At 38.1% G+C, this 84,639-nt stretch carries 88 protein-coding genes and 1 riboswitch; of the genes, 73 read left to right on the plus strand and 15 right to left on the minus strand.

Features of this window, described 5'->3' with window-relative positions; translation table 11 throughout:
• Positions 1-179 precede the first annotated feature (179 nt).
• Genes aroE through SLH51_RS13790 form a run of 7 tightly spaced genes read left to right on the plus strand, consistent with a single transcriptional unit; the run spans position 180 to position 4,470 of the window.
• Positions 180-1,025 (plus strand): shikimate dehydrogenase, encoded by an 846-nt coding sequence (aroE, locus tag SLH51_RS13760; protein ID WP_335961900.1) that lies wholly within the window; start codon positions 180-182, stop codon positions 1,023-1,025.
• Positions 1,019-1,312, plus strand: a complete 294-nt coding sequence (yhbY, locus tag SLH51_RS13765; RefSeq protein ID WP_335961901.1) for a ribosome assembly RNA-binding protein YhbY — start codon at positions 1,019-1,021, stop codon at positions 1,310-1,312. Before aroE ends, yhbY begins: the two co-directional genes overlap by 7 nt.
• Positions 1,313-1,338: 26 nt before the next feature.
• Positions 1,339-1,953, plus strand: coding sequence for a nicotinate-nucleotide adenylyltransferase (locus SLH51_RS13770; protein ID WP_335961902.1), 615 nt, complete (start codon positions 1,339-1,341; stop codon positions 1,951-1,953).
• Positions 1,907-2,488, plus strand: a complete 582-nt coding sequence (yqeK, locus tag SLH51_RS13775; RefSeq protein ID WP_335961903.1) for a bis(5'-nucleosyl)-tetraphosphatase (symmetrical) YqeK — start codon at positions 1,907-1,909, stop codon at positions 2,486-2,488. Before SLH51_RS13770 ends, yqeK begins: the two co-directional genes overlap by 47 nt.
• The gene (gene rsfS / locus SLH51_RS13780) at positions 2,481-2,834 is read left to right on the plus strand and encodes a ribosome silencing factor (protein ID WP_335961904.1); all 354 of its coding nucleotides are present in this window, start codon (positions 2,481-2,483) and stop codon (positions 2,832-2,834) included. The genes yqeK and rsfS overlap by 8 nt, the downstream gene beginning before the upstream one ends.
• Positions 2,834-3,688 (plus strand): CvfB family protein, encoded by an 855-nt coding sequence (locus SLH51_RS13785; protein ID WP_335961905.1) that lies wholly within the window; start codon positions 2,834-2,836, stop codon positions 3,686-3,688. Before rsfS ends, SLH51_RS13785 begins: the two co-directional genes overlap by 1 nt.
• Positions 3,689-3,714: 26 nt before the next feature.
• Positions 3,715-4,470, plus strand: a complete 756-nt coding sequence (locus tag SLH51_RS13790; protein WP_335961906.1) for a class I SAM-dependent DNA methyltransferase — start codon at positions 3,715-3,717, stop codon at positions 4,468-4,470.
• 56 nt (positions 4,471-4,526) lie between these two features.
• On the opposite strand, the gene comER is transcribed toward SLH51_RS13790, so the two are convergent.
• Positions 4,527-5,351, minus strand: coding sequence for a late competence protein ComER (gene comER, locus SLH51_RS13795; protein WP_335961907.1), 825 nt, complete (start codon positions 5,349-5,351; stop codon positions 4,527-4,529).
• A gap of 87 nt (positions 5,352-5,438) precedes the next feature.
• Positions 5,439-5,693, minus strand: a complete 255-nt coding sequence (locus SLH51_RS13800) for a DUF2533 family protein (protein WP_335961908.1) — start codon at positions 5,691-5,693, stop codon at positions 5,439-5,441.
• 78 nt (positions 5,694-5,771) lie between these two features.
• Between SLH51_RS13800 and SLH51_RS13805 the strand changes: the two genes are divergently transcribed.
• From SLH51_RS13805 to SLH51_RS13815, 3 genes are all read left to right on the plus strand, one after another.
• Entirely contained in the window at positions 5,772-6,383 is a 612-nt protein-coding gene (locus SLH51_RS13805; protein ID WP_335961909.1) for a helix-hairpin-helix domain-containing protein, read from the plus strand.
• 80 nt (positions 6,384-6,463) lie between these two features.
• Positions 6,464-7,042 carry a ComE operon protein 2 gene (locus SLH51_RS13810; protein WP_335961910.1) on the plus strand — a complete coding sequence of 193 codons (579 nt, stop codon included), beginning with the start codon at positions 6,464-6,466 and terminating at the stop codon, positions 7,040-7,042.
• A gap of 33 nt (positions 7,043-7,075) precedes the next feature.
• Positions 7,076-9,370: a DNA internalization-related competence protein ComEC/Rec2 gene (locus SLH51_RS13815; protein ID WP_335961911.1), complete on the plus strand. Its 2,295-nt coding sequence runs from the start codon at positions 7,076-7,078 to the stop codon at positions 9,368-9,370.
• A 58-nt stretch (positions 9,371-9,428) separates the two neighbouring features.
• Here the strand turns inward: SLH51_RS13815 and SLH51_RS13820 are convergent, their stop codons facing one another.
• Positions 9,429-9,563 carry a YqzM family protein gene (locus tag SLH51_RS13820; RefSeq protein ID WP_335961912.1) on the minus strand — a complete coding sequence of 45 codons (135 nt, stop codon included), beginning with the start codon at positions 9,561-9,563 and terminating at the stop codon, positions 9,429-9,431.
• Between the two features lie 594 nt (positions 9,564-10,157).
• Here SLH51_RS13820 and holA point away from each other — a divergent pair.
• A complete protein-coding gene (gene holA, locus SLH51_RS13825) occupies positions 10,158-11,186 on the plus strand; it encodes a DNA polymerase III subunit delta (protein ID WP_335961913.1) in 1,029 nt (342 codons plus the stop codon).
• Between the two features lie 90 nt (positions 11,187-11,276).
• Here holA and rpsT read toward each other — a convergent pair whose 3' ends face one another.
• Entirely contained in the window at positions 11,277-11,543 is a 267-nt protein-coding gene (gene rpsT / locus SLH51_RS13830) for a 30S ribosomal protein S20 (protein WP_332690841.1), read from the minus strand.
• A gap of 221 nt (positions 11,544-11,764) precedes the next feature.
• On the opposite strand from rpsT, the gene gpr reads away from it, so the two are divergent.
• From gpr to SLH51_RS13930, 20 genes are all read left to right on the plus strand, one after another.
• Positions 11,765-12,886, plus strand: coding sequence for a GPR endopeptidase (gene gpr / locus SLH51_RS13835; RefSeq protein WP_335961914.1), 1,122 nt, complete (start codon positions 11,765-11,767; stop codon positions 12,884-12,886).
• A 423-nt stretch (positions 12,887-13,309) separates the two neighbouring features.
• Entirely contained in the window at positions 13,310-14,473 is a 1,164-nt protein-coding gene (locus SLH51_RS13840; protein WP_335961915.1) for a stage II sporulation protein P, read from the plus strand.
• 16 nt (positions 14,474-14,489) lie between these two features.
• The gene (locus tag SLH51_RS13845; protein WP_335961916.1) at positions 14,490-14,849 is read left to right on the plus strand and encodes a DUF3679 domain-containing protein; all 360 of its coding nucleotides are present in this window, start codon (positions 14,490-14,492) and stop codon (positions 14,847-14,849) included.
• 140 nt (positions 14,850-14,989) lie between these two features.
• The gene (gene lepA / locus SLH51_RS13850; protein ID WP_335961917.1) at positions 14,990-16,810 is read left to right on the plus strand and encodes a translation elongation factor 4; all 1,821 of its coding nucleotides are present in this window, start codon (positions 14,990-14,992) and stop codon (positions 16,808-16,810) included.
• An 87-nt stretch (positions 16,811-16,897) separates the two neighbouring features.
• Positions 16,898-18,046, plus strand: a complete 1,149-nt coding sequence (gene hemW / locus SLH51_RS13855) for a radical SAM family heme chaperone HemW (RefSeq protein WP_335961918.1) — start codon at positions 16,898-16,900, stop codon at positions 18,044-18,046.
• A 283-nt stretch (positions 18,047-18,329) separates the two neighbouring features.
• On the plus strand, positions 18,330-19,361 hold the full coding sequence (gene hrcA, locus SLH51_RS13860; RefSeq protein WP_335961919.1) for a heat-inducible transcriptional repressor HrcA: 1,032 nt from the start codon (positions 18,330-18,332) through the stop codon (positions 19,359-19,361).
• Positions 19,362-19,456: 95 nt separating this feature from the next.
• Entirely contained in the window at positions 19,457-20,005 is a 549-nt protein-coding gene (gene grpE / locus SLH51_RS13865; protein WP_390184055.1) for a nucleotide exchange factor GrpE, read from the plus strand.
• Between the two features lie 51 nt (positions 20,006-20,056).
• Positions 20,057-21,895 carry a molecular chaperone DnaK gene (gene dnaK / locus SLH51_RS13870; protein ID WP_335961921.1) on the plus strand — a complete coding sequence of 613 codons (1,839 nt, stop codon included), beginning with the start codon at positions 20,057-20,059 and terminating at the stop codon, positions 21,893-21,895.
• A 212-nt stretch (positions 21,896-22,107) separates the two neighbouring features.
• Positions 22,108-23,220 carry a molecular chaperone DnaJ gene (gene dnaJ, locus SLH51_RS13875; RefSeq protein ID WP_335961922.1) on the plus strand — a complete coding sequence of 371 codons (1,113 nt, stop codon included), beginning with the start codon at positions 22,108-22,110 and terminating at the stop codon, positions 23,218-23,220.
• Between the two features lie 31 nt (positions 23,221-23,251).
• Positions 23,252-24,190: a 50S ribosomal protein L11 methyltransferase gene (prmA, locus tag SLH51_RS13880; RefSeq protein WP_335961981.1), complete on the plus strand. Its 939-nt coding sequence runs from the start codon at positions 23,252-23,254 to the stop codon at positions 24,188-24,190.
• Positions 24,191-24,453: 263 nt separating this feature from the next.
• Positions 24,454-25,206: a 16S rRNA (uracil(1498)-N(3))-methyltransferase gene (locus SLH51_RS13885; protein ID WP_335961982.1), complete on the plus strand. Its 753-nt coding sequence runs from the start codon at positions 24,454-24,456 to the stop codon at positions 25,204-25,206.
• A 5-nt stretch (positions 25,207-25,211) separates the two neighbouring features.
• Positions 25,212-26,561 (plus strand): tRNA (N(6)-L-threonylcarbamoyladenosine(37)-C(2))-methylthiotransferase MtaB, encoded by a 1,350-nt coding sequence (gene mtaB / locus SLH51_RS13890; RefSeq protein WP_335961923.1) that lies wholly within the window; start codon positions 25,212-25,214, stop codon positions 26,559-26,561.
• Positions 26,562-26,672: 111 nt separating this feature from the next.
• A riboswitch (TPP riboswitch) is annotated at positions 26,673-26,780 on the plus strand.
• Between the two features lie 91 nt (positions 26,781-26,871).
• Positions 26,872-27,990, plus strand: a complete 1,119-nt coding sequence (locus tag SLH51_RS13895) for a LuxE/PaaK family acyltransferase (RefSeq protein ID WP_335961924.1) — start codon at positions 26,872-26,874, stop codon at positions 27,988-27,990.
• A complete protein-coding gene (locus tag SLH51_RS13900; RefSeq protein ID WP_335961925.1) occupies positions 27,987-29,465 on the plus strand; it encodes an acyl-CoA reductase in 1,479 nt (492 codons plus the stop codon). The genes SLH51_RS13895 and SLH51_RS13900 overlap by 4 nt, the downstream gene beginning before the upstream one ends.
• 14 nt (positions 29,466-29,479) lie before the next feature.
• Positions 29,480-30,244: an ABC transporter ATP-binding protein gene (locus tag SLH51_RS13905; protein ID WP_335961926.1), complete on the plus strand. Its 765-nt coding sequence runs from the start codon at positions 29,480-29,482 to the stop codon at positions 30,242-30,244.
• Complete coding sequence (locus SLH51_RS13910) at positions 30,241-31,008, plus strand: ABC transporter permease (RefSeq protein ID WP_335961927.1); 768 nt, start codon at positions 30,241-30,243, stop codon at positions 31,006-31,008. The genes SLH51_RS13905 and SLH51_RS13910 overlap by 4 nt, the downstream gene beginning before the upstream one ends.
• Entirely contained in the window at positions 31,005-32,039 is a 1,035-nt protein-coding gene (locus SLH51_RS13915) for an ABC transporter substrate-binding protein (RefSeq protein ID WP_335961928.1), read from the plus strand. The genes SLH51_RS13910 and SLH51_RS13915 overlap by 4 nt, the downstream gene beginning before the upstream one ends.
• Before the next feature lie 9 nt (positions 32,040-32,048).
• The gene (locus SLH51_RS13920; protein ID WP_335961929.1) at positions 32,049-32,825 is read left to right on the plus strand and encodes a 3-oxoacyl-ACP reductase; all 777 of its coding nucleotides are present in this window, start codon (positions 32,049-32,051) and stop codon (positions 32,823-32,825) included.
• Between the two features lie 149 nt (positions 32,826-32,974).
• On the plus strand, positions 32,975-33,649 hold the full coding sequence (deoC, locus tag SLH51_RS13925; RefSeq protein ID WP_335961930.1) for a deoxyribose-phosphate aldolase: 675 nt from the start codon (positions 32,975-32,977) through the stop codon (positions 33,647-33,649).
• 138 nt (positions 33,650-33,787) lie between these two features.
• Positions 33,788-35,002: a TlpA family protein disulfide reductase gene (locus SLH51_RS13930; protein WP_335961931.1), complete on the plus strand. Its 1,215-nt coding sequence runs from the start codon at positions 33,788-33,790 to the stop codon at positions 35,000-35,002.
• 37 nt (positions 35,003-35,039) lie between these two features.
• Here the strand turns inward: SLH51_RS13930 and SLH51_RS13935 are convergent, their stop codons facing one another.
• A complete protein-coding gene (locus SLH51_RS13935; RefSeq protein WP_335961932.1) occupies positions 35,040-35,396 on the minus strand; it encodes a protein YmzB in 357 nt (118 codons plus the stop codon).
• 125 nt (positions 35,397-35,521) lie between these two features.
• On the opposite strand from SLH51_RS13935, the gene SLH51_RS13940 reads away from it, so the two are divergent.
• Positions 35,522-36,292: a hypothetical protein gene (locus SLH51_RS13940; RefSeq protein ID WP_335961933.1), complete on the plus strand. Its 771-nt coding sequence runs from the start codon at positions 35,522-35,524 to the stop codon at positions 36,290-36,292.
• 83 nt (positions 36,293-36,375) lie between these two features.
• Here the strand turns inward: SLH51_RS13940 and SLH51_RS13945 are convergent, their stop codons facing one another.
• Positions 36,376-37,308 (minus strand): Na/Pi symporter, encoded by a 933-nt coding sequence (locus tag SLH51_RS13945; protein ID WP_335961983.1) that lies wholly within the window; start codon positions 37,306-37,308, stop codon positions 36,376-36,378.
• A gap of 194 nt (positions 37,309-37,502) precedes the next feature.
• Between SLH51_RS13945 and SLH51_RS13950 the strand changes: the two genes are divergently transcribed.
• The 29 genes from SLH51_RS13950 to SLH51_RS14090 all read left to right on the plus strand — a co-directional run bounded on the left by SLH51_RS13950 (position 37,503) and on the right by SLH51_RS14090 (position 64,952).
• The gene (locus SLH51_RS13950; RefSeq protein ID WP_335961934.1) at positions 37,503-38,678 is read left to right on the plus strand and encodes a thiolase family protein; all 1,176 of its coding nucleotides are present in this window, start codon (positions 37,503-37,505) and stop codon (positions 38,676-38,678) included.
• Between the two features lie 129 nt (positions 38,679-38,807).
• Positions 38,808-39,368 carry a TetR/AcrR family transcriptional regulator gene (locus SLH51_RS13955; RefSeq protein WP_335961935.1) on the plus strand — a complete coding sequence of 187 codons (561 nt, stop codon included), beginning with the start codon at positions 38,808-38,810 and terminating at the stop codon, positions 39,366-39,368.
• Positions 39,369-39,567: 199 nt separating this feature from the next.
• On the plus strand, positions 39,568-39,741 hold the full coding sequence (rpsU, locus tag SLH51_RS13960) for a 30S ribosomal protein S21 (protein ID WP_003323311.1): 174 nt from the start codon (positions 39,568-39,570) through the stop codon (positions 39,739-39,741).
• A gap of 22 nt (positions 39,742-39,763) precedes the next feature.
• On the plus strand, positions 39,764-40,207 hold the full coding sequence (locus tag SLH51_RS13965) for a GatB/YqeY domain-containing protein (protein ID WP_335961936.1): 444 nt from the start codon (positions 39,764-39,766) through the stop codon (positions 40,205-40,207).
• A gap of 314 nt (positions 40,208-40,521) precedes the next feature.
• Positions 40,522-41,877 (plus strand): NfeD family protein, encoded by a 1,356-nt coding sequence (locus tag SLH51_RS13970; protein ID WP_335961937.1) that lies wholly within the window; start codon positions 40,522-40,524, stop codon positions 41,875-41,877.
• 4 nt (positions 41,878-41,881) lie between these two features.
• A complete protein-coding gene (floA, locus tag SLH51_RS13975; RefSeq protein WP_335961938.1) occupies positions 41,882-42,883 on the plus strand; it encodes a flotillin-like protein FloA in 1,002 nt (333 codons plus the stop codon).
• Between the two features lie 39 nt (positions 42,884-42,922).
• The gene (locus SLH51_RS13980; RefSeq protein ID WP_335961939.1) at positions 42,923-43,462 is read left to right on the plus strand and encodes a hypothetical protein; all 540 of its coding nucleotides are present in this window, start codon (positions 42,923-42,925) and stop codon (positions 43,460-43,462) included.
• A gap of 109 nt (positions 43,463-43,571) precedes the next feature.
• Positions 43,572-43,862, plus strand: a complete 291-nt coding sequence (yqfC, locus tag SLH51_RS13985; RefSeq protein ID WP_335961940.1) for a sporulation protein YqfC — start codon at positions 43,572-43,574, stop codon at positions 43,860-43,862.
• Positions 43,863-43,897: 35 nt separating this feature from the next.
• Complete coding sequence (gene yqfD / locus SLH51_RS13990) at positions 43,898-45,097, plus strand: sporulation protein YqfD (RefSeq protein WP_335961941.1); 1,200 nt, start codon at positions 43,898-43,900, stop codon at positions 45,095-45,097.
• Positions 45,098-45,102: 5 nt separating this feature from the next.
• Entirely contained in the window at positions 45,103-46,071 is a 969-nt protein-coding gene (locus SLH51_RS13995; RefSeq protein ID WP_335961942.1) for a PhoH family protein, read from the plus strand.
• Positions 46,072-46,203: 132 nt separating this feature from the next.
• Entirely contained in the window at positions 46,204-48,378 is a 2,175-nt protein-coding gene (locus tag SLH51_RS14000; RefSeq protein WP_335961943.1) for an HD family phosphohydrolase, read from the plus strand.
• Complete coding sequence (gene ybeY, locus SLH51_RS14005) at positions 48,375-48,857, plus strand: rRNA maturation RNase YbeY (RefSeq protein ID WP_335961944.1); 483 nt, start codon at positions 48,375-48,377, stop codon at positions 48,855-48,857. Before SLH51_RS14000 ends, ybeY begins: the two co-directional genes overlap by 4 nt.
• Positions 48,841-49,227, plus strand: a complete 387-nt coding sequence (locus SLH51_RS14010; RefSeq protein ID WP_335961945.1) for a diacylglycerol kinase family protein — start codon at positions 48,841-48,843, stop codon at positions 49,225-49,227. Before ybeY ends, SLH51_RS14010 begins: the two co-directional genes overlap by 17 nt.
• A gap of 210 nt (positions 49,228-49,437) precedes the next feature.
• Positions 49,438-50,181, plus strand: coding sequence for a DUF502 domain-containing protein (locus tag SLH51_RS14015; RefSeq protein ID WP_335961946.1), 744 nt, complete (start codon positions 49,438-49,440; stop codon positions 50,179-50,181).
• Entirely contained in the window at positions 50,174-50,572 is a 399-nt protein-coding gene (locus SLH51_RS14020; protein WP_335961947.1) for a cytidine deaminase, read from the plus strand. Before SLH51_RS14015 ends, SLH51_RS14020 begins: the two co-directional genes overlap by 8 nt.
• The gene (gene era / locus SLH51_RS14025) at positions 50,565-51,476 is read left to right on the plus strand and encodes a GTPase Era (protein ID WP_335961948.1); all 912 of its coding nucleotides are present in this window, start codon (positions 50,565-50,567) and stop codon (positions 51,474-51,476) included. Before SLH51_RS14020 ends, era begins: the two co-directional genes overlap by 8 nt.
• A 222-nt stretch (positions 51,477-51,698) precedes the next feature.
• Complete coding sequence (locus SLH51_RS14030; RefSeq protein WP_335961949.1) at positions 51,699-51,845, plus strand: YqzL family protein; 147 nt, start codon at positions 51,699-51,701, stop codon at positions 51,843-51,845.
• Between the two features lie 41 nt (positions 51,846-51,886).
• Positions 51,887-52,633 carry a DNA repair protein RecO gene (gene recO / locus SLH51_RS14035; RefSeq protein WP_335961950.1) on the plus strand — a complete coding sequence of 249 codons (747 nt, stop codon included), beginning with the start codon at positions 51,887-51,889 and terminating at the stop codon, positions 52,631-52,633.
• Between the two features lie 424 nt (positions 52,634-53,057).
• Positions 53,058-53,948: a glycine--tRNA ligase subunit alpha gene (gene glyQ, locus SLH51_RS14040; RefSeq protein WP_335961951.1), complete on the plus strand. Its 891-nt coding sequence runs from the start codon at positions 53,058-53,060 to the stop codon at positions 53,946-53,948.
• The gene (glyS, locus tag SLH51_RS14045; RefSeq protein ID WP_335961952.1) at positions 53,941-56,025 is read left to right on the plus strand and encodes a glycine--tRNA ligase subunit beta; all 2,085 of its coding nucleotides are present in this window, start codon (positions 53,941-53,943) and stop codon (positions 56,023-56,025) included. The genes glyQ and glyS overlap by 8 nt, the downstream gene beginning before the upstream one ends.
• A gap of 112 nt (positions 56,026-56,137) precedes the next feature.
• On the plus strand, positions 56,138-56,773 hold the full coding sequence (locus tag SLH51_RS14050) for a helix-turn-helix transcriptional regulator (protein WP_335961953.1): 636 nt from the start codon (positions 56,138-56,140) through the stop codon (positions 56,771-56,773).
• 192 nt (positions 56,774-56,965) lie between these two features.
• On the plus strand, positions 56,966-57,781 hold the full coding sequence (locus SLH51_RS14055; protein WP_335961954.1) for a pyruvate, water dikinase regulatory protein: 816 nt from the start codon (positions 56,966-56,968) through the stop codon (positions 57,779-57,781).
• A gap of 344 nt (positions 57,782-58,125) precedes the next feature.
• A complete protein-coding gene (locus tag SLH51_RS14060) occupies positions 58,126-58,668 on the plus strand; it encodes a YaiI/YqxD family protein (RefSeq protein WP_335961955.1) in 543 nt (180 codons plus the stop codon).
• 55 nt (positions 58,669-58,723) lie between these two features.
• Complete coding sequence (dnaG, locus tag SLH51_RS14065; protein ID WP_335961985.1) at positions 58,724-60,517, plus strand: DNA primase; 1,794 nt, start codon at positions 58,724-58,726, stop codon at positions 60,515-60,517.
• A gap of 50 nt (positions 60,518-60,567) precedes the next feature.
• Entirely contained in the window at positions 60,568-61,689 is a 1,122-nt protein-coding gene (gene rpoD, locus SLH51_RS14070; protein ID WP_335961956.1) for an RNA polymerase sigma factor RpoD, read from the plus strand.
• Between the two features lie 175 nt (positions 61,690-61,864).
• Positions 61,865-62,401: a hypothetical protein gene (locus tag SLH51_RS14075; RefSeq protein WP_335961957.1), complete on the plus strand. Its 537-nt coding sequence runs from the start codon at positions 61,865-61,867 to the stop codon at positions 62,399-62,401.
• Between the two features lie 143 nt (positions 62,402-62,544).
• A complete protein-coding gene (cccA, locus tag SLH51_RS14080; RefSeq protein ID WP_335961958.1) occupies positions 62,545-62,922 on the plus strand; it encodes a cytochrome c550 in 378 nt (125 codons plus the stop codon).
• Between the two features lie 204 nt (positions 62,923-63,126).
• Entirely contained in the window at positions 63,127-63,843 is a 717-nt protein-coding gene (locus SLH51_RS14085) for a tRNA (adenine(22)-N(1))-methyltransferase (protein ID WP_335961987.1), read from the plus strand.
• The gene (locus SLH51_RS14090) at positions 63,831-64,952 is read left to right on the plus strand and encodes a Nif3-like dinuclear metal center hexameric protein (RefSeq protein ID WP_335961959.1); all 1,122 of its coding nucleotides are present in this window, start codon (positions 63,831-63,833) and stop codon (positions 64,950-64,952) included. Before SLH51_RS14085 ends, SLH51_RS14090 begins: the two co-directional genes overlap by 13 nt.
• Before the next feature lie 47 nt (positions 64,953-64,999).
• On the opposite strand, the gene SLH51_RS14095 is transcribed toward SLH51_RS14090, so the two are convergent.
• The 3 genes from SLH51_RS14095 to vrrA all read right to left on the minus strand — a co-directional run bounded on the left by SLH51_RS14095 (position 65,000) and on the right by vrrA (position 67,364).
• Positions 65,000-65,944, minus strand: a complete 945-nt coding sequence (locus SLH51_RS14095; protein WP_335961960.1) for a 4-hydroxy-3-methylbut-2-enyl diphosphate reductase — start codon at positions 65,942-65,944, stop codon at positions 65,000-65,002.
• A gap of 195 nt (positions 65,945-66,139) precedes the next feature.
• Positions 66,140-66,634 carry a CarD family transcriptional regulator gene (locus SLH51_RS14100; protein ID WP_034625011.1) on the minus strand — a complete coding sequence of 165 codons (495 nt, stop codon included), beginning with the start codon at positions 66,632-66,634 and terminating at the stop codon, positions 66,140-66,142.
• Positions 66,635-66,773: 139 nt separating this feature from the next.
• A complete protein-coding gene (gene vrrA / locus SLH51_RS14105; protein WP_335961961.1) occupies positions 66,774-67,364 on the minus strand; it encodes a VrrA/YqfQ family protein in 591 nt (196 codons plus the stop codon).
• A gap of 279 nt (positions 67,365-67,643) precedes the next feature.
• Between vrrA and SLH51_RS14110 the strand changes: the two genes are divergently transcribed.
• Both SLH51_RS14110 and SLH51_RS14115 read left to right on the plus strand, forming a co-directional pair.
• Positions 67,644-68,993, plus strand: coding sequence for a DEAD/DEAH box helicase (locus SLH51_RS14110; RefSeq protein ID WP_335961962.1), 1,350 nt, complete (start codon positions 67,644-67,646; stop codon positions 68,991-68,993).
• A 131-nt stretch (positions 68,994-69,124) separates the two neighbouring features.
• Positions 69,125-70,018: a deoxyribonuclease IV gene (locus SLH51_RS14115; protein ID WP_335961963.1), complete on the plus strand. Its 894-nt coding sequence runs from the start codon at positions 69,125-69,127 to the stop codon at positions 70,016-70,018.
• Between the two features lie 88 nt (positions 70,019-70,106).
• Here SLH51_RS14115 and SLH51_RS14120 read toward each other — a convergent pair whose 3' ends face one another.
• Complete coding sequence (locus SLH51_RS14120; protein WP_335961964.1) at positions 70,107-70,370, minus strand: DUF2624 family protein; 264 nt, start codon at positions 70,368-70,370, stop codon at positions 70,107-70,109.
• Between the two features lie 174 nt (positions 70,371-70,544).
• Here SLH51_RS14120 and SLH51_RS14125 point away from each other — a divergent pair, with 174 nt between their 5' ends.
• The 3 genes from SLH51_RS14125 (at position 70,545) to SLH51_RS14135 (ending at position 73,686) form a co-directional block, all read left to right on the plus strand.
• On the plus strand, positions 70,545-71,663 hold the full coding sequence (locus SLH51_RS14125; protein ID WP_335961965.1) for a two-component system sensor histidine kinase NtrB: 1,119 nt from the start codon (positions 70,545-70,547) through the stop codon (positions 71,661-71,663).
• A gap of 404 nt (positions 71,664-72,067) precedes the next feature.
• Positions 72,068-72,820 (plus strand): metal ABC transporter ATP-binding protein, encoded by a 753-nt coding sequence (locus SLH51_RS14130; RefSeq protein ID WP_335961966.1) that lies wholly within the window; start codon positions 72,068-72,070, stop codon positions 72,818-72,820.
• On the plus strand, positions 72,820-73,686 hold the full coding sequence (locus tag SLH51_RS14135) for a metal ABC transporter permease (RefSeq protein WP_335961967.1): 867 nt from the start codon (positions 72,820-72,822) through the stop codon (positions 73,684-73,686). The genes SLH51_RS14130 and SLH51_RS14135 overlap by 1 nt, the downstream gene beginning before the upstream one ends.
• 63 nt (positions 73,687-73,749) lie before the next feature.
• Here the strand turns inward: SLH51_RS14135 and SLH51_RS14140 are convergent, their stop codons facing one another.
• Positions 73,750-75,867, minus strand: coding sequence for an RNA degradosome polyphosphate kinase (locus tag SLH51_RS14140; RefSeq protein ID WP_335961968.1), 2,118 nt, complete (start codon positions 75,865-75,867; stop codon positions 73,750-73,752).
• Between the two features lie 62 nt (positions 75,868-75,929).
• Entirely contained in the window at positions 75,930-77,489 is a 1,560-nt protein-coding gene (gene ppx, locus SLH51_RS14145; RefSeq protein ID WP_335961969.1) for an exopolyphosphatase, read from the minus strand.
• A gap of 163 nt (positions 77,490-77,652) precedes the next feature.
• On the opposite strand from ppx, the gene SLH51_RS14150 reads away from it, so the two are divergent.
• The 6 genes from SLH51_RS14150 to SLH51_RS14175 all read left to right on the plus strand — a co-directional run bounded on the left by SLH51_RS14150 (position 77,653) and on the right by SLH51_RS14175 (position 81,221).
• Positions 77,653-78,429 (plus strand): metal ABC transporter ATP-binding protein, encoded by a 777-nt coding sequence (locus SLH51_RS14150; protein ID WP_335961970.1) that lies wholly within the window; start codon positions 77,653-77,655, stop codon positions 78,427-78,429.
• A gap of 3 nt (positions 78,430-78,432) precedes the next feature.
• Positions 78,433-79,302 (plus strand): metal ABC transporter permease, encoded by an 870-nt coding sequence (locus SLH51_RS14155; protein ID WP_335961971.1) that lies wholly within the window; start codon positions 78,433-78,435, stop codon positions 79,300-79,302.
• A 30-nt stretch (positions 79,303-79,332) separates the two neighbouring features.
• Positions 79,333-80,166, plus strand: coding sequence for a metal ABC transporter permease (locus tag SLH51_RS14160; protein WP_335961972.1), 834 nt, complete (start codon positions 79,333-79,335; stop codon positions 80,164-80,166).
• A gap of 2 nt (positions 80,167-80,168) precedes the next feature.
• Complete coding sequence (locus tag SLH51_RS14165; RefSeq protein ID WP_335961973.1) at positions 80,169-80,603, plus strand: Fur family transcriptional regulator; 435 nt, start codon at positions 80,169-80,171, stop codon at positions 80,601-80,603.
• Between the two features lie 165 nt (positions 80,604-80,768).
• Positions 80,769-80,918: a hypothetical protein gene (locus SLH51_RS14170; RefSeq protein WP_335961974.1), complete on the plus strand. Its 150-nt coding sequence runs from the start codon at positions 80,769-80,771 to the stop codon at positions 80,916-80,918.
• 84 nt (positions 80,919-81,002) lie between these two features.
• Complete coding sequence (locus tag SLH51_RS14175; protein ID WP_335961975.1) at positions 81,003-81,221, plus strand: DUF1540 domain-containing protein; 219 nt, start codon at positions 81,003-81,005, stop codon at positions 81,219-81,221.
• A gap of 51 nt (positions 81,222-81,272) precedes the next feature.
• Here SLH51_RS14175 and SLH51_RS14180 read toward each other — a convergent pair whose 3' ends face one another.
• Positions 81,273-81,851, minus strand: a complete 579-nt coding sequence (locus SLH51_RS14180; RefSeq protein WP_335961976.1) for a hypothetical protein — start codon at positions 81,849-81,851, stop codon at positions 81,273-81,275.
• A gap of 160 nt (positions 81,852-82,011) precedes the next feature.
• Between SLH51_RS14180 and SLH51_RS14185 the strand changes: the two genes are divergently transcribed.
• Positions 82,012-82,476 (plus strand): DUF4190 domain-containing protein, encoded by a 465-nt coding sequence (locus tag SLH51_RS14185; RefSeq protein WP_335961978.1) that lies wholly within the window; start codon positions 82,012-82,014, stop codon positions 82,474-82,476.
• A gap of 54 nt (positions 82,477-82,530) precedes the next feature.
• Here SLH51_RS14185 and ispG read toward each other — a convergent pair whose 3' ends face one another.
• Together ispG and SLH51_RS14195 are read right to left on the minus strand one after the other, a co-directional pair.
• Positions 82,531-83,625, minus strand: coding sequence for a flavodoxin-dependent (E)-4-hydroxy-3-methylbut-2-enyl-diphosphate synthase (gene ispG / locus SLH51_RS14190; RefSeq protein WP_335961989.1), 1,095 nt, complete (start codon positions 83,623-83,625; stop codon positions 82,531-82,533).
• A 191-nt stretch (positions 83,626-83,816) separates the two neighbouring features.
• Positions 83,817-84,191 carry a hypothetical protein gene (locus tag SLH51_RS14195; RefSeq protein ID WP_335961980.1) on the minus strand — a complete coding sequence of 125 codons (375 nt, stop codon included), beginning with the start codon at positions 84,189-84,191 and terminating at the stop codon, positions 83,817-83,819.
• Positions 84,192-84,639 lie beyond the last annotated feature (448 nt).

Here is an 84,639-nt window from a genome sequence, read left to right on the forward strand (position 1 = left end):
AGCGGAACCGCTACAAGGTTTTAAGTATTCAAGGAGTGGGTTTCTCCTTGAATACGAGTAGCGAGAGAAGCCATTGCTGCTTCGAAGCAAAAGGTCGATTTTTACCTTTTTGAAAAACCTCGAAGCAATGAAGGTTTGGACATATATAACGTTTTTTTATGAGGGGGAAGCTTTAGAAGATGGAGAAAGTTTACGGATTGTTAGGTCATCCAATTGGGCATTCAATGTCACCACTTATTCATAATGACGCGTTTTTAAATGTAGGAATAAAGGCTAATTATCAAGCATTTGATGTAGAACCGCAAATGCTTGGAAATGCTATAAAAGGGATCAAAGCTCTTGGGATAGCGGGATGCAATGTAACCGTACCGCACAAAATCGCTGTGATGAACTTTTTAGATGAGGTTGATGAAGAAGCAAAGCTGATTGGTGCTGTAAATACGATCGTAAATCAAAATGGAAAACTGATTGGTCATAATACAGACGGTCGTGGATACGTACAGTCATTGATTGAAGAAACGAATGAAGAGATTATAAACAAACGTTTTCTTATTATTGGAGCTGGTGGAGCAGCAAGAGGAGTTATAACTGCGTTGCTTCGTCATGGTATCGAAGAGTTAACGATTACAAATCGGACCCAAGACAAAATAGAGCCATTGCTTGAGTTAGCTAATCTGTTTCAAACGCCAGCAAGTAGGGCAACTCGAGAGGAAGTCGAGCGAAATTTAGATGGATTTGATGTACTCATAAATACAACATCTGTAGGAATGAGTCCACGTATAGAGGATTCGCCACTTTCATTAAATAACTTAAGAGCTGGAGCGATTGCAAGTGACTTAATTTACAATCCGCTAAAAACAAAATTTCTAAAAGAAGCTGAAGAAAGAGGCGGGACATCACATACGGGTATTGGGATGTTTGTCAATCAAGCAGCTTTATCGTTTGAACATTGGACTGGGATTAAACCAGATCACCAGCGTATGAGAAAGTTAGTATTAGATAAATTAGGAGGAACAAAATGTTAACAGGTAAACAAAAGCGATTTTTACGTTCGAAAGCACACCATTTAAACCCTATTTTCCAAGTTGGGAAAGGTGGAGTCAATGAAAACATGGGTAAACAAATAGAGGAGGCTCTTGAAGTTAGGGAACTATTGAAAGTGAGCATCTTACAAAACTGTGATGAAGACAAAGATGAAGTAGCGCGCTCACTTGTTAGCTTGACAGGGGCAGAGCTTGTCCAGGTGATTGGGCATACGGTTGTTTTATATAAGGAATCGAAAGAAAACAAAGAAATTGTTCTCCCTTCTTAATAAACAGTAAGTAGGAGAGTGAAATTATGAAAAAAATTGGATTGTTTGGCGGTACCTTTAATCCGCCTCACCTTGGTCATCTGTTATTTGCTCAAGAGGTTTTAGTTGCTTATGAACTAGATGAAATATGGTTTATTCCTGTGAATGTGCCTCCTCATAAAGAAAGTGACGATCTTGCTTCGAATCAAGATCGAGTCGATATGTTAATCGGAGCAACAGATGAGAATGAGCGCTTTCATGTAAACACAATTGAGTTAGAAAGAGAAGGTCCTTCCTATACAATAGATACAATGAAGCAATTAATACAACTGTACCCGAAAGATCAATTTTTCTTTTTAATTGGGGGAGATATGATTGAATATCTTCCAAAATGGGAAAGAATCGATGAATTAATAAAGTTGGTAACTTTTATTGGTGTAAAGAGACCTGGATCTTCTGTAGGAACAACGGTATATGCAAGCAAAGTTCGTCTTTTAGAGATGCCACAAGTTGAACTTTCGTCGACAACTATTCGTCAAAGAGTGCAGGAAGGAAAACCAATCACATATATGGTTCCAAAAGTTGTAGAGACATTGGTGAAAGAGAGGGCATTGTATGAACCGAGAACAAGCATTGGCAATAGTAAAACTAAACCTTACTGATCATCGGTACACTCATACACTTGGTGTTGTAGATACTGCTGTGGAACTTGCAGATCGTTTTGGAGCTAATAGAGAAAAGGTAGAACTTGCAGCCGTTTTTCATGACTACGCAAAATTTCGTGATAAGGAAGAAATGAAACGTCTTGTAGAGGAAAAACTATCTGATAAATCATGCTTAGGATTTGGTGATGAATTATTGCATGCGCCATGTGGAGCTTACTTTGTGGAACATGAGGTTGGTTTAACAGATCAGGAAATTTTAAATGGTATTCGATATCATACGACTGGAAGACCCGATATGACATTACTTGAGAAGATTGTCTTTCTTGCTGACTATATTGAGCCTGGGCGTAAGTTTAAAGGTGTTGAAGACGTAAGGAAACTCGCTAAAAAGGATCTTGATGAGGCGATCATTCAAGTGTTAGAAAACACGATAGCGTTCCTCATGAAAAGAAGGCAGCTTGTATTTCCAGATACACTGGCTACGTATAACCAATTAATAACAAACAAAAGGAGAAGTGATATTAGTGAATGATTCGTCAATTTTAACGCTCGCAGTAAAATCGTTAGATGATAAGCGCGCGGAAAATATCGTTGCGTTAAACATGAAAGGTGTTTCTTTGATCGCCGATTATTTTGTTATATGCCATGGTAATTCAGATAAACAAGTACAGGCAATTGCACAAGAGCTAAAAAAAGTCGTTCAAGACGAAGGAATTGAAATTAAGCGCTTAGAAGGATTTGACCAAGCAAGATGGGTTTTAATTGACTTAGGCGATGTAGTTGTCCACGTGTTTCATAAAGAAGAACGAATCTACTATAACTTAGAGAAACTTTGGGGAGATGCTCCAACGGTTGAGTTAGAAGGAGTTTTGGGCTAATGGACCTTAAGCCTGGATATAAAGTGAACCTTGAAGTGGTGCGTAAAGCGAGTTTTGGCTATTTTGTAAGCGATGGAGAAATAGATATCCTTTTGCATGAAAGAGAAGTCACAAATCAAGTTGAGATTGGAGATCATGTAGATGTATTTCTATATCATGATCATCAAGAAAGACTAGCAGCGACAATGGAAGAGCCTTTTTTACAAGTTGGCGAAGTTGCATGGCTTGAGGCTGTCGAGGTAAAAACAGGCCATGGTGTCTTTTTTCATAATGGTATTTCACGGGACCTTTTTTTATCAATGGATGAACTTCCTTATGATCGAGAGATGTGGCCAAAGCCAGGCGATAAACTCCCATTATCATTAACATGGGATAAAAAAGGTCGACTAATGGGTAAGCTCGTTAAAGGAGAGCCGATTGAACGGAATGCAACAAAAGCCACCGCAGATATGATGAATAAAGAAGTAAGTGGATTTGTTTATCATTTCCTTGATGAAGGAGCTTTGCTTTTAACAGATGAAGGGTATATTGCCTTTTTGCATAATAACGAAATGAATGGAACGATACGGTATGGTGAGCATTTAACAGTACGAGTCCAGTATGTTCGTGAAGATGGCCGTATTAATGTGACGATGAATCCTAAAAGGTCTGAACAACAAGAAGAGGATGCTGATCGAATTTATTCATTTTTACAAGAGCGTGGTGGTTCAATGCCTTATTGGGATAAGACACCACCAGAAGATATAGAATTACGCTTTTCCATTAGTAAGGCAAAGTTTAAACGTGCTCTTGGAAAATTGATGAAAGAAAACAAAATCGAACAACGCGATGGTTGGACGCATTTGAAAAAGTAAAGTGCTCGACCATCTAAGGAGTCTCTATGAATTATCAAGCTTTTGCTGCTTTATATGATACGCTTATGGAAGATGCCCCGTATGATAAGTGGATTGATTATTTACGGTTACAATTAAATCAACAGCAGTTTACGAATCTATCTATACTTGATGTTGGATGTGGAACAGGAGAGCTTTTAGTGAGGTTGCAGGAAGAGGGGGCCGATACAGTCGGGGTTGATCTCTCTTTAGAAATGCTATCTGTTGCCAAAGAAAAATGCGAGCAAAAAGGATTTTCTCCTCCCTTATTCCATCAATCAATGACAGATTTAGAAGGGTTAGGAACGTTCGAAGTGGTAACCATTTTCTGTGATTCACTTAATTATTTAGAGACAGAGGAAGAGGTTTATCGGACGTTTGAAAGTGTTCATCGTCATTTACAAGAAGACGGACTTTTCTTATTTGATGTCCACTCTTTAAAGAAAATTGAAGAAGGATTTATAGGTCAGACTTTTGCTGAAGATGGCGCAGACCTTGCCTACATATGGACATCGTTTGAGGGAGATTATCCCCATAGTGTGGAGCATGAATTAACGTTTTTCATTAGGGATGAGTCACATGGGTATTACGAGCGTATGTTAGAATTACATAAGCAACGAACATTTCCAGTTAAGCAATATACGGATTGGCTTATGGAAGCTGGGTTTAGTGACATAGTTGTACATAGTGATTTTACTAGTGCTTCTCCCACAGAACAGAGTGAACGAATTTTTTTTACTGCTCGTAAAAAAATTAAAGGATAATTGACGAAAATGGCGAATAAACAGGGAGAAGCATCATGATGCTTCTCCCTGTTGTGTTATTTTTTTGAAAAAGCTCCAGATATTAATTCTTGGTCCTCGTAATACTTTGCATGTGTTTGTTGGAATAAATGATCAAACATCGACCCGATTTCAGCTTCGAGTACTTTAATGCCTTCTCCAGTAATCCCTCCTGGTACGCAGACCCGTTCTTGGAGCGTTGGCAATGTAAAGTGTCCCTTTTCTAATAACTTACCCATTCCAATCATCATATTCGTAGCAAGGGTTGTTGCATCTTCTTGAGAGATATTGGTTTGCCTAACGGCGCCATCAATGAATTGCTGCATGATGTAACTAAAGAATGCCGGTCCGCAACTGACGATGTCAGATGAAACCCTTGTGATGTTCTCATCGATAATAAGTGGTTCAGATATTTGTGACATTAGCTTCAGTAAGAACTGTTTGTTTTCCTTCGTACACCTATCTCCAAAACTTAAAAGAGATGGTCCTGTAAGAGCTCGGTTCAAAATACTTGGGATAGCACGAGCTACTTTACAATCGACCATGTCCTCTAATTGCTCAACAGAGATAGGACTCGTTATTGAAATGATAAATTTGTTAGCGTGGCAAACCGGAGCAATCTCTCTAAGGACATTTGGGAATTGTAATGGTTTCGTACACAAGAAGATTACATCTGTCTCTTTGACAACTGTAGGTGCATCAAGTGCAATAGAGAGACCTGGAAACCGTTTCTTTAAAGTTTCTGCCTTTGTATTGCTTCTATTCGTAATGACTAATTGCTCCGGAGTGATTGCGCCTGCCTCAATAAATGATTCAAGCAATATGGTGCCCATACTACCAGTTCCGATTACCCCAATTTTCAAGTTAGCCCCCTCCTTCAACATTCATCTTACACGCGAACACCGTTATGACTAAACGTATGAAGAAAGTAGGTCTGTTATGACTTGAACTTATTTGTTGTTTATGTAATTCCTAATCATTTCAGGTGTAACGAGTTTACGGGGAGGGAATTGAAATTTCATAGCAATTTGGTTCATTTCCTCAGTAATGCGGTTGATCTCTGTTGTTTCGACTAACTTATTTGCCTTTGCAAGATCAAGTGCTAAGTCAATCGCGCGCTCTCTTTGTGAATCTAATGCAAGAAACTGTTTTTGGGCTTCTCTGTGTTTTCTAACTTGCTCTGCAATTTGTATATGTACAGCCATATTCCATCGTCTCCTTTTTGTCCCTTATTAGGGTCTTGTTGTTATCGTACATTAATTTTAAAAAAAGGTGTGATCAAAGTGATCAAGAAAATACCTGAGAAAAAACAAATTGTTATTTCTATAGGGATCCTACTATTAGTCAGTTTAGTATTGTTTGTGCATTTTCGCAATGCTAATGAGGAAGAAGTAAACTTTGATTTTCAAGAAGCTGCTTCGTTGGTGCAAGCAACAGAAACGATTCCGTCGGTGTTAATTGAAGGAGGAACGAAGATAACAGTCGATATAAAAGGAGCAATCGCATTACCGGGAGTCTATGAATTAAATGAAGGAAGTCGTGTCCATAATGTAATTGAAATGGCAGGGGGATTTCTCTCTGATGCAGATGAGTTGCAATTAAACCTTGCTCAATTGCTCCAGGATGAGATGATGATCTATGTACCGACAGAAGGAGAAGAAGTTCAGGAAAACCTAGTTAACTCATCTGGAAATAAAGACGGCAAAATCGCGATTAATCGAGTAGATGAAACCACGCTCGAACAATTACCGGGGATAGGACCAGCCAAAGCAGCTGCTATTATCAGTTATAGAGAAGAGCATGGACCTTTTAAAGGAATTGAGGATCTACAAAATGTGTCAGGTATTGGTCCAAAGTCTGCTGAAAAACTTACTGATTATATTGTATTCAATTGACATTAATATTGAATCACCATTGACGTTGTAGGTGCAATTTTCTAAACTAAAACAATATGAATTATGAGGGGGAGTAATAAGTGGAAAGAATTTCTTGGGATCAATATTTTATGGCACAAAGTCATTTGTTAGCATTAAGGAGCACATGTACAAGATTAATGGTAGGGGCAACGATCGTCAGAGAAAAAAGGATAATTGCAGGGGGGTACAATGGTTCCGTCTCAGGAGGCGCTCATTGTATTGATGATGGATGTTATGTAGTAGATAATCATTGCATACGAACCATTCATGCTGAAGTGAATGCACTACTTCAATGTGCGAAATTCGGTGTTCAAACGGAAGGATCTGAAATTTATGTCACACACTTTCCGTGTGTTCACTGTTCAAAAGCAATCATTCAAGCTGGTATTAAACGAATTTACTATGCAAAAGACTACAAGAATCATCCATATGCAGAAGAAATGTTTCGTGACGCTGGAATAACTGTTTTACAAGTCGAGTTAGATGAGTTGAGCTTAGATCAACATCATCTTGAAAAAATGAAATTTACTGCGGAATTATTAGATAAACTAGATTATGCAGGAGTTCCTAAAGAAGAGTTACAACAGCTGCGTGATCAAGCTAATACGCTATTTACAGAAAATTTCTTAAAGGGGTGAATCACAATTCTTCACCTCTTTCTCCTTCTCCCTATGGCCGCAACTCTAGGTCTTCTTTTATCTTTACGGGGACCTAGCCTTCCTTATTTTTTCGTATTATCGGTTTTTGTTTTATTTTGTCTGTTTCATCGACGCTTATTTAGAGAAAGGCTTTTAATCGTTACGTTTACCTTTCTTTTGTATTACCTTGTTGGATTTTTTGCAGGTGACCAGCTTCGAACTGTTTACCAGTCCGGAGATCAAACTATATATGGAACAATCAAAACAATCCCGATCGTAGATGGTGACTCGTTATCCTTTCGTTTAACAAGTGTTAGCAAAGAAACGTTACAAGTTCATGGATATATTTATACTGAAATGGACCAACACTTTGTTAAGACACTTTCCCCAGGTGACTTGTGCAAAATAAGTGGGACACTTACCGCGCCACTTCCTCCAACCAATTTTGAACAATTTAACTATAAACGTTATTTGCAAGAGCAAGGTATATTTTGGATTTTAAGACCAAGTAGAGACGAAATACAATGTATTGAACCGCAAACCCAAAATTTCTATACACAAATCCAGCGATGGCGTCACAAACAGCTTCAACGGATCGAACGAGAAGTAAGTCCCGAATTTAATGGAATTATGAGTGCATTGCTGTTTGGGGAAAGAGCTTTGGTCGATGGAGATCTGTTAGAGGCGTATCAAAGGCTAGGAGTGATCCATTTACTAGCTGTTTCTGGTCTGCATGTAGGCATGATTGTTGGAGCTGTCTTTTATCTATTTATTCGGATCGGAATAACACGAGAAAGGGCTATGGAAGTCTTGCTATTGTGCTTACCTATTTACATTATCGTTGCTGGTGCCGCGCCATCGGTCGTTCGAGCATCATTAATGGCGATGGTCGTTCTAATTTGTTTGCGTATTCGAACTCGTATTCCTCCCTTGTTAGGAATTGTTGCCGTCTATTTAACCTACCTCCTTATACAACCATATGCCATCTTTCAACTTGGATTTCAATTGTCGTTTCTCGTGTCATTTGGTCTAATTGTATCTGCAGCAACGTTGCAAACTCGCTACACTCACGTAACAGCTCAATTAATAGCTGTTACAGTGATCTCTCAAGTACTTTCCACTCCTATCTTACTAAGACAGATGTATGAATTTTCTTGGCTAAGCATTCCTTTAAATATAATTTATATCCCTTTTATTACGTTGATTGTTCTTCCACTCACGTTTGTTTCTTTTTTTCTTTTTCTTTTTATGCCAGTGATGTACAATTACCCGCTTCTTCTGCTTGAATACTTAGTTCCAAGTGTTCATACACTTTTATTTCATTATGCTCAAATGAATCAAACGTCTTTTGTTGTAGGGAAACCATCATTAGTGCTTGTCTATGGTTTTTATGGAGGAATTATGTATGGATTGAGCAAGTGGGAAGAGGGGATGAAGAATTGGTGGATAAGACCCGTTGTTATTTTAGCTTTCTTATTAGTCATTCAGCTCCTCACTCCTTACTTTGATTCAAGAGCGAAGGTAACGATGATTGATGTTGGACAAGGAGATAGCTTTCTAATTGAACTTCCCTATAGGAGGGCTGTTTACTTAATAGATACTGGTGGAACGATTTCCTTTTTTAATGAAGAATGGAGAGAAAGGAGGCGAGTGTTTGATGTAGGGGCTGATATTGTTGTTCCGGCATTAAAGTCCCGTGGTATTCGTCAAGTCGATCGTCTCATTCTTACTCATGGTCATTTGGATCATATTGGTGGAGCACAGGAGCTAGGACAATCACTACGGATTCAAGAAGTGATTTATAGCAAGGGTCCAGTTGAAGGGGAAAATGAGCGACAGCTTTTACGTGTGTTATCTAAACGTGGTGCAGGCATTCACTTTCTACAGGAAGGAATGAGATGGAAAGAAGGTGCCTCCGAATTTACAGTCTTATCGCCAGTTGGAACTGAGGCTGATTTAAATGCAAGGTCCATTGTTTTGTATGTAATCCTTGAGAAGGTTTCGTTCCTTTTTACCGGGGACTTAGAAGAAGAGGGGGAAAGGAGAATTGTTTCTACGTACCCCAATATAGAAGTTGACGTATTAAAGGCAGGTCATCACGGCAGTCGGACATCGACAACAGAGCCGTTTCTTACACAATTAAAGCCAAAAATTGTTTTAATTTCAGCCGGGCGCAACAACCGCTTTGGCCATCCACATGAAGAAGTGACTAAAAGATTAGAGGAACAAAATATTCCGGTGTGGAGAAGCGATCTAGATGGTGCTGTACAAATTATCATCAAGGAAGGAAAAGTGGATATTAGAAAAGCGATGGATACTATTGAGTAAGGAGAAAAGGGAGAACCATCTAACACTTGGTTCTCCCTAAGGTTGTCAAGTCATCTGTTTACATGCTGCTAAATACATCAACGATTGAAGCGATAATGAATAGAGTAGCAAAGAATCCAAAAGGAATGATAAATCCAACAGCTGAATCGATCGCGTCATTACGTTTACACTGAACTTCTTTTTCAAAATGCATTTGGCACTCCTCCTTATACAAATTCAAGTATACGGGATCAACAAAAAAAATGCTAGAAGAGGTTGTGTCAAAAGGTTGTTTTTCATCCTTTTGACACAACCAAGAGGCAAGGAGCCCGACCGTTAATGGGATTACGTTTATAATAAGCGGTTTAATAGCGAGCAATGAACTCAGTCATTTCCAAACTTTAACTTATCCTAGAACGGTTCATTTTATTCGCGAAAAATAACCCGTATTCAAGAAATTGTTAGAAAAAAATTGTGTGATTGGTTTGTCTGTAAAGAGTTGTCACCTATAGTTTTGCTTTGCATAGGATATTATAAATAGTGCAAGGCGGTCGTGGTTATCGTCATAAATAAGAGGTCCCGGGTTCTTGTTTTATGGCGTTTATCATAAATGGGGGTTTGGCATTTTTGAGCTAGACCCCTTTCTCATTATTCCTTGTCAACTAATGATTCCTTGTCTATCCTAATAGTAGATGTTAGTTCACGTCAATTGGTTGCTATTAGAAAATATAACCATTGGACAAGCAAAGAATCTAATGCATAGTTTTCCCATTTGTCTGGAACATATGCAAGAAAATGAGGAATGGACATGTCATATTTAAAGGTAAAAAAGGAAGTTCAACAAGGCAGGATAAAGCCGGTTTATTTTATGTATGGTACACAAACTTTTTTGATGGAAGACCTTATGTTTCATATAATTAAAAACACTGTCGATTCATTGGATGATCCTAATGTTATTTCATTTAGTTTACAAGAAACCTTACTAGACACCGCCGTTGAAGAGGCTGAAACGTTTCCTTTTTTTGGTGGGAAAAAAGTTGTTATTTTGAAAGATTTTTCTCTCGTTACGGCTCTAAAACAAGAAACGAAATTAGAACATGATGTTAGTAGACTACAACAATACATAAAACAACCTTCACCTGAGGCTATTTTCATTATTCAAGCACCATATGAAAAATTAGATGAACGGAAAAAAATAACTAAAGAATTAAAACAGTCATCTACTCTAGTTGAATGTTTCCCCTTTGATGATAAAATGTTATTTCTTTGGCTGGATGACCAAGCCAAAACAAATGGTTTTCATTTCTCAAATGAAGGAAAGGAGCAATTACTAGCTCGAACAGGTCCCAAGCTTTTAATGCTAGCATCAGAAATGGAAAAGCTGGCACTTTATGTGGGCGAAAATGGCGTTGTAGATGCAGAGATTGTTGACTTATTAGTGGCGCGTTCTCTCGAACAGGATGTATTTGCTTTGATAGAATTTGCGGTCAAGCAACGATTAGATAAAGCATTAATCATTTATCATGACCTATTAAAACAAAAAGAAGAACCATTAAAGCTTCTTGCGTTAATAGCAAGACAATTGCGTATTTACTATCAGGTAAAAGAAATGACAAGAAGGTCATATTCGCAAAAGCAAATGGCATCACAATTAAAGCTTCATCCTTATGTAGTGAAGTTGGCAAGTCAACAAGTAGATAAATTTCAAGGTAAACAATTACTAAAATTACTTGAGGCTGCAACAGATACGGACTATGCAATTAAAACAGGGAAAATGGATAAAGTTCTTGCTGTTGAATTGTTATTAATGAAATTAGCAAGTGTTCATTCAAAATAATTAAGGAGCGAGCGTCTTCAAAGCAGAAGCCAATCTGCTACTGCGACAATAAAAAAAACACACGACTTGGGATCGTGTGTTTTTCTCTTATTATGCAGAAAGACCGTTAAGCTTTTTCGCTAGACGAGACTTTTGACGAGATGCTGCATTTTTATGAATAAGACCTTTGTTTGCTGCTTTATCAAGCTTTTTAGTCGCTTCAGTGAAAGCTGCTTTCGCTACTTCAACATCGCCAGCCTCAACTTTAGTTTCAAAGTTCTTGATTGCAGTACGTAGAGCAGACTTAACAGAGATGTTTTGTGCACGACGCTTGTCAGCTGTTTTTACACGCTTAATTGCAGATTTAATATTTGGCATATCATTCACCTCCTAATAAATGTTGTACAGGTTTGATCCCAGTCCATCTATTTATGAACGGTTTCGCTTCTTGTTTTAAGGTACGGTGACACGTTTCGCATCATTCATACAACAAATTGCATTTTACCAAAAACAACACATAATTGCAATAGAAGAATGAAAACAGGTAGTGGCGGAAACACTACAATTACGAGAGATTCTATAGTAGGAGTGTGATTAATATGACTGAAGAATTGAATCTTGACCAATACCAAATACGTACTGATTTAGCGGTTGAAGCTCATCAAATGGTCCTTGAGCATGAAGAAAAAGCAGCAAAAGGACCAACTCCAAAAGAGGTGAGCGGGGTACAGATAAATGAAGAGATCATTGATGATGTTACGATAACTCATGTCAAAATTGATGAAGTAGGTGCAAAGCGTTTAGGGAAGAAAGCAGGAAATTATTTAACCTTTGAAGCACAGGGCATTAGAAAAAAAGATACGGAACTTCAAGAGAATTTAGAACGTGTCTTTGCCAATGAATTTTCTAAGTTTATGAAAAATATTGGAATAAAAGAAACGGACACATGTCTCGTTGTTGGACTTGGGAACTGGAATGTCACTCCTGATGCCTTAGGTCCTATTGCTGTCGAGAATTTGCTCATTACAAGTCATTTGTTTAAATTAGCTCCAGAGCAAGTTCAAGATGGGTTTCGCCCTGTCAGTGCTGTGACTCCTGGTGTCATGGGGTTAACAGGGATTGAAACGAGTGATGTTATTTATGGGATTATCGAAAAGACAAAACCGGATTTTGTTATTGCAATTGATGCGCTTGCTTCTCGTTCCATTGAACGAGTGAATTCAACGATTCAAATTTCAGATACCGGTATTCATCCAGGCAGTGGAGTGGGCAACAAGAGGAAAGAATTAAGCAAAGAGGCTCTTGGAATCCCTGTTATAGCGGTAGGAATTCCAACCGTTGTTGATGCCGTCTCGATTACAAGCGATACAATTGACTACGTGTTGAAGCATTTCGGACGTGAAATGAAAGAAGGAAAAGCACCTTCTCGCTCACTTGCACCTGCAGGTATGACATTCGGTGAAACGAGAAAGCTAACAGATAAAGATTTGCCGGATGAAGCGAAGAGAGAAACCATTATGGGGATGGTTGGGAATTTACCAGATAATGAAAAGCGTCAGCTAATTCGAGAGGTTTTAGCACCACTAGGACATAATTTAATGGTAACCCCAAAGGAAGTTGACGTTTTTATCGATGATATGGCAAATGTTATAGCTGCCGGATTAAATGCAGCGTTACATCAAAGAATTAATCAAGAAAACGTTGGCGGATATACTCACTAAAGCGTTTGAACATTTGAACATATGTAGGTTCGGGTTCAGATTAGTACACAGTTTAATTAATGCTTTCCCTAAAAATGTCCTTCATGCCTTTATGAAGGACATTTTTCTTGTGTTCTACCAAGTAATGTCCTTCATAGCTTTTTGAAGACCACCTTTCTTGATGCCTTACTACGTCTTGTCCTTCTCAGCCTTGATTGGATAGTACAAAATTGTATTGTCATAACCATTTCACAATATAAATCACTACTAATATTTTATGTTTGCACCTGTGAAGTGAACCTGTAAGTATTTGATAATAGGGTTTCTTTTTTGTTCTATTCATCCTTTTCAAATCATAATAGTGGATTAGAAGCTCCTTTACATTACAGCATTGGATAAATTTACGATGTACAAGCTTCCCACACGAGGAGAAGGGATGAGAGCATGAAAAGAAACCAGTTTCGTGGCTTTACGGTTTCGATCAATCGGACGAGCTTAAAAAAACTAATTGTGATGACGATTATAGGAATGATGGCGTTGTTTATTTTTACTGGAATGCTAACTTCATTTGAACCAGGTTATGGACTAGCTTCGAATCAAGTTCATGAATGGGCAAATGGAATAAAGGGTGAAGATTTTCTTCATGTGATGGGAATGGAAAATAAATTATTTACACAAGCATTACCGGAAGGCAGTGAGCCTCCTAGTCTTTCGAATTTAGCATTTCAGGTAGCGACGAGTATTAACCCTGATGACCCGAGGAGTTTACTCGGAAGAGAGTTGCCTGGTTTTGCTCTTTATGATGGACAAATCATCGTTGCAGGAGATGGAATGGACTATACGACTCTACCGGTTGAATCAGCACCGCCAATGGACGTGATTATGGCAGAACGTGAAGCAACAAAGGAGAGTTTAGCTAAGTTAGAGGAAATGGAGAAAGAAGCAAAACAATCTCAAGGAACAACAGATGGGCGAAAAGTTGTTCATATTATTCATTCACATAATACTGAATCCTTCTTGCCAGAACTGGAAACGAATGTACCGAATGAAGCATTTCATAGACAAATTAATATAACATTGGTTGGTGAGAAACTAGCACAAGAGTTGGAAAAACGCGGGATAGGAGTAGAAGTGGAAGAGCGAGACGTTCAAGCTAATTTGGTTGAGAGAGGTTGGCAGTATAACCAATCATATGACGCTTCTCGCGCATTTGTAAAAGAAGCTATGGAAAATAATAGCGACCTTGAATTTTTCTTTGATTTGCACAGAGATACAATTCCAAGGGAGAAGACAACTGTAACAATTAATGGTGAAGAATATGCACGTACGGTATTTGTTGTTGGTGGTAACTATGAGAATTATGAACATAACATGCAATTAGCAAAGGAGCTACATGCTTTGCTTGAGAAACATTACCCGGGGTTAAGTCGAGGTGTCATCTTTAAAGATGGTCGTCTAACAAATGGGAAATTTAATCAAGATTTATCGAAGAATTCGGTATTGATTGAAATGGGTGGAATTTACAATACGTTAGAAGAAACAAATAGATCTGCCGAAGTGATGGCAGAAGTATTTTCAGAATACTATTTCGAAACTAGAACCGAGTAAAAAGAGGGGAATTCACATGAAAAAACTGGTTGTGAGAATATCTGTGATTGGCTTACTTTTATTACTAGGTGCATTATTTGGAGTTCAACAAATGAATGAGCAGCTTGGAATCTCACAACCAGAACCACTTGTTGTTTTGTCTCAGCAAAAAGAAAAGCAGATTCAGTCAAACAAAGGAAATGCACTTGTACAGAAACAACAAAATGAGCTAGTACAGAAAAAGCAAACAGTTGAAGAAGTGGGAAGGTTTAACTTTTTTTCTGACATGGGGAATGCGATAGCCGACGGGATGAACTATGGAAGCCGTGCGGTTTTATCACAAATAATGTCTTTTGTTGATAATGTTTTAAATGGGGAAAAAACAAACGCAGAATGATCATCCTGCGTTTGTGTTTTTTTTTTTTGAAAAATGGGGAGGTCGTTAGTTTGTTTGAAGAACAGTTGTTGCTTGGCTGTTAAACGATTGGTATAATCAAAAATAGTGTACTTGTACGAGAATGTAGGAGTGATCATGTTATGAATAAAGAAAAAAGGTTAGCACGTCAGGCGAAGATTCGTAATTTTTCAATCATCGCTCACATTGACCACGGGAAGTCGACACTTGCGGACCGTATTTTAGAAAGAACAGGTGCGTTAACAGACCGTGAAATGAAAGAACAAACACTTGATGCAATGGATTTAGAGCGTGAACGTGGGATAACGATTAAATTAAATGCTGTTCAGCTTACTTATAAAGCAAAGGATGGCGAAGAATATATATTTCATTTGATTGATACACCAGGACACGTCGATTTTACTTATGAAGTGTCAAGAAGTTTAGCTGCATGTGAAGGTGCTTTATTAATTGTAGATGCAGCCCAAGGGATTGAAGCACAAACACTTGCTAATGTGTATTTAGCACTTGATAACGATCTAGAAATCTTGCCTGTCATTAATAAGATTGATTTACCGAGTGCAGAACCAGATCGTGTGAAGCAAGAGGTGGAAGATGTTATTGGACTCGACACTTCTGATGCTGTCCTTGCATCAGCAAAAAATGGAATTGGAATTGAAGATATTCTAGAACAAGTAGTTGAGAAAGTTCCTGCACCGACGGGTGATCCTGAAGCACCACTAAAGGCACTTATCTTTGATTCGCTTTACGATTCTTATCGTGGAGTTGTTGCCTATATTCGGATTGTTGAAGGAACAGTTAAGCCCGGTCAAAAAATTAAAATGATGGCAACAGGAAAAGAATTTGAAGTAAATGAAATTGGGGTCTTTACGCCAAAAGTAGAGAAACGTGACGAGTTAACAGTTGGTGATGTTGGCTTCTTATCAGCTGCCATTAAAAATGTTGGAGATACTCGTGTAGGTGATACGATTACAAATGCAACCAATCCTGCAACTGAAGCATTGCCTGGTTACCGTCGTATGAATCCAATGGTTTATTGTGGGTTGTATCCAATTGATACGAATGAGTATAACGATTTACGAGAAGCATTGGAACGTCTTGAATTAAATGATGCTTCCTTACAATATGAACCAGAGACATCGCAAGCATTAGGGTTTGGTTTCCGTTGCGGGTTCTTAGGACTTCTCCATATGGAAATTATCCAAGAGCGAATTGAGCGTGAATTTGGCATAACGTTAATCACAACGGCTCCAAGTGTTATTTACCGAGTGATGACAACAAGTGGAGAAGAAGTGCGAATCGATAACCCATCAAACATGCCAGATGCACAAAAAATTGATGATGTTGAAGAACCGTATGTAAAGGCAAAAGTAATGGTGCCAAACGATTACGTTGGCTCAGTTATGGAGCTTTGCCAAAAGAAGCGTGGTATTTTTATTGATATGCAATATCTTGATGCGAACCGTGTTCAAATCGTTTATGAAATTCCGTTATCTGAAATTGTGTATGATTTCTTTGATCAATTAAAATCAAATACGAAGGGATATGCATCGTTTGATTATGAATTAATTGGTTATAAGTCATCTAAGCTTGTGAAAATGGATATCCTTCTTAATGGTGAAACAGTTGATGCATTATCTGTGATCGTTCACCGTGATTTTGCTTATGAACGTGGAAAGGTCATTGTTGAGAAATTAAAAGAGTTAATCCCTCGTCAGCAATTCGAAGTTCCAGTGCAAGCGAGCATTGGTCAAAAAGTGATTGCTCGTTCAACAATTAAAGCGATGCGTAAAAATGTCCTTGCGAAATGTTATGGAGGGGACATCTCTCGTAAGCGTAAGCTTCTTGAGAAGCAAAAAGAAGGTAAAAAACGAATGAAATCAGTCGGGAACGTAGAAGTGCCACAAGAAGCGTTTATGGCTGTACTTCGTATGGATGACTAACAGTTACGTAAACCGCAGGGGCTATCCTGCGGTTTTACAGTTTTAGAGGCTGTTTTAAATAGTTCTTGACAGGATGGAGGGAAGAAGATGGCTACAGCAGCGTATATCCATATTCCTTTTTGTGAACATATATGCCATTATTGTGACTTTAATAAAGTGTTTTTAAAAAACCAGCCAGTCGATGACTATATTCATTCACTTTTACTAGAGATGAAAAGGACAATGGGAGATCATCCAACTACTGGATTGAAGACAGTTTACATTGGTGGGGGAACTCCAACGGCGCTATCTGCAAAGCAGCTTGATGTTTTATTAAAAGGAATGCAAGAAGTGCTTCCAATAAAACACATAGAAGAATACACAATTGAGGTCAATCCAGACAGCATTGAAGAAAACAAACTTGATGTTCTTAAAAAGTACGGAATCAACCGATTAAGTATGGGAGTTCAAACGTTTAACGAGCAGCTATTAAAAGGAATAGGTCGAACACATACTAGATCAAGTGTAGAAGATGCAATTGCACGAAGTAGGGCAGCTGGATTTTCAAATATTTCTCTTGATTTAATGTTTGGTTTACCAAATCAATTGCCAATTCATTTCACCGAAACGATAAATGAAGCAATAGCATTAAGTGTTGAGCATATATCAGCCTATTCATTAAAGGTTGAGGAAAAGACGGTGTTTTTTAATCGGAAGCGTCAAGGGAAGCTTACATTGCCACCAGAAGAAGATGAAGTCATGATGTACCAAGATCTTTTAAATCGAACGAAAGATGCTGGATTATTACAGTATGAAATTAGCAATTTTGCGAAAAATGGTTTCGAGAGTAAGCATAATCTCGTTTATTGGAACAATGAAGAATATTATGGATTTGGGGCGGGAGCACACGGATATGTTAATGGAATCCGTTACCAGAACCACGGTCCGATTCCGAAATATTTGAAGGCAATTGAGCAAGGGAGTGCACCGACTCTTCACACACATGAAGTTAGTCCTGTTGAACGGATCGAAGAAGCTATGTTTATGGGGTTACGTAAACGTGAAGGCGTTCCTTTTGATGTGTTTGAAAAGTTATATGGGCGTTCGCTTTTGGAGTGCTTTGGTGAACAAATAGAATTACTTCAAGAGCGCGGTCTAGTAAAAGTAAATTCAGATAGCATAAAGTTAACAGAAGAAGGTTTATTACTAGGGAATGAAGTGTTTGAACAATTTATAGCCGTATTAAGTGAGGAATAGTAGATAGGTTGTTCAAAAAGAGGAGGGGGCTTTTTTTGAACAGCTTAGGCAGTGTGCTATATATTGCTCTTTCTTTTTGCGGTGCTTTATAATATTTATTATTTAATTATTGATAGAGGAGAGAATCGTGTAAAGCAATGTTTTTCCTGTGGAGGTTCAGTGTGTAATCTCGTTTTCCTTAATAAAATATGGTTTAAATGATTGACAAAACCGAACCTATTTGGTAATTTAGCATTAGATTTAGCACTCGAATGCAGTGAGTGCTAACAGAGGTGATGAGGGGATGTTAACAGATAGGCAATTGTTGATTCTGCATGCTATTGTTGATGATTATATCCGTTCTGCGGAACCTGTTGGCTCACGAAGCATCTCCAAAAGAGATGATATTACGTTTAGCCCTGCAACAATTCGTAATGATATGGCAGATCTAGAAGAATTGGGATTTTTAGAGAAGCCACATAGTTCGGCTGGACGAATCCCGTCACAAAAGGGATATCGATACTATGTGGATAATCTTCTCATGCCGCATCATTTAACGGCTGCTGAAGAATTAGACATTCGGTCTATATTCAATGATCGAATTCGAGAAGTAGAAGAAGTAATCCAACACTCTGCTCGAGTATTATCAAATATGACAAGTTATATTTCACTTGTTCTTGGTCCTGAGATGTTTGAAGCAACGTTACGCAACATTCAAATTATTCCACTTAGTAAAGGGTCTGCAATTTTAATTCTTGTTACGGACACAGGATATGTTGAAAATCAAACGATCGTTGTTCCAGATTCTATTGAACCAGCTGATCTAGAACGGACAGTTAATATTCTCAACGACCGGTTAATGGGAGTTCCTCTTTATAAGCTCAGACAAAAATTACACACTGAGGTTAAAAGTGTACTTCGTACTCATATGCAAGACTATGAGCACATTTTACAAATGCTTGACCCATCCTTAGATATAGAGAAGGCTGAAAAAGTATTTTATAGTGGCAAAACAAACATTTTGTCACAACCAGAGTTTAGAGATGTTGATAAAGTTCGTATGCTCCTTAATATGTTAGAAGAAGATAAGACGATGCATCAGATTCTTCGTTCTCCCCAAAATGGAATTCAAGTAAAAATTGGTCAAGAGAACAATTTGGAAGCCTTTGACACCTGTAGCTTAATTACGGCTTCTTACTCGATTGGTGGAAAACATATGGGGACGATAGGAATACTTGGACCCACAAGGATGGAATATCAGAGAGTCATTGGGGTAGTCGATATGTTATCTAAAGATTTAACAAAGCTATTAACAAACTTGTATCAACAAGGGTAAAAGTGGTAATATTGACAATTAGTTGTGAAGAACACTTCAATAACTTTTTGTCATACTACATAGATTATAGTTGACTTTACTAGGAGGTGAACGAGTTGACAGAAAAAGATACGCAAACAATGGAAGAAAAAGCGGTTGCATCAGAGGAAACAGATACAAATGAAGAAGCTGAAGGAACGGAGCAAGAAGTTGAGTTGAATGAAGAAGACGCACATCTTGCTGAAATTACTGAACTAAATAACCGTCTCCTTAGAGTTCAAGCTGATTATGATAATTTCCGACGCCGATCTCGTGAAGAAAAAGAAGCGGCTGCGAAATATAGAGCTCAAAATGTGATTGAAGCGTTGCTCCCAGTCATTGATAACTTTGAGCGTGCATTACTTGTAAAGCCTGAAGCCGAGGAGGCCAAATCCCTGCTTCAAGGAATGGAAATGGTGTATCGCCAGTTCCAAGATACATTGAAAAATGAAGGTGTAGAAGTTATTGAGACAGTCGGTCATACATTTGATCCACATTTACATCAAGCGGTTATGCAGGTTGAGGAAGATGGATTTGAGTCAAATCAAATCGTAGAAGAATTGCAAAAAGGGTATAAACTAAAGGAACGCGTACTTAGACCTTCAATGGTTAAAGTCAATGCGTAATCCTTTACATATAGAAAAAGAATTGACAATGTTGAATTGGAGGAATAATTCATGAGTAAAATCATTGGTATTGATTTAGGTACAACAAACTCTTGTGTTGCTGTTATGGAAGGCGGGGAAGCTACAGTTATCCCGAATCCAGAGGGCAATCGTACAACACCATCTGTTGTCGCATTTAAAGACGGTGAACGTCTTGTTGGGGAAGTAGCAAAGCGTCAAGCAATTACAAACCCTAATACGGTTATGTCTATTAAGCGTCATATGGGGACAGATTACAAAGAAACAGTCGATGGAAAAGACTACACGCCTCAAGAAATTTCTGCAATTATTCTTCAGAAATTAAAGTCTGATGCAGAAGCATACCTTGGTGAAACGGTAACAAAGGCTGTTATTACAGTTCCAGCATATTTCAACGATTCACAACGTCAAGCAACAAAAGACGCTGGAAAGATTGCTGGTCTTGAAGTAGAGCGTATTGTTAACGAGCCGACGGCTGCTGCCCTTGCATATGGTCTTGAAAAAGAAGAAGATCAAACTATTCTTGTATATGACCTTGGTGGTGGTACGTTTGACGTATCAATCCTTGAACTTGGCGATGGTTTCTTTGAAGTAAAAGCAACTTCAGGTGACAACAAACTTGGTGGGGATGACTTTGACCAAGTCATCATTGATCATCTTGTCGAGCAATTCAAAAAAGACAACGGCATTGATTTATCTCAAGATAAAATGGCGATGCAACGTTTGAAAGATGCTGCTGAAAAAGCGAAGAAGGATCTTTCGGGTGTAACACAAACACAAATCTCTCTTCCTTTCATCACTGCTGATGCAACTGGTCCAAAGCATTTAGAACTTAGCTTAAGCCGTGCGAAATTCGAAGAGCTTTCTGCAGATTTAGTAGAGCGTACACTTGCTCCAACTCGTCGTGCTCTTTCTGATTCTGGTTTAACTGCAAGTGAAATTGATAAAGTTGTACTTGTTGGTGGATCAACTCGTATTCCAGCTGTTCAAGCTGAAATTAAGAAATTAACTGGGAAAGATCCACATAAAGGTGTAAATCCAGATGAAGTAGTTGCTCTTGGTGCAGCTGTTCAAGCAGGTGTTCTTACTGGTGACGTTAAAGATGTTGTCCTTCTTGACGTAACACCATTATCACTTGGTATTGAAACAATGGGCGGAGTATTTACGAAATTAATTGAACGTAATACAACAATCCCAACGTCTAAATCACAAACATTCTCAACTGCTGCAGATAATCAACCATCTGTTGACATTCATGTGCTACAAGGTGAGCGTGAAATGGCTGCTTATAATAAAACGCTCGGTCGTTTCCAATTAACAGATATTCCACCAGCACCACGTGGTGTTCCGCAAATTGAAGTAACATTTGATCTTGATGCGAACGGTATCGTAAATGTTAAAGCAAAAGATCTTGGAACAAATAAAGAGCAATCAATTACGATTACTTCATCTTCAGGTTTATCGGATGAAGAAATCGAAAAAATGGTGAAAGACGCTGAAGCGAATGCGGAAGAAGATAAGAAGCGTCGTGAGGAAGTTGAGCTTCGTAATGAAGCAGACCAGCTTGTATTCACTACTGAAAAAACGCTTAAAGACCTAGGCGATAATGTTGAGCAAGAAGAAAAGGATAAAGCTGAAGCTGCGAAAGATAAGTTAAAGCAAGCAATTGAATCAGATAATATTGACGAAATTCGCACAGCTAAAGACGAGCTTCAAGAAATCGTCATGGCCCTATCAACTAAGATGTATGAGCAAGCAGCTCAAGCTGCACAAGCACAAGGTGCTGAAGGTGCACAAGCAGGCGCTGAGAATGCAGACGATAATGTAGTTGATGCGGACTATGAAGAAGTAAAAGAAGAAGAGAAAAAATAATAGTTCGATCATCTAGTATCGGGCAAATCAATGAGTATTAAAAGATTCTTGTTGATTGATTAATGTAGAAAAGTCAAAGTCAGAGTAGATGACTTTGGCTTTTTCTACGAATGTACCAAAAAGTGTTAACGGTTCTTCTGTCCTATATCTTGCAGATATTGATAAGATGATGATAAGATGAACGTTATGGAATAGAGTCGGGAGTGGATGACATGAGTAAAAGAGATTACTATGAAGTCCTTGGTGTCAATCAAAATGCTTCAGTTGACGAAGTGAAAAAAGCGTACCGAAAATTGGCGCGCAAATATCACCCAGATGTCAATAAAGAAGCTGACGCTACGGAAAAATTTAAAGAAGTAAAAGATGCCTATGATACACTAAGTGACCCTCAAAAGAAAGCCCATTATGACCAATTTGGACATACTGATCCAAATCAAGGATTCGGTGGTGGAGCTGGAGACTTTGGTGGAGGGTTTGGTGATATATTTGACATGTTCTTCGGTGGGGGCGGTGGACGTCGTAACCCGAATGCCCCACGTCAAGGTGCAGACCTTCAATATACAATGACGCTTGATTTTAAAGAAGCCGTGTTTGGAAAAGATACAGAAATTGAAATTCCACGTGAAGAGACGTGTCAAACGTGTACGGGTTCTGGAGCAAAACCGGGTACCAAGCCAGAAACATGTTCACATTGTGGTGGTTCTGGACAGTTAAATGTTGAGCAGAACACACCTTTTGGCCGAGTAGTGAATCGCAGAGTTTGTCACCATTGTGAAGGTACAGGTAAATTTATTAAAAACAAATGTACCACGTGTGGTGGAAAAGGAAAAGTACGTAAACGTAAGAAGATCAGCGTAAAGGTTCCAGCTGGTATAGATCATGGACAACAACTTCGTGTATCTGGTCAAGGGGAAGCTGGAGTAAACGGAGGCCCTGCGGGTGATTTATATGTGGTCTTTAATGTGAAACCACACGAATTCTTTGAACGTGACGGAGATGATATTTACTGTGAAATGCCACTGACGTTTGCGCAAGTAGCACTTGGTGACGAGATTGAAGTACCAACCCTAAATGGAAAAGTAAAGCTAAAAATTCCTGCAGGTACGCAAACCGGTACAAATTTCCGTCTTCGTGGCAAGGGAGTACCTAATGTTCATGGACGTGGTCAAGGAGATCAGCATGTGAAAGTTCGTGTTGTAACTCCAAAGAATTTAACGGAGAAAGAAAGAGATATGATCCGTGAATTTGCCCAAATGTCTGGTGGGCAGCCTGATGAACAAAGTGATGGATTTTTTGCTAAAGTAAGAAGGGCTTTCAAAGGATAATAATTTTAAAAAAGTGGAGTTGGTAGATATGATGAAATGGTCGGAGTTTAGTATTCATACGACAGAGGAAGCGGTGGAGCCAGTCTGTAATATTTTGCACGAGGCTGGTGCAAGTGGTGTCGTAATCGAAGATCCCATGGACCTTGTCCGTGAGTGGGGCGATCGTTTCGGTGAGATCTACCAACTCTCTCCTGATGATTATCCGGAAGAAGGAGTTATTATAAAAGCATATTTCCCTGTAAATAGCTTTCTAGCAGAGACCATTGATGAAATCAAAGAGTCCATCAATGGCTTACTTATGTATGATATTGATCTTGGGAATAACAAGGTACAAATTGCTGAGGTTCATGAAGAAGAGTGGGCAACAGCTTGGAAAAAATATTATAAGCCTGTAAAGGTATCGAGCTCAATAACGATTACGCCTACGTGGGAGGAGTATGAACCGACGGAGGACGAGACGATTATTGAACTTGACCCTGGTATGGCTTTTGGAACAGGAACTCATCCAACAACGGTTCTTTGTATTCAGGCTTTGGACAAGGTGATTCAAGGCGGAGAGAAGATTGTTGATGTGGGTACTGGCTCAGGGGTGTTAAGTATCGCTGCGGCAAAGTTAGGGGCGAAAAGCACTCTAGCGCTTGACTTGGATTATGTCGCTGTTGAAAGTGCCACGCAAAATGTGTTGCTAAATCGTGTAGAAGATGTCGTATCGGTGAAACAGAATAATTTACTTGAAGATATAGAAGGGCCATATGATATTGTGGTCGCGAACATTCTAGCAGAAGTTATTGTTCGGTTTGTTCAAGATGCGGCAGCGGTTCTTAAACCAAATGGAACGTATATTACATCAGGGATTATTAAGCGGAAGAAGCAAGAAGTAAAAGATGCGTTAGTCGCAGGTGGATTTATTATAGATGAAATTGTTGAAATGGATGACTGGGTAGCTATTATTGCAAAAAAGGCTAGTTAAAAAAGCTGGAAATCGAGGGCACTGAAAAAGTCCATCGAGGAAGTGGCAATGGCTCCGCACGTTGCGCGCCTGCGGATTGAGAAACCCACTCATAGCGGGCTTTAAGGTGTGAGACACTTCTCACACCAATGGCAACGGCTACGCTCATTGCTTAAAGGCCACTTTTTTTCAACTAATCAATGTAATACAGCTAGTGTAGCTATTTTAACACAGGCGTGGACTGTCCCTTTTTCCTAAACAAAACCATAGTGAGGACGATGATGATGCAACGGTACTTTGTTGCGAAAGAGCAAATGACAGAGCAGCAAGTTCAAATTATAGGTGATGACGTCAAGCACATCCTTAGAGTGATGAGAATGGATGTTGGTGATGAAATTATTTGTAGTGATAATGACTCGCGGACAGTTAGATGCTGCATATCAAGTAAGGCAGATAACGAAATTATTGCTGATATTTTAGAAAAGTTACGTCCAGATACAGAGTTACCTGTTCAAGTGACGATTGCACAAGGACTTCCTAAAGGAGACAAGCTTGAGCTTATTGTTCAAAAGGGAACGGAGCTAGGTGCTTCGGGTTTTCTTCCTTATGTTGCTGTACGTTCTATCGTTAAATGGGATCAAAAGAAAGCAAGTAAGAAGCTTGAGCGATTAGGTAAAATTGCAAAAGAAGCAGCTGAACAGTCTTATAGAGAACGGATTCCAGTTATTCATAACATATGCTCTCTTGCTCAACTAAAAAAAGAGCTTTCCTCATATGATACAGTTATTTTGGCGTATGAGGAGACAGCAAAAAGTCGCGAACAAGCGCAATTGGGAAAAGCGTTAACGGCTCTTTCTTCTGGCGGATCGATTTTAATTATTATTGGACCTGAGGGCGGGATAACAGAAGATGAGTTTAAGCAATTGACTGAAGCAGGTGCAATTGCCTGTGGATTTGGTCCGCGGATTTTACGTACGGAAACAGCATCGCTTTATGCGCTCAGTGCGATTTCGTACCATTTCGAATTAATGAGGTGAAGGTAATGCCTACTGTTGCGTTTCATACATTAGGTTGTAAAGTAAATCATTATGAAACAGAAGCGATTTGGCAACTGTTTCAAAAAGAAGGCTATGAAAAAGTAGAGTTTGAAGCAACATCAGATGTTTATGTGATAAATACCTGTACAGTAACCAATACAGGAGATAAAAAGAGTCGGCAAGTGATTCGCCGTGCAATTCGGAAAAATCCTGATGCTGTTATTTGTGTAACGGGTTGTTACGCGCAAACGTCCCCAGCAGAAATTATGGCCATTCCTGGGGTAGACATCGTTGTCGGTACACAAGATCGTGTGAAAATGCTTGAGTATATAGAAGATTTTAAGCGAGAACGTGAACCGATTAATGGAGTCGGTAATATTATGAAGTCACGTGTTTATGAGGAGCTTGATGTGCCGGCTTTCACAGATCGTACACGTGCTTCTTTAAAAATTCAAGAAGGCTGTAATAACTTCTGTACATTTTGTATCATCCCTTGGGCACGTGGTCTAATGCGTTCACGTGACCCGCAAGAAGTGATCAAGCAGGCGACACAACTTGTCGAGGCTGGATACAAAGAAATTGTTTTAACAGGAATTCATACAGGTGGCTATGGAGAAGACTTAAAAGATTACAGTCTTGCTCGCTTACTTGAAGACCTGGAACAAGTAGAAGGGTTGAAACGTATTCGGATTTCTTCGATTGAGGCTAGTCAGCTTACAGATGAAGTGATCAATGTGATTGACCGATCAACAAAAGTTGTACGTCATCTGCACATTCCGCTTCAGTCTGGTTCAAACCCGGTTTTAAAACGGATGCGCCGTAAATATACAATGGAGTTCTTTGGAGAACGTCTAGATCGTTTAAAGGAAGTTCTACCTGGATTAGCTGTTACTTCAGATGTAATTGTTGGATTTCCTGGAGAGACAGAAGAAGAATTTCAAGAGACTTATGATTTTATTTTGAAGCATAAATTTAGTGAACTTCATGTTTTTCCATATTCAAAACGCACGGGAACACCAGCAGCCAGAATGGAAGATCAAGTTGATGAAGAAGTGAAAAGTGAACGAGTTCATCGTTTAATTGAACTTTCGAATCAACTCGCAAAGGAATATGCTTCAAACTTTGAAGGTGAAGTTCTTGAAGTAATTCCAGAAGAACGTGATAAAGATGATAAGGGTAGTAGGTTGTTCATTGGCTATACCGATAATTATTTAAAAGTAAAAGTTCCTGCTACAGAAGAGATGATTGGAAAGCTTGTTAAAGTGAAAATTACCAAAGCTGGTTATCCTTTTAATCAAGGGGAATTTGTTCGCGTTATAGAGGATACCCATGCAAAACAAGTTGTAAATGGATAAGGAAAGAGGCTGTCTCTAAAGGGTCAGCCTCTTTCTCTCTAATGGATATGTTTTTGATTTGTAGTAAGACCAAGCCATAAATGATATGATTGGACAAACAACAAGATAAGACTAACCCACTAGGGGGGCCGAAAAAGGCTGAGATTAAAGCATCATCGCTTTAGACCCTTTGAACCTGAACTATGTCAAAGTAGCGTAGGGAAGTGGACATCATAAAATAAGCTATTGTTATTTTATAGTTAAGAATGATGACTGCTTTCGAAATTCGAAGCGGTTTTTTTTATTGTATTTTAGAATTGGAGTGTTTATAGTGTTACAGAATTATGAGGCAATAAAACAAGAGGTTATTAATTTTATTAAGCAACCTACGTCAAGTGATGAAGAATTTAATGCAATCGCATTAAAGGTGTTTCAATTTCAATATGAACATAATCAACCATTACGAAAGTTTTGCAGGAAGCGTCGTGTGTCACCGAGAACAGTGAAACATTACACTGATATTCCTCCTGTTCCTATTGATGCGTTTAAACTCACGACGTTATCTAGCCATCCGATTGATGAAACAAAAGCGCTATTTATGACAAGTGGAACAACAAATCCAGAAAAACGCGGAAAAAATTATCACCGTGATTTAGAGACGTATGACTTTTCAATGAAAACATTTTTTAAAGAATCTATCATACCAGATGTAGAAACAATGAAAATGTTTGTGCTCTTCCCGACAGAAGGAGTGATGCCTAATTCTTCTCTAGCGCATTACTTACATATAGCTAAAGAAACGTTTGGATCAGAGGATAGTTTCTATGCTTTTAGTAAAGATGAGTTTCAAGTAGAAAGACTGATTGAGGCACTACAAACTGTAGAAGAGAATGAAGAACCAGTATTAGTAATAGGAGCAACCTTTTCTTTTATCCACTTACTAGATGAATGTAGCAGAAGGAGAATCAATTTTACTTTGCCCCCCAAAAGTCGTCTAATGGATACAGGTGGGGCAAAGGGCCGTTCTAGAGAGATGACTCCAACAGAATTTAAGCAAAAAATGAGCAAGTTGTTTTCTTTGCCATTAGAGATGTGTCTCAATATGTACGGAATGACAGAGCTTAGTTCACAAATGTATGACGTAAACTTTCTTCAGAATGAGATTGATCTCCTAAACCCAATCAAAAAATCGCCGCATTGGGTAAGGACATTTGTGATTGATATTGAACAAATGCAAGAGAAGCCACTAGGGGAAAAAGGAATTATCGTTCATTATGACCTTGCTAATCTTAATTCTGTCATGGCAATTTTAACAGAAGATATGGGAATCAAAACAAAAGACGGGTTTTATTTGTTAGGTAGGGCTGAAGGTGCAGAGGCAAAAGGGTGCTCGTTAGCCGTTGAACAGTTTTTATCAGCTGCAAAGAAAACAGGGGGAGATGTTGTATGACGACACGCTTTTCTTGTTTTCATGTGCCGACGTCATGCAAGCAGTTGCTTAAAGAAGCGTCCTATAAGGTATTGACGTTTGAAAATCATAGTGAATCGGTCGAATTACACATGCCTGAATTGACACCAGACCTTTTGGAGAAAATTGCAGAAACACTAAAAAAACAACAATTAGAATACGTGCAAACACTAAAAACGAATGAGATTATTGATATTTTTGATAAGGCTGTTCAAAAGTGGTTACATCCGGATTATGAGTTACGAAAGCTAGCAGAGCAGTTATTACCAATTATTACAGGCTATGATCGTGAAATGATTCGCTTATTTATTAGTCGTTACCTTAGACAATTTCGGAAAGAAAAATTGCAGCGCATGATTGATGAAGACTTTGCTAACCCGCTTATTTTAGATGAATTCCGTCCGCGCAAATCAGGAGGAGTGCACCGAGCATACGGCCCTAGGCTCATTACTCATATTTTCTCAGGCAATGTTCCAGCCTTGCCACTTTGGAGCTTGGCTGCCGGCATGTTACTTAAGTCAGCAACAATCGGAAAAGTGTCATCTTCGGAACCGTTATTTCCAGTGCTGTTCGCCAAAACAATTGCCGAAGTTGACGATAGACTAGGAGATGCAATGGCTATCTTGTGGTGGAAGGGTGGAGATGAGGCGCTTGAATCGATTAGTTTTCAATCCTCGAATGCTGTCATTGCTTATGGTGGAAAAGAGACAATTGAAACAGTAAGACAGAAAATACCACCTCATGCAAGCTTTCATTCACATGGGCATAAAGTGAGCTTTGGTGTGATTACGAAAGAATGTTTAGCTGCAACTAAAGGGTGGCAGACGGCGAAATTGGCCTCTTATGATGTTTCTTGGTTTGATCAGCAAGGTTGTTTATCGCCACATGTGTTTTTCGTTGAGCGGGGTGGCATGTATACTGCACATGATTTTGCTCAAATGCTTGCAAATGAAATGGACAATTTCCAGCACACCCATCCGCGTGCGACGTTAAAAGACGAAGAACATCATGCAATTATGAAGCAGCGGACAGTGTTAGAATTTGAAAGCTTTGAGAATTCTAGCCTTGACTTGATCAAAAGTGAACAGGGGACGGAATGGACGGTTGTCTACCGTGAATTTGGTGAAAAAGAAAGAGAGTTTCCATTTTCCCCTCTTAATCGTTTTGTAACAGTTATTCCAGTTAACAACATGGCAGAAGTAAAACCGTTAATAAAAAAGGTTGAAGGCTTTGTGCAAACGGTTGGGGTCGGTTGTCCTCCTCAGGAATTTTCTTCAATTATTTCTATGCTAGGAGAATGTGGAGTAAATCGAATTTGTGCACTAGGGTCCATGCCTCACCCTGAGCCTGGGTGGCATCATGATGGAAGGTTTCATTTAGCTGATTTAGTGAGATTTTGTGATGTTGAGTCTTCGTTAGAAGAGCAGATTGATTTCTTTGATGTATACAGAGAGTAAAAGGGAGTGATGAAATGACAATTATTACATGTCAAGATGTTGCCTTGCAGTTTAAAGGTGAGCAAACTCCTGTGCTCGATTGCATTAATCTACAAATTCAAAAGGGTGAGTTTGTTAGCATTATTGGAAAAAGTGGTAGTGGAAAAACGACATTGTTACAAATGATGGGCGGGTTGTTGAACCCGACTAAAGGGGAGATTGTCGTATTAGGGCATAAGATCAATGAGCCACTTGATGAAATAACATATGTATTTCAAAAGCCCGTTCTGCTCGAGTGGCGTACAGTTTTAGAAAATGTTCTTATGCCAATTGAGTTAAAAAAAAGACCAAGTAAAGCGGACCGTACGAAGGCAAGAGAAGTACTGGCCTTAGTAGGGTTGGCCGATCATATAACAAAGTTTCCTCATGAGTTATCTGGAGGGATGATGTCTAGAGTTACCTTAGCTAGAGCATTTATGACAGAGCCTGAAATTCTCTTAATGGACGAGCCTTTTTCGGCCTTAGATACGATGACTAAAGAGCAACTTCAACTAGAATTAATGAAATTAACAGAACAATTTTCTTCTACGACGATTTTTATTACACATGATATTACGGAAGCTGCTTATTTATCAGATCGTGTTGTGTTATTAGGTGAACAACCTGCAAAAGTAGTAAAAGAGTTTCAGATGCCTTTTTCAAAACCAAGACTGAAACAACTTAAATTTGACCCTTCTTTCATCAAGTCTGTAAAAGAACTATATGACACTATTGAGGGATTAGGTGGGAGTTCATCATGAAGCGTACGAAGATCTATTCGCTGTTGATATTTATCATTATGCTTTTTACTTGGGAATTTATTGTACACGTTAAGGGAATTTCAAAAATTATTTTACCTGCGCCTACAGATATTGTTGTTACCTTAGTTAAGCATTTTCAAAGCGGTTATTTTTATCCACATATATTTGCAACAGTCTTTGAAGTGTTTGGAGGATTTTTCGTTGGGGCTGTACTTGGAATTGGGTTAGGGTTTCTTGTTGCACAATCAAAAACGATTCAGGAGGTTTTACAGCCCTATATTATTGCCTCACAGGCTATGCCTAAATTAGCGCTCGCACCTTTGCTTGTTTTGTGGTTTGGTTTTGGTTATACACCTAAAATTGTGATTGTTGCACTTGTTTGCTTTTTTCCTTTATTTGAGAATACCGTTACAGGCCTTTCGCATGTAAGTCGAGAAAAATTGGCGCTGTTTCGTTCATTAAAAGCAACAAGATATCAAACGTTATGTAAACTACGACTTCCAACTGCCATGCCATACATTTTTTCAGGCTTGCGCGTTGCGATAGTTTTAAGTATTGTTGGAGCTGTTATTAGTGAATTTATTGGGGCGAATAAGGGATTAGGCGCCCTTATTATTGCGTCTCAAGGGATGTTAGATACAACATTAATGTTTTCTGTTTTTATTTTACTAACCGTTATGGGAATAGTTTTATATCAGTCGATTAACTGGATTGAAGTACTCTTTTTTAAAAAATATAGTTATTCTAAGGGAGAAATGAAATGAGACGATTTATCAGAAAGACGAGTACCGCATTTATCTTTGCAGCGTTTATGTTTAGTGTAGTTGGTTGTGGAACGGAGGAAGAACACCAAGAAGATGAGGAAGTAGTAGAAAAACAACAAGCAGAAAAAATAAAAATGGCCTCGTGGAGTCAACCAATTACAGAACAAAGCAACCTCTATTTAGCTGAGGAAAAAGGTTGGTTTGAAGAAGCAAACATTGATTTTGAATACATTCCTGGAGCTGGTGGTGGAGATGCAGTTCGTAATATTATTGCGGGAAATGCCGATATTGCATTTGCGAATGTTGAGGCTGTTCTTCTAGCTTTAGAGCAAGGTGAGGAATTACGAATAATCTATAACATTTATCCTGAAAACGTGTTTAATCTAATCTCTCTTAAGGAGAGCAATATTTCAAGTGTGGAAGATTTGCGTGGACAAGATGTTGGTGTATATAGCTTGAGTAGTGGAACGTATCAAAATCTTCTCGTACTTTTACACCAAGCAGGCATGACAGAAAATGATATCAATATTATTGAGACAGGAGTACTAAACTTTGGTCCCTTAATGACAAAACAAGTCGCCGCAACAGCAGCAACAGATACAGGTCTGTTTGATGCACAACGAAACGACTTAGGTGAAGTGGATATTATTGAGGTCAAAGATGTGTTGAATACCCCTGCAGATGTGTTTGTTGTAACAGAGAAGACATTTCAAGAAAAAAAGGATATGCTAGTAAGGTTTTTACAAGTATATCGTGATAGTGTTGCCTATACAATGGAACACACTGAGGAAGCGGCAGAGGTTGCTGTTTCTGCAGCCATTGACGGTCAAGAAGTAGAAAGAAATATTGAGATTATTAACATTCGTAATCAAACGTCAACGAATTCAGAAGTGAATGAAAAAGGCTTAGGATGGTTAAATCTTGATATATTACAAGAAGTAGAAGAAACTTATTATGAGTTAGAGTTGCTAAGTGAAAAAGTGAATATCAAGGATTATGCAACGAATGATTTAGTGGAACAATTAAACTAGGGGGACCTTATGGATATTCAATTACACCAAAAGGTAGTTCTCGTTACGGGATCAAGTAGGGGAATTGGAGCAGCCATTGCTAAGGGCTTTGCCAAACAAGGAGCAACCGTTGTAATTAATTATGTAAAGAGCAAGGAACGCGCGGAGCAGCTTGCTGATGAACTCATGGAGCAATATGATGTGGATACATTTACAGTACAAGGAGATGTGACGGTAGCCTCTGATGTAAAAGCGATGGTTGATGCCATTGTTGCAGAATTTGATACGATTGATATTGTCGTTAACAATGCCTTGCACGCATACACGTTTGACCCAGATGGTAGAAAATTTGCTTGGGAGCTTGAATGGGATGATTACCAACGTCAAATTGATGGTTCCTTAAAAGCGACATACAATGTTTGTAAATTCGTAATACCGATTATGAAAGAAAAGAGATCGGGCCGAATTATTAACATGGTTAGTAATTTAGTTTACCGCCCTATCGTACCTTATCATGATTACAATACAGCTAAAGGAGCGGTGCTTTCGTATTCGCAAAACTTAGCCGTTGATGTTGGTGCATTTGGAATTACGGTTAATTGTGTTGCTCCAGGTCTTGTTTATCCAACTGATGCCAGTCGGATGACAAAAGAAGAGGTGAAAGATTTAATAAAAAGCCAAACTCCTCTTCACAGGGTTGCAAAGCCTGAAGATATAGTAGGGAGTGTATTGTTCTTTGCAAGTAATTGGTCATCTTTTATCACGGGTCAATGTGTCGTGGTTGACGGTGGTTTTGTGATGAAATAGGGGATGATTCATTAAATCGAGAAAAAACATGGTTAGAGTGTAGGATCTGTAATCATACTAATCGTGACGTTCTTACTCGTCATTCAATCACTTCTATGCTAGGATATGAGTGATGTACGGATAACTTACATAAGAGAGGATGTTGACAATTGAGTAAGTCAATTGCAAACCTGATTGATCATACGGCGTTAAAGCCTGATACAACCAAAGAGCAAATTCAAACATTATGTGCTGAAGCGAAGGAATATAAATTTGCTTCTGTTTGTGTAAATCCAACATGGATATCACTTGCTGCTGAGCTGTTAAAAGATGCAGAAGACGTGAAAGTTTGTACAGTGATCGGTTTCCCGCTTGGAGCCTCGACCTCTGAGGTGAAGGCTTTTGAAACAGCTAATGCCATTGAAAATGGAGCAACGGAAGTCGATATGGTTATTAATATTGCTGCTTTAAAAGACAAGTTTGACGACCTAGTAGAACGAGATATCCGAGCTGTTGTAGATGCGACAAAAGGAAAGGCTCTCACGAAAGTCATTATCGAATCAAGCCTTCTAACAGATGAGGAAAAGGTTCGAGCGTGTAAGTTAGCTGTAAAAGCAGGAGCGGATTATGTGAAAACGTCAACTGGATTTTCAACAGGCGGAGCTACGGTGGAAGATATTGCTTTAATGCGTAAAACGGTAGGACCTGATATTGGTGTGAAGGCTTCAGGTGGGGTTCGTGATTTAATAGGTGCAGAAGCGATGGTTGATGCTGGTGCCTCGCGAATTGGGGCTAGTGCCGGTGTTTCAATAGTGAATGGTGAACAAGCGAATACTGATTATTAAAAGGACAAAAAGCGGGAGTAGTACTCTCGCTTTTTAACATACCTCTTCTAATATGGAAAAGAAAAGAGATGTTAATTGACATTCCTAAATAAATTAGAGAGTCTAATGATATGTCTTATTAAAGGGTGTGATATTTGCATGGACGGTGTATGGATGCTTGGTCCGATTATTATTAAACAAACTTGGTTGATGACCGTACTTCTTCTGGTAGTAGGATTTTACTTATCTAGCCAATTAGTAAAAGAAGTCGACAATCAAGCAAGGCCATTTAGTGAGCTTTATTGGAATAGTGTCTTTTACTTTTTTATTGTCTTTCAATTATCAACTTTGATCGTTAACCCGATGATTAGTGTGAAAGATCCTCTTGCTGTATTAGCAATGCCGAGTGGAATGAAGGAATGGCTCATTGCCTGGGGTTATTTGTTTGTATATCTCTTTTGGAAAACAAAAAGGGAATGGACAGTTAGAATTAAACTTTTAATACATATACTGGTGAGTTATCTTGTCATTGAAACTGTTTATTTCGCTTTCAATCAATTTATTTCAAATGGGTATCCAGTTAGTATAGTTCAAATGATATTAAACATTGGATTGTTGATCTTATTCTTTAATCAAAAGCAAAAACAAGTCGATGCACATTTGTTACTCTGCCGGTTAGTCTTTTTATACGGTGCTATTATGGGGATCTTATCAATTGTAATTCAAGTAAGAATGCTGGAAATGGCGGTTCCGAGTTGGTATTATTTTATTCTCGTTTTTGTAAGTCTTGTTAGTTTAAATAGAAAAAGAAGAACTGAAGATATAGTTAGAAGGAATGATAAAAAAGGTATTGTTGTTATTGGGATACTTGTTTTGCTTTTAGGTTGGAGTAGCATGAGTTTTGTGATGAATGGTGATGAGGGAAAGGAAACATCTTTATCATCAAGTGTTGCTATCGGAAATATCGCTCCTGATTTCTCTTTACCTACACTCGAGGGTAACGAGATGTCTCTTTCAGACTTTAAAGGAAAACCAATTATGATTAATTTTTGGGCAACCTGGTGTCCACCTTGTCGAGCAGAGCTACCTGATATGCAGAGATTCTATACAAATCACGATATTGTTCTTCTTGCGGTAAATGGAACGAATACTGAAAGTTCGAAAGCACATGTTGACGATTTTGTTGGTAAAATGGGATTAAGCTTTCCAGTACTTACGGATCTTAACGGAGAGGTCGCATCTCTTTACCAAGTAAGACCTTTGCCTACTTCTTTATTTATTGATGAAACAGGAACGATTCGTGATATTCATGTTGGTCCACTGAATCAAGAACGGATGATCCGTCAGCTTGAGCAAATGGTTGAAAGCAAATAGAAGCAAAGGCATCACCCGTATGCCCTTGCTTTGCGATTCAGTGTAGGTGAATATCATAGACAGCTTTTTCCGTTTCGACTTTTAAGCAATCTTTTTCGTTCGTCGTATTCACTTCTCCATAAAGAGGAATTTCATATGCGTTTTGAGGTAATGGTTTTTCTCCTTCTGGACTTTGAATACTTCCATTTCCATGAAGAACTAATTCTTGGCTTGGCATATAGTCGTCAATACTTTTTTCGTTGGACACGACGGTTATATGCTCTAATTGAAGAGTGACTTCATCAATATCAAACACCTGTTGCAAACCAGTAGCTAACTCCCCTTTTTTAATAAGTAACGTTTCACCTTTATGTGATTCTAACCATTCTGATAATTCATTGATACTTTGAGACATAGTCTACCTCCTTTATGTACATCATTACGTTACCCAAATCATAGTTCATTCATTCGCCAGCGTTTGTGGAACCAAGAGAATTTTATTTTAAAATATAAGAAGTATATTTGGATGAAGATATCTATATGGAGATGGGTAACATTGGATTATTTCTAATTAAATATTATGACGTTATCTTGATCATAATAATTTTTGTCCTGAGACTTTGGGGCGCGTTTTTTATTTGGAGGTGCATTACCATCGATGGAATGTTATTCTTCATTGTTTTAGCACTAGTTGTTGCTATGTGTGCTTTAGCTTATTTTTTCAGAAATAAACCTAAGCCGGCACCAGCCTATGTTAGACAAGCTGATGTAACAAATATCAACCAGGAGCAATTTAAGGAGGAGTTTGGAATAGAGAAAGATACTGAAGAAATCATTGAACGTGTAGCTGAAGAAAAGGCTAAGGAAGAAATTGGTGAGGAATTAAATCCGCTTAGAGGACATTTGGATACAATGCAATCAACATTGAATCGACTTCAATCAACTCAACAACAAGCAACTTCACAAATGTCAGCTGGTCAAGATCAGCAACAAACTGACCAACTTTTACAACAAATGCAACAAATTAGCAATCAAGCACAACAACAACAACAAAAGACATTTCAACAGTTACAACAATCCATTCAACAAGCTACTCAAATGCTCGGAAATGTTGGTCAATCGATCCAATCGATCAACGTGTTAAATCAAATGACTCAACAGATTAATCAATCACAGCAACAGTTGCAACAGCAAACCCAACAACAACAACAGCAACAACAAGAGCTTCAAAAGTTACAACAAATGCAAAATCAACAAAGTCAAGGGCAATCTGCTCAAGATATGTCTTTTAGTCAATTGTATCAGAACTAACCATAAAGAAGGGAATCGTAGACATATGTCTACGATTCCCTTCTTAAATAATACCTCTTTATAAAGTGAACATGCTAGTAGAATTAATTAAGTTTCTCTGCGTGGATCCATTCAACTAATTTAGCAAAATACGTAACGAACGGGAGCAGTAAAATGGAGCATAGGACGTTAAAAATGAGGCTTGCGTGTGCAAGTTGCATCATTGGTGAAGAAGTTAAACTACTAGCGAACATACTGAGCCATCCAATAAGTGGAGTAAATATTAAAACACCAATAACGTTAAGCCATATATTAGCATAGGCGACAAGCTTAGCACTCCTGCCTGAACCAAGGCTTGCAAGATATGCAGTGATGCAAGTTCCTATATTAGCTCCAAGCATAATAGCGATACCTGCTTGCAAGCCTAAGACATTATCACTCATAAATCCCATTGCAATTGCGGTTGTCGCAGTACTAGATTGAATGATCGCTGTTAAAACTGTACCAATACCAATCCCTAATAATTGATGTTCATTTGTCAGATCAAAAAAAGAATGAATAGATGGTATGGAAGCTAGTGGATAAGCTAAAGTTTCTAAACCATCCATGGCGATAAAAATACAGGCTAATCCAAAAGAGAAGCAGCCTAATGAGTATGCACTCAAACTAGGAAGTAAAAGAGAGATGAGACCAATAATTAGAAGGGGAACAATGAACATTGATAAATCAAGAGCTAGCAATTCCGTTGTCATGGTTGTTCCAATATTGGCTCCTAAAATGATTCCTATCGAATGGCGAAACACAAGAAGACCTGTTGCAACAAGTCCAACTGTCATGATAATAATGGCCGAACTACTCTGAAGGATTGCCGTTGCTATCGCACCAACAATAAGTCCTTTCCATGCGGTATTTGTTAAACGATATAATATTTGTTTAAAACGCGCTTGTCCGAGATGAAAAAGCCCTGCTCTCATGACAACCATCCCGAATAAAAATAATGCAATAAAAACAGCCAATAAAGAAAATAATTCTTTCATCACTTTGATATCACCTCTCTTTTCAATCTATGGACAAAAGTGAACAAGCATGACATCAAATAAGCGAAAATATTGAATTGAATATTCGGAAAATTATATGTATATTGTATTGATAAATAGTAATTCATACTTTTGTATATCTAACGGAATATGGCTAGTTGGTTAATTAGTGTATTCAATAAAGGGGGATTAGTATGGAGAAGAGAGACGCAGTGATTGTTAGTGCAGTTAGAACGGCTATTGCTAGGCAAGGAGGTGCATTAGCAACTCTTGCTGCTCATGAATTTGGTGCAATTGTATTAACTGAAGCGATCAAAAGAGTTAATATCGCTCCAAGCAAGGTTGATGATATTATCTTAGGCAATGTCTCAGGTGGTGGTGGCAATATTGCACGTTTAACAGCTTTACAGGCAGGATTTCCACTGGAGATAACTGGTCTTACGATTGACCGTCAATGTGGTTCAGGGATGAATTCCGTATTACTTGCAGCACAAGCAATAAAAGCAGGAGAGGGAGATATTTACATTGCTGGTGGAACTGAGAGCTTGAGTCATGCTCCGTATTTAATGGATCGTCCTACAAAAGCATACCCAACTACACTCCCGCAGTTTAGAACAGCGCAACTCTCACCAAAATTTATTGGAGACCCACCTATGGGAATCACAGCTGAAACGTTAGCTGAAACTTATGCAATTACACGCCAAGAGCAAGATGAATTTGCATTTAGAAGCCAAAAGCGAATGGCAAATGCCATGAAAGAAGGGTACTTCACTGAACAAATTGTTCCTATTACGATACCGACTCGTAAAGGTGCTCCATTTGTATTTGCAGAGGATGAACATCCACGACCAGATACAACAATAGAAGGGTTATCTCAGCTTCCACCTGTGTTTAAACAAAATGGCACAGTATCAGCTGGAAATAGTTCAGGATTAAATGACGGAGCAGCTGCACTTGTGGTGATGTCGCGTGAAAAAGCGCACCAATGTGGGATTAAGCCATTAGCCGTAGTTAGGGAGTCTACTGTTTGTGGAGTGGATCCTACTATTATGGGAATAGGGCCTGTCCCAGCTGTAAGAAAATTGTTAGCTAAAATAGGCAAGACACTAGATGAAATTGATATTATTGAATGCAATGAGGCATTTGCCGCTCAAACACTCGCGGTAATTCGAGAACTGTCATTTCCAACTGCTAAATTAAATGTAAATGGTGGTGCGATTGCGCATGGGCATCCACTTGGAGCTACAGGAGCTATTTTAATGGTAAAAACGATTCATGAATTAATCAGAAGAAAAGCCAAACTCGGTCTTATTACAGCCTGTATAGGTGGAGGGCAGGGAATTGCTGCTCTAGTTGAACATGAATTGTAAGTGGTTCGAGTTTCGGTTAGTCAAAGTGGAGTACTCACTTGATGAGTGAAAAACCCTATAAAAGGGAGAGAGCATTTATGGTATACTAGAGCGGATAATTTTTTTAGATAGATTGTGAGGAGTACCAGCATGAAAGAAAAGATTATAGAAGTAAGTATCGATTTATTCGGTCAAAATGGCTTCATAGAAACGTCTATTCAAGATATTGTTGAGGCGCTTGGTGTCACAAAAGGAACGTTTTATTATTATTTTAAAAGCAAAGAAGAGCTGTTAATGGAAATTCATCTGCGCTATATTGAAGACTTATTGCTCAGTCAAGAAGAAATTACTAATAAAACGATGACATCAGAACAAAAGCTATTTGACATGGTCTATATGATCATGAAGCATATCGAAGGTCATGGTCAGAGTGCCAGAGTCTTTTTTCGTGAGATGCAGCACCTTAATGAAGAACACCTCAAAAATATATTTAATAAAAGAGATCTATTTAGAGAAAATATGAAGCAACTTCTTTATCAAGGCATAAAAGACGGTGAATTCCGCGAAGATTTGAATGTTGATGTTGTCACTCTTGCTATTTTAGGAGCAGTCAACTGGAGTTATCATTGGTTTGACCCTAAAGGAGAATTAAATGAGAAAGAAGTCACTGCAATCTACATCGATTTGATTCTAAATGGTCTAAAAAAGTAAACCCATTAAGTAGGAAGGGGGTCCATACAGACAGATGCGTGGCTAGAAAGATTACGCACTGTTGCAATGGGCTTTTTTTATGAGTGGAACTTGTCGATTTTCGGTTGACCGATAGCTCTTGTTATATTATAATGCTATAAGACGTGCACTCGAATAGTTGTACGTCCTGAGTTGGTTGTTTCGGAGGGAGGGAAATAAAATGGCAGAAACTCGTGTTCGCAAAAACGAATCGATTGATGCTGCACTTCGTCGCTTCAAGAGATCACTCTCTAAAGAAGGAACGTTGGCTGAGGTTAAAAAGCGTAAGCACTATGAAAAGCCTAGTGTTAAGCGTAAGAAGAAATCTGAAGCAGCAAGAAAACGTAAGTTCTAATTGAAGTGAGAGGGTGCTTTCATTGAATCTTCTTGAACGGTTGAATCAAGACATGAAGAATGCGATGAAGAACAAAGAAAAAGGTAGACTCTCTGTCATCCGTATGGTAAAGTCGTCGTTGCAAAACGAGAAATACAAGCTCGGACGTGAGTTGACGGACGATGATAGCCTTACGGTGCTTAATCGCGAACTGAAACAACGCAAGGATTCCCTCCATGAGTTTGAACAAGCAAACCGTGAAGATTTAGCTTCCAAGTTACGTGATGAAATCGTCGTGCTTGAAGACTATATGCCAGAGCAGCTTTCTGAAGAAGAAGTCACTCAAATTGTTCAAGAAACAATTGCTGAGGTAGGGGCTTCAACCAAAGGAGACATGGGTAAAGTCATGGGAGCAATCATGCCTAAGGTTAAAGGAAAAGCTGATGGTGGTCTTGTGAATCGTCTTGTGCAACAACATTTATCATAATGACACAAACGTCTCATCTCTTGTAGAGGTGAGACGTTTTTTTGACTAGTTAGAGAATAGAAAACTGCCTTTTGGGGTTAAGTGGTTAGAAGGGGCAGGCATGAAATTAGTTCGCTCAATCTAATGAGGAAGAAATACGATTAATGATTTTTTGCTCGGGTTCAGTTTTGCTAAATTTACCTTCAATTTCGTGATAGAATAGATAAAGAAATGAAAAAATAAAACGTATACATAACATAAATGGTTTAAAATAATGAAACCATTTTAAAGTTGTGTACGTAGATAAAAGTAGAACAACAAGAAGGGAGGTACATATGAGAACGAAACTACGGTTAACATGTTCAATCGCGTTTCTTGTTATTGCGTGCTTACTAATACCACTCCAAACACTTGTTTATAGTGACGAGGAACAGACAGCAGAGTCTGTTGTCTATTATATCCCGGTTGAACAAACTGTTGAACGTGGACTTGAAGCGTTTATGTCCAGGTCATTTAAGACTGCGATAGAAAATAGTGCGACACATATCGTACTAGAAATGGACACACCAGGTGGAGCTGTTGATGCTGCGGGCAACATTGCTACGTTAATTCAAGAAACAGAAATTCCTGTGATCACGTTTGTAAAGAGCAAAGCGATTTCAGCTGGGGCTTATATTGCATTAAATTCTGATGAAATTATTATGACCCCAGGCGCTACAATGGGATCGGCTGCTGTTATTGATGGAGCGGGTAATGCTGCTGAGGATAAAACACAATCGTACTGGTTATCAGAAATGCGTAGTGCGGCCGAGTTAAATGACCGTGACCCTCAATATGCACTTGCGATGGCAGATCAGCGTATTGATTTACCGGAACTCGGAGCAGGAGCGGGTGATTTACTTACTCTGACAGCCCAACAAGCTATGGAAGTAGGCTATGCTGAATCAATTGCAACAAACCGTTCAGAAGTTCTTGAATACTTAGGGCTAGAGAACGCAATTGAACGTGATATGGAAGTGAGCTTTTCAGAGCAGATAGCTCGCTTTGTTACTCATCCGGTTGTGATTCCCATTCTTTTATCGATTGGGAGTTTAGGGTTAGTTCTTGAGTTGTATTCGCCTGGCTTTGGTGTACCTGGCATTATGGGGATTTCTTCTCTCCTGTTATTTTTCTTTGGACATATGTTTGCTGGTTTTGCTGGCTGGGAGTCTATGATCTTATTTGTTGTTGGTTTTTTACTTATTATGATTGAGATTTTCGTTCCTGGGTTTGGAATATTTGGGTTGTTAGGGATTGCGTCTGTTATTGGTGGTATGCTTCTGGCATCTTTTTCAACAGGATCTATGTTGATATATATTGCGATTGCACTTGTGATAACGGCACTTTCGACTGTGTTTATATTTAAATATTTTGGCCATAGAGGTCCGATGAAAAAGATCATTCATACGGATTCAACAAGTACAGAGAAAGGGTATATAACAAATGCAACGAGAAAAGAATTAATCGGTCAAAAAGGTGAAACGTTAACCCCTTTAAGACCATCTGGTTCGGCAGTTCTTAATCAAGAGCGTCTTGACGTTGTTTCTGATGGAGGATATATTGGACAGGGTAGAGAAATTGAGGTTGTGTACACAGCCGGTTCGCGTATTGTTGTTCGTGAAGTAAAAGAAAGCAAATTAAAGGAGGAATAAGTACATGGTATTAGATGCTAGTAGTATTACTTTGTTAATAGGGCTTGCGGTTCTATTAATCTTACTTGCGGTATTATTTACGTTCGTACCAGTTATGCTTTGGATTTCAGCTTTAGCAGCGGGAGTTCGAATTGGAATCTTTGAATTAGTTGGGATGAGGTTGCGTCGAGTTATTCCAGCTAGAGTTGTAAATCCGTTAATTAAAGCGGTGAAAGCTGGTCTTGATCTTAGTACGTCTAAACTAGAGGGGCATTATTTAGCGGGTGGTAACGTTGACCGTGTTGTTAACGCTCTAATTGCTGCGCAACGTGCAAATATTGAATTAACTTTTGAACGAGCCGCAGCAATTGATTTAGCAGGACGTGATGTGCTTGAAGCTGTTCAAATGAGTGTAAACCCAAAGGTTATTGAAACTCCATTTATTGCTGGTGTGGCGATGGATGGAATTGAAGTGAAGGCAAAAGCACGTATTACAGTTCGTGCCAATATCGACCGTCTTGTCGGTGGTGCGGGTGAAGATACGGTTATCGCTCGTGTAGGTGAAGGGATTGTTTCGACAATTGGTTCAGCTCACAATCATAAAAAAGTGTTAGAAAATCCAGATATGATCTCGCAAACGGTTCTTTCAAAAGGGTTGGATGCGGGTACTGCGTTTGAAATTCTTTCGATTGATATCGCGGATATTGATATCGGTAAGAACATTGGTGCGGAATTACAAACAGATCAAGCTGAGGCCGATAAGAAGATTGCTCAAGCGAAAGCGGAAGAGCGTCGTGCAATGGCTGTAGCGAAAGAGCAAGAAATGAAGGCGAAAGTTGAAGAAATGCGTGCGAAGGTTGTTGAAGCCGAAGCTGAAGTACCTATGGCGCTTTCTGAGGCATTACGTAAAGGGAACATGGGTGTTATGGATTATATGAACTATCAGAATGTGATGGCTGACACGGATATGCGTGATTCTATTAGCAAAGCAACTGATGGAGACACAAATAATCCGAAGGGTGAATAATCGTGAATCCTCCCCTAAAACTGAAAGGAGGAGATGAATGTGCCTTTAGAAAATTTATTTGAATTTATTGCTCAAAACTTTATCTTTGTTGCTGTAATTGTCGGTGGGATTATTAGCATGCTTGGTAGGCTCGCTGGTGGTGGCCAGCAGCAAGAGCAACGAGGTAGGCAAAATCAGCGACCTAATCAGCAACCTAATCAGCAACGTGAAGAGAAGGTTGATTGGCGTGACATCTTTAGGCAAGAAGAGATAGAGCCCGAGCGTGAAGTGAAACGACAATCACACTCACCTCAAGTTGAGTCAGCACCTGCTACTATAACGGTAGAAGATGATCAACTTAAAAGGCAGCAGGAGATTCAAGATCGCTACGATGAATTGCGTCAAAAACGTGAGAATGCGACGAGAAAAGGTCGTGAAATACGAGATGAGATGCAATCGTCAAATAAGAATCATGAGCAGCTCGATCTCCATTTAAATCAACTTTCTAATAAAGAAGCGATGAAGGCTGTAGTGTGGTCAGAAGTTTTAGGCCCTCCAAGAGCCCGTCAGCCCCACAAGACATTTATAAGAAAACGTTAATGAAGTAGTACCTTTTTGGTACTGCTTCTTTTTTTATGCAAATGACAACGATTCATTGTGATATCAAGTTGAATTTGATCATAAAGATTAGGAGAGAGGGGGTTCAGATATGAAAAAGGTGAGACAGAAAATGAAGAACTGGATGACTCAGCAGATGCAATTACCTGCCGATGTCATGATGGACCTACCGCGAATCACAATGATAGGCCAATTGCACATATACATTGAAAATCATCGCGGCGTTTTACAATTCTCAAATCAAGAGCTCCGTTTATTGCTGAAACAGGGCCAGTTATTAATAAAAGGTGATAATTTTGTTATTAAAACAATTTTACCAGAAGAATTATTACTTGAAGGTCGAATTGACCAAGTTCTGTATTTAGATGAACAACGTACATAGTGCTATACGTAGGCTTGGAAGGGGGAAAAAGTATAATGAAGAATAATTGGACTAACCATATTAATGGCTACGTACGGGTGCGAATAGATGGTGACTATCCAGAGAGATTTCTTAATAGATGCATAGAGGAAGATATCTCAATTTGGCAAATTAAGCGGGTTGGAGATAGGCGAATTGTTTGTTATATGGATGTAGAAGATGCGAAACGGATTCGCCCTCTGTTGCGTAAAACCGGTTGCAAGGTCACATTTTTGCAGCGTACTGGCTTGCCGTTTTTATTTAAGCGCATGATAAGCCGAGCTGGGTTCATTGCAGGGTTAGCTGCTTTTTTAACTGTTATGTTTATCCTTTCTAACATGGTTTGGAATGTAGAAATAAAGGGAGCTTCTCCTCAAGTAGAACATGAACTCAAACAAGTCGTAACGAATATGGGAATAAAACGAGGTGCTTTCCAGTTTACTTTGCCAAGTGTTGAACGTATCCAACGAGATGTAACAGAACTCGTTCAAGGGGCAACCTGGGTTGGAGTGCGTCAAAAAGGGACGACCTTTGAATTTGAAGTCGTAGAACAGCAGCTACCGGAAGAGGCAGAAAGATATAGCCCGAGGCACCTTGTCGCAACCAAGAAGGCGATTATTCATAAAATTTTTGTAGAACATGGCCAAGCAGAGGTGAAACCAAATGATTTTGTACGTAAAGGAGACCGCCTCGTTTCTGGGTATATCGGAAAAAAAGATGCTGAAGATGAAGAAAAAGAATTAGTGCCAGCTCAAGCGGTTGTACTTGGGGAAATTTGGTACAAGTCTGAAGTGTCTGTCCCGCTTGAAACTCTTTTTACAACTGTAACAGGAGAAAAGAAATCTAAGCATTACCTTTCGATTTATGGATTTAATATTCCGATATGGGGGTTTGGAAAGGTTCTATTTGATACGGTTCAAGAAACGGATCACGAAAGACCATTTCACTTATTCAACTGGTCACTTCCAATCACTTATAAGCGCTCGGACTTTTTTGAAACGTCACAGTTTGAACGTTCGTATACAAAAGAAGAAGCGATTCGTGCGGCAAGAGAAAGGGCAAGAGTTGATCTGAAAAAGCATTTACCTCATGATGCCGAGATAATTGGCGAAAAAGTTTTGCACGAAGACGTTGAGAATGGTAAAGTTAACTTACGGATACATTACCAAGTAATAGAAGATATTACATCGGAACAACCGATAATTCAAGGAGATTGAGTCTATTGTCAGAAGTGAAAATGATACAGCTAGGAGTCAAAGATGCCAATGAGACCCAGGCTCTTATTGGTCCTCATGACAGGCATCTAAAGCGCATGGAAGAACTGCTTGGTGTAACTCTTGTAACACGTGGTGAAGAAGTATTAGTTACAGGAGATGAGGAAAAGACTGAGATGGTTAGCAAGATTATTGCTACATTAATTCAGTTAATTCGAAAAGGTATTTCCATATCCGAGCGTGATGTTGTATATGCGGTTCAGTTAGCACAGCAGCACCGCCTAGAAGAACTGCTTGAGTTGTATGATGAGAAAGTAGCTACGAATGTTAAAGGAAAGCCAATAATAGCTAAGACACTTGGACAACGCCACTATGTATCAGCCTTACGAAAAAAAGACATGGTGTTTGGCATTGGACCAGCCGGAACAGGGAAAACTTATTTAGCTGTTGTTATGGCTGTAATGGCATTAAAAGATGGCCATGTGAAACGAATAGTTTTAACAAGACCAGCAGTCGAAGCGGGAGAGAGTCTTGGCTTCTTACCAGGTGATTTAAAAGAAAAAGTCGATCCGTATTTAAGACCTTTGTACGATGCACTTCATGATGTTCTTGGTATGGAACAAACAGCACGTCTAATGGAGCGTGGTACGATTGAAGTAGCCCCGCTAGCCTATATGCGCGGTCGGACACTTGATGACGCTTTTGTTATTTTAGACGAAGCCCAAAATACAACAAAAGAACAAATGAAAATGTTTATTACGCGACTTGGATTTGGTTCAAAGATGGTCATAAATGGGGATTTATCTCAAATTGATTTGCCAAGGGGTAAGAAATCCGGCTTGAAAGTTGCGATTGAAATTTTAGAAGATGTAAGAGATATCGCTTTTATTTATCTTCAGCAGTCAGATGTTGTTCGTCACACTTTAGTTCAACAAATAATTAGAGCGTACGAGCAGAAAGAGATTGATGAGGGTTAATAAGTTGGCGTTAAAATCGATAAAGAATAGAAAGCCTTGCCTAAGGAGAGGCGTTAATATGAAGACCCTCTTATGAAAGAGGGTCTTCCTTTTAATAGATGGGAAAATGGAATGGAGATGAGGTGACTTACTTTGAAAAGGCGATTACCAATTGATCAACAGAAGTGGTGGAAAGGTGTACGTGACCACCAATACATAAGAGGATTTCTATTTTTTATTATAGGTCTATTTCTGTATGGATTGTTATTGGCAAATGTGATACCAGATACATTAGATGTTAGTTTGTCGCAAATTGCTGATCAGGATATTCGTTCCCCCCTAACAGTAGAACATAAAACAGCCACTGAGGAACGACGAAGTGCGGCGGTAGATGAGATTGGTCCGGTTTATGAATTAAAAAGAGAGTATGCTCAAAATCAAGTGAAGAAAGTAGAAGATATATTTGATTTAGTAATTCAGGAAAGAAATAGAGAACAAGCTTTAGAGCAAGAGCTATCAGAAGATGGGGATAATATAAGTGACGAAGAACGCTTAAATCTGCAAGTAGAATTTGTGAAAGAGGTGCTCTCCCCAAGGACAAGCAATGACATTTCGGACCAAACACTTGCAACATTTTTAGAAGCGTCTGATTCACAACTACAAATTGCAAGAGAAACAGCAACAAATGCGGTTCATGAAATCATGAGTGAAAGAATCACCATTCGTGATTTAGCTGATGCGAAACAGGACGTTAGTGATCAGATTGCTATTTCTACGGTAAGTAATCAGCTTCTTGAAGCAATAATTGAAATCGCTCAATTTGCGATTATTCCAAATTATATTTATGATGCTGCAGCAACTGAACAAGTAAGGCAAGAGGCAGCCGAAAGTGTAGAGCCTGTTTTAATTCGTGAAGGTCAGCTTCTTGTTAAACAAGGGGAAATGATCAATCACGACATTTATGAACAACTTCGAATTGTGGGACTTTTAGATGATTCTTTTAACATTTTTCCTTATGTTGGATTAGCTATTCTTGTATTGCTTATTACAAGCATGCTATCGTATTACGTGAATGAAGCACAAACATCCGTTCAAAAAAATAATAGTCATTTATTGATGTTTACATTGGTTTTTATTGTAACCATTTCAATTATGAAAATAACCAGCTTGTTAGAAGGATTGGAAATCCAAGGCATTGGTTTTGTTGTTCCTGTTTCAATAGGTGCAATGTTGATAACACTATTAATCCATACGCGACTTGCGCTATTTACTGGAATCTTGTTTGCTGTCGTTGGAAGTATTATGTTTAACAATGAATCAGTTGGAACCTTTCATTTTACGTACGGTTTTTACATTTTGTTTAGTTCGTTTGCTGGTGCTTATTTCCTTAGCAAATCCAATCGAATTTCTCGGATACTTCGAGCTGGTTTGTTTGTCTCAGGAATTAATATTGTTGCAATTGTGGCTCTTCTATTTATGAAAACTGTTCAGAGTAGTTGGTTTGAAATCGGTATGCATGTTGGATTTGCCTTTCTTTCTGGTTTTATAGCCGCGGTTTTAACGATTGGTCTACTTCCGTTTTTTGAAGCGGGATTTGGAATTTTATCGACATCTAGGTTAATAGAGCTTTCTAGCCCTAATCAGCCTCTCTTACGAAAGATATTAGTTGAAGCGCCAGGGACATATCATCATAGTGTAGTTGTAGGGAATTTATCGGAGGCTGCTTGTGAATCGATTGGTGAAAATGGCCTTCTAGCTCGAGTTGGCTCATACTATCATGATTTAGGAAAAACAAAAAGACCACACTTTTTTATTGAGAATCAAATGAAGATGGACAATCCGCATGATAAGATTTCACCTCAATTAAGTAGGACGATCATTATTGCTCACCCTTATGATGGGGCAGATTTACTAAGAGAGTATAAAATGCCAAAAGAGATCATTGATATTGCTGAACAACATCACGGCACCACTCTTTTAAAGTACTTTTATCACAAAGCAAATAAAGATTCTGAGCAACAAGTTCCAGAATCTCAATTTCGTTATCCGGGTCCAAAAGCACAGACGAAAGTGTCTGCGATTGTTGGAATTGCCGATAGTGTTGAAGCTGCAGTACGTACAATTCAAAAGCCGACACCAGATAAAATTGAAACATTAGTCAGGAAAATTATTCAAGATAAACTTGAAGATGGTCAGTTTGATGAGTCAGACTTAACGTTAAAGGAACTTGACCAAATTGCTGTCTCTATCTGTGAAACGTTAAAAGGAACGTTTCACCAGCGAATAGAATACCCCGAAGATGTAAAAGGAAAGGGAGATAAAGGATGAATATAATAGTTGATTTCAATGACGAAACCCAAACACTAACTACTGAGCAGCAAATACTTGTAGAAAACATTGTGAAGAAAACAGCAGAAGTAGAAAAGTTAGAAGGAGACATTGAAGTGTCGATTACGATCGTCGATGAGAAACGTATTCAAGAAATCAATAAAGAATATCGTGACAAAGATCAACCGACTGATGTTATTTCCTTTGCGTTAAACGAGCAGAGTGAGGGTGAGCTAAATGTAGTCCTTGATCCTGATATGCCTGATATGCCTAATATACTAGGTGACATTGTCATTTCAGTGCTGCATGTTCAAAAGCAGGCTGCAGAATACTCTCATTCTTTTGAACGGGAATTAGGGTTCTTGACTGTTCATGGTATGCTTCATTTAATTGGATATGACCATATGACAGAAGCCGAAGAGAAGGAAATGTTCTCAAGGCAAGAGGACATCTTAACAGCTTATGGACTTACGCGATAGAAATAAAAAAGGGTTTAAAAGGTTACTACGATCGTTTATGTATGCTACACAAGGGTTCTGTTATGTCATAAAACATGAGCAAAATATGCAAGTTCACCTTGTTGTCGCAACGATTGTTTTAGTAGCCGCCTATCTTGTTCAGTTCCCACTCATTCACTGGCTTATTCTACTACTAGTCATAGCTGGTATGTTCGCGTTGGAAATCATGAATACAGCAATTGAACGCACGGTTGACCTTGTGACCGCAGAATTTCATCCGCTAGCAAAAAGAGCAAAAGATATTGCAGCAGCTGCTGTTTTTGTATATTGCCTGTTTGCGGTTATAATAGGGTTCATTCTATTTATTCCTGCCCTTATGCGTTTGTTATAGATTGTTCCAAAAGGTAAAAATCAACCTTTTGGAACAATATGGTGTTGCATTGGCTCCACACGCTGCGCGTCAGCTCTAAGAAACCCACTTAGAGCTAACTTAAAAGCAAAGCAGCGGCTACGCGCAATGCATCGAGATTGTTCCAAAAGGTAAAAATCAACCTTTTGGAACAATCTCTTATAGAACTGGTTGAGAGGAGTACCCTCTATCATGTGGAAGAAATTTCAGAAAAATATCATTGCTGGAATCATCTTTTTGTTACCAGCGATTGCGACCATTTATGTGATTCAGTTTCTTTTTGGGCTTGTTGATGCGTTTTTAGGATCGTTTATTACGGATCTTTTAAAAGCACTGAATATCCTTACGATAGAAGATGGACGGATTTATTTTCTTGGTGTCTATACACCTTTTTCAGAACGATTGTTAGGAATTGGTTTTATTTTAACGATCCTTTTGATTACCTGGGTAGGAGCTATGCGTATTCAAGGCAAAGGAGTTCGTATTTTTGGAACAATTGATCGTTCATTTCGTAAAATCCCGATAGCAAATTCAATTTATACGTCAGTTGAACAAGTAATTCATGCTTTTGCACAGGAAAGGTCGTCTTTTAAAAATGTAGTATTAGTTGAATACCCACGAAAAGGACTTTACACTGTTGGCTTTCAAACAGGAGAATCAAAGGGAGAAGTGCAGAGGGTAACGTCAAAAGATTGTATAAATATTTTTCTTCCTACGACACCTAACCCAACATCAGGGTGGTTAGTACTTGTTCCGCGCGATGAAGTGATCGTGTTAAATATGTCTGTTGAGCAAGGATTGAAATTTATTATTTCTGGAGGAGTGGTTGTGCCACCAGATCCTGGTTCTATTACAGAAGAAATGAAAACTGAAATTGATGAGAAAAATATGGTTGTGCGTGTACGTACAAGAAGAACGGGTGAAAATAATGAATAAGCACCAATTAATAAATGAGGCTAAACGAGCAAGAGAACAAGCGTATGTACCGTATTCTAACTTCAAAGTTGGAGCAGCCCTTCTAATGGAAGATGGGTCTGTCTTTTTAGGCGCAAATATAGAAAATGCATCGTTTGGTTTAACGAATTGTGCAGAAAGAACGGCTTTATTTAAAGCATATTCAGATGGGAACCGAAATGTGAAAATGATAGCTGTTGTTGCTGATACCGATCGTCCTGTCCCACCATGTGGTGCTTGTCGACAAGTGATGGTCGAATTGTGCAAACAAGATACGAATGTAGTACTAACTAATTTAAAAGGTGATATTTTAGAAATGACGGTAGCTGAGTTACTACCTGGAGCATTTACAGCGGAGGATATGAATGAATAACGAAAAAGGATTTAAATCAGGATTTGTTTCTATTATCGGGAGACCGAATGTAGGGAAATCGACATTGCTAAACCATGTTATCGGACAGAAAATTGCGATCATGTCGGACAAGCCACAGACAACAAGAAATAAAATTCAAGGTGTTTATACAAGCAATGAGTCACAGATTGTTTTTATTGATACCCCGGGAATTCACAAACCGAAGCATAAGTTGGGCGATTTTATGATGAAAGTAGCTCAAAATACGTTGCGAGAAGTGGATTTAGTTCTTTATGTTGTTGACGCGACTGAAGCATTTGGATCAGGAGAAGAGTTTATTATTGAACGTTTAAAGGACACGACGACACCAGTATTCCTTGTTATAAATAAAATTGATAAAATCTCACCAGAAAAAATATTTGCAGTTATTGAAACGTATCGAACGAAATATGATTTTAAAGAAGTTATTCCAATTTCAGCTTTACAAGGGAATAATGTTTCAACTCTTATGGAACAAATAACAGAGTATTTAGACGAAGGTCCGCAATATTATCCAAGTGATCAAGTTACAGACCATCCTGAGAGGTTTGTTGTCGGGGAACTAATTCGAGAAAAAGTGCTACATTTAACAAGGGAAGAAATTCCCCATTCAGTTGCAGTTAATATTGAACAAATGAAGAAGCGAGGAAATAGTGATACAGTTTATATTGGAGCTACAATTGTTGTAGAACGTTCTTCACAAAAAGGGATTATAATTGGTAAACAAGGTTCGATGTTGAAAGAAGTAGGAAAGAGAGCGCGTACAGATATTGAATTATTGCTAGGTTCTAAAGTATTTTTAGAATTATGGGTAAAGGTTCAAAAAGATTGGAGAAATAAAGCTACACATCTTCGTGATTTCGGATTTAGAGAAGATGAGTATTAATTTGAATGGACAAGTGTTGCTTGTCCATTTTTTTTATAGCTAGGCGAATATCCATTGTTTTTTTTTATTTAACGGATTATCATAGATATTAATAAGAAAAGTATGGCATTTAATAAATGTCAAGTCTTTTGAATTAACAATATTTCCTTAACATGATTAGAGAAAATAAGGTCATCATACAAGTATAGAGCGTTTAGTCTCATGAGAAAGGTGGATTCTGATATGCTCGATTTTTCTTGGAAAGTCTTTTCAATGACAGGTAATGTGGACACGTATTTATTGTTGAAAGAACTAGAGCGGGATTCAGATGATCAATTCAGACAAGAAGACGTGGAGGGAATTGAAACACCCGACGCTCCAACTCAGTAGTAGTATGTTGACACCTCACGAAGGATGTGTGGTGACAGGTTATGATTCAGAAAGTAGAAGGTATTGTGATTCGTACTACGGATTATGGCGAATCAAATAAAATTGTTACTCTTTTTACGAGAGAGCTTGGGAAAATAGGTGTTATGTCTCGCGGAGCAAAAAAGCCAAAAAATCGGTTATCAGCTGCATCCCAATTGTTCATCTATGGTACGTTTGTTTATCAGCGATATACAGGATTAGGAACTCTAAATCAAGCGGACATAACGAATTCGTTTCGAGAGGTTCGAGGTGATTTATTTCGAGCCTCTTATGCAACGTACATAGTAGAACTTACCGATAAACTGACTGATGATCAAAAGAGAAACCCATATCACTTCGAATTACTTTATCAAACGCTCTATTATTTAAATGAAGGAATCGATGCAGACGTACTGCTTCGAATTTATGAAATGAAAATGCTTGCAGTTGCAGGTATAAAGCCTGAACTTGATCACTGTGTAAGCTGCCACTCTACAGAGGTTCCAGTTGCTTTTTCAATTAGACATGCAGGTTTTTTGTGTAAGACGTGTTTGTGCAAAGATGATCGAGCTTATCACTTAACAGCACATGCTGCGAGGTTATTACGGTTATTTTTCTACGTCGATTTGCAACGACTTGGTCAAATCTCTTTAAAAAAGGAAACAAAGCAAGAGTTAAAAAAAGTAATCTCAGCTTATTATGATGAATACTCTGGTTTAAGACTGAAGTCAAAACGGTTTCTAGAGCAAATGGAACGGTTGGGTTTTTAATGATAAAACCGAATGAAGATGACTAAGTCGGTTATTTTAAAATTCATTGTTAAGAGTTGACTTGTGTTTCTAACTTTGCCTTATTGACATGATCGTTCCATTTTTAGTATGATGCTAGTAATACTATATGGTGCAAAGATGGAAAATAGTACTTATCCATTCTTAAGAAAGCGAACCTAGGGTGGTGTGAGCTAGGGCTTAAGAAAATAAGGAAGGCATTCCGGAGTACATTCGGTGAAAGTGATTAGGGTCATTTATAATTAAGTGACTTTAATAATTAGGGTGGAACCGCGGGAAAAGCTCTCGTCCCTATGTCAGTTGACATAGGGACGAGAGCTTTTTTTTCTTTAAATAAAAGATAGGTTCTCTCTTTTATTTCCGAATAAGCGAAATCACTATATAACAAATGAGGAGGAAACAATAAGTGAATGTTCAAAATATGATTCTGACCTTACAAGAATACTGGTCGAAACAAAATTGTATGATTATGCAGGCTTATGACACCGAAAAAGGAGCCGGGACGATGAGTCCATTTACGCTTTTGCGTACAATAGGACCTGAGCCTTGGAATGTTGCATATGTCGAGCCGTCGCGTCGTCCAGCTGATGGCAGGTATGGTGAGAATCCTAATCGTCTCTATCAACATCATCAGTTCCAAGTCATCATGAAGCCTTCTCCAATTAATATTCAGGAGCTCTATTTAAAAAGTCTAGAAGCGCTTGGAATTAACCCACTTGAGCATGATATTCGTTTTGTTGAAGATAACTGGGAGAATCCCACTCTTGGATGTGCTGGTTTAGGTTGGGAAGTATGGCTTGATGGGATGGAAATTACACAGTTTACGTATTTCCAACAAGTAGGGGGGTTAGAAGCGAATCCCGTTTCTGCAGAAATTACATACGGGCTAGAACGACTGGCATCCTATATTCAAGATAAGGAAAATGTCTTTGATCTTGAATGGGTTGAAGGATTTACGTATGGGGATATTTTTAAACAACCTGAATATGAGCATTCGAAATACACTTTTGAAGTATCAGATAGTCAAATGTTGTTCTCTCTTTTTGGTACTTATGAGCAAGAGGCAAAGCGTGCCTTAGATGAGGGGTTGGTATTCCCGGCTTATGATTATATTTTGAAGTGTTCTCATACGTTTAACTTGCTTGATGCTAGAGGCGCCATCTCTGTCACGGAACGTACGGGCTATATTGGTCGTGTAAGAAACTTGGCTCGTGCTGCAGCGAGACTATATTATGATGAGCGCGAGCGACTAGGCTTCCCGATGTTAAAGAAAAAGGAGGGAACAGAAAATGAGTAATAGAGATTTTTTATTAGAAATTGGCTTAGAAGAATTACCTGCACGTTTTGTGACGACTTCTGTTAATCAGTTAAAAGATAAAATAAAATCTTGGTTAGCTGAAGAACGTTTACAGTATGAAGAAATTCGTACATTCGCAACACCACGAAGACTGGCTATTTTAATCGAGGGGTTACAAGAGAGTCAGCCTGATATTAGTGAAGAAGCAAAAGGTCCAGCTAAAAAAATTGCGTATGATGAAGAAGGCAATTGGACAAAGGCAGCTCAAGGGTTTGCAAGAGGGCAAGGTGTAACAACTGAGGACCTCTTCTTTAAAGAAGTAAAAGGTGTAGACTACATCCATGCGAAGAAGTTTATTCAGGGTAAAAAAACAGTCGACCTTCTTCCGAAAATGAAGGACATCATTACTTCCCTACACTTCCCTAAGAATATGCGCTGGGGAAGCAATGATTTACGGTTTGCTCGCCCGATCAGGTGGCTTGTGGCATTGTTTGGAAAAGAAGTGATCCCTTTTTCAATTTCAGCAATCGAAACAGGTTCAACTACATACGGTCATCGTTTTCTTGGAGAAAAGATTGAAATCACCAATCCAGGTGAATATGTCGTTTCGTTACTCGGTGAGTATGTTATTGCAAACCAAGATGAAAGAAAAAGAGCAATCAGAAATCAAATTGAATCAATGACTGAAGGAAATGGTTGGGTGGTTCCAATTGATGAAGAATTGCTAGAAGAAGTAAACAATCTAGTTGAATACCCAACTGCACTTTCTGGTAGTTTTGATGAAGACTTTTTAACATTGCCTAAAGAAGTGTTAATTACGTCAATGAAAGAACATCAACGGTATTTCCCAGTTGAGAATAATGAAGGAGACCTACTTCCTCATTTTATAACTGTTCGAAATGGTGATCATCAACATTTGGATAATGTATCAAAGGGAAATGAAAAAGTACTGAGAGCACGCTTATCAGACGCAGCGTTTTTCTACAGAGAAGATCAAAAAGGGACCATTAATGATGCACTACAAAGGTTAGAACAGATTGTTTATCACGAAGAGCTCGGTTCAATTGGAGATAAAGTTAGACGAGTGAGAGATTTAGTGAAAATAGTAGGTCTCAAGCTGTCTGTTGATTCAAGCACAGCTAAAACAGCTGAGCGCATTGCAGAAATTTGTAAGTTTGACTTAGTTACACAAATGGTAAACGAGTTCCCTGAATTACAAGGAAGAATGGGAGAGGTTTACGCAGAACTCGCTGGTGAGGATCAAGAAGTAGCAAAGGGAATTTATGAGCATTACCAACCTCGATTTGCCGGAGATCAAAGTCCAACGACATTAGCAGGAACGATTGTGAGTATCGCAGAGAAGCTCGATACGATTGTTACATGTTTTGCAATTGGACTCATTCCAACCGGTTCGCAGGACCCTTATGCATTAAGAAGGCAAGCTGCAGGGGTTGTGCAAATGGTGAACGATCACAAACTTGAAGTGACGCTAGAGGATTTAATCAAAAGCTGTTTAGATGTTGCGAATAGACGACAGCTATTAAAACGCGAGTATGATGAAGTAGAGAAAGAACTGACTGAATTTTTTACATTGCGTGTTAAAGCATTACTTCAAGAACAAGGTGTTCAATATGATGTGATTGATGCCGTTTTAAATAATGAAATCGGTCATATACCAACAATTATAAAGAAAACACGGATACTGACAGAAAAGCATAACGATCAGGCTTTCAAGAAGGTTGTTGAGGCTTTAAGTCGCGTCACGAATATAGCCAAGAAAGCTGAAGGAGAAGGGGAAATTAATCCAACTCTTTTTGAAAAAGATGAAGAACTGGCGTTATATACTCACTATAAGGAAGTAAAAACCTCTGTAAGTGAAGCTTTAAAGCAAGGAAATGCAAAGCAAGCATACGAAGTGCTCGCAACGTTGGAACCCGTGATCAATCAATATTTTGATCATATTATGGTCATGGCTGAGGATGAAAAGGTACGAGCAAATCGTTTATACCTAATGCGAGAACTTTCAGAAGTCATCCGATCGTTTGCCCACTTCCAATCAATTGTTTTTGCCCAATAAATCAAATGGGGTTTGCTTTAACCCCATTGTTATTACTTTCATATAGGCTTTCATTCGTATATAATAATTTTATATTAGTATGGCACTTTTGTGCTAAGGACGGTGAAAACCAATGGAACTTACGAGCAGGCAAGAACAAATTATTGAGATTGTAAAGGGAAGTGGTCCAATTACAGGCGAGCAAATTGCCGAAAGACTCTCTCTTACTAGAGCAACGCTTCGTCCAGACCTAGCTATTTTAACTATGTCAGGCTTTTTAGATGCTAGACCGCGGGTTGGTTATTTTTACACTGGGAAGTCAGGAACTCAACTGCTAGCAGATAAAGTAAAGCACATTACAGTAAATGATTATCAATCAAGGCCTGTTGTTGTGCAGCAGTCTGCTTCAGTTTATGATGCTATTTGTACGATGTTTCTTGAAGATGTTGGAACATTGTTTGTGGTTGACCAACAAATTACATTAGTAGGAGTCCTTTCAAGAAAAGACCTCCTGCGAGCAAGCCTTGGGAAGCAAGCATTAGAGACGATCCCCGTAAGCATCATTATGACCCGGATGCCAAATATAACGGTATGTAAGCAGGGTGATCTAATTATTGAAGTTGCCAATAAATTAATTATGAAACAAATAGATGGTCTCCCCATTGTGATCGAAGTCGACTATGGTTCAGGTTATGAAGTGGTTGGACGAATTACGAAAACAAACATTACCGCGCTACTAGTTGATTTAGCGAACGATGAAGTTATATAGATGTTGTACCAAAAGGGTAGTTTTCCCTTTTGGTACAACATCGAGTCGCAGTGAGAGAAGCCATTGCAAAAAATACCAAAAGGGTGTTCTTCCCTCTTGGTACAACTTCGGATTGCAATGAGCGGAACCGCTGCCTCACCTTTTGAACTATTTTAATACTTTTAATGGAAAGAGAAGGAGAGGGAGGTCATAATGGAAGAAATAAAGCAACGTCCAGTCGTGTATGTCGTATCAGATTCAGTTGGGGAAACAGCTGAACTTGTTGTAAAGGCTGCTGCCAGTCAATTCAGTAGTGCAGGGCTTGAAGTGAGAAGAATTCCATATGTTGAGGATAAAGAAACGATTGAAGAAGTAATTGTATTAGCTGAAAAAGTAAATGCCTTAATTGCTTTTACGCTTGTCGTACCAGAAATTAAGCAGCATTTATTATCCCTTGCCAATGATGCTGGAGTTGAAACGGTTGACATCATTGGACCTATGCTTGATAAGATTGGTGCGCTTACAAAGAAAGCGCCGCGTTATGAGCCTGGACTTATTTATCGACTTGATGAAGATTATTTCCGAAAAGTAGAAGCAATAGAATTTGCGGTAAAATACGACGACGGTCGTGATCCAAGAGGAATTATTCGAGCAGACATTGTGCTTATTGGTGTGTCAAGAACATCGAAAACGCCTCTTTCGCAATATTTAGCTCATAAACGTTTGAAAGTTGCCAATGTTCCATTAGTACCAGAAGTAGAGCCGCCAAAAGAATTGTTTCATATCACACCAAAGAAATGTGTAGGATTAAAGATTAGTCCGGAAAAGCTAAATGATATCCGTGCAGAACGATTAAAAGCACTTGGGCTAAAAGCGCAAGCTAACTATGCGAATTTAGATCGGATTAAAGAAGAATTAGCTTATTCAGAAAAAATAATGCAACGCATAGGCTGTCCTGTTATTGATGTATCCAATAAAGCAGTTGAAGAGACAGCAAATCTTATTTCTAGTATGTTTTCAAAAAAATAGTGAGATGAGAGAGGTAGGTAGCGCGTTTATTCCCTTTTTTAAACCTTTCTAAAAATTTTTTTCAAAGGTCTGACCTTGACTAGAGTTAGTGCAAAATAAAGTGGCGTGAGTTTTTCTTAAACGTCATATTGCACTCTAGGAAGGCAGACCTTTGATTTTTGTAATCTTTAAAGAATGTTTACCTAGCCAAAGCAGTGAAAGTTACGTATAATAAAGAATTGTGATTCTAAAAGATTTGACTTTTTAGTCATAAAGAAAAAAAGAACAAATAAATTTTAAAAGTCAAGACTTTTTCTTCGTTTTTTGGTAATGATAGTAAGGGATAAAAAAACGAAGCATCTTGAATGCATTTCGTTCGACAAATATCTACGAAATTCTTTAAAATGATAGCAGGATTTTTGAAGGGAATGTTGAATTCAACTACTATGAATCCTTCACTACGAACTATTTATGTTGATGCTGATGCTTGTCCAGTAAAAAGTGAGATAGTAGAAATTTGTAAACAGCATAATGTAGAGATGGTATTTGTGTCATCCTATGCCCATACTTTGACATTACCGCAGGTAGCTAAAGTTGTAACTGTGGATAATGAAAAAGAGGCTGTTGATTTGTATTTGATGAATAAAGTGCGTAAAGGAGATGTCTGTGTAACACAGGACCATGCACTTGCATCAATTCTACTTTCGAAAGGAGTACTGGCATTATCACCTCGTGGAGTTGTTTATCAAGAAGATACGATATTACAAATGTTGGACGCTCGTTATCTTTCTCAAAAACAAAGGAGAATGGGGGAGAAAACAAAAGGTCCAAAACCATTTCGACAAGTTGACCGTTTGAAATTTATTGAACAGTTTGCAAAAATTCTTACAGAAAAAGAAGGAACATAGCAAAAAAGCTCGAATTTATAGAGAAATTGGTATGATTAAGAATGGTGATGACACAATGAGCAATCGAATACCGGATGAAAAGGTTGAGCTTATTAGGCGCTCATCAGATATTGTCGAAGTAATAAGTGATTTTGTACAACTAAAAAAGCAAGGTCGACAGTATATTGGATTATGCCCCTTTCACGGTGAAAAATCACCTTCGTTCTCTGTATCACCAGATAAACAGCTTTACCATTGTTTTGGGTGTGGTGCAGGTGGAAATGTTTTTTCTTTTTTGATGGAACTTGAAGGATTATCGTTTATTGAAGCAGTTAAGAAACTTGGTGGTAGGGCAAATATTGAACTGCCTGAAATAACAACTCATGAGACTTCCTCTGGAGGACCGCAAGAAACTATGCGTTCAGCTCATGAATTAGCTGCTAAACTTTATTATCATGTTCTTATGTTAACAGAGCAAGGGTCAGAAGGGCGGACTTATGTCAAAGACCGAGGATTTACAAAAGAGCAAATTGAGCACTTTCAAATTGGTTTTGCTCCTGATCGGTGGGATGCTCTCGTTACAGTACTAAATAAACGTAATTTTTCATTAGACGAGATGGTGAAGGCAAGTCTAATTGGAGAACGTGAATCAAAAGAGGGATATTTTGATCGTTTTCGAAACAGATTGATGTTCCCTATCTGGGATGGTCAAGGGAATGTAATTGCTTTTGGGGGAAGGACAATTTCTGATGAAAAGCCCAAATATCTAAATAGCTCTGATTCACCCATCTTTCATAAAGGCCAGACACTTTATGGGCTTCATCTAGCTAGACCATCTATCCGTAAAGAGGGAGTTGCTGTTTTATTTGAAGGGTATGTAGACGTCATTGCAGCTTGGGGAGCGGGAATGACCAATACAATTGCTACTCTTGGTACTGCTTTAACGGAAGATCAAGCAAAGGTGATCAGACGTAATGCAGAAACAGTAACCATCTGTTATGACTCAGATAAAGCAGGGACAAAGGCTGCTTTCAGATCTGCTGCTATACTAGAGCAAGTAGGCTGTGTAGTGAAAGTTGCCCAGATGCCTGACGGACTGGACCCCGATGACTATATTCGTACATACGGTGCCAATCGCTTTAAATCGGATGTAATAGGGGCTAGCTTAACCTTAATGTCATTTAAAATGCGTTATTTGCGTATAGGAAAGAATATGCAAAATGAAGCAGAAAGAATGAATTACATTGAGGAGGTTTTAACTGAAATCTCAACGTTATCAAGAGCTGTCGAGCGAGATCATTATCTCAGGCAATTAGCAGATGAATTTTCCCTCTCACTTGATGCGTTAAAACAAGAGCAATACCAAATTTTTCGAGCGAATCGAAAACAAGAACCATATCAGGCTAAATCGGAAGCACGAGCACCAAAGCGAAAGTCTATCGAAGCAAAGAAGCTGTTACCTGCTTATCAAAATGCAGAGCGTTATTTAATAGCTCATATGATGAGAGATGTTGAAATAGCTGAACTTGTCCAAGAGCGTATTGGTGGGGAATTCAATATTGATGAGCACCAGGCGCTAGCGGCTTACCTTTTTAGCTATTATGGTGAGGGGCACGAAGCAGATCCAAGTCAGTTTGTTCAAAAATTGCAGGATGAGAAGCTACTGAGAATTGCTACTGAGCTTGCTATGCTCTCATTAAATGAGGAATATCAAGAACAAGAATTATTCGACTATATGAAATTGATTGAAACTTATCCAAAGCGGGTACAAATACAACAAAAAGAACTAGAAATGAAGCGGGAGAAAGATCCTTTAGAAGCAGCAAAGCTTTTAATGGAGATTAATCGTATGAAACAAGAGCTTCAGTAACATATAAAGGCAAGATGCTTTGGTTGTGAACAATGGAAGGAGGGGATCGAATGGCAGATAAACCATTACGCCCACTAGCGGAAGGTGAATTGTCTCTCGATCAAGTGAAAGAACAATTAGTGGAGATAGGTAAAAAGCGTGGGGTACTTACCTATGCTGAGATTACAGAAAAACTTGCAGCATTTGATCAAGACTCTGATCAGATGGATGAGTTTTTTGAATACTTGGGTGAACAGGGAGTCGAGATTTTGAATGAAACGGATGATGTTGTCCCGAATCTCCAACAAGCAGCAAAAGATGAAGAAGAGTTTGACCTAAATGATTTAAGTGTACCGCCAGGAATAAAAATAAATGATCCTGTTAGAATGTACTTAAAAGAAATTGGTCGTGTTCCCCTTCTTTCGGCTGAAGAAGAAATTGAGCTTGCCAAACGAATTGAACAAGGTGACGAAGAAGCAAAAAGAAGATTAGCTGAAGCGAACCTACGTTTAGTTGTTTCCATTGCCAAACGCTATGTCGGTCGTGGAATGCTATTTCTTGATTTAATTCAAGAAGGGAATATGGGACTTATTAAGGCTGTTGAAAAGTTTGACTACGAAAAAGGATATAAATTCAGTACTTATGCTACTTGGTGGATTAGGCAGGCGATTACACGTGCGATTGCTGACCAAGCAAGAACGATTCGTATTCCTGTTCACATGGTCGAAACGATTAATAAGTTGATACGTGTTCAACGTCAACTTCTTCAAGATTTTGGTCGCGAACCAACACCAGAAGAAGTGGCACAAGAGATGGAACTCACACCGGATAAAGTAAGAGAAATCCTCAAAATTGCTCAAGAACCGGTGTCGTTAGAAACACCAATTGGAGAAGAGGATGATTCGCATTTAGGTGACTTTATTGAAGATCAAGAAGCGTTGGCACCTTCTGATGCAGCAGCTTATGAATTATTAAAAGAACAATTAGAAGATGTATTAGATACGTTAACTGACCGAGAAGAGAATGTCTTACGTCTACGTTTTGGTTTAGATGATGGTCGTACAAGGACATTAGAAGAAGTCGGAAAAGTATTCGGTGTTACACGTGAGCGTATTCGTCAAATTGAAGCGAAAGCATTACGTAAGCTTCGTCATCCAAGCAGAAGTAAACGCTTGAAGGATTTTCTTGAATAAGAACTAAATTCAGTATATAAGAGGACATAAAAAGAAACAAGGTCGTCTTCGTAATGGGTCTGATTCCACCGAAAACATATAGGAGATATCAACATATATCTCCTATATTGGTTATTAGGAGTCAGGCCTTTTCACTTGCTCATATTCTGTCATAATGGTTGGCGGGAGGAATAAAATGGACGAGAAAAGAAAAAATATAATTATTAAAAAAATAAAAAATTGGAAACAGTCTAAACTATTACCTGATCATTATTGTGATTTCTTGCTCACACTGTATACAGAAGGAGAGCAGTTCACAAAAGAAAAAGAAAGAAATCAATTTAATTTACTCATTGGTCAGTCTTTTATATCGTTTATCATGGTCCAATCTTTGTTTGTTTTAGCAGTTCTTGTCATTTATTTTACTGATTTTTCGCTAATAATGCAAATCGCGATCGTTATACCATTTTCTCTTGCTCTGTTATTGATTGCCACTAAGACGATAAATTCAATATTCTCATCTATATATTATATGAATACTGCACTCTTGCTTTTTCTTTTAACTAATAAAATGGTGTCAGTCGTCACAAATGGAAATGTAACATTAATAATGGCTTTTACTATGCTACATTGCATAGTGTGGATATTAGCAGGCTGGAAATGGTCTAATCGTATATTTACAGTAGCGGGTGCAATAGGTTTATTCCTTTTGTTTTACTTCATGGTAAGATAAAAGAGTGACAAAAAAAGCAAAAGTAGTAGGAATCCCTTTTCTTTGTAGACAAATTCGAGTAGAATGAGAAGGAAATCAATAAAAGCGTCTACATAGTTGTTTGACGATATGTGTTCTGATAATATTTAAAGGAGGATATGACGATGAAAGGAAGACCACTTTTACCATTTGCAATCACAGCCATTCTTGGTATCTTGCTGATGGTAGTACTTTCATTTGTTGGACTAGACCAACGTGCAGAAATGAATGCAGATGATACGGATGAAACTGAAGAAGTAACAGAATTTGATGATCCTGTTACAGCTGGTCAAGAACTTGCACAGCAGTCATGTATTGGTTGTCATGGAGGCGACCTTAGTGGTGGAGCAGGTCCAGCATTAACAGGACTTGATGGCAAATATTCTGTGGAAGAAATTGCTGATATCATTACTGGCGGTATTGGCAGTATGCCAGCAGTCTCGAATTTAAATGATGTTGAAGCGGATGCAATTGCTCAGTACTTATTAGCAGAATCTGAATAAATATTAAGACGAGAGTGTGCAATTTTACTCTCGTCTTTTCTATATAATAGTAGTACCGTATTCATTTCAACCAACCGTCTTTTTTATTTACGATTTAAGAAGGTAATCTCGGTGAAGAGGGTAGAATAAACAAGAAACAGTTCTCAGGAAAACTAAGATATGAGGAATTTTTTGATTATAAATTTATACATAATAGGTGATTTGATGAATGAAAGACAGTTATCTGAGAGGTTAGTACGGGTGGCGACTTATGTACAAAAAGGAGCGAGGATTGCGGATATTGGGTCCGACCATGCTTATTTACCTTGTTATTTATGTTTACAGGATCCAGAGTTACGTGCGATTGCTGGAGAAGTGAATGAAGGGCCATTTCAATCTGCTAAGAAGCAAGTAATCAAAGTAGGGCTACGTGATCGAATCGAAGTGAGAAAAGGGAACGGTCTTGCAGTTTTAGACAAAGGAGAAGTAAATACCATTACGATCGCTGGTATGGGTGGAGGTTTGATCGCCGCTATCCTAGAAGAGGGACAAGAAAAATTAGAAGGAGTGTCAACTCTTATCCTGCAACCGAATGTTTCAGCAGATATCATCCGAAAGTGGCTACGGAATAACGGGTGGTTATTAACTTCAGAAGAAATTCTAGAGGAAGACGATAAAATTTATGAGATCCTTGTTGCAAGGCAGGGAGATGATACAAAATTGTATCAAGACAACCTTGAACAAAAGCTGTTATTAGGTCCTTTTTTAATGAAAGAGTGTAATAGTATTTTTAAGAAAAAGTGGAGTTATGAATTACTTAATTGGAAAAGAATTGTATCTGAGTTTGAAAAAGCAACTCCAAGTGAACAAGTCAAACAAAAGCGCAAAAGTTTAATGAATCAAATAAAAATGGTAGAGGAGGTATTACAGTGCCAAAGTTAATAAATGGACAAGCTCTGATTCAACACTTTGAAACGTGGTCACCTAAATCTCTAGCCGTTGAGGGAGATAAAAACGGTTTGATGATCGGGACATTAAACAAACCAATAAAAAAGGTTCTGGTCGCATTAGATGTCTTAGAAGAAGTGATAGATGAAGCGATAGACGGTGAAGTGGATTTAATTGTTGCTCATCACCCCCTTTTGTTTCGTCCATTGAAAAAGATTGATGTTGCAACCCCTCACGGAAGGATTGTAGCTAAAGCGATCAAGCATGATATTACGATTTATGCTGCTCATACGAACCTAGATATTGCAAATGGGGGAGTAAATGATATGATGGCAAAAGCGCTTCACTTAAAAGATGTCGAGGTTCTTTCTCCAACCCAGACACGGTCATTAAAGAAGGTTGTTGTGTTTGTTCCAGAAACTCATATTAAACTAGTAAGAGAAGCAATGAGTGCTGCTGGTGCAGGACATATAGGCAATTATAGCCATTGTACGTTTAATAGCAAAGGACAAGGAACCTTCATGCCAGAAGAGGGAACGAATCCTTTTCTTGGAAAACAAGGAGCTTTAGAATTTGTAGATGAAGTCAAAGTAGAAACGATAATTCCGAGTCATCTTCAGAATAAAGTGATCCAAGCGATTGTGAAAGCTCATCCTTATGAAGAACCGGCATATGATGTGTACCCTCTTGATAATAAGGGAGAAGTGGTTGGCCTTGGTCGTATTGGAAAGCTTGAGCAAAGCATGACACTTGGTGAATTTGCAAAACAGGTAAAACTAGCCTTTGATGTAAACGGAGCTCGTGTAGTTGGCGACTTAACGACAGAGGTGCATAAAGTCGCAGTTCTTGGCGGTGATGGAAATAAATATATGAAAGATGCAATATTTAAAGGCGCTGATGTGATTGTTACAGGTGACGTTTATTACCATGTTGCTCATGATGCAATGATGGATGGGTTAAATATCATTGATCCTGGTCACAATGTCGAAAAAATAATGAAAAACGGAGTAAAAGAGTTTTTTGACCTATATTTAAAATCAAACAATTTTGAGACAACTGTTGTAGCGTCCAACCTGAATACCGACCCTTTTCAATTTGTATAAAAGGTTTTCTGCACAAAAAAACCACCAGCTTAGGTGGTTTTTTACTCTTAATTTTTAGTTTTAACTTTTGGCAAGATTTTTTGGAGGCTTACTTTACGCTCAGGTTTCCAGCTAGACTCTTGATCTGTATCATAGGTTTCTAAAAAAGAAATTATTTCTTTTGTAATTGGAGTTGGTGTAGATGCACCTGAAGTGACACCAACTGTTTTAACATTTTTAAACCATTCTTGCTGTAACTCTGTAATGTCCCCTACACGATAGGCTTTTGTCCCTGCAATTTGCTCTGACACTTGCGCAAGACGATTTGAGTTGTTACTTTTGGGATCACCAACTACAATAACGAGATCGCAGTCTTTTGCTTGCTCAGCAACCGCCTCTTGTCGCACTTGAGTAGCAAGGCAAATTTCATTATGAACTTCTGCACTTGGGTAGACTTCCATTGCTTTTTTCATGATGTCACTAACATCCCACTGGCTCATCGTTGTTTGATTCGTAATAATAATTTTTTCTGTTTCTATAGTTAAGTTTTTCACATCTTCAACAGATTCAACAAGATGCACAAAATTAGGTGCAACCCCAATAGCTCCTTCTGGTTCAGGGTGTCCTTTCTTTCCTACGTAAATAATTTCATATCCATTTGCAACTTGGTCACGTATAAGATCATGGGTGCGAGTAACATCTGGGCAAGTTGCATCGACGACAGTAAGTCCTTTTTCTTTTGCAAGTTTCCGAACCTCTGGAGATACGCCATGGGCTGTAAAGATTACTGTTCCTTTATCTACTTGCTTCAGGATCTCAACTCGATTCGGTCCGTCAAGAGAAATGATCCCATCTTCCTCAAATGCATCAGTCACGTGTTTGTTATGAACAATCATTCCTAAAATATAAATCGGTCTTGGCAAGTCCAAGTTTGCGGCAGCTTGCCTAGCAAGTACCATTGCGTCAACAACCCCGTAGCAATATCCTCTTGGAGAAATCTTCTTTACATTCATGAAAAGCCTCCTATAGTAAGACCCATCTTGTAATGAACAAATAAGACGAGTGAATTTAAAAGTTAAATGAAAACAACAGTAGGCTGTCTCATAGTGATTCTGTCTCGCCGTCAAGAGGGAGACAGAATGTTGTTTTTGAGACAGCCTTGTTTTCCTGCTATATAGTATAATGGAGTTTCATTCACCTGACAATGCTTATGCTTCTTTTAGCTCAATAAGCGCATCATCGATGAATTCATAAGCTTGCTCCTCAGTCATATCGTTCACGAGGACTAGCTCACTAGCGATCATTTGACGAGCTTTTTGTAAGTGATTACGGTCTTGGATATGGAGGCCGTTTGCCCGTTCCGTTTGCTTCCTAGAAAGAGATGAAATAAGGTGAGCAGCGTCAATAATACTTCCACTCTTTAAGAGGTTTTCGGTTTCACGAGAAAAATGACTTGTAGAAGGCGGGATATCTGGTCCGTTCTGTAAGGCGTCTACAAGTGAATCTAACTCTGATTGGTCTATCACTTTACGCAAGCCAGAATCATTAATCTTACTTTCTGGAAGCATAAGCTTCACATCAACGAGCGGGAAGTTAAGAATAAAATAAGAGTGAGTTTCTCCTAATACATCCTTTTCTTCAATATCTTGAATTGTTCCTGCTCCGTGATAAGGATAGACAACGTGGTCACCAACTTTAAACATGGGCATTCCTCCAATCGAGTAGTAACCATATTATAACACAAAAAAATACAAAAGTAAATTTTACTATCAATGTGCGATTCTTGTCAATAAAAAATGTTCGAAATATGGTCTTTTTATAAATAGTTTACCTTGTATATCCTTAAATATACAATTTTGGTGCAGGGATACCTTGAATTGTTTTGGGTTTTAGAAAAGTGGCCTCAATTTTTGACTTACTTGAAGGACTTTTTTCACTGACATTTGATGACATATTGATGTTTTCATTTTCATCTTGAATGGCCATCGATGAAGGTTCAATACTATCGGTCGGTTCAAGATTAGCACCTTCAGTAGAATCATTGCTTCTCATAATCCTCCATATTGTCGGTGCGTTTCGAATAAGTGGACCATATTGTTGAATCATAGGTACAACTTGCTGTGTTAGTCCTAGTACCCGCTGAGCATTTGTTAAGATCGTTGTGAAATTTAAACCGCCTGAAGTTGCAGCAGTTGGAACTCCCCCCATGAAAGAGGAGCCAGTTGCCTGTGCTGAACCACCTCCTAATCCAAATAACCTTGACAGAAGTCCTCCTCCTCTTAATGCTTGTGTTCCTGCTCCAGCCATTGGATGAAAAGCTGGGGATCCTGCCTGTGTCATCATACTGGTAGCTTGAGGCATAAATCCGCCTTGCATTGGGACTGGTGGTTGCATAGGGATAGAACCAAAGGGTGGCCCGAAAAATTGTTGCATTCTTACCTCTCCTTTTCTTGAAGTAATCTATCGTTGAAAAGTGTACCACTCACTATTTTTGGGAAGAATAAAACTAGTGAAAAAAAACAGAACATAGGGTTACTCATATCAATATATGCATGTATGTAATATGCGGTGAGAAATGCATCAATAGAATTAGTAAGGAGGAAACACCTTCTGACTAAATAGCTTGATGTTTGTTTTTCTAATTACTAATTCGACAAAGTGTGATAAAATGAAGTATTGCACGAAGGAATGCGGAAGGAAGTTGGAATTAATATGAAATCAGAAAACTTTAAGAGGTTTGAGCTTAAGCCTTTTCTTATTGAAGCACTTAGTAGTCAGGGGTTTACGTTACCGACTGACATCCAAGAGAGGTTAATACCTGCTATTCGTAATGGAAAAGATGTGATTGGTCAGTCACAGACAGGTACAGGAAAGACTCTTTCATTCTTGTTGCCTATTCTAGATAGGATTGACCCTAGAACGGACGAGGTACAAGCTGTGATTACAGCACCGACACGTGAATTAGCGGGACAGTTGTTTGATGAACTAAAAAAACTGCTAGAGTTTTGTCCAGAAGATGAGCAAATACAGGCCAAGCTTTTAGTTGGTGGGACGGATCGTTCACGAGCAATTGATAGTTTGAAAGTGCAGCCGCAAATTGTTGTTGGAACTGCCGGACGGATGGCAGATCTAATTGAAGAAAAAGCACTTCAAGTATACACTGCAACAATGCTTGTTGTAGATGAAGCAGATCAGATGCTAGATATGGGCTTTATTGCCGATGTAGATAAGGTAGCATCAAGAATGGCAGAATCGTTACAGATGATGGTATTCTCTGCTACAATTCCTGAAAAACTTCAACCATTTTTGAAGAAATATATGACGGATCCACGTCATGTACAAGTTGAACCTAAGCATGTCACGGCAACAAAAATAGAACATCGTATTATTCCACTTAGACATCGTGAAAAGATTAAATTTGTTGTTGAACTAGCTAAATCAATTACTCCATATTTAGCAATTGTCTTTACGAACACGAAAGAGCAAGCTGATGAGGTTGCTGATGCCATGCATGCAGCTGGCTTGAATGTAGAACGACTTCATGGCGGCTTACAACCGAGACAGCGAAAGCAAGTCATGAAACATGTTAAAGAAGTGAAAGTACAATACCTAGTTGCTACTGACTTAGCCGCACGTGGGATTGATGTTAAAGGAGTAACCCATATTATTAATTATGGATTGCCAAAAGACTTAGACTTTTATATTCATCGTGTCGGCCGGACAGCACGTGCTGGACTGGACGGAATTGCGTTTACAATCTATGAAGAACATGATCAGCAAGCAATTGAAAAGCTATTAAAACGTGGAGTGAAATTTACGTATTATGATTTCAAGCAAGGGGAATGGGTAAAGCTTGATCGAGCGCCACTTGGTGTACCTGGAAAGAAAAAAACATCTCGCTCTTCAGAAACAAGCACCAAAACTACGACTAAGCCAAAAGAGCAGAAGCGAACTGGTGGCAAGGCTGTAGCTAAGAGCAAAAAAGTAAAGCCAGCTTATAAGAAGAAAGCTCGTTTTAAACAAGCAAAAGAAGAACAAAGACAAAGACGGAAGAAAAAGTAATGGTAAAAAGAGTTTATTAAATAAGGGACATTGTCTTTTTTTGAATGACTCAGACCGCAGAGTGAAACCGTTGCGCGTTTTAAGCCATTGCCAGCTACTTTTTGAACACGTTCTAAAAAGGAGAGGGGAAAATGACGGTTAAATTAGGTTCTCATGTATCAATGAGTGGGAAAAAAATGCTTCTTGGATCTAGTGAAGAAGCTGCTTCTTATGGAGCTAATACATTTATGGTCTATACAGGAGCTCCACAGAATACTAGACGTAAGGCTATCGAGGAGTTAAATATTGAAGCTGGATTATCTCATATGAAAGAGAATGGGATGGTTGACATTGTTGTTCATGCACCTTACATTATCAACATTGCAAACACAACAAAACCAGAAACCTTTGAGTTAGGCGTACGCTTTTTGCGTTCAGAAATTGAAAGAACAGAAGCTCTTGGCGCAAAGCAAATTGTTTTGCATCCTGGTGCTCATGTTGGTGCTGGTCCTGAAGCTGGAATTCAAAAAATAATTGAAGGGTTGAACGTTGTGTTTGAAGAAAAACATGACGTACAAATAGCTCTTGAGACAATGGCAGGGAAAGGTTCAGAATGTGGAAGAACGTTTGAAGAGTTAGCGGCAATAATTGACGGTGTTACACACAATGAACGTTTATCCGTATGCTTTGATACATGTCATACACATGACGCTGGGTATGACATTGTCTCTGATTTTGATGGTGTCCTTGACTCGTTTGACCGTATTATTGGATTAGACCGTTTAAAAGTTTTGCATATAAATGATAGTAAAAATGAGCGTGGAGCTGCAAAAGACCGTCATGAGAATATTGGATTTGGTCATATCGGCTATAAGAGTCTACATTATATTGTTCATCACGCTCAACTTGCTGAAGTACCAAAAATTCTTGAAACCCCTTTTGTTGGAGAAGATAAAAAAAATAAAAAAGCTCCATATAAGCATGAAATTGAAATGCTACTTACAGGAGAGTTCAACGAAGACGTACGTTCAAAAATACTAGTATAAGAAACAGGTGACTTAGATTCGGTTTACTAATACCGCTCTAGTCACCTTTTTGTAATGGATTTTCTATGATATTTTTTCTTGTTATTTGTTATAGGTATTGGCTAAATTGTTGCAACAATTGTTGTACGACAGATGAAACATGAGGATCTACTTCTGTTTGAAGACGCTGGATCAATCGTTCAATTTGTGCTTTGTTTGTTACATCAATCTTTTCTGAACGTAAAATAGAAATGACTTTCTCAGCTTGAGCGGAACTAATTTTAATATTATACTGGTTTGCAAGATCTAGAAGTTCATTTGTTGTTAAAGAATTCACCTTATTATTAATAAGTTGTTGTATAATAGCATTCATGAAAGCACCCCTTTTCATCCCTAATCATAATGACAGTGTATGAATTCAATAAGAAAATGTGCAGAAAAAAAGGAAATATTGTCTGTCATATCGAATTAGGAGAGAGAAACTTAGAAAAAAGGAAACTAGTTGAAGGGGATTATTACTGTTTGAAAAAGAGGGGGGTGGGGCCTTATGGAAAATAAGCACCTAGAAAAACAAACAGCCCCAAAGAGGAAAATAGAATCTTCATTAATGAGTCAGCCTGCGCAATTACAGTCATCGACACTCACGGAGGAAAAAATGATTGAGCAACATATTCTTATTGAGGAATTAGGTGTTCCTTTCTTAAAAATTAACGAAAACTTACATATAGAAAAATGGAATAGCGCTTTCATGGAAATTATTAATATGAGTGAAGCGGATTTGCATGTTTATTCATTGGTTGAATTAAGTATGCAAAAACCTATTATTTCATTTAGTTTGCACCTAATTCAAGAGGCATTAGTAAACAAAAGTAAACAAGAACAGGATTTTGAAGATCAAGATACATTATATCGTGTCCGTGTGATTCCATTTTCTAATAATGGAATTGTGTATGTTATTTATGAAGATAGGTCACTTCAAAAACAGTTTGAGAACCTACTTACGTTTCATCATCAAATGGAAGCCGTTTCGCATATCGCTGCAGGCGTGGCGCACGAATTAAGAAACCCTTTATCTGTTATTAAAGGCTTTTTGCAATTAGCACAATTAACAAATGATCATCAAAAATATTACGATACAATTATGTCTGAGTTAAACCGTATGAATGGAATTCTTGAAGACTTTTTATCTGTTTCAAGAAGAAAGTTGGATCGAAGATGGCAATCTCCGGTTCAAATAATGGATTCATTGACAGAAATCATTAAAGCTGAATGTCATCTCCATGATGTTGAATTCCAACTTGAATTAAGTGATACAGATAAGCAAGTCTATGTAAATGAATCAATGGTTAAGCAAGTTTTGCTAAATTTATTACGTAATTCTGTAGAAGCCTATGGAGAATCCAATGCTAATCGAATGCTTAAAATAGAAACAATGGTTGACGAAGCGAATTATGTCATTCAAGTAAAAGATAATGGAAAAGGAATGCCCCAATCGGTTTTAAAACAACTAGGTAAACCCTTTTTCACAACAAAAGAAAGAGGAACTGGGATTGGTATTCCTTTATGTAAAAAGATTATTGAAGACCATGGAGGCAATTTTCGAGTAGATAGTACGTATAGTGTGGGAACAACTGTCATTATTTCCTTACCTTTAGGAAATCACTGATCTTGTTCACAGATTAACCCACTTTAGGAACGTTATAGTGGGTTTTTTGTAGTGCGTTTTGGTTTTGTGTATCGGATGAGCCAGTTCTAAGCTCTTAAAAAAAGAAAATATATAAGCTCATTTACAAGAAGGAGAAGAAGGACTATAATTGATAAAGATAAAAGTTTGCTTAGGGAAACTTTTCTTCCCTGTCCTAATTTTGCACCTTTTTCATTATATACCCATATGATGTTGTGATAATTCTTTATGTCTTTTTATTCATTCATTTATTTACTTAAATTTCAACATATTCATATAATAAAGTTAACAGCTCTTTGGAAAAAATAACTAAAGGGAGTCCTATTACGTAAAAGTTGCATTATGGCAACATTAAAGGAATTTTTATTAGATTGGAGGAGAAGCTGTTGGATAATGTGTTAAAAGTTGAATCACTTTCGGTCTATTACGAGAATAACCAAGCGATTAAAAATATTAGCTTTTGTGCAGAAGAAGGAAAGTTAATTGGAATCGTTGGGCCAAACGGTGCTGGTAAGTCGACTTTAATAAAAGCTATTCTTGGACTCGAGAAAGCACAAGGAAATGTGACTATTCTAGGGAAAAAAGTTACTAATGTTAGAAAACAAATTTCCTACGTACCACAGCGTAACCAAATTGATTGGGATTTTCCAGTTTTGGTTGAAGATGTTGTAATGATGGGACGGTTTACACATATTCCTTGGTATAAAAAAGCAGATAAAAAGGATCGAGAAATCGTCGCTGAATCTCTTGATAAGGTAGGCATGGTTGAGTTTGCCAAGCGCCAAATTGGTGAATTATCGGGTGGACAGCAACAAAGAGTATTTATTGCACGTGCCTTAGCACAACATGCTGACTTGTTTTTTTTGGATGAACCATTTGTAGGAATTGATATTACATCTGAGGAAATTATTATCAATTTGCTCAGAGAAATAAGAAATATGGGAAAAACAGTCTTTGTTGTTCACCATGACTTAAGTAAAGTAGAACAATATTTTGATGAATTGTTACTAATTAATAAAGAGCTGATTGAATATGGAAAAGTCAACGAGGTATATCAACCAGATATACTACAAAAGACATATAAAGGAAGAATCACATTATTTGGTTCTAATGAAAACATGATGGTGGTGAGTGAGTAATGAGTGACATTTCAATGTTTATTGATCAAGTAATGCGTTATTCTTACTTGCAACAAGCTTTAGTGGCTGCAGTATTAGTAGGGATCATTTGTGGAGTAATTGGTTGTTTCATTATTTTACGAGGAATGGCTCTAATGGGCGATGCTATTTCTCATGCTGTATTACCTGGAGTGGTCATCGCTTATATGATTGGAGCAAGTTTCTTTGTGGGTGCCACGATTACAGGTGTTTTAACAGCTCTAGCTATTGGATATGTCTCTCAAAATAGTCGGATAAAAGACGACTCTGCTATTGGAATTATGTTTACGGCAGCATTTGCTCTTGGGATAGTATTGATCACAGGTCTTCGTGGAACTGGGGTCGATTTATGGCATATCCTTTTTGGGAATGTCCTTGCGGTTTCGAGAAGTGATTTATTAGTTACTGTTGGAATTGGGACGTTTGTTTTGCTTATGATTGTCATTTTCTATCGTCCGTTATTATTGAGTACATTTGATCCAATTATGGCTAAGGCAACTGGAGTACCAGTTCACTTAATTCATTACTTACTCATGTTGTTATTATCGCTTGTAACAGTAGCTTCATTAAAGACTGTAGGCATTGTACTAGTTGTCGCTATGCTGATTACACCAGGAGCAACCGCATATTTATTAACTGACCGCCTACCTGTGATGCTTTTGTTATCTGCAGTGTTTGGAGTTATTTCAGCGGTTGTAGGAATGTATTACTCAGTTATATATGATGTTGCATCGGGTGCTTCCATTGTTCTCGTTGCCTCGACAATGTTTGGTCTTGCCTTTTTCTTTTCGCCTAAACAAGGTGTGGTTACAAAAAAGTTACGTTCTAGAAAAGTACAAAAAATATAGTTAGTACAAAAAGAAACGAAGCTACGTAGCTTCGTTTCTTTTTGTATAGGTTAATGGCTGAGACTATTCTTCGCTTTCGGTGAACCTAGATGCAATTTCATGAAATTGCAGTTGACTCTGAATAGGTTGGGCATGAGTTGGTCTCTCAATATACTGATAGCTACCATCGGCATTCTGTTGTCGGGTTTTGGTATTATCTTGAAGGGTAATGTCTAGTATCTCTTTGATTCGATTTTTGTTATTATCACTAATAATAGGGAAGAGAATTTCTATTCTTTTTTCCATATTCCTTGTCATCCAGTCTGCAGAGGACAAATAGATTTTTTCGTCACCATTGTTGTGGAAATAGAAAATTCTACTATGTTCCAAAAAGCGGTCAACGATGCTAATTACCCGGATATTTTCACTTACCTCTTTAATTCCAGGACGTAAGCAACAAATTCCTCTCACAATCAAATCAATTTGAACCCCTGCTTGGGATGCTTCATATAATTTCAAAATAATCGGTTTGTCGGTAAGAGAGTTCATCTTAGCTACTATGTGCCCTTTGGCACCGCCTTTATGAATGTCAATTTCTTGATCAATTAAACTAAGAAACTTTTCTCTTATTTCAAAAGGGGCTGTAGCGAGATGATACCAATTAGGTTTTTCACTATATCCACTTAAATAATTGAAAAAATTTGTTGCATCGATTCCAAATTGATCATTGGTCGTTAAAAAGCCAATGTCCGTATACAGCTTAGCTGTTGAATCATTATAATTTCCAGTTCCTAAATGAACAAAGCGTTGAACTTGGTCATCTTGATGGCGGACAACAAGTGTTATCTTACTATGGGTTTTTAATGCTGTTATCCCGTAAATGACATGCACGCCGGACTTTTCTAATTTTTTTGCCCATTGAATATTGTTTTCTTCATCAAAGCGTGCCTTTAATTCAACAAGTACGGTTACTTGCTTTCCGTTTTCAGCAGCTTGTGCGAGTGCATGAATAATCGGAGAATCTCCACTTACTCGATAAAGAGTTTGTTTAATGGCAAGGACGTCAGGGTCCACTGCTGCTCGTGCAATAAAATCAATAACAGGTTGGAAGGATTCATATGGATGGTGGAGGATGATATCTTGTTTTAAAATAGCTTGAAAGATATCTTCTTCACCAATTAGGTCCTCAGGAGGTTGTGGAATTAATGTCTCATTAGCTAGATGCTCATGATCTTTAGCAAGTTGTCCGTAAAGTTTAAATAAGAACGTTAAGTCTAAGGGACCATTAAAGGAATATACGTCATTCTCATGTAGCTCTAGTACATCTAATAGAAGATTAAGTACTTTTTGATTCATGAGACCTTCTTGCATTTCTAAGCGGACAGCAGCTCCCCATTTTCGTTTTTTTAATTCTTTTTCAATTTCACGTAAAAGATCACGCGCGCCTTCTTCATGAATGGTCATGTCTGCATTACGTGTAATGCGAAAGGGTGACACAGATTTTACGACAAATCCATTGAATAACTCCCCGATAAAATAACTAATCACATTTTCGAGTAAAATGAATTGCTCACATTGCCCATCTTCTGAAGGAAGTTTAATAAACCGATTTAAAACAGCAGGTACTTGGACAATTGCTAATTGATCTTTTATTTCCACATTTCCAAGTTTCTTTAACATGACAGCAAGGTTTAAGCTCTTACTTAAAAGCATTGGAAAAGGCCGATACGCGTCTATGGCCATTGGTGTCAGTACCGGAAAAATATAATTTTGAAATCTCTTTTTTAGAAATTGTATCTGTTCCTCATTGCATTCATCGATTGATAAAAATTGAAATCCTTCGTGAAAAAGAAGAGGCACAAGCGTTTTTGTATAAACGGTATCTTGCAATTTTACCAAGCGATGATTTTTTTCGGATATATGTTTTAATTGTTGCTTAGGAGTTAGACCTGCCTTGTTTTCAGGTCGATTATATCCAGCTTTTACTTGATCCTTCAATCCTGCAACTCGTACCATAAAAAACTCATCGAGATTTGAACTGAAAATCGCTAAAAATTTTAAGCGTTCGAGCAGTGGATTTCGCTCGTCAATTGCTTCTTCTAAAACTCGTTCATTAAAGGCTAGCCAACTAAGTTCACGATTGTTATAAAAGGTTGGGTTATTAATGTCAACATGTTCTTGACTTACGATATTGTTTTGCACTGTACTCAACCTCTCTGCTAGTTTCGTCCTTTCCATTTTAACAGCTGATTGTAAATTTTATGTTAAGATTTCGATTTCAGAACTTCGATCGGGATGTAACGGAAATGAATTGGATGTTTTACTGCACGCTCTATATGCTTCTTATTTTTAGTTGCTTGCATATTCTCAAAGAACGTCTCCTCTTGATAATAAAAAGAAAGGGTTAATTCGTCCTCCGTTTTTTCTATTGGACCAACTTTATGAATTGCTTTTCTTCGAGTTCGGTCCAATGAATATGCTAGCTTCATAATAGAGCCAAGAAATTCATAAAACTTCAGATCTTTTTTCTGTACCATTTGCAAAAAAGGTTCTGCATACTTAAGTAGTTGTGCTTTTGATTTAAAAGAAGAAATAAAGGCTACTGCAAGCTGGTCACGATGTGAAAGACCTTCAATGGTCATGTTAGTTAATAAGTAGAACGTATTTTGACTACTAGCATCATTATTAATATATTCACCGATATAAAGAACTCTTGCGCTTTGATTAAGTAAAGTCCATGCGTTTTCAGATGTATGATCAACAGGGCAAAATGAAGAAAGTTCATTATATAGTTGAATAGCAAGTGAAGATACATGATTTACATGTTCAATATTCACTTCATAATTGTGAGACAGTCGGTGGAAGCTTTCTTCTACTACATTTGGAAAGTGCGTTGTTTCCATTTTCTTTAAAAGTTCCTCATAAAAAACACCATCACGTAAACCTTTCCGACTCATCATGAACGCGTCTCCATTTACGTGGGAAACGAGTGATGAAATAACTTCAGCTGCTGGAATGATAATATCGGCACGTTCTTTCGATAGTCCATCTAATAGTAAGCGCTCTTCAAACGTAGATTGTTGCAACATATCATTAAGCTTGATCATTTCATTCCTTGAAATTTCATACTGATGAATAGCGGGTAACGGATATTCAGTTTGTCTTTGGTGAATAAGAGAGAGGTTTCTAGCACTTCCTCCTATGCCGATAACAGGATATTCTAGGTTGCTTTTTAACCATGGCAATGTATGAAGTTGTTCGTTAATATAACTTTTCAGAGCTTTCAAGGTAGTTGAAGTGGGTTGCTTGTCTCCAAAAAACTGTTCTTGTAACGTAATCGCGCCAAAAGGAAAACTATGATAATGCTTTAATTCTCGGTTTTCAAATAATGTAACCTCAGTACTTCCACCACCTATATCAACAGTATAGCCGTTCTCTACATTTGTGGAATTTACTACGGCTAAATATCCATAAAAAGCTTCCTCGTATTCAGAGAGGACGCGAATATCAAAATCAATCTTATCTTTAACCAATTGAACAATTTGATTCTGATTTTTAGCTTTTCGCATAGCGGCAGTTGCCACCACAGTCAATTTCTTCACATTGTGAAAGAGAATGACATCTTTAAATCGATTAAGTGTCTCTAAGATGATCGCAATGCCATCATCTGATAAGTTCCCTTTTTTTGTAATATGTGAACTAAGTCGTGCGACTGTTTTATAGTTGTGTATTTCGTTATAGCATCCTTTAAAGTCAATTTTATTAATAACTAATCGAATGGAGTTCGATCCCATATCAATAATCGCAACTTGATTTTCTACCACATGTCTCACCTCAGCCGTTCTTTTTGATTGATTAACTTGATTATAGCAAAAATTGTAAGTAATGCTCAAAGGTGGACAGAATGAAAATAACCTTTATAATAAGAGGGGACGTTTACTAAATCGTAACTATTCTTATAAATTATCTCTAGAAGGAGGAACATTGATGAGTTCACCTAAACAAGATGAGGCAGTAGTAATAAATGGTGTCTCATTTCAATATGGTAATCAAACTGTGTTAGAAGATGTATCATTACATATAAACAAAGGTTCGTTTCTCGGGCTGGTAGGACCAAATGGTTCAGGAAAATCAACGTTAGTTAAGTTGCTCTTAGGTTTGCTACAGCCTCAATCAGGTGAAATTCGCTTATTTGGTCAACGTATATCAAAGTTTCATCAATGGGAAAAAATTGGGTTTGTATCTCAAAAAGCAAATAGCTTTAATTCTGGATTTCCCGCTACAGTATTTGAAGTTGTTTCGATGGGGTTGTATGGAAAAATAGGATTATTCCGTTTTCTAACGAGAAGACACAAGCAAATCATTCGAGAGGCAATTGCTCAAGTTGGGATGACTGACTTTACCCATAAAAACATTGGCGAATTATCTGGTGGACAACAACAACGAGTCTTTATCGCTCGTGCTCTCGTCAGTGAACCAGAATTATTAATTCTCGATGAACCTACAGTAGGTGTCGATGTCACTAGTGTTAAACAATTTTACGACTTGTTAGACAAGTTAAATAAAGATAAAGGGATTACTCTTGTACTCGTTACTCATGATATAGGAGCAATGACAGATCATGTAACAGATGTTGCTTGCTTAAACAAAACCCTTCATTTCCACGGAAATACGGCAGACTTCGAGGCGAATCAAGATTTATCGTCATTTTATGGACATGACGTCCATCTCTTAACCCATAACCATAGTCATGGAGGACATTAACGAATGATAGAAGCTTTTTTTCGTTATGAGTTCTTGCAAAATGCATTCTACACCGGACTACTGATAGGGCTTCTTGCTCCAATGCTTGGAGTTTTTTTAGTTGTTCGCAGGCTCGCATTAATTGCAGATGCGCTATCTCATATTACGTTATCAGGAATTGCAGCTAGTTTGCTGCTAGCTAAACATGTTGTCTTTTTTCAAGGGCTCAATCCTTTATATATGGGATTGGTTTTTTCTGTTGGAGGTTCACTTTTAATCGAGCAACTTAGGAATGCTTATAAATACTACAAAGAGATAGCCATACCCATTATCTTATCTGGTGGAATTGGGTTAGGTGTTGTATTTATTTCATTAGCTGATGGATTTAACAATGATCTTTTCAACTATTTATTTGGAAGTGTTATTGCAGTTAGCCGTTCAGATTTGTGGACGATAAGTATTATTACTGTTCTTGTTTTGACTGTTATATTTCTATTTTATAAAGAATTATTCTTCTTATCGTTTGATGAAGAACAAGCACGTGTATCTGGCATTAACCGTAAGCTTATTAATTTTATCTTCATAATTATGGTTGCTTTAGTCATTGCAGCTTCAATGAGGGTGGTAGGGATTCTTCTGGTTTCATCTTTAATGACATTACCTGTCGCTGCAGCCATGAGGCTAGCTAAAGGATTTAAGCAAATGTTTTTATATTCGGTTTTATTTGGTGAAATAGCTGTCATTACAGGGTTGATTTTTGCATTTTATTTTGATCTAGCTCCTGGTGGAATGATTGTGATGATTGCTGTTTTTATTTTGCTCGTCGTTATTCTGTTTGAGAAGACCTTCTGGAAAGCAGGCAGATTGTTTAGAAAATCACAGAAACCGAGCTAATCTTACTAAAGGAATAGGGGCTCATAAGGCATGGATGTATTATCACAGTTGACTTTTATAGAGAGAGGGCTTGTCGCGGGTATTGTGATTGGCTTTATTGCGCCAGTTTTAGGTGCTTTTCTCCTTGTTCGTAGAATATCTGTTATATCAGAATCTATCTCCCATATTACGTTGACTGGGATTTCAGCAGGTGTATTACTTGGTACAATAGGACCGATGTTTCAATCGATAAACCCAATGTATATGGGGGTTGTTTTTGCTCTTTTAGGAGCTTTAATCACAGAGAGACTCAGAGATGTATATCGACATTTTCAAGAATTAGCGATTCCCATTATTTTATCGACAGGAATTGGACTTAGTGCAATCTTTATTAGTTTAGCTAGAACAGGTTATAATGAATGGTATTCATATTTGTTTGGAAGTATCGTCAGTGTTACGGTAAGTGATTTACATTTTATTTTACTAACAGCAATCATTGTCATAAGTATGATTGCCTTGTTTTATAAGGAATTTGTTTCGATCTCTTTTGATCAGGAATTCGCCAAGGTGTCTGGGGTCTCCATAAGAATAGCTAATTTTGTTTTTGCCTTGTTAATTGCGCTGGTTATTTCGATATCAATGAAAGTGGTCGGAATATTACTTGTTGGTGCACTTGTTGTAATTCCTGTGGCAACAAGTATTCAAATAGCGAAAAGTTTTAAGCAATTGATTGGATATGGAATTTTATTTGCTCAAATAGCAATGCTTTTTGGGTTGTATTTTTCTTACCAATTTGCAATAGCTACAGGTGGAATGATTGTTATGTTAAATTTGTTCCTATTAGGAATTGTTATAGCTATTAAAAAAGTTAGAGGGGGCTTGTGATCATGAATGTAAATGAAGCAATGGAGCTCTTGAAAGAAAAGGGTTATAAACATACGGGAAAAAGAGAAGATATGTTACACTTTTTTGAAAAAGAAAAACGTTATTTATCGGCGAAAGATGTATTAGAATGCTTGCAAAGCGAGTATCCAGGAATGAGCTTTGATACAATTTATCGGAACCTTTCGTTATTTGCTGAATTAAACATACTCGAGGAAACAGAGCTTGAAGGAGAGAAACGCTTTCGATTTAGTTGTTCAACGACACAACATCATCACCACTTAATCTGTTTAGAATGTGGAAAAACGAAACACATTAACAGCTGTCCAATGGATTCAATTCGACAACAGTTTCCAGATTTTCAGGTAACAGGTCATAAGTTTGAAATTTATGGGAAGTGTCAGGATTGCAATGAAATAACCAAAGTAGACTCAAATTAATAAGAGTCTACTTTTAAAAAGGAATGTAAGCGATTGCAATAATGTGATAATCAGGTATAATTGTTAATGGAATATAAAATAATTGTAAATTTGATGAAGTAAGATTAAAAAGAGTTGCCAAGTAAACTAAAAACGTTATTCTTAGGAGTAAGGTGAGGTGTTCCTATGGAAAGAGTAATGAATGTTGAGAATCTTGCTAAGGACTTTGAATCGAAGTTGAATCGGAATTTGAGGGAAAATGAAGTGGAGTTTATTAAATGGATGATCAAGACAGTTACAAGGCAATCTCATCTTAGTCATCATACAAATAACTGAGGTACTATGTTGGGGAGATACCAAATTTTAAAATGCATGAAAAAGTTTGAATCCCTTATCCTATTGTGTAGGAGGGGATGAAACATGACAAAACCGATCGTAAAATGTAACGTAGCTAATTGTTCGTTTTGGGGGGAAGGAAATAAGTGTCAAGCTGAATCGATCCTTGTTGAAATTGATTCACATGCTAGTCAAGACTATAGCATGGAGGCTGGAGAAGAACCCTACGGTAAGGCGGAACATAAAGATTCTGCTCATGACATCAAAGAAACGTGCTGTCATACATTCCGTCCAAAAGAGTAACGAAAAAACTCTGGTATTGTTAAGAAGGACTGGCTATCGCTAGTCCTTCTTTCATGGTGTTTCCTGTAACCAGTTGTCTACCCAATCTTTTGCTTCTACCCAACTTTGAGCTCGAACGACGTTTTTAGGTAAAGGGAGACGATTGTATGGTGTGTCCATTAAAATGACAGGTATGTTAAATTCCTCAGCAATGGCTACAGCATTATCATGTTTATCTTCAAAGAAAATATCTAACTGATGTTTCCGTACTGCATCAAGTTTGTCGTGTTTTCCAACTAATTCTATATGGTCAAATGGCACAGACCTCGATACAAACCAATTATGGGTGATCTCTTTTAAATGGTTTCGTCTTGCTGTAATATATATTAAGTTATGTCTTTTAGTCCATTCTTTTAATGTAAGTTCAGCATGTACTGCTAGATTTGCTTGTTCATAAATCGTTGCTTCATACTTTCCCATCCATTCCCAAAACTGCTGTTCAGTAATATTCAATACAGAGGTTAGATCATATTCGGTTAAGTCGTCTAGGGTTAACGTTTTGTTAAAGTGTTTATTTAAATGGGGAATAAAAGTGTTGGGATCGGTTACCGTACCATCGATATCCAGTCCCATTCTCTTTTTTTTGTTCATCTTGTCACCTCGTAATAAATTTCCTTGTATTTTAACCTTACACGAAATTTCCCAGTTGGTCTAGTCACTTACCTAAGCAAGAAAAGATTAACACCGATAATTATACTTGTGTGCGTCATACTATAACTGTTCCCCGAAAAAAAGAAAGTGAGGGATTCGTATGGCAGATAGAGAACATCCAAAAGATGAACCAATAAGGTTGGTTGATGAAGATGACCGTTCTTTAACACTGGTGAATAACCATGTTGATGGAGGGCGTTATGAAAATGGCCGAGCAGATAGCCGTGATCTTGATTTAACAGAAGAAGAAAAAGATGATGAACAAGTTGTTACAAATTTCCAAGAAGAAACAGCTGTTGAATATGGAACGATGAATGGAATGGCTGAGAGAAATGACACAGCCGAAGCAAATGAAGATGATGTCACGGCAGGCCGGGGCGTCGGAACATTTGCGATTGTTCTTTCCATTTTATCTTTGTTCTTCTTACCGGTATTGCTAGGTGCAGCTGGTATTGTAGTTGGTTTTGTTTCACGTCGTTATGGCTCCACTTCGCTTGGTAACTGGGCGATAGGTATTGGTGCAATTTCGATTCTCATGACCGTCTTTTTCTCTCCGTTCTTTTAACGTAAGGAATGGATGAGAACGGGGAACATATAAAGAAAAAAGCATAAGCGCAGCTTATGCTTTTTCTAATTCACGCTGTTTTTTAAAGTATTCTTCAGCGATTTTATCAATTTCAATTTTTAGTTCTTCAACCATTGTTTCTTCAGGTACTTTTCTAACAATTTCACCTTTCATGAATAGAAGACCTTCGCCACGAGCACCGGCAATTCCGATATCAGCTTCGCGCGCTTCACCAGGACCATTTACTGCACAGCCTAAAACGGCAACTTTAATTGGTGCCTTAATACTTGCAATATAATCTTCAACTTCATTTGCGATGCTGATGAGGTCAATCTCAATACGTCCACAAGTCGGACAGGAAATAAGTGTTGCAGCATTTGCTGCAAGACCAAATGATTTTAATAATTCACGAGCTACCTTCACTTCTTCAACTGGATCAGCACTTAGTGAAATTCGTACCGTGTTTCCAATCCCCATGTTTAAAATTGCTCCAAGACCTGCTGCACTTTTAATTGTACCAGCAAAGAGAGTTCCAGATTCTGTAATACCTAAATGAAGAGGGTAGTCAAAAGCTTTTGCAGCTTTTTCATACGCTTCGATCGCTAAGTTAACATCGGAAGCCTTCATTGAGACAATGATGTCATGGAAGTCAAGGTCTTCTAAAATTTGAATATGGTGTAAGGCGCTTTCAACCATACCATCAGCGGTTGGATAGCCATATTTATCAAGAATTCGTTTCTCTAAAGAACCTGCATTAACACCGATCCGAATAGGAATGCCTTTTTCTTTTGCAGCTTTAACGACAGCTTCCACTTTATGACGTTTTCCAATATTTCCTGGATTTATCCGTATCTTATCGGCTCCACCTTCAATTGCTTTTAAAGCAAGCTTATAATCAAAGTGAATATCAACAACAAGAGGTATATTAATTTGTGCTTTAATATCAGCGATAGCTTCTGCTGCTCGCATGTCAGGGCAAGCTACCCGAACAACTTGACAACCTGCTTCTTCAAGTCGTTTTATTTCAGCAACAGTCGCTTCAACGTCATGTGTTTTTGTTGTTGTCATGCTTTGAACAATTACTTCATTATTGCCACCGATAGTTAAATTACCTACCTTTACGGGGCGAGTTTTTGTACGATGTATTATTTCGGTCATTGACCTATCGCTCCTTTATCTCATTATGAGAATCTTATTCATTTTATCAATGTCAGTAATTGTTTGGCAAGGATAAAGTAATGGTTCTTTAAAAGAGATGGAATATATGACATTTTTAGTACAATACTAACTATATTGCATTGTCTAATTTGAAGAGAAGGTGACTTAATCTCATTCGATAATTATTGATAAAGTGGGAAAAAATATTTTTTTCCAATTTGTATTTCTTCAGGTTTAATCCCACCATTTAATTCCTGGAAATCATGAACAATTTCTTGGATTGAAGGAGAGATAGGACCTTCGTGAAGATGTTCTACGATTGAAAGAACTGTTTGACCAGGTTCAACGACAATTTCCTTAACGGGTTCCAAATCATCTAGAATTAATTCACTATTTTGGTTAGATTCATCTTTATCAACTGAATTATTTTGTTGTTCAATAGTTTTTTGTTCCGCAACAGCTTGTGTTAGTCCGTTGGGTAATGTACCAATAGTAAGGTCATAATAAGTGCTATATAAAATAACGAGGATAATGAGAATGGTTCCGATCCTTTTCACGGCTTGTCCTCCTTCAGTATACTTACTATTCATTTAGAGTATATGTATTAATAGAATGAATATGACAAAGATAAGGAAAAAGTTTCAAGAGTTTGTTCAAAAAGGTCGATTTTTACCTTTTTGAACAAACTCTGGTCAATGAGCGGAACCGCTGCTAGGTTTTAAGCTTACTATGAGTGAACTTCTCATAGTAAGCGCGCAGCGAGTGTAGCCATTGTATTGCCTTTCGTCATTTTTATAAAAAAGTTCAAAAAGGTCGATTTTTACCTTTTTGAACAAACTCTGGTCAATGAGCGGAGCAGCTGCTAGGTTTTAAGCTTACTATGAGTGAACTTCTCATAGTAAGCGCGCAGCGAGTGTAGCCATTGCAGTGCCTTTCGTCATTTTTATAAAAAAGTTCAAAAAGGTCGATTTTTACCTTTTTGAACAAACTCTGGTCAATGAGCGG

Source organism: Halalkalibacter kiskunsagensis (genome assembly GCF_037027555.1).
GTDB classification, from domain to species: domain Bacteria; phylum Bacillota; class Bacilli; order Bacillales; family Bacillaceae_D; genus Halalkalibacter; species Halalkalibacter kiskunsagensis.

What these genes read in the sequence shown, in the direction of transcription:
- floA (WP_335961938.1), top strand. Translation starts at nt 41,882, where the DNA reads ATGGTATTAGATGCTAGTAGTATTACTTTGTTAATAGGGCTTGCGGTT.
- holA (WP_335961913.1), top strand. Translation starts at nt 10,158, where the DNA reads ATGTCATATTTAAAGGTAAAAAAGGAAGTTCAACAAGGCAGGATAAAG.
- cccA (WP_335961958.1), top strand. Translation starts at nt 62,545, where the DNA reads ATGAAAGGAAGACCACTTTTACCATTTGCAATCACAGCCATTCTTGGT.
- SLH51_RS14175 (WP_335961975.1), top strand. Translation starts at nt 81,003, where the DNA reads ATGACAAAACCGATCGTAAAATGTAACGTAGCTAATTGTTCGTTTTGG.
- SLH51_RS13790 (WP_335961906.1), top strand. Translation starts at nt 3,715, where the DNA reads ATGAATTATCAAGCTTTTGCTGCTTTATATGATACGCTTATGGAAGAT.
- rpoD (WP_335961956.1), top strand. Translation starts at nt 60,568, where the DNA reads ATGGCAGATAAACCATTACGCCCACTAGCGGAAGGTGAATTGTCTCTC.
- SLH51_RS14170 (WP_335961974.1), top strand. Translation starts at nt 80,769, where the DNA reads ATGGAAAGAGTAATGAATGTTGAGAATCTTGCTAAGGACTTTGAATCG.
- SLH51_RS14155 (WP_335961971.1), top strand. Translation starts at nt 78,433, where the DNA reads ATGATAGAAGCTTTTTTTCGTTATGAGTTCTTGCAAAATGCATTCTAC.
- SLH51_RS14100 (WP_034625011.1), bottom strand. Translation starts at nt 66,634, where the DNA reads ATGTTTAAAGTTGGTGACCACGTTGTCTATCCTTATCACGGAGCAGGA.
- SLH51_RS14020 (WP_335961947.1), top strand. Translation starts at nt 50,174, where the DNA reads ATGAATAAGCACCAATTAATAAATGAGGCTAAACGAGCAAGAGAACAA.
- SLH51_RS13945 (WP_335961983.1), bottom strand. Translation starts at nt 37,308, where the DNA reads ATGAAAGAATTATTTTCTTTATTGGCTGTTTTTATTGCATTATTTTTA.
- SLH51_RS13845 (WP_335961916.1), top strand. Translation starts at nt 14,490, where the DNA reads ATGAAAAAACTGGTTGTGAGAATATCTGTGATTGGCTTACTTTTATTA.
- SLH51_RS14075 (WP_335961957.1), top strand. Translation starts at nt 61,865, where the DNA reads ATGGACGAGAAAAGAAAAAATATAATTATTAAAAAAATAAAAAATTGG.
- SLH51_RS14050 (WP_335961953.1), top strand. Translation starts at nt 56,138, where the DNA reads ATGGAACTTACGAGCAGGCAAGAACAAATTATTGAGATTGTAAAGGGA.
- hrcA (WP_335961919.1), top strand. Translation starts at nt 18,330, where the DNA reads ATGTTAACAGATAGGCAATTGTTGATTCTGCATGCTATTGTTGATGAT.
- SLH51_RS14055 (WP_335961954.1), top strand. Translation starts at nt 56,966, where the DNA reads ATGGAAGAAATAAAGCAACGTCCAGTCGTGTATGTCGTATCAGATTCA.
- SLH51_RS14180 (WP_335961976.1), bottom strand. Translation starts at nt 81,851, where the DNA reads ATGAACAAAAAAAAGAGAATGGGACTGGATATCGATGGTACGGTAACC.
- SLH51_RS14160 (WP_335961972.1), top strand. Translation starts at nt 79,333, where the DNA reads ATGGATGTATTATCACAGTTGACTTTTATAGAGAGAGGGCTTGTCGCG.
- dnaK (WP_335961921.1), top strand. Translation starts at nt 20,057, where the DNA reads ATGAGTAAAATCATTGGTATTGATTTAGGTACAACAAACTCTTGTGTT.
- yqfC (WP_335961940.1), top strand. Translation starts at nt 43,572, where the DNA reads ATGAAAAAGGTGAGACAGAAAATGAAGAACTGGATGACTCAGCAGATG.
- lepA (WP_335961917.1), top strand. Translation starts at nt 14,990, where the DNA reads ATGAATAAAGAAAAAAGGTTAGCACGTCAGGCGAAGATTCGTAATTTT.
- prmA (WP_335961981.1), top strand. Translation starts at nt 23,252, where the DNA reads ATGAAATGGTCGGAGTTTAGTATTCATACGACAGAGGAAGCGGTGGAG.
- gpr (WP_335961914.1), top strand. Translation starts at nt 11,765, where the DNA reads ATGACTGAAGAATTGAATCTTGACCAATACCAAATACGTACTGATTTA.
- SLH51_RS14115 (WP_335961963.1), top strand. Translation starts at nt 69,125, where the DNA reads ATGACGGTTAAATTAGGTTCTCATGTATCAATGAGTGGGAAAAAAATG.
- SLH51_RS13935 (WP_335961932.1), bottom strand. Translation starts at nt 35,396, where the DNA reads ATGTCTCAAAGTATCAATGAATTATCAGAATGGTTAGAATCACATAAA.
- SLH51_RS14150 (WP_335961970.1), top strand. Translation starts at nt 77,653, where the DNA reads ATGAGTTCACCTAAACAAGATGAGGCAGTAGTAATAAATGGTGTCTCA.
- SLH51_RS14120 (WP_335961964.1), bottom strand. Translation starts at nt 70,370, where the DNA reads ATGAATGCTATTATACAACAACTTATTAATAATAAGGTGAATTCTTTA.
- SLH51_RS13915 (WP_335961928.1), top strand. Translation starts at nt 31,005, where the DNA reads ATGAGACGATTTATCAGAAAGACGAGTACCGCATTTATCTTTGCAGCG.
- recO (WP_335961950.1), top strand. Translation starts at nt 51,887, where the DNA reads ATGATTCAGAAAGTAGAAGGTATTGTGATTCGTACTACGGATTATGGC.
- SLH51_RS13840 (WP_335961915.1), top strand. Translation starts at nt 13,310, where the DNA reads ATGAAAAGAAACCAGTTTCGTGGCTTTACGGTTTCGATCAATCGGACG.
- dnaJ (WP_335961922.1), top strand. Translation starts at nt 22,108, where the DNA reads ATGAGTAAAAGAGATTACTATGAAGTCCTTGGTGTCAATCAAAATGCT.
- SLH51_RS13885 (WP_335961982.1), top strand. Translation starts at nt 24,454, where the DNA reads ATGCAACGGTACTTTGTTGCGAAAGAGCAAATGACAGAGCAGCAAGTT.
- SLH51_RS14165 (WP_335961973.1), top strand. Translation starts at nt 80,169, where the DNA reads ATGAATGTAAATGAAGCAATGGAGCTCTTGAAAGAAAAGGGTTATAAA.
- SLH51_RS13820 (WP_335961912.1), bottom strand. Translation starts at nt 9,563, where the DNA reads ATGCATTTTGAAAAAGAAGTTCAGTGTAAACGTAATGACGCGATCGAT.
- SLH51_RS13930 (WP_335961931.1), top strand. Translation starts at nt 33,788, where the DNA reads ATGGACGGTGTATGGATGCTTGGTCCGATTATTATTAAACAAACTTGG.
- SLH51_RS13910 (WP_335961927.1), top strand. Translation starts at nt 30,241, where the DNA reads ATGAAGCGTACGAAGATCTATTCGCTGTTGATATTTATCATTATGCTT.
- SLH51_RS14125 (WP_335961965.1), top strand. Translation starts at nt 70,545, where the DNA reads ATGGAAAATAAGCACCTAGAAAAACAAACAGCCCCAAAGAGGAAAATA.
- rpsU (WP_003323311.1), top strand. Translation starts at nt 39,568, where the DNA reads ATGGCAGAAACTCGTGTTCGCAAAAACGAATCGATTGATGCTGCACTT.
- era (WP_335961948.1), top strand. Translation starts at nt 50,565, where the DNA reads ATGAATAACGAAAAAGGATTTAAATCAGGATTTGTTTCTATTATCGGG.
- SLH51_RS13800 (WP_335961908.1), bottom strand. Translation starts at nt 5,693, where the DNA reads ATGGCTGTACATATACAAATTGCAGAGCAAGTTAGAAAACACAGAGAA.
- SLH51_RS14185 (WP_335961978.1), top strand. Translation starts at nt 82,012, where the DNA reads ATGGCAGATAGAGAACATCCAAAAGATGAACCAATAAGGTTGGTTGAT.
- glyS (WP_335961952.1), top strand. Translation starts at nt 53,941, where the DNA reads ATGAGTAATAGAGATTTTTTATTAGAAATTGGCTTAGAAGAATTACCT.
- SLH51_RS13900 (WP_335961925.1), top strand. Translation starts at nt 27,987, where the DNA reads ATGACGACACGCTTTTCTTGTTTTCATGTGCCGACGTCATGCAAGCAG.
- aroE (WP_335961900.1), top strand. Translation starts at nt 180, where the DNA reads ATGGAGAAAGTTTACGGATTGTTAGGTCATCCAATTGGGCATTCAATG.
- mtaB (WP_335961923.1), top strand. Translation starts at nt 25,212, where the DNA reads ATGCCTACTGTTGCGTTTCATACATTAGGTTGTAAAGTAAATCATTAT.
- SLH51_RS13955 (WP_335961935.1), top strand. Translation starts at nt 38,808, where the DNA reads ATGAAAGAAAAGATTATAGAAGTAAGTATCGATTTATTCGGTCAAAAT.
- SLH51_RS13815 (WP_335961911.1), top strand. Translation starts at nt 7,076, where the DNA reads ATGGCCGCAACTCTAGGTCTTCTTTTATCTTTACGGGGACCTAGCCTT.
- SLH51_RS13950 (WP_335961934.1), top strand. Translation starts at nt 37,503, where the DNA reads ATGGAGAAGAGAGACGCAGTGATTGTTAGTGCAGTTAGAACGGCTATT.
- SLH51_RS14010 (WP_335961945.1), top strand. Translation starts at nt 48,841, where the DNA reads ATGGACTTACGCGATAGAAATAAAAAAGGGTTTAAAAGGTTACTACGA.
- yqfD (WP_335961941.1), top strand. Translation starts at nt 43,898, where the DNA reads ATGAAGAATAATTGGACTAACCATATTAATGGCTACGTACGGGTGCGA.
- SLH51_RS14085 (WP_335961987.1), top strand. Translation starts at nt 63,127, where the DNA reads ATGAATGAAAGACAGTTATCTGAGAGGTTAGTACGGGTGGCGACTTAT.
- SLH51_RS14095 (WP_335961960.1), bottom strand. Translation starts at nt 65,944, where the DNA reads ATGAATGTAAAGAAGATTTCTCCAAGAGGATATTGCTACGGGGTTGTT.
- SLH51_RS14135 (WP_335961967.1), top strand. Translation starts at nt 72,820, where the DNA reads ATGAGTGACATTTCAATGTTTATTGATCAAGTAATGCGTTATTCTTAC.
- ybeY (WP_335961944.1), top strand. Translation starts at nt 48,375, where the DNA reads ATGAATATAATAGTTGATTTCAATGACGAAACCCAAACACTAACTACT.
- yhbY (WP_335961901.1), top strand. Translation starts at nt 1,019, where the DNA reads ATGTTAACAGGTAAACAAAAGCGATTTTTACGTTCGAAAGCACACCAT.
- dnaG (WP_335961985.1), top strand. Translation starts at nt 58,724, where the DNA reads ATGAGCAATCGAATACCGGATGAAAAGGTTGAGCTTATTAGGCGCTCA.
- rpsT (WP_332690841.1), bottom strand. Translation starts at nt 11,543, where the DNA reads ATGCCAAATATTAAATCTGCAATTAAGCGTGTAAAAACAGCTGACAAG.
- SLH51_RS13970 (WP_335961937.1), top strand. Translation starts at nt 40,522, where the DNA reads ATGAGAACGAAACTACGGTTAACATGTTCAATCGCGTTTCTTGTTATT.
- hemW (WP_335961918.1), top strand. Translation starts at nt 16,898, where the DNA reads ATGGCTACAGCAGCGTATATCCATATTCCTTTTTGTGAACATATATGC.
- SLH51_RS13940 (WP_335961933.1), top strand. Translation starts at nt 35,522, where the DNA reads ATGGAGATGGGTAACATTGGATTATTTCTAATTAAATATTATGACGTT.
- SLH51_RS14060 (WP_335961955.1), top strand. Translation starts at nt 58,126, where the DNA reads ATGCATTTCGTTCGACAAATATCTACGAAATTCTTTAAAATGATAGCA.
- SLH51_RS13770 (WP_335961902.1), top strand. Translation starts at nt 1,339, where the DNA reads ATGAAAAAAATTGGATTGTTTGGCGGTACCTTTAATCCGCCTCACCTT.
- SLH51_RS14015 (WP_335961946.1), top strand. Translation starts at nt 49,438, where the DNA reads ATGTGGAAGAAATTTCAGAAAAATATCATTGCTGGAATCATCTTTTTG.
- yqeK (WP_335961903.1), top strand. Translation starts at nt 1,907, where the DNA reads ATGAACCGAGAACAAGCATTGGCAATAGTAAAACTAAACCTTACTGAT.
- SLH51_RS14030 (WP_335961949.1), top strand. Translation starts at nt 51,699, where the DNA reads ATGCTCGATTTTTCTTGGAAAGTCTTTTCAATGACAGGTAATGTGGAC.
- SLH51_RS13785 (WP_335961905.1), top strand. Translation starts at nt 2,834, where the DNA reads ATGGACCTTAAGCCTGGATATAAAGTGAACCTTGAAGTGGTGCGTAAA.
- SLH51_RS14110 (WP_335961962.1), top strand. Translation starts at nt 67,644, where the DNA reads ATGAAATCAGAAAACTTTAAGAGGTTTGAGCTTAAGCCTTTTCTTATT.
- SLH51_RS13905 (WP_335961926.1), top strand. Translation starts at nt 29,480, where the DNA reads ATGACAATTATTACATGTCAAGATGTTGCCTTGCAGTTTAAAGGTGAG.
- SLH51_RS13920 (WP_335961929.1), top strand. Translation starts at nt 32,049, where the DNA reads ATGGATATTCAATTACACCAAAAGGTAGTTCTCGTTACGGGATCAAGT.
- vrrA (WP_335961961.1), bottom strand. Translation starts at nt 67,364, where the DNA reads ATGCAACAATTTTTCGGGCCACCCTTTGGTTCTATCCCTATGCAACCA.